The 115,343-nt window shown below is 57.8% G+C and carries 109 protein-coding genes, 2 tRNA genes and 1 riboswitch (2 of these 112 running past the window's edge); of the genes, 34 read left to right on the top strand and 77 right to left on the bottom strand.

Features of this window, described 5'->3' with window-relative positions:
- Both chvE and G538_RS0104010 read left to right on the top strand, forming a co-directional pair.
- A protein-coding gene (chvE, locus tag G538_RS0104015) for a multiple monosaccharide ABC transporter substrate-binding protein (protein ID WP_029068311.1) crosses the window boundary here: on the top strand, positions 1-952 show its 3' portion. The gene continues 131 nt to the left of window position 1, outside the view; 952 of the gene's 1,083 nt are visible here — the last part of the coding sequence; its start codon lies off the left edge, out of view; it ends in the stop codon at positions 950-952.
- Positions 949-2,556: a HAMP domain-containing methyl-accepting chemotaxis protein gene (locus G538_RS0104010; protein ID WP_029068310.1), complete on the top strand. Its 1,608-nt coding sequence runs from the start codon at positions 949-951 to the stop codon at positions 2,554-2,556. The genes chvE and G538_RS0104010 overlap by 4 nt, the downstream gene beginning before the upstream one ends.
- A 124-nt stretch (positions 2,557-2,680) precedes the next feature.
- On the opposite strand, the gene G538_RS0104005 is transcribed toward G538_RS0104010, so the two are convergent.
- A complete protein-coding gene (locus G538_RS0104005) occupies positions 2,681-4,459 on the bottom strand; it encodes an ABC transporter ATP-binding protein (RefSeq protein ID WP_051196557.1) in 1,779 nt (592 codons plus the stop codon).
- A 198-nt stretch (positions 4,460-4,657) separates the two neighbouring features.
- A complete protein-coding gene (gene rsmI, locus G538_RS0104000; protein WP_029068308.1) occupies positions 4,658-5,485 on the bottom strand; it encodes a 16S rRNA (cytidine(1402)-2'-O)-methyltransferase in 828 nt (275 codons plus the stop codon).
- A gap of 60 nt (positions 5,486-5,545) precedes the next feature.
- On the opposite strand from rsmI, the gene G538_RS0103995 reads away from it, so the two are divergent.
- Positions 5,546-7,297, top strand: a complete 1,752-nt coding sequence (locus G538_RS0103995; protein WP_051196556.1) for a dolichyl-phosphate-mannose--protein mannosyltransferase — start codon at positions 5,546-5,548, stop codon at positions 7,295-7,297.
- Here the strand turns inward: G538_RS0103995 and G538_RS14955 are convergent.
- The 5 genes from G538_RS14955 to G538_RS0103970 form a co-directional block, all read right to left on the bottom strand.
- The gene (locus G538_RS14955; RefSeq protein WP_169514088.1) at positions 7,284-7,643 is read right to left on the bottom strand and encodes a hypothetical protein; all 360 of its coding nucleotides are present in this window, start codon (positions 7,641-7,643) and stop codon (positions 7,284-7,286) included. The genes G538_RS0103995 and G538_RS14955 overlap by 14 nt on opposite strands.
- Positions 7,636-9,048: an aldehyde dehydrogenase family protein gene (locus G538_RS0103985; RefSeq protein ID WP_029068306.1), complete on the bottom strand. Its 1,413-nt coding sequence runs from the start codon at positions 9,046-9,048 to the stop codon at positions 7,636-7,638. Before G538_RS0103985 ends, G538_RS14955 begins: the two co-directional genes overlap by 8 nt.
- A gap of 118 nt (positions 9,049-9,166) precedes the next feature.
- Entirely contained in the window at positions 9,167-10,354 is a 1,188-nt protein-coding gene (locus G538_RS0103980) for a hypothetical protein (protein ID WP_157544291.1), read from the bottom strand.
- Between the two features lie 94 nt (positions 10,355-10,448).
- The gene (locus G538_RS0103975; RefSeq protein ID WP_029068304.1) at positions 10,449-11,084 is read right to left on the bottom strand and encodes a GNAT family N-acetyltransferase; all 636 of its coding nucleotides are present in this window, start codon (positions 11,082-11,084) and stop codon (positions 10,449-10,451) included.
- A 36-nt stretch (positions 11,085-11,120) separates the two neighbouring features.
- Positions 11,121-12,365 (bottom strand): molybdopterin molybdotransferase MoeA, encoded by a 1,245-nt coding sequence (locus tag G538_RS0103970; RefSeq protein WP_029068303.1) that lies wholly within the window; start codon positions 12,363-12,365, stop codon positions 11,121-11,123.
- A gap of 176 nt (positions 12,366-12,541) precedes the next feature.
- On the opposite strand from G538_RS0103970, the gene G538_RS0103965 reads away from it, so the two are divergent.
- The 4 genes from G538_RS0103965 (at position 12,542) to mscL (ending at position 14,726) form a co-directional block, all read left to right on the top strand.
- Positions 12,542-13,186, top strand: coding sequence for a 5-formyltetrahydrofolate cyclo-ligase (locus G538_RS0103965; RefSeq protein WP_029068302.1), 645 nt, complete (start codon positions 12,542-12,544; stop codon positions 13,184-13,186).
- 74 nt (positions 13,187-13,260) lie between these two features.
- Positions 13,261-13,470, top strand: a complete 210-nt coding sequence (locus tag G538_RS17680) for an FmdB family zinc ribbon protein (RefSeq protein ID WP_035833184.1) — start codon at positions 13,261-13,263, stop codon at positions 13,468-13,470.
- Positions 13,471-13,625: 155 nt separating this feature from the next.
- The gene (locus G538_RS0103960) at positions 13,626-14,285 is read left to right on the top strand and encodes an SAF domain-containing protein (RefSeq protein ID WP_029068301.1); all 660 of its coding nucleotides are present in this window, start codon (positions 13,626-13,628) and stop codon (positions 14,283-14,285) included.
- A gap of 42 nt (positions 14,286-14,327) precedes the next feature.
- On the top strand, positions 14,328-14,726 hold the full coding sequence (gene mscL, locus G538_RS0103955; protein ID WP_029068300.1) for a large conductance mechanosensitive channel protein MscL: 399 nt from the start codon (positions 14,328-14,330) through the stop codon (positions 14,724-14,726).
- A gap of 157 nt (positions 14,727-14,883) precedes the next feature.
- On the opposite strand, the gene G538_RS14945 is transcribed toward mscL, so the two are convergent.
- The 4 genes from G538_RS14945 to G538_RS0103935 all read right to left on the bottom strand — a co-directional run bounded on the left by G538_RS14945 (position 14,884) and on the right by G538_RS0103935 (position 20,875).
- Positions 14,884-15,135, bottom strand: a complete 252-nt coding sequence (locus G538_RS14945; protein ID WP_157544290.1) for a hypothetical protein — start codon at positions 15,133-15,135, stop codon at positions 14,884-14,886.
- On the bottom strand, positions 15,122-19,573 hold the full coding sequence (locus tag G538_RS0103945) for a hypothetical protein (protein WP_029068299.1): 4,452 nt from the start codon (positions 19,571-19,573) through the stop codon (positions 15,122-15,124). The genes G538_RS14945 and G538_RS0103945 overlap by 14 nt, the downstream gene beginning before the upstream one ends.
- 612 nt (positions 19,574-20,185) lie before the next feature.
- Positions 20,186-20,261: transfer RNA gene (locus tag G538_RS0103940), tRNA-Arg, on the bottom strand.
- 68 nt (positions 20,262-20,329) lie between these two features.
- Positions 20,330-20,875, bottom strand: coding sequence for a hypothetical protein (locus G538_RS0103935; protein WP_029068298.1), 546 nt, complete (start codon positions 20,873-20,875; stop codon positions 20,330-20,332).
- A 173-nt stretch (positions 20,876-21,048) separates the two neighbouring features.
- Between G538_RS0103935 and G538_RS0103930 the strand changes: the two genes are divergently transcribed.
- Positions 21,049-21,495, top strand: coding sequence for an OsmC family protein (locus tag G538_RS0103930; protein WP_029068297.1), 447 nt, complete (start codon positions 21,049-21,051; stop codon positions 21,493-21,495).
- Between the two features lie 123 nt (positions 21,496-21,618).
- Here G538_RS0103930 and G538_RS17910 read toward each other — a convergent pair whose 3' ends face one another.
- Entirely contained in the window at positions 21,619-21,792 is a 174-nt protein-coding gene (locus G538_RS17910) for a hypothetical protein (RefSeq protein WP_157544289.1), read from the bottom strand.
- Between the two features lie 398 nt (positions 21,793-22,190).
- Between G538_RS17910 and G538_RS14940 the strand changes: the two genes are divergently transcribed.
- Positions 22,191-22,958 carry a hypothetical protein gene (locus tag G538_RS14940; RefSeq protein ID WP_211218583.1) on the top strand — a complete coding sequence of 256 codons (768 nt, stop codon included), beginning with the start codon at positions 22,191-22,193 and terminating at the stop codon, positions 22,956-22,958.
- A 123-nt stretch (positions 22,959-23,081) separates the two neighbouring features.
- Here the strand turns inward: G538_RS14940 and G538_RS0103915 are convergent, their stop codons facing one another.
- The 3 genes from G538_RS0103915 to G538_RS0103905 all read right to left on the bottom strand — a co-directional run bounded on the left by G538_RS0103915 (position 23,082) and on the right by G538_RS0103905 (position 26,073).
- Positions 23,082-24,029: a universal stress protein gene (locus G538_RS0103915; protein WP_029068296.1), complete on the bottom strand. Its 948-nt coding sequence runs from the start codon at positions 24,027-24,029 to the stop codon at positions 23,082-23,084.
- 177 nt (positions 24,030-24,206) lie between these two features.
- Positions 24,207-25,013: a C40 family peptidase gene (locus G538_RS0103910; protein ID WP_029068295.1), complete on the bottom strand. Its 807-nt coding sequence runs from the start codon at positions 25,011-25,013 to the stop codon at positions 24,207-24,209.
- Positions 25,013-25,179, bottom strand: a riboswitch (cyclic di-AMP (ydaO/yuaA leader). It overlaps the preceding gene by 1 nt.
- 192 nt (positions 25,180-25,371) lie before the next feature.
- Complete coding sequence (locus tag G538_RS0103905) at positions 25,372-26,073, bottom strand: iron-dependent transcriptional repressor DtxR (protein WP_029068294.1); 702 nt, start codon at positions 26,071-26,073, stop codon at positions 25,372-25,374.
- 162 nt (positions 26,074-26,235) lie between these two features.
- Between G538_RS0103905 and serC the strand changes: the two genes are divergently transcribed.
- The gene (serC, locus tag G538_RS0103900; protein WP_035833293.1) at positions 26,236-27,339 is read left to right on the top strand and encodes a phosphoserine transaminase; all 1,104 of its coding nucleotides are present in this window, start codon (positions 26,236-26,238) and stop codon (positions 27,337-27,339) included.
- Between the two features lie 64 nt (positions 27,340-27,403).
- Here serC and G538_RS0103895 read toward each other — a convergent pair whose 3' ends face one another.
- From G538_RS0103895 to manA, 3 genes are all read right to left on the bottom strand, one after another.
- Entirely contained in the window at positions 27,404-28,756 is a 1,353-nt protein-coding gene (locus G538_RS0103895) for an MFS transporter (protein WP_029068292.1), read from the bottom strand.
- The gene (locus G538_RS0103890; RefSeq protein WP_029068291.1) at positions 28,753-29,193 is read right to left on the bottom strand and encodes a MarR family winged helix-turn-helix transcriptional regulator; all 441 of its coding nucleotides are present in this window, start codon (positions 29,191-29,193) and stop codon (positions 28,753-28,755) included. Before G538_RS0103890 ends, G538_RS0103895 begins: the two co-directional genes overlap by 4 nt.
- 131 nt (positions 29,194-29,324) lie before the next feature.
- Positions 29,325-30,599: a mannose-6-phosphate isomerase, class I gene (gene manA, locus G538_RS0103885; RefSeq protein WP_245566784.1), complete on the bottom strand. Its 1,275-nt coding sequence runs from the start codon at positions 30,597-30,599 to the stop codon at positions 29,325-29,327.
- A gap of 218 nt (positions 30,600-30,817) precedes the next feature.
- Here manA and G538_RS0103880 point away from each other — a divergent pair, with 218 nt between their 5' ends.
- The 3 genes from G538_RS0103880 (at position 30,818) to G538_RS0103870 (ending at position 35,970) form a co-directional block, all read left to right on the top strand.
- Positions 30,818-32,419, top strand: coding sequence for a methyl-accepting chemotaxis protein (locus G538_RS0103880; RefSeq protein WP_029068289.1), 1,602 nt, complete (start codon positions 30,818-30,820; stop codon positions 32,417-32,419).
- Between the two features lie 177 nt (positions 32,420-32,596).
- Positions 32,597-34,207 (top strand): methyl-accepting chemotaxis protein, encoded by a 1,611-nt coding sequence (locus G538_RS0103875; protein WP_029068288.1) that lies wholly within the window; start codon positions 32,597-32,599, stop codon positions 34,205-34,207.
- A 161-nt stretch (positions 34,208-34,368) separates the two neighbouring features.
- A complete protein-coding gene (locus G538_RS0103870; protein WP_029068287.1) occupies positions 34,369-35,970 on the top strand; it encodes a methyl-accepting chemotaxis protein in 1,602 nt (533 codons plus the stop codon).
- Positions 35,971-36,081: 111 nt separating this feature from the next.
- On the opposite strand, the gene G538_RS0103865 is transcribed toward G538_RS0103870, so the two are convergent.
- From G538_RS0103865 to G538_RS14920, 40 genes are all read right to left on the bottom strand, one after another.
- A complete protein-coding gene (locus tag G538_RS0103865) occupies positions 36,082-37,632 on the bottom strand; it encodes an NCS2 family permease (RefSeq protein WP_035833291.1) in 1,551 nt (516 codons plus the stop codon).
- A gap of 183 nt (positions 37,633-37,815) precedes the next feature.
- Positions 37,816-38,319 carry a hypothetical protein gene (locus tag G538_RS0103860; RefSeq protein WP_029068285.1) on the bottom strand — a complete coding sequence of 168 codons (504 nt, stop codon included), beginning with the start codon at positions 38,317-38,319 and terminating at the stop codon, positions 37,816-37,818.
- Positions 38,316-38,678: a response regulator gene (locus G538_RS0103855; RefSeq protein WP_029068284.1), complete on the bottom strand. Its 363-nt coding sequence runs from the start codon at positions 38,676-38,678 to the stop codon at positions 38,316-38,318. The genes G538_RS0103860 and G538_RS0103855 overlap by 4 nt, the downstream gene beginning before the upstream one ends.
- A gap of 17 nt (positions 38,679-38,695) precedes the next feature.
- Positions 38,696-39,184 (bottom strand): chemotaxis protein CheX, encoded by a 489-nt coding sequence (locus G538_RS0103850; RefSeq protein WP_029068283.1) that lies wholly within the window; start codon positions 39,182-39,184, stop codon positions 38,696-38,698.
- Complete coding sequence (locus G538_RS0103845) at positions 39,181-39,564, bottom strand: response regulator (RefSeq protein WP_029068282.1); 384 nt, start codon at positions 39,562-39,564, stop codon at positions 39,181-39,183. Before G538_RS0103845 ends, G538_RS0103850 begins: the two co-directional genes overlap by 4 nt.
- 2 nt (positions 39,565-39,566) lie before the next feature.
- Positions 39,567-40,400, bottom strand: coding sequence for a CheR family methyltransferase (locus G538_RS0103840; protein WP_029068281.1), 834 nt, complete (start codon positions 40,398-40,400; stop codon positions 39,567-39,569).
- Positions 40,397-41,545 carry a protein-glutamate methylesterase/protein-glutamine glutaminase gene (locus G538_RS0103835; protein WP_029068280.1) on the bottom strand — a complete coding sequence of 383 codons (1,149 nt, stop codon included), beginning with the start codon at positions 41,543-41,545 and terminating at the stop codon, positions 40,397-40,399. The genes G538_RS0103840 and G538_RS0103835 overlap by 4 nt, the downstream gene beginning before the upstream one ends.
- Positions 41,546-41,778: 233 nt before the next feature.
- Positions 41,779-42,201, bottom strand: a complete 423-nt coding sequence (locus G538_RS0103830) for a chemotaxis protein CheW (protein WP_029068279.1) — start codon at positions 42,199-42,201, stop codon at positions 41,779-41,781.
- Positions 42,201-44,525, bottom strand: coding sequence for a chemotaxis protein CheA (locus G538_RS0103825; RefSeq protein WP_035833178.1), 2,325 nt, complete (start codon positions 44,523-44,525; stop codon positions 42,201-42,203). The genes G538_RS0103830 and G538_RS0103825 overlap by 1 nt, the downstream gene beginning before the upstream one ends.
- A gap of 98 nt (positions 44,526-44,623) precedes the next feature.
- Entirely contained in the window at positions 44,624-44,959 is a 336-nt protein-coding gene (gene csrA, locus G538_RS0103820) for a carbon storage regulator CsrA (protein WP_029068277.1), read from the bottom strand.
- A gap of 28 nt (positions 44,960-44,987) precedes the next feature.
- Positions 44,988-46,388 (bottom strand): hypothetical protein, encoded by a 1,401-nt coding sequence (locus G538_RS0103815; RefSeq protein ID WP_029068276.1) that lies wholly within the window; start codon positions 46,386-46,388, stop codon positions 44,988-44,990.
- Entirely contained in the window at positions 46,366-48,426 is a 2,061-nt protein-coding gene (flhA, locus tag G538_RS0103810; RefSeq protein ID WP_029068275.1) for a flagellar biosynthesis protein FlhA, read from the bottom strand. The genes G538_RS0103815 and flhA overlap by 23 nt, the downstream gene beginning before the upstream one ends.
- Positions 48,413-49,555, bottom strand: a complete 1,143-nt coding sequence (locus tag G538_RS14935; RefSeq protein ID WP_035833177.1) for an EscU/YscU/HrcU family type III secretion system export apparatus switch protein — start codon at positions 49,553-49,555, stop codon at positions 48,413-48,415. The genes flhA and G538_RS14935 overlap by 14 nt, the downstream gene beginning before the upstream one ends.
- Positions 49,552-50,313, bottom strand: coding sequence for a flagellar biosynthetic protein FliR (gene fliR, locus G538_RS0103800; RefSeq protein WP_029068274.1), 762 nt, complete (start codon positions 50,311-50,313; stop codon positions 49,552-49,554). The genes G538_RS14935 and fliR overlap by 4 nt, the downstream gene beginning before the upstream one ends.
- Positions 50,314-50,315: 2 nt before the next feature.
- Positions 50,316-50,588, bottom strand: a complete 273-nt coding sequence (fliQ, locus tag G538_RS0103795; protein WP_029068273.1) for a flagellar biosynthesis protein FliQ — start codon at positions 50,586-50,588, stop codon at positions 50,316-50,318.
- Positions 50,589-50,597: 9 nt separating this feature from the next.
- Positions 50,598-51,428 (bottom strand): flagellar type III secretion system pore protein FliP, encoded by an 831-nt coding sequence (fliP, locus tag G538_RS0103790; RefSeq protein ID WP_029068272.1) that lies wholly within the window; start codon positions 51,426-51,428, stop codon positions 50,598-50,600.
- 5 nt (positions 51,429-51,433) lie between these two features.
- Positions 51,434-52,015: a flagellar biosynthetic protein FliO gene (locus G538_RS0103785; RefSeq protein WP_029068271.1), complete on the bottom strand. Its 582-nt coding sequence runs from the start codon at positions 52,013-52,015 to the stop codon at positions 51,434-51,436.
- A complete protein-coding gene (fliN, locus tag G538_RS14930) occupies positions 52,015-52,821 on the bottom strand; it encodes a flagellar motor switch protein FliN (RefSeq protein WP_051196554.1) in 807 nt (268 codons plus the stop codon). The genes G538_RS0103785 and fliN overlap by 1 nt, the downstream gene beginning before the upstream one ends.
- Positions 52,821-53,744: a flagellar motor switch protein FliM gene (locus G538_RS0103775; RefSeq protein ID WP_029068270.1), complete on the bottom strand. Its 924-nt coding sequence runs from the start codon at positions 53,742-53,744 to the stop codon at positions 52,821-52,823. The genes fliN and G538_RS0103775 overlap by 1 nt, the downstream gene beginning before the upstream one ends.
- A 112-nt stretch (positions 53,745-53,856) precedes the next feature.
- Positions 53,857-54,372: a flagellar basal body-associated FliL family protein gene (locus G538_RS0103770; RefSeq protein ID WP_029068269.1), complete on the bottom strand. Its 516-nt coding sequence runs from the start codon at positions 54,370-54,372 to the stop codon at positions 53,857-53,859.
- A complete protein-coding gene (locus G538_RS0103765) occupies positions 54,362-55,273 on the bottom strand; it encodes a flagellar motor protein MotB (protein WP_029068268.1) in 912 nt (303 codons plus the stop codon). Before G538_RS0103765 ends, G538_RS0103770 begins: the two co-directional genes overlap by 11 nt.
- Complete coding sequence (locus G538_RS0103760) at positions 55,270-56,055, bottom strand: motility protein A (protein ID WP_029068267.1); 786 nt, start codon at positions 56,053-56,055, stop codon at positions 55,270-55,272. The genes G538_RS0103765 and G538_RS0103760 overlap by 4 nt, the downstream gene beginning before the upstream one ends.
- Positions 56,055-56,318, bottom strand: a complete 264-nt coding sequence (locus G538_RS0103755; protein WP_029068266.1) for a flagellar FlbD family protein — start codon at positions 56,316-56,318, stop codon at positions 56,055-56,057. The genes G538_RS0103760 and G538_RS0103755 overlap by 1 nt, the downstream gene beginning before the upstream one ends.
- Before the next feature lie 101 nt (positions 56,319-56,419).
- A complete protein-coding gene (locus G538_RS0103750; protein WP_029068265.1) occupies positions 56,420-57,616 on the bottom strand; it encodes a flagellar hook protein FlgE in 1,197 nt (398 codons plus the stop codon).
- 28 nt (positions 57,617-57,644) lie between these two features.
- On the bottom strand, positions 57,645-58,121 hold the full coding sequence (locus G538_RS0103745; protein WP_084618057.1) for a flagellar hook assembly protein FlgD: 477 nt from the start codon (positions 58,119-58,121) through the stop codon (positions 57,645-57,647).
- Between the two features lie 10 nt (positions 58,122-58,131).
- A complete protein-coding gene (locus tag G538_RS0103740; protein ID WP_029068263.1) occupies positions 58,132-59,484 on the bottom strand; it encodes a flagellar hook-length control protein FliK in 1,353 nt (450 codons plus the stop codon).
- Positions 59,481-60,203, bottom strand: coding sequence for a C40 family peptidase (locus tag G538_RS17210; protein ID WP_051196553.1), 723 nt, complete (start codon positions 60,201-60,203; stop codon positions 59,481-59,483). The genes G538_RS0103740 and G538_RS17210 overlap by 4 nt, the downstream gene beginning before the upstream one ends.
- On the bottom strand, positions 60,193-60,660 hold the full coding sequence (locus G538_RS0103730; RefSeq protein ID WP_029068262.1) for a flagellar FliJ family protein: 468 nt from the start codon (positions 60,658-60,660) through the stop codon (positions 60,193-60,195). The genes G538_RS17210 and G538_RS0103730 overlap by 11 nt, the downstream gene beginning before the upstream one ends.
- A 28-nt stretch (positions 60,661-60,688) precedes the next feature.
- The gene (locus tag G538_RS0103725) at positions 60,689-62,020 is read right to left on the bottom strand and encodes a FliI/YscN family ATPase (protein ID WP_029068261.1); all 1,332 of its coding nucleotides are present in this window, start codon (positions 62,018-62,020) and stop codon (positions 60,689-60,691) included.
- On the bottom strand, positions 62,017-62,724 hold the full coding sequence (locus G538_RS0103720; RefSeq protein ID WP_029068260.1) for a FliH/SctL family protein: 708 nt from the start codon (positions 62,722-62,724) through the stop codon (positions 62,017-62,019). Before G538_RS0103720 ends, G538_RS0103725 begins: the two co-directional genes overlap by 4 nt.
- The gene (fliG, locus tag G538_RS0103715) at positions 62,708-63,733 is read right to left on the bottom strand and encodes a flagellar motor switch protein FliG (protein WP_029068259.1); all 1,026 of its coding nucleotides are present in this window, start codon (positions 63,731-63,733) and stop codon (positions 62,708-62,710) included. The genes G538_RS0103720 and fliG overlap by 17 nt, the downstream gene beginning before the upstream one ends.
- Positions 63,733-65,331, bottom strand: coding sequence for a flagellar basal-body MS-ring/collar protein FliF (gene fliF / locus G538_RS0103710; protein ID WP_029068258.1), 1,599 nt, complete (start codon positions 65,329-65,331; stop codon positions 63,733-63,735). Before fliF ends, fliG begins: the two co-directional genes overlap by 1 nt.
- On the bottom strand, positions 65,331-65,663 hold the full coding sequence (fliE, locus tag G538_RS0103705) for a flagellar hook-basal body complex protein FliE (RefSeq protein ID WP_029068257.1): 333 nt from the start codon (positions 65,661-65,663) through the stop codon (positions 65,331-65,333). The genes fliF and fliE overlap by 1 nt, the downstream gene beginning before the upstream one ends.
- Positions 65,663-66,067: a flagellar basal body rod protein FlgC gene (locus tag G538_RS0103700; protein WP_029068256.1), complete on the bottom strand. Its 405-nt coding sequence runs from the start codon at positions 66,065-66,067 to the stop codon at positions 65,663-65,665. Before G538_RS0103700 ends, fliE begins: the two co-directional genes overlap by 1 nt.
- Positions 66,067-66,408, bottom strand: a complete 342-nt coding sequence (gene flgB / locus G538_RS0103695; protein WP_029068255.1) for a flagellar basal body rod protein FlgB — start codon at positions 66,406-66,408, stop codon at positions 66,067-66,069. Before flgB ends, G538_RS0103700 begins: the two co-directional genes overlap by 1 nt.
- A gap of 180 nt (positions 66,409-66,588) precedes the next feature.
- Positions 66,589-66,945 carry a hypothetical protein gene (locus tag G538_RS0103690; RefSeq protein WP_029068254.1) on the bottom strand — a complete coding sequence of 119 codons (357 nt, stop codon included), beginning with the start codon at positions 66,943-66,945 and terminating at the stop codon, positions 66,589-66,591.
- Complete coding sequence (gene fliS / locus G538_RS0103685) at positions 66,938-67,396, bottom strand: flagellar export chaperone FliS (RefSeq protein ID WP_029068253.1); 459 nt, start codon at positions 67,394-67,396, stop codon at positions 66,938-66,940. Before fliS ends, G538_RS0103690 begins: the two co-directional genes overlap by 8 nt.
- 17 nt (positions 67,397-67,413) lie before the next feature.
- Positions 67,414-68,763 (bottom strand): flagellar filament capping protein FliD, encoded by a 1,350-nt coding sequence (gene fliD / locus G538_RS0103680; RefSeq protein WP_029068252.1) that lies wholly within the window; start codon positions 68,761-68,763, stop codon positions 67,414-67,416.
- A gap of 191 nt (positions 68,764-68,954) precedes the next feature.
- The gene (locus G538_RS0103675; protein ID WP_029068251.1) at positions 68,955-70,115 is read right to left on the bottom strand and encodes a flagellin N-terminal helical domain-containing protein; all 1,161 of its coding nucleotides are present in this window, start codon (positions 70,113-70,115) and stop codon (positions 68,955-68,957) included.
- Between the two features lie 154 nt (positions 70,116-70,269).
- Positions 70,270-71,175, bottom strand: coding sequence for a sigma-70 family RNA polymerase sigma factor (locus tag G538_RS14920; RefSeq protein WP_245566783.1), 906 nt, complete (start codon positions 71,173-71,175; stop codon positions 70,270-70,272).
- Positions 71,176-71,614: 439 nt separating this feature from the next.
- On the opposite strand from G538_RS14920, the gene flgN reads away from it, so the two are divergent.
- The 5 genes from flgN (at position 71,615) to G538_RS0103645 (ending at position 76,022) form a co-directional block, all read left to right on the top strand.
- A complete protein-coding gene (gene flgN, locus G538_RS0103665) occupies positions 71,615-72,097 on the top strand; it encodes a flagellar export chaperone FlgN (RefSeq protein ID WP_029068250.1) in 483 nt (160 codons plus the stop codon).
- A gap of 7 nt (positions 72,098-72,104) precedes the next feature.
- The gene (gene flgK, locus G538_RS0103660; protein WP_029068249.1) at positions 72,105-73,493 is read left to right on the top strand and encodes a flagellar hook-associated protein FlgK; all 1,389 of its coding nucleotides are present in this window, start codon (positions 72,105-72,107) and stop codon (positions 73,491-73,493) included.
- Complete coding sequence (gene flgL / locus G538_RS0103655) at positions 73,490-74,404, top strand: flagellar hook-associated protein FlgL (protein WP_029068248.1); 915 nt, start codon at positions 73,490-73,492, stop codon at positions 74,402-74,404. The genes flgK and flgL overlap by 4 nt, the downstream gene beginning before the upstream one ends.
- Positions 74,401-74,766 (top strand): flagellar assembly protein FliW, encoded by a 366-nt coding sequence (locus G538_RS0103650; protein ID WP_029068247.1) that lies wholly within the window; start codon positions 74,401-74,403, stop codon positions 74,764-74,766. Before flgL ends, G538_RS0103650 begins: the two co-directional genes overlap by 4 nt.
- Before the next feature lie 62 nt (positions 74,767-74,828).
- Positions 74,829-76,022 carry an EAL and HDOD domain-containing protein gene (locus G538_RS0103645; protein WP_029068246.1) on the top strand — a complete coding sequence of 398 codons (1,194 nt, stop codon included), beginning with the start codon at positions 74,829-74,831 and terminating at the stop codon, positions 76,020-76,022.
- A 77-nt stretch (positions 76,023-76,099) separates the two neighbouring features.
- Here the strand turns inward: G538_RS0103645 and G538_RS0103640 are convergent, their stop codons facing one another.
- The 3 genes from G538_RS0103640 to G538_RS0103630 all read right to left on the bottom strand — a co-directional run bounded on the left by G538_RS0103640 (position 76,100) and on the right by G538_RS0103630 (position 78,441).
- Positions 76,100-77,173 carry a hypothetical protein gene (locus G538_RS0103640; protein WP_029068245.1) on the bottom strand — a complete coding sequence of 358 codons (1,074 nt, stop codon included), beginning with the start codon at positions 77,171-77,173 and terminating at the stop codon, positions 76,100-76,102.
- A gap of 98 nt (positions 77,174-77,271) precedes the next feature.
- On the bottom strand, positions 77,272-78,051 hold the full coding sequence (locus G538_RS0103635; protein ID WP_029068244.1) for a DUF3027 domain-containing protein: 780 nt from the start codon (positions 78,049-78,051) through the stop codon (positions 77,272-77,274).
- 6 nt (positions 78,052-78,057) lie between these two features.
- Positions 78,058-78,441, bottom strand: a complete 384-nt coding sequence (locus tag G538_RS0103630) for a cold-shock protein (RefSeq protein WP_029068243.1) — start codon at positions 78,439-78,441, stop codon at positions 78,058-78,060.
- A gap of 160 nt (positions 78,442-78,601) precedes the next feature.
- On the opposite strand from G538_RS0103630, the gene G538_RS0103625 reads away from it, so the two are divergent.
- From G538_RS0103625 to G538_RS0103615, 3 genes are read left to right on the top strand one after another with little or no spacing between them, the layout of a single operon-like run.
- Entirely contained in the window at positions 78,602-81,103 is a 2,502-nt protein-coding gene (locus G538_RS0103625; RefSeq protein WP_029068242.1) for a helicase-associated domain-containing protein, read from the top strand.
- A 35-nt stretch (positions 81,104-81,138) separates the two neighbouring features.
- On the top strand, positions 81,139-82,791 hold the full coding sequence (locus tag G538_RS0103620; RefSeq protein WP_029068241.1) for a DNA repair helicase XPB: 1,653 nt from the start codon (positions 81,139-81,141) through the stop codon (positions 82,789-82,791).
- A 48-nt stretch (positions 82,792-82,839) separates the two neighbouring features.
- Positions 82,840-83,418: an NYN domain-containing protein gene (locus G538_RS0103615; protein WP_029068240.1), complete on the top strand. Its 579-nt coding sequence runs from the start codon at positions 82,840-82,842 to the stop codon at positions 83,416-83,418.
- Between the two features lie 91 nt (positions 83,419-83,509).
- On the opposite strand, the gene G538_RS0103610 is transcribed toward G538_RS0103615, so the two are convergent.
- Positions 83,510-84,040: a hypothetical protein gene (locus G538_RS0103610; protein WP_029068239.1), complete on the bottom strand. Its 531-nt coding sequence runs from the start codon at positions 84,038-84,040 to the stop codon at positions 83,510-83,512.
- Between the two features lie 91 nt (positions 84,041-84,131).
- On the opposite strand from G538_RS0103610, the gene G538_RS0103605 reads away from it, so the two are divergent.
- The 4 genes from G538_RS0103605 (at position 84,132) to G538_RS0103590 (ending at position 87,799) form a co-directional block, all read left to right on the top strand.
- Positions 84,132-84,839 carry a response regulator transcription factor gene (locus G538_RS0103605; protein WP_029068238.1) on the top strand — a complete coding sequence of 236 codons (708 nt, stop codon included), beginning with the start codon at positions 84,132-84,134 and terminating at the stop codon, positions 84,837-84,839.
- A gap of 20 nt (positions 84,840-84,859) precedes the next feature.
- Complete coding sequence (locus G538_RS14915; RefSeq protein WP_084618055.1) at positions 84,860-86,476, top strand: sensor histidine kinase; 1,617 nt, start codon at positions 84,860-84,862, stop codon at positions 86,474-86,476.
- Between the two features lie 189 nt (positions 86,477-86,665).
- The gene (locus tag G538_RS0103595; protein WP_029068237.1) at positions 86,666-87,397 is read left to right on the top strand and encodes an HD domain-containing protein; all 732 of its coding nucleotides are present in this window, start codon (positions 86,666-86,668) and stop codon (positions 87,395-87,397) included.
- Positions 87,398-87,508: 111 nt separating this feature from the next.
- Positions 87,509-87,799, top strand: coding sequence for a WXG100 family type VII secretion target (locus G538_RS0103590; protein WP_029068236.1), 291 nt, complete (start codon positions 87,509-87,511; stop codon positions 87,797-87,799).
- A gap of 130 nt (positions 87,800-87,929) precedes the next feature.
- Here G538_RS0103590 and groL read toward each other — a convergent pair whose 3' ends face one another.
- A complete protein-coding gene (gene groL / locus G538_RS0103585) occupies positions 87,930-89,561 on the bottom strand; it encodes a chaperonin GroEL (RefSeq protein WP_029068235.1) in 1,632 nt (543 codons plus the stop codon).
- A gap of 193 nt (positions 89,562-89,754) precedes the next feature.
- Positions 89,755-90,240, bottom strand: a complete 486-nt coding sequence (locus G538_RS17205) for a GyrI-like domain-containing protein (protein ID WP_051196552.1) — start codon at positions 90,238-90,240, stop codon at positions 89,755-89,757.
- 256 nt (positions 90,241-90,496) lie between these two features.
- Between G538_RS17205 and G538_RS17200 the strand changes: the two genes are divergently transcribed.
- A complete protein-coding gene (locus G538_RS17200) occupies positions 90,497-91,015 on the top strand; it encodes a hypothetical protein (protein WP_051196551.1) in 519 nt (172 codons plus the stop codon).
- Positions 91,012-91,932, top strand: a complete 921-nt coding sequence (locus G538_RS14900) for a hypothetical protein (RefSeq protein WP_051196550.1) — start codon at positions 91,012-91,014, stop codon at positions 91,930-91,932. Before G538_RS17200 ends, G538_RS14900 begins: the two co-directional genes overlap by 4 nt.
- A gap of 139 nt (positions 91,933-92,071) precedes the next feature.
- Here the strand turns inward: G538_RS14900 and G538_RS0103565 are convergent, their stop codons facing one another.
- The 3 genes from G538_RS0103565 to G538_RS14895 all read right to left on the bottom strand — a co-directional run bounded on the left by G538_RS0103565 (position 92,072) and on the right by G538_RS14895 (position 94,586).
- Positions 92,072-93,568, bottom strand: coding sequence for a phytoene desaturase family protein (locus G538_RS0103565; RefSeq protein WP_029068234.1), 1,497 nt, complete (start codon positions 93,566-93,568; stop codon positions 92,072-92,074).
- An 82-nt stretch (positions 93,569-93,650) separates the two neighbouring features.
- On the bottom strand, positions 93,651-94,274 hold the full coding sequence (locus G538_RS0103560) for a LytR C-terminal domain-containing protein (protein WP_029068233.1): 624 nt from the start codon (positions 94,272-94,274) through the stop codon (positions 93,651-93,653).
- A 78-nt stretch (positions 94,275-94,352) separates the two neighbouring features.
- Positions 94,353-94,586 carry a DUF3263 domain-containing protein gene (locus tag G538_RS14895; protein ID WP_051196549.1) on the bottom strand — a complete coding sequence of 78 codons (234 nt, stop codon included), beginning with the start codon at positions 94,584-94,586 and terminating at the stop codon, positions 94,353-94,355.
- A 122-nt stretch (positions 94,587-94,708) separates the two neighbouring features.
- Here G538_RS14895 and G538_RS0103550 point away from each other — a divergent pair, with 122 nt between their 5' ends.
- Entirely contained in the window at positions 94,709-95,542 is an 834-nt protein-coding gene (locus G538_RS0103550) for an SGNH/GDSL hydrolase family protein (RefSeq protein ID WP_169514087.1), read from the top strand.
- Positions 95,543-95,630: 88 nt separating this feature from the next.
- Here the strand turns inward: G538_RS0103550 and G538_RS0103545 are convergent.
- The 3 genes from G538_RS0103545 to G538_RS0103535 all read right to left on the bottom strand — a co-directional run bounded on the left by G538_RS0103545 (position 95,631) and on the right by G538_RS0103535 (position 98,827).
- A tRNA-Thr gene (locus tag G538_RS0103545) sits at positions 95,631-95,702 on the bottom strand.
- Between the two features lie 161 nt (positions 95,703-95,863).
- Complete coding sequence (locus tag G538_RS0103540; protein ID WP_029068231.1) at positions 95,864-96,688, bottom strand: DsbA family protein; 825 nt, start codon at positions 96,686-96,688, stop codon at positions 95,864-95,866.
- A gap of 165 nt (positions 96,689-96,853) precedes the next feature.
- Complete coding sequence (locus G538_RS0103535) at positions 96,854-98,827, bottom strand: serine/threonine-protein kinase (protein ID WP_029068230.1); 1,974 nt, start codon at positions 98,825-98,827, stop codon at positions 96,854-96,856.
- A 99-nt stretch (positions 98,828-98,926) separates the two neighbouring features.
- Here G538_RS0103535 and G538_RS0103530 point away from each other — a divergent pair, with 99 nt between their 5' ends.
- The 4 genes from G538_RS0103530 to G538_RS0103515 all read left to right on the top strand — a co-directional run bounded on the left by G538_RS0103530 (position 98,927) and on the right by G538_RS0103515 (position 103,906).
- A complete protein-coding gene (locus G538_RS0103530) occupies positions 98,927-100,429 on the top strand; it encodes an alpha,alpha-trehalose-phosphate synthase (UDP-forming) (RefSeq protein WP_029068229.1) in 1,503 nt (500 codons plus the stop codon).
- Entirely contained in the window at positions 100,426-101,232 is an 807-nt protein-coding gene (otsB, locus tag G538_RS0103525; protein WP_029068228.1) for a trehalose-phosphatase, read from the top strand. Before G538_RS0103530 ends, otsB begins: the two co-directional genes overlap by 4 nt.
- Positions 101,233-101,435: 203 nt before the next feature.
- Positions 101,436-102,536, top strand: a complete 1,101-nt coding sequence (locus G538_RS0103520; protein WP_029068227.1) for an ABC transporter ATP-binding protein — start codon at positions 101,436-101,438, stop codon at positions 102,534-102,536.
- Between the two features lie 128 nt (positions 102,537-102,664).
- A complete protein-coding gene (locus G538_RS0103515; protein ID WP_029068226.1) occupies positions 102,665-103,906 on the top strand; it encodes a DUF4032 domain-containing protein in 1,242 nt (413 codons plus the stop codon).
- A 2-nt stretch (positions 103,907-103,908) separates the two neighbouring features.
- Here the strand turns inward: G538_RS0103515 and rlmB are convergent, their stop codons facing one another.
- The 6 genes from rlmB to G538_RS0103485 all read right to left on the bottom strand — a co-directional run bounded on the left by rlmB (position 103,909) and on the right by G538_RS0103485 (position 112,126).
- Positions 103,909-104,916, bottom strand: a complete 1,008-nt coding sequence (rlmB, locus tag G538_RS0103510) for a 23S rRNA (guanosine(2251)-2'-O)-methyltransferase RlmB (protein ID WP_029068225.1) — start codon at positions 104,914-104,916, stop codon at positions 103,909-103,911.
- A 33-nt stretch (positions 104,917-104,949) separates the two neighbouring features.
- A complete protein-coding gene (cysS, locus tag G538_RS0103505) occupies positions 104,950-106,359 on the bottom strand; it encodes a cysteine--tRNA ligase (protein ID WP_029068224.1) in 1,410 nt (469 codons plus the stop codon).
- A 189-nt stretch (positions 106,360-106,548) separates the two neighbouring features.
- Complete coding sequence (locus G538_RS0103500) at positions 106,549-108,855, bottom strand: beta-xylosidase/alpha-l-arabinosidase (protein WP_029068223.1); 2,307 nt, start codon at positions 108,853-108,855, stop codon at positions 106,549-106,551.
- Positions 108,856-108,898: 43 nt separating this feature from the next.
- Positions 108,899-109,789, bottom strand: a complete 891-nt coding sequence (locus tag G538_RS0103495) for a carbohydrate ABC transporter permease (RefSeq protein WP_029068222.1) — start codon at positions 109,787-109,789, stop codon at positions 108,899-108,901.
- The gene (locus tag G538_RS0103490) at positions 109,786-110,823 is read right to left on the bottom strand and encodes a carbohydrate ABC transporter permease (RefSeq protein WP_029068221.1); all 1,038 of its coding nucleotides are present in this window, start codon (positions 110,821-110,823) and stop codon (positions 109,786-109,788) included. The genes G538_RS0103495 and G538_RS0103490 overlap by 4 nt, the downstream gene beginning before the upstream one ends.
- A gap of 7 nt (positions 110,824-110,830) precedes the next feature.
- A complete protein-coding gene (locus G538_RS0103485) occupies positions 110,831-112,126 on the bottom strand; it encodes an extracellular solute-binding protein (RefSeq protein ID WP_029068220.1) in 1,296 nt (431 codons plus the stop codon).
- A gap of 130 nt (positions 112,127-112,256) precedes the next feature.
- Here G538_RS0103485 and G538_RS0103480 point away from each other — a divergent pair, with 130 nt between their 5' ends.
- Positions 112,257-113,267, top strand: coding sequence for a LacI family DNA-binding transcriptional regulator (locus G538_RS0103480; RefSeq protein ID WP_245566782.1), 1,011 nt, complete (start codon positions 112,257-112,259; stop codon positions 113,265-113,267).
- A gap of 19 nt (positions 113,268-113,286) precedes the next feature.
- Here the strand turns inward: G538_RS0103480 and G538_RS0103475 are convergent, their stop codons facing one another.
- Positions 113,287-114,483, bottom strand: coding sequence for an alanine racemase (locus G538_RS0103475; protein WP_029068218.1), 1,197 nt, complete (start codon positions 114,481-114,483; stop codon positions 113,287-113,289).
- A gap of 69 nt (positions 114,484-114,552) precedes the next feature.
- On the opposite strand from G538_RS0103475, the gene G538_RS14890 reads away from it, so the two are divergent.
- Positions 114,553-115,343 carry the 5' portion of a D-arabinono-1,4-lactone oxidase gene (locus G538_RS14890; protein WP_051196547.1) on the top strand. It continues 646 nt past the right edge of the window, so 791 of the gene's 1,437 nt are visible here — the first part of the coding sequence; its start codon is at positions 114,553-114,555; its stop codon lies beyond the right edge, outside the window.

Below are 115,343 nucleotides of genomic sequence, written 5' to 3'. Positions count from 1 at the left end.
GAAGGACGGCGAAGCTGTCCAGGCACAATTGGAGGCGCTCGGTTACGACGTAACGATGCTGTACGCCGAAGACGACGTCCCCACCCAGGTAGAGCAGGTCGGCCAACTCATCGACGAAGGTGTTGAGCTGCTCATCATTGGTTCCGTGGACGGCACCGCACTGAAGGCTGAGTTGGATCGGGCTGAAGCCGCCGGCATACCCATCATCGCGTATGACCGCCTCATTCGTGATTCTGGTGCAGTGGACTACTACGCAACGTTCGATAACTTCCAAGTCGGTGTGCAGCAAGGCACCGCGCTCCTCCAAGGGTTAGGTGTTCTCGACGCCGCAGGCGCCCCCACAAACACCAATGACACGTTCAACGTCGAAGTTTTTGCCGGTTCACCAGATGACAATAACGCCACCGTTTTCTACAACGGTGCCATGTCTATCCTGCAACCATATTTCGACAACAACACCCTGAACATTCCTTCCGGTGAACTTGCGTTCGACACCGTTGCTATTCAAGCGTGGAGCGCCGAAACAGGCGGTCAGCGCATGGCTTCCCTCTTGTCAGGGAACAGCGACACCCTAGACGGTGTGCTTTCGCCCTATGACGGCATTTCTCGCGCGATCATCGATGAACTCAAAAACGTCGGTTACGGTACCGCCGCTAAACCACTGCCAACGGTAACTGGACAGGACGCCGAATTAGACTCAGTGAAATCCATTGTTGCTGGTGAGCAGGATTCCACCATTTACAAAGACACACGCCAACTCGCTGAAGTTGCGGTGTTGATGGGTCACCAAATTTTGCAGGGCCAAACCCCTGAAGTGAACGACACAGCAAGCTACGACAACGGTGTGAAAGTTATCCCGTCTTACCTGCTGTCTCCTCTCCTTGTGACCGCAGATAACTATCGTGCTGCCGTCGTTGAGACCGGCTACTACACCGAGGACCAACTGTCATGACATCTCAGAAAAAGCCTAGAAACTCGTGGTTCTGGGACCGTTCAGTTCGGTTCAAAATTTTGTCCACCGTCGTGGTGATGTCTACTCTCTTCGCCATTGTTGGCGGGTACGGTGGGATCGTCCTCTGGCGCGCCGGGCACAACCTCACTGAGGTCAACAACCTCACCGGTGTGCTGCAAGAAAACCTCAACGAACTGCGCACACTGCAAACAAAGAACCACCTCCTTGTGCGTCGCGCAGCAGCAGAAGGTAACCCGCAAGTCCGTGAGCAACTCATGACGTCGCTAGCGTGGACTGACACATCAGTGGATGAACTCATCACCGAGGTCAACACGTTCGAACAGTCTGCAACACCCCAGTGGGAAGAGTTCCAAAACCGTTGGACTGCGTGGGTTTCATTCCGCGACCAGACACTCGTTCCCCTCATTGATGAAGGTGACCTTGAAGGGTTCACCGCAGCGGTTGCCGGCCACTCAGCTGGTGACCCGGAGCAAGCTGGGCGTGTTCTGGAAATCGCAAAGGGCCAAATTGACCGCCAAGTCCAAGCAATCATGGACAACGCCCGCGCAGAAATTTCCTTCACAATTTTCGCTCTCCTTGGCGCGTTCATTGCCGCTGTGGGCCTTGGTGGCGTGATCGCTCTGAGCGTTACCCGCCGAATTTCTCGTGACCTCGACGCCGTGGTGGAATCCACCGAGGCGTTGGCTGCCGGTGACCTGACCCATGTGGTGCAACAAACCTCACGCGACGAAATCGGTCAAATGGTGGCGGCATTCAACACCGCCCAAATAAACCTACGTTCCGTCATTGGTTCTGTGGTTGACGCAGCTGGCACCGTAGGTAGCGCCTCTGAACAAATCACTGCATCCAACAGTCAGGTCGCATCAAGCGCTGAAGAAACGTCAGCGCAAGCCTCAGTTGTGGCAGCCGCCGCTGAAGAAGTCAACCGCAACGTGCAAACCGTTGCTGCAGGTGCCGAAGAAATGGAAGCATCAATCCGCGAAATCTCCGCGAACGCCGCAGAAGCTGCACGAGTTGCGGGTAACGCAGTGCGCGCATCGCAAACCACTGCTGAAACCATCTCAGCGCTTGGTGAGTCCAGCCAGGAAATCTCTGTGGTTGTCCAAACCATTACCTCCATCGCTGAGCAAACCAACCTTCTCGCTCTCAACGCCACCATCGAAGCTGCCCGCGCCGGCGACGCCGGTAAGGGCTTCGCCGTGGTCGCCTCCGAAGTGAAGGATCTCGCCGGAGAATCAGCACGAGCAGCTGAGGACGTTGCCCGCCGCATCGCCCTCGTGCAAGAGCAAACCGGCCAAGCGGTGACAGCAATCAGCGAAATCTCAGAGATCATCGCCTCCATCAACGACTACCAAATGACCATTGCGTCAGCGGTGGAGGAACAAACCGCCACCACCAACGAAATGTCACGATCCGTTGGAGAAGCCGCCTCCGGTTCGCACGAAATTGCCGCGAACATCGAAGGTGTGGCACAGGCAGCTGACGAATCATCAGCGACCGTTGTTGAACTGTCCAACACAGTCCAAGAACTCTCCATCGCGGCCCGTCGCCTACGTGACGAGGTCGCAACCTTCACCGTGTAATCCCGTGTGGTGCCGCGCCAACACAAGCCGGCACCACCGGAAACACCACCAGCTTGGGGCTGGGAGCATCACTGCTCCCAGCCCCCGCGTCGTTTTACGATGCCTGCCCTAACTCGTGTCCCAGCTACCGCGCCATAGTGGCGTACTCGCCACCAGCATCGAGAAGCTCACGGTGGGACCCGGTTTCCACTATCTTTCCGTCACGCATCACCACAATGCGATCTGCTCCGCGAATTGTTGACAACCTGTGGGCCACAACAAAAGTTGTGCGCCCAGCCATGAGGCGTTCCAGTGCTTCTTGGACGAGGCGTTCCGATTCGTTGTCCAACGCTGAGGTCGCCTCATCCAGGATCAGGATGCGCGGGTTGCGGATCAGTGCGCGCGCTATAGCGAGGCGTTGGCGTTGCCCACCAGAAAGCCGGGCTCCTCGCTCCCCGATCACGGCATCTAACCCGCCCATTTCTTCCACAAAACCAGCAGCGTTGGCGTCACGCAAAGATTGCCACACATCAGAATCCGGCAGATCAACAGACCCGTAGGTGACGTTGTCGCGCACGCTACCTTCAAAGAGGAGGGACTCTTGCGGTACAACGGCCATGTGTTTACGGAAGGAGCGTAGGTCAACGTCGCTCATGTCTTGACCATCAACGCGCAGTGTTCCACCTGTAGGGCTCAGGAAACCGATGACCATGTTGAGGATAGTTGATTTTCCTGACCCTGACGGCCCCACAAAAGCCACTGTTTCCCCTGCTGGGACCGCCAATGTGACGTTGTGGAGGGCGGGGGTGTCAGCGTCATCGTACTGGAAGGTGACGTTGTCGAACTCAACGTCCCCACGGACATCGTCCATTGAGGTTTTACCTTCGTTGCGTTCAAGTTCATCAGCAACAAGCACCTCACCCATGGACCGCACAGACTCCAACCCTTTGGCGATCATAGGCGCAAGGGTTAGGAGAACAGTGACGGAGCCCGTTAGCTGGATGAAGTACGTGGACAACATCACCACGTCACCAGCACTCACCCCAAACAGGCCGGTGTAAGCGGCGTACGCGGCACCCACAAGGCACGCAACAGAGAGCAACTGGAAGGTTATCCACGCCAGCGCACCAAACCGCCCGTTGAACACATCAAGGCGAATTCCTGCCTCACGGACGGTGACCAGGGTGGAGTCCAACCGGTCCAGTTCGCGGCGTTCAAGTGCGTGGGCTCGGGTGATGGGGATCAGGTGGGTCATCTCTGACACGCGGGCGGACATCGACTCAATGTGTTGACGGAACACCCGGTTCCGCGCTGTCATGCGTTTGCGCATGGCCACAATCAACGCCGCCGATGCGGGAACAGCCAAGAGGAAAATAGGCAAAAATTCTGGGGTGCGGATAGCGGTGATAACAAGCGCACCCACCATTGTGGTGACTGCACCCAGTGCTGAATCGAAGGTTTGCCGGGAGGATTCCACAACATTTTCGACGTCTCGCACAATTTTTGCTTGGAGCACACCGGCGCTCATTCGGCGGTGGTAACCAATGGATAACTCTTGGAGACGCTGCGCCAAAGCCATACGCAGCCCTGATTCGACGTTGCGCACTGACAGGGACAGCGCCTTAATGTACACGATAGAAATAGGCAGGTTTTGCGCGATGATCACCACAAGAATCGCAGTGATGATCCATAGTTCACGCAGGGGGCGCTGTTCCACCACGATGTCGATGATCATGGCGGTGAGTAGCGGCATCACCCATACCGGTGAGTGTTTGATGGCGTAGGCCGCTGCAGCCCCGGCTAGTTTCGCGCGTTCGGGGCGAAACAGGCGGGCGAGGGTGCGGACGGGGCGTTGCGGGTCGTACCACTCGTCGAGGCGGGGCACGTCACGGGCGGGGCGGGGGGCCGATGCGGAGGCAGGCATGGCATCTATTGTTCACCGAATCGGATCGATTCGATAGGGTTTTCGCAACCCCGCCCACACTATGCTCTACGGCCGAGATCCTAGATCTCGGCGCGACATCCTTGCTCAGGGCAGGGATCTCATGCCGAGATCTAGGATCTCGGCATGAGGAGAGGAGAGGGGAGGGAGAGGGAAAGGGAGAGGGAAAGGGAGAGGAGGTTAGGAGATGAGCCCTTGGTAAATCTCACGCTTCGATATCCCCGTTTCTGCAGCAACGAGCGCGGCGGCGTCTTTTGTTCGTTCCCCAGCATCCGCCAGCAAACGTGCTCGGGTGATTGCGTCGTCGAGGCTGACACCTGGGGTGGGTTCTGCCCCAGCAACCACGAGGACAATTTCGCCTTTGAAACGCCCTTCAGCTGCTTGTGCAGCGAGATCGCTGAGGGACGCTCGGACAACTTCTTCGTAGGTTTTGGTGAGTTCGCGACATAAGGCTGCGCGGCGTTGCGAGCCGAATGCTTGTGCGAGATCGGCAAGGGAGTCATCGACGCGGTGGGTGGCTTCGAAGAAGACCATGGTGCGTGGTTCTGTGGCGAGTGCTGCGAGTGTTTTGCGGCGGTCAGAGGGTTTGCGTGGGAGGAAACCTTCGAACGTGAACCTGTCGGTGGGGAGCCCGGCAAGCGCGAGGGCGGTGAGGACTGCGGAGGGGCCAGGTACGGCGGTGACGGTGATGTCGCGTTCGATGGCGCGTTCCACGATTCGGTATCCGGGGTCGGAGACCAGTGGCATTCCGGCGTCGGTGACCACAAGCACATCGTGGCCGTTCTCGATATTATCGAGCAGTTGGTCTGCTTTAGACGTTTCATTGTGTTCGTGGTAGGACACGATGCGCCCGGTGACGGTGATGTTCAGGCGGGTGGCGAGGTCGCGGAGTCGGCGGGTGTCCTCGGCGGCGATCACGGGTGATGTTTCGAGGAGTTCGCGCAGGCGCATGGAGGCGTCTTGGTGGTTGCCAATGGGGGTTGCGGCAAGGATGAGGCGTGCGGTCATGTCTCAACTGTGCCATGTCGTCGGGGTGTGCGGCGGCACTTGTCGCCTACGATTGCAGGCGTGAACGGTTCAGGTACTGCACAGTCGCCGGGTGAGGGTTCAGCGCATCGCGCTGCGCCACCGTCAGGGGTTTCCCCAGATCACGCTCGTGAAGCCCCTGGGGCGGATGGTTTTGATCCGTTGCCGGTAGTCATTGAGGACCCTGTTGTGGTGGCGCGTCGGCGTTTATTTTCGTCGCGTCAGCTTGCAATGTTTGATGCAACGGGCTCAATGCGCTTGTGGGGCTGGTTAGCTCCGGTGCTGGTGGGTGTGGTGGGCGGACTGCTGCGCTTCATCCGCTTGGGGTCGCCGAATTCACTTGTCTTTGACGAGACCTATTACGTGAAAGGCGCATACACGCTACTGCGCAACGGGTTTGAGAACGACTGGCCTAAAGAGATTGATGACACGTGGAACGCTGGCTTCCTGAATGTGTATTTGCCTGAGGCCGACTATGTGGTGCACCCGCCGCTCGGTAAGTGGATGATTGCTGCCGGGATGTTCCCTGATCCGAGTAACCCATTTTTTTGGCGGTTTTCTGCGGCATTGGCAGGGACGCTAGCGATCATTATGGTGGCGTTGTCGGTCCGGTACATGCTGGGCTCCACAGCCTGGGGCGTGGTCGCGGGTGGTTTGTTTGCCCTTGATGGTGTGGGGATTGTGCATGCTCGCACGGGGTTGTTGGATTCTTTTTTGATGTTCTGGGTGGTGGTGGCGTTTGTGCTGCTCCTGCGGGATCGTCATGTGCGGCGGATGCGGTTGGCCCGGTTGTGGGTTACTCCACCGCCGTCGGTGGCTAACGCCGATGCTTCTGCTCTGTCTGCTGCTGGTAGCCCCTTTGGTCCGTGGTTGGGGTGGACGAGGTGGCGCGTGCTGGCGGCTTTGGCGTTGGGGTTGGCGTGTGGGGTGAAGTGGTCTGGCCTGTATTTTCTTGCGGTGTTTTGTGTGATGGCGGTGCTGTGGGATGCTCAGGCGCGGCGCACTGTGGGTGTGCCGCGGTGGTTTGTGGGTGCATTGTGGCGTGATGCTATTCCATCTGCGGTGGTGATGCTTCCTACTGCGGCTGTGGGGTACTTGTTGGCTTGGACGTCGTGGTTCGCCAATTCACAGTCTTATGGCCGTTTGTGGCATGTGGAAAACCCTGCGGACTATCCGGGGTGGTTTCCGCAGTGGGTGGAGAGCATCACTGATGTTGCCCGGTCGTTTGTGCACTACCACCAGACCATGTGGACTTTTCATACGGGGTTGAGTGCAGACCACCAGTATGAAGCTCAAGCGTGGGGCTGGTTGTTGCAGATTCGCCCTACGTCTTTTTATTGGCAGAAGGGTGCGGAGGGCGACCTCGATTGTTTTGGTAGCCAATGTGCGACAGCTATCACCTCGATTGGTAATCCGCTGGTGTGGTGGCTTGCTACGGCCGGTGTGGTGTTTTGCGTGTACCGGTTGTTGCGCAAGGGTGACTGGGTGGCTGGTGTGGTGGTTGCTGGGCTTCTCGCCGGGTGGGTCCCTTGGTTGTTTTTCCCTGAACGCACAACGTTCACGTTTTACACCATTGCTATTGCCCCATTTATGTATGTGGCGGTGACGTATTGGGCGTACCGTGTGTGGCGGTGGAGTCGGCGCTCACCGCGCCGTGATTGGGCGCGGCAATTCCTCATCGGTATTGCGGTGATGATTGTGGTGATTTCAGTGTTCTATTACCCGATTTGGACGGCCATTGCGGTGCCGTACGAGTTCTGGAATGCCCACATGTGGTTTCCTAGTTGGATTTAACTCTCGCGGCGAACTGTGCCATGACGTCACGCCACCAGGTGCGCCACTCTTGGCGGGCATCGTCATCGAGGGTGAGTGGTGTTGTTTTTGATGCTTGGGCCGCGAACTTGCCGTCTGAGGCTTGCCCGAGGGCACGTAAGCCCCGGTGTTGCTCATAGGTGATAGCAACTTTTTGCGCCCACCACTGGGGGTTGTCGACATCTTCTGGCATGAGTTCTAGGGCCGTTTGGGCGATGCCCGGGTGGGGCATTGTTGCGCATGCCCGGGCATCGAGTAGCTCTAGCCACTGGTCCCACAGACGGCGTGTGGAACGTTCCAGTGCATGTGGGGTGGGGTGGTTATCCAAGGATTCGTCGCATCCAGGCGAGGCGTTCACCAGCATATGGCGGGTACACCATGCGCATCGTATCTGGGCTCAATGGTTTAGAAACAACCGGCTTGAGGTGGGAGAACGTGTCAAAGGAGAACCGGCCGTGGTAGCCCCCCATCCCTGATTCACCAACACCACCGAAGGGTAATTCTGTGGCGGCGACGTGCCCAATGGGCAACCCAAACGTCAGGGCCCCAGAGCTGGTGTCACGCAGGAATGCCCGGCGCACTTCGCGGCGCTCAGAGAACACGTAGAGAGCGAGCGGTTTTTCGCGGGTGTTGATTTCGTTGATTGCTTCTTTGGGCCCGTCAACAATACGGATGGGCAAGATGGGGCCAAAGATTTCTTCGCCCATGATGGAAGCATCGTGGGGAACATCAACGGCGATAACCGGGTCGAGGTGGCAAGTTTGCCGGTCATTGTCCTGGGTGCTGATGACCTTCACACCGCGCTCGGTGAGGTCGGTGATGTGCGCGTGGAGCCGGTCATAGTGGCGTTCGTTAATGATTTTGCCGTATGCCTCATTAAGGCGTGGCACTGGCCCGTAGAGGCGTTGCAGCGAGTTCTCCAGGTGCACAACAAGGGCGTCAGCCACATGGCGTTGCGCCAAGATATAGTCCGGGGCTACGCACGTTTGCCCAGCATTGGTGAACTTTCCCCACACAATGCGGTCCGCTGCTGTTTCTAGGTCAACGGAGTCGTCAATGTAGAGCGGTGATTTTCCGCCAAGTTCTAGGGTGACGGGGGTGAGGTGTTCCGCCGCAGCGCGCATCACGATGCGCCCCACCGTTGCGTTGCCAGTGTAGAAAATGTGGTCAAAGCGTTGGGCAAGGAGCTGCGTAGTTTCTTCCACTCCCCCTTCAACAACTGCCACAGCCCGAGAATCAAGGTATTGCGGGATGAGTTCAGCCAGGAGGTGGGCACTTGCTGGGGCTACTTCGCTAGGTTTAAGGAGTACCGCGTTGCCTGCTGCGATGGCGCCAATCGCGGGGGCGAGAAGCAACTGAACGGGGTAATTCCAGGGCGCGATGATGAGAGCAACACCAAGAGGCTCAGCAACCGAATAGGTGATGGCGGGCAACAACGCAACGTTCGGGGTGACATACCGGGGTTTGGTCCACCGTTTAAGGTTTTTCACGGTGTGCCGGATTTCGTTCTTGAGGAACGACGTTTCTGTCAGGTATGCCTCGATGGGGTGTTTCCCGAGGTCCGCGGCCAGCGCATCGGCGATGCGGTCTTCGTGTTCGGTGAGCAGCTTGTCGAGTTGCTCCAGTTGGTGCGTGCGCCAAGCCAGTGGCTTAGTCACCCCAGCGTCGAAGGTTTCGCGCAAGGTGTGGACTGTGGTGGGGATGTGCGTGTCGTGGGTCTGCGTGTCGCTCATGCCCTTTACGCTACCGGCAGTTTCACCGTGCCGCGGCTTGTCCGGGGTTTTGGTACCTCACGTGGTGTTTTATGGACGCCGCAGCGCGGTTATACGGTGACGCGGTTATAGGAAGCGGTTATACGGCGCGGCGGCGAGCAAGGATGGAGTTCAGGTCCAAACCAAGCGAATCTGGGCGTTCGTGCTCCGGGTCGAACTCGCTAGCGGCTACGCCACCATCCGATGGGTCAGTGGGGCGGCTTGTGCTGTCAGCAGCAATTGCGGCCAGACGCGCAGCGGTGAGTTGTTGCAGTTCCTGGGTGATCCCTGGTGGTTCCCAACTGGGAGCCGCCGCTTTGAGGGTGTACACCGGTGGCGGCACGGGAACGGCCTGCCATGGCGCGGCGGTTGCAGGTTCCTGGGCGGGCGCATCGTGCTCTGTTGGGCGCTGGGGCGCCTGCTGGCGCCCGGAAGCGTCTGAACGTTGAGGTGATTGCGCACGGGCATCCGAGGTAGGAGTCGCTGTTTCTTTGTTCCCACTTGATGCAGCATCGCGAGCCTGGCGAGACGAACTACGCGGCGCGGCGACAGGTGACCGCGCTGAGGTTGCACTGACATCAGCTGACACAGCACTACCTGTGCGGTGGGTACTTGCAACGTACTGGATTTCCGCCCGCGACAATGCCGAGGTCGCTACGTCTTCTCCGCGCTGGGTGGCACGCACACGTTGCGCGGCGATGCGCGCCTCCGTAGGTGTCATAGCGTCACGGTGAGCGGTGGTGTTGCGGGACCGGGGGCGCTCAGAACGCCCACGTTGGCGTTGCGCCCACTCGCGGTCCACACGCTGCTGGGTGATCACTGCCCGGCGCCCAAGAACAAGAACAGTGACAAACAACGATGCCGGGAGCAGAATAACGCCCCACGGCATAGTGGTGACGTTTGCCAGCACGGCACACATAATCGTCAGAGCAAGCAGAGTCGCGGTGAGCAGCGCCCGACGGCGGGCAGCAGCACCGCGTCGAGCAAGCATCGCTTCGCGAGCAGGGTCAGGTGATCGGTCGGTGACCATGCCTGCTCCTTCCAAGTGCAGCGCGGCTTTCATGTGAATGCCGTGAGGTGGGGTTGCCACTGATTTTAGGCGGTCGTGGCTGTGCGGCTCCACGGCCTCATGTGGGTCAACAACCGCCAAAATCCGCAGATCCTTGGAATAACGGTCGTCAACCCGGGTGTCTCGCGCGTTGAGCCTGGAGCGCATTGCGTGAGGCGCTAAGTAGACAGCCCACAGTCCCACCATAAGCAGGATGACGATGACTGAGGGTGACTCCACACCGATCACGGTATGTCAATGGGGCACACAGCGCGGGCATCTCCTGCGGTGTGTCGGAGGCGTTGTTCACACCTGAGAACCTATGATTCGCGTTTTACGAGGTCAGCGTCTCAGAGAGTCGATGCACCAAGCCTTGAGGAACTTCCTCAGAGGTGAGCGCAAACGTGCGATGGTCAGCCCACCGACCATTGATGTGCAAAAACCGTTCCCGGATTCCTTCATCGCGCAGCCCAAGTTTTTGTGCAACCCGCAAACTCGCAGTGTTTTCAGGGCGAATATTGACTTCAATACGGTGAAGGTGCCGTTCAAAGAAGCAGTAATCAACTGCCATCGCCACCGCAAGGGGGGTGATAGACCGCCCAGCAACCTCCTGCGACACCCAATAGCCGATGCTCGCCCCCCGCAACGACCCTAAGGTAATTCCCATCACGGAGAGTTGGCCGCTGATCTGACCGTTGTAGTCAATCACCCACGGCAAGGAATCACCGTCTTTCGCAGCTTCATCCAAACTACGCACATACTGCGCGAAGGTAAGGCGACGCGAGGGTTCCCCGGGAATCACAGGTGAACTGGCTTCCCATGGGCCAAGCCACCCCACATTTGCGGCTCGCACAGCACGCCATTCCTTGTCATCTCGCCTTTTTAAGGGGCGCAATGTCACTGCACCCCACGGGGGTTGATGGTGCACCTCTTCGCGCAACGTGACAGGCCAGTATCGCGAGCGCAGCATCCGCTACCTCCAGTTATCGCCCAACTCTGGGCGTGCTTAGTCCTCGAGGATGAGGCAGGGCAGAGACTGTCCAGTGGTTACCAGCGTTGAGTCCTCAGGGACAACGGCGAGGGCGTTTGCGCTGGCGACAAGGGATAGTGTCAGGTTCTCGAGGTGTTCAGGGTCGCCTACTGGTGTTACATGATAGCCGCCGTCTGGGCCGCCGGTGACCTGAGCGGGGATGAACTGTCGCACTCCAACGGGTGAGCGCCATGAGGTTGTGGTGGTGGCGCTCAGGGCGGGGCGGTACAGCTCGGTGTAACCGGCCATGGCGCGTAATGCTGGGCGCACAAACACTTCGAATGCGACGTGGGCGGCGGCGGGGTTCCCAGGGAGCGCGTAGACGGGGATGGTGGGGGTGTCTTTTTCGTCGAATCCTTGGACAGTGAGGAGCCCGAAGCCTTGGTTGCGTCCTGGTTGCATGGCGACGTGGTCGAACCGGACGTCTCCTAGGTGCAGGAGAACATCTTTGAGGGTGTCGTTTTCACCTTCGGAGAGCCCTCCGGTGGTGACGATGAGGTCTGCCCGTACGAGTTGGTCTTCGATGGCTTCGGAGAGTTGTGCTGGGGCGTCGGGTAGTGGCGCTACTTGGATGGCGACTGCGCCGACGTCGTTGATTGCGGTGCGCAGGGCGGGACCGTTGGAGTCGTAGATTCCGCGCCGTGGGGATCCTGGTGGGATGAGTTCGTCGCCTACTGGCACGATCACCACGCGGGGTCGGGGGTGAACTTTGATGCGTTGGAACCCGAGGCCGGCGGCTAGGGCGAGTTGCCGGGCGCCTAGGCGGGTGCCTGCGTGGAGGGCGGTGTCGCCCTGTTGCATGTCTGCTCCTTGGGGGAGCACATTCCAGCCTGGGCGGGCATCGCGAAGGATAGATACTTTGGCCGCGCCTCGGTCGGTGTCTGCGAGGGGGATGACGGCGTCTGCGCCGATGGGTAGTGCCACTCCTGAGCTGACTTTGATGGCTTGGAACTCGACAAGTCGGAAGGGTTCATCGAGTGCGGAGGTGACGAGGTGCGCTACGGGTAGTACTGCTGGTGCACCTTGGTGAGCACCGTCAACGTCTTTTGCGCGGACTGCGTACCCGTCGCAGGCGGCTAGTGCCATGGGTGGGATGGGGCTGGTTGCCACGATGTCGGCAGCGAGAATACAGCCCGATGCGTCAGAGAGCGCAACGTCCAAGGGCGGCACCTGCGTAATGTGCGCGAGGAACTGGGTGAGTTGTTGTTGAACCGTTTTCATTCGCAGACTGTCTGTGGCGGTGCGGGTGGTTGGCAGGGCTTCTCTAGGCTAGTGCACTGGCGGTGGGGCGGGTGGTGCGCAACGCCCGGGTGGCGAGCATTTGAGTGTGCTGGTGAGTGTGGGCACATCACCCCCTGATGAACACATCATGGCCTTTTCTTTGACATACTTTAACCATGAGCGGGATAAAGCAGCCCTACCCTATTGATGCGCGCTTTGAGATTGAGGACGCCAAGTCGGCTCTTCGCTCGGCGATACGCGCCAACCGGGAGAGTCGCAGTGAACGATTACGTCATGAGGCTGGTGAGGACTTCGCCAAAACGTTGTTGTCGATCCCTGACGTTCGTAGTGCACAAGTAATTGCCTTGTACGCGTCACGGCCGGGCGAACCGGAAACACAGCCAGCCCTCGATGCGTTGACGCATTTGGGTAAGCGGATTCTGCTACCGGTGTTGGGGGCGGGGTTGACCCGTGACTGGTCGGCGTACATTGATGAGGATGACCTTCAGCAGCGTGCGCCTGGTCGCCCTCCTGAGCCTTCTTCACCGACGTTGGGGTGTGATGCGCTGAAGGAAGCGGACATGATTATTTGTCCAGCTTTGGCGGTCGACACTCGCGGGGTTCGTTTGGGTCAGGGTGGCGGATGGTATGACCGCGCTTTGCAACATGCCCGGGATGATGCCCGCACAATTGCACTGGTCCACTCTGAGGAGTTTTACGACGCTGCGTCGCGGCCGTTGCCGCGTGAGTCGCACGATCTGCTCGTCAATGGTGTTGCCACCACCACATCCTGGCAGTGGTTGCCCTCTAACGGACTATAATTAGCACTCAGAGTATTCGAGTGCTGATTGGTGCTCGCCACCTGAGTCGCATTACGTCACATAAGGGGAATCTCATGCCGTCGTACGCCTACCGCTGCAAGACGTGTGGCCACAGCTTCGACATTTACCAGTCTTTCTCTGACTCCGCGCTGACAACATGCCCGCAGTGTGAGGGACCTTTACGTAAGGTGTTCTCTACACCCGGCGTGACGTTTAAGGGATCTGGTTTTTACCGCACTGACTCGGCGTCGTCTTCCACGTCATCATCTGGAACGTCGTCTTAGCGTTTAGTCGCCACACCATCGACCACCACCGCGTGGTGTGATGCCCGTGTCACTGGTTGTTCACAGTGCGCGGGCATCGCTGTTTCCCCACAGCATCACGGTGTTGCCCCCGGAAACCCGCCGCGCTATCACCTTTACCATGCCATTGTCGGCCTATGGCTTCAGTTCATCCTTTGCCCTGGCATCGTCGGTTCTCTCTTGCCCTGTGGCGGTTTCGCCGCCTCCTCACCGTAATGACAGTGGTGTGTGGGGCTCTTGCCGTCAAAGCGATTATTTTCCCACCGGTCAGTACTGTCACCTTCACCCAGGCAGCCTCTGACATTGCGCCGGGTACTGTGATCACCCAAGAGCACCTGACCAGTGTCACCCTGGAGACAACGTCCACTCCCCCACAAGAATTTGCTGATGCCTCTGCCCTGCTGGGCAGCACGGCACGCATGTCCATCCGTGGGGGCGATGTGATGACGATGTCCGCAGTGACAGACACCCCAGCCGTCCCTCACGGCTATGCGGCCACCACAGTGCGGATAGCGAACCCCACGTTCTTACCTCACGTTGAGGTTGGGGACACGTTGGCGCTGCTACCAGCGGAGGCAGATGTGCGCGAACCGGTCACCTCGAGTGCGATTCTACTCAGCCTCGACACCAGTGCGACCACGTCACACAACACCCCCGCATCCACCGATTCAGCTACGTCTGAGCAGGTCACTGCGCTTATTGCCGTGCCCCACGATGAAGTCACCGAGGTCACGGCAGTTGCTCAATGGGCAGCAATGGCCATCGTTTTAGTGGCTGAGGATGACACCGGTGACTAAGGTAGGCAGGGATACGACTCACCAGCCGAGAAAGGCCTTTTCATGAAGTCAGCTCTGTCAGGTTTCAAAGATTTCATTGTTCGCGGGAACGCGATCGACCTCGCCGTTGGTGTTGTCATTGGTGCCGCGTTCACCGGGCTCGTGACCTCGTTGGTGGATAACTTCATCAGCCCGCTTATTTCCATGTTTTTCGGTAAGCCGAACTTCGATGCGGCGCTGATCCTCACGATTAACAACGCAGATTTTAGGTTTGGCGCGATTCTCACTGCGATCATTACGTTCCTGCTCACCGCAGCAGCCCTGTACTTCTGCATTGTGATGCCGCTCAACAAGTTCCACGAGCGCCGCAAGCAAGGCCAAGAACCTGAACCTACAGCACCCGCTGAAGATGTGTTGCTTCTCCAAGAGATCCGCGACCTACTCAAAACACGCAACGTCTAGTCTGAACCAGCGGCAAACACCGGACGCCACCACTCCGTACGCTCACACCACCACAACTTCATGTGGCATGTTTTGGCACTGAATGGGCTGTCCTAGACATGCCACATGAGACCAAAACATGCCACACGGGTGGGCGTGACGTCAGCCGTGCGTAACGTCAGAGTTTCCCAAAGTGCGGGGGCACATCCCCAAGGATCTCAGCATCACGGGAACCCCCAGCGCCACTGCCCTGCCCTGCCCACTCGGTGTCCACTTCATCGCGAGACACCCCAGAGATCACGTCACGTTCCGTACCTTGCCGCACAACGCGGCGATGTTTACGGCGCCTCCCAGCACTCCCAGCACCCGAATTTCCCGATGCTGCACCGCCCATTACGTCACCTGGCGGTGGCGTTTCATTGGTTGGCAAAAGCCCTCCGCAACGCGTTGGCGATCACCGTGTCAACACGGTGAGAGCGACGGGCAATACCAAGTTCGGTGCGCACATTCGCAGCAAGTTCGTCCTCAGAGCGTGGAACCCCATCAGAGGCGATCCATCGCACAAGTTCTTCTAACTGGTTGTCACCGTATGCGGTGATAGGCAAACCGTAGGGAACATCTGGGCGTTCCAGTGCGGGAGTTGGCGCTTGAGGTGGGGACGCCACCGTGCCGTACGCATCGGCCGGTGTTGAACTTCCCGGCAATGCGCCACCGCTCACCGGGCCATGAACGCTTTGCATAGCGGCGACCTCCGTGTCGCGGAACTCGGCAGCAACGTCCACCGTCACCGGTAGCGCACCAGTGACCGGGGTCAACCGTGACCGGCGGGCTGATTCCTCACGGAACACCACTTCACGGATACGGTTCGCCTGGGACTCTGGGTTGAGGAACAACGCAACAGACCACACTGTCACCACGTGCCATCCGAGTTTACGTAACCGTCGGATCCGCAAGCGGTCACGTTGCCGGATAGAACGGGTTGCCACGTAGTTGCGGTCATCAATGAGGACAGCCACAAAGTACTCATCTGGGAAGTCTGGGTGGCCAACCGCTAGCGGAATACGCGCTGAGCCTTCCAACCCATAGTTCGTTTCTACAGTTAGGCCGGCTTTCCACAACCGGTCGGCGAGGTCAACGAGGAGCCGGTCAGGTTCCACCGCAGGTTCCTCGGCGTCGGTCGGTGACGGTGCAACAGCAGCCTCAGTGTTCGGCTCGGTCGCCGTGTCGCCCTGATCGCTGTGAGTGTCGCTGTCAGCGGTCTCAGCGGGCGCATCGGCAGAGGAACTAGGGGAACTAGACGCGGGGCTATTCGCCGCCGCAGCAGGCGATACAGACACAGCCCCAGTAGTAGCCATGGCAGTTGGCTGCGGGGTTGCGTCACTGGCTTGAGGCAACGGGTCACCGGTGCCACCCGCCATAAAGTCAAGCAACGACCCCAACAAGCGCGCACCAGGGGTACGCAACCGTGAAGCATCAAGGTCAGGTGCAGTGAACGCCGCAACCATGGTGAAACGCCTGCGTGACACACCAAGAGCGTTGAGCAGCAGGGCAGCGCCCTTAGGGTCTGAGATTGCGCCAAACCGGTGCAGGGTGCGCCCGTGGGGGGTGCGCCCAAACCCGAGGGAGAAAATCACGGCGTCACGGGTCAGCCCGGCGACACCTTCCAAGTCTGAGATCACCACGGGCTCTAGTGAGCGCGGGTCAAAAAAAGCTCCCAGTGCGGGGTTCGCACGTACTTGCGCCACGATTGCGTCTCGCAAACGGTCCGCGTGCACGGAGGACCCAGCGATGATCGCCAGTGATTCCTGCGGGTGGTCCATGGCGTGGTTGATCGCTAGGTCAACAACCCGGTTCACTTCTTCGGTGGTGGACAGTACCGCGCCACTGGCGGGGTCTGGCATACCTGTGCCGTAGACCTCGTGGAAACTGGTGCTGGAGTGTTGCGACGGCAGCGGGGTGGGTTCAAGCGCACCTTCATACCCGTGTTGCAGGAGGAACCGAGTCAGCCCGGCGTCACGTGTACCCGCATCACCGGCGAGGGTGACGTGCGGCAACACCTGGGCCAGCTTTTCGATGCCATCCCCGGACGCGCATCGGGGGTCACCGATCACTACTACTTGGCGGCCGCGCCCAATTGCGGACAGCAAGGTGGGTAGCGCCATGTGTTGCACAGCGTCGAGAACAACGAGGTCAACGGTGCGGTGTGGTGGCAGCAGGTGCGGAATCATCGTGGGTGTTGCGATGAGGCAGGGGCGCAGTTTCCGCATGACGTCGCCGTACTCTTCGAACGCGGCGCGCACTGAGGTGAGCCGTTCTTCGATGAGTTGCCCAAAGAGGTCTTCGCCTTGGTTCCGGTGGGCAGTCAGCGCTTTGCGGAGTTGGGTGAGGGCCGCAACGCGCACAGGGAACGCCAGTGAATCCACGTGTGAGGTGTCGAGGTCACGGAACCGGCGTGCGAACGTTTCGAAGGAGTTCTCGTCGATTCCAGCCAGAGCGGGGTCGGTGGCAAGAATGTTCTCAAAGACGGATGCCCACCATGCGAGGTCAAGTTCGGCGTCCATGAGGGACGGGTCAACCCGGCGGTCAGCGAAGTCATGCAGCAATTCACCGAGACCGTAGCCCTGGAGGCGGCGCATGAGTGCCCCGCGTTCTGGGAGGCCAACGAGTGACGCTGAGTCGTCACGGAGGCGTTTCAACCGTTCGATGACGTCGGTGATGTTGGCTTCTTTGAGGTCGCCACTCAGTGGTGTGGTGGCGAGGACTGGTTCGAGGGTGTCGAGCAGCCGCACCGCCATGCGGTGGGTGGTTTCGATGTCTGTGAGGCCTTGTGGCAGGCGTGGCCAGCCGCCACCGGGGCAGTGTTGCGCCCAGATGAGGCGTTGCTCTTGGATGCGTAGCAGTGAGCCGTGGAGGTCGGTGACGCGCACACCGGGGCGAACCATGTCTTTGGCTCGTTTCACGAGCCTGCGGCGTTGGATGCGTTTCATCTCGATGCCGTGTTCGGCGCGCCAGTGTTTGGTGGCGGTCGCGGCGACGAGGTCGTCTGCGGCGCGTTCGAAAACCATGGGTTGGAACGTGTCGAGGGTTTGACGCATCGCGTCGAGCATCGCGAGTTGTTCGCTCCACTGGTTGACCGTGGTGGGGGCGGTGAGCCCAGTTTCTTCAGCGACCCGGGTGATTTGGCTGGTCAGGGCGGGGAGGACCTCGTCGAGCAGCGCGATGATGGTGTTGAGTGCGTATTGAGCTTCGTCGTCACTGTTGAGGCGTGCGTTAAACCATGGGGTCGATGCGGGGCGAACCGTGAACCCGTCGAGTTCGGCTATGCGGTGTAGGTCATCGGAGATCGCGTCACGCAGGCCGGATGCAATGTGCAGCAGGGTGTCGGGGTCGAACCGCACCATTGTTGAGGGGGCTGGGCGTTCTGAGGTGAGGCGCGCCAACGATTGCAACGCGTCGTAGGCGGAAATGCCCCACGGGTCGCGTGGCTGGTGCATTCCGTCAACCATGCGAGTGAGGTGGTCGCGGGTGTCGATGAGTTGGGTGCGCAGGTCCGCAATGGCGGGCACGTCAAGGGGTGGCGCTTCAAGTGTCATGGCGCTGAGGAGGCGGCGGGACACAATGGTGCGCCAGTTGGGGCTGGGGACAACGTCAAGGACGATGTCATCCAATCCGAGTTGGCGTAGTCGTTGGTTGAGTTCTTCGGCGCTGCGGCGGTGCCCTGGCACGTACAGCACGTTGCGCCCGATGGCTGCGGCTTCTGCGAGGATCGCGGCGGCCACGCCTGGTGTGTCAGCGCCGATGGGGGCGTCGATGAAGAGGTGCGCCCCGGTTGCTAGCGCGTCGAGTGCTGTGCGGGCTTCTGGGTCGAGGTCACCGACTCCGCGTTCGAGGTTGGGGTCTTGGTCGCCGTCTTCAGTGTGGGGAATGTCGATGTGTAGTGCTGCGGCGGTTTTTTCGTCGCCGGCAAGTGCGGCAACAACTTCGTGGCGTTCTAAGCTGACGGCGAGGTCGTCAATGTCGTCGACAAGCACTTGCCCGGGGTGCACGAATGTTCCGACGAGGAGTTTGTCGGTCATGGTGAAGTCGGGCAGGACCGCTTCACCGAGGGAGTTGATGCGGTCGAGGGCCGTGGAGGGGTCGAACCCGGATGAGGTGAATGCGCCGCGCGCTAACGCCAGTGGGTCAAGGAGGGCGCCGCGTGAGCGGAGCGCCCGCGCGAGGACCGGGTTGACCTCAGCGGAGGGTTCGAGGCTGAGTTCGAAGTCATCTTGGCTGCGTGTGGTGATGGTGATGGGGCGTAGCAGAACTGGTGCGAAGATTCGGCGTGGTTCTGGTGGTGTGGCGGGGCGGTCGTCGTCCTGGTGGGCGACAACGCGGGCCAGTGCGGCGACGTCGTGTTCTGGGGATGTGTCGATCGCTTCGGTCCATGTCGCCACACCAATTGCAAGGTATGTGGGTGAGATGCCAAAGCGTTCAGATTGTTCTTGGGCGCGTTGTGCGACGGCGCGAGTTTTTTTCCGGGCTACGGGCAGTGTGTCGCGGTCGCGGAAAATATTGGTCAGGCGCGTGGGGCGCCCTGCAAAGAGTTGGGCGATGCCGGAGGGGTGTGCTGCGGTGAGTTCAAGGAGCGCTTCACCGAGTAGCCCGATGTCTGCGAGGGATGATCCTCCAGCAAGGTCCACCAGGGCTTGGCGCCACCCGATCAGTGATTCTTGGACGGCTTGGTCTGGGGTGCGAGGCGCGACAAGTTTAGGCCCAGCGGCCTGGGGCGATGCACTCCCTTGGGCGTGCGCATCGAGCGCATTCCCACCACTGGTGTGGTGGGTGCGTTGTGCTGGTGTCTCAGCATCGCGGTGTTCGCTTGGCATATGTGCAAGCCCTCCGGCAACAACGTGATCCGTGGTGGAGTACTCCCCCTTGCCACGCGGCGATTCTCGGGTTTGATTAGTTCAATCTAGTGTTCAACAGGGAGCAACGACAACGGATGCTCCACGGGAACACGTTAGCGCCTTACGGTCATTGTTGACTCGCTGGCGCGCCGGAAGTAGTGAACTTGTGCGACCTCTCAACACCTTGTGCGGTGGAGGGTTTCGCGCATAAAAAGATCAGTGCGAGCCACGCAGGGGGCAGGCGGCTCGCACTGACTCTTGAATTGTGCCCAACTTCATGCTGTGCGTCAACGGATCTCTAACCACGTGGAAACATTTCACGCTTAATCACACGGCAGATCGGCGGGATCATGCGGTTTCACGTGCTGTGATGTAGTCAACGTCACACTCGCATGGGGAGAAGTCCCCATCGACTCGTCTCGCCTGGTGGTTTGTCTGGTATCCAGAGTATTGACTTCTTTACAGGTGTATAAGGCTGTTCCATCGATAGAAAGATGGCCGTGTAGAACCGAGTTTCCAACGTAGGAAAGGCTGCATCGGCATAACGACAAACCGCAGCCGGGACGCGTGTCCTGACTGCGGTTTCTTAGTTGGTGCGCTCGGGCAGATTCGAACTGCCGACACCCGCTTTAGGAGAGCGGTGCTCTATCCCCTGAGCTACGAACGCTTGACCACGTGGGCCACCCCAAGAGTAGCCTGAGCGGTCACGGTCCGCAAAAACCAACAGCACCCGCGCTAGAAGGCACTTTCCGCTGCGACTGTTACCTCATCGATGGATTGGCTTTTTTTGGAGTACACAGCGCGCACGGTGCGTTGCACTGACGTTTCATTCGCCCAGTCACCGAAGACGACAGAGCAGTTCACCATTGTTGTGAACTCCACACGGTCGCTATCGATGACAGCCAAACTCGCACCGTTGTCGTAGCAGCTGTACTCGGTAATCGCGGCCGTGATGTTCCACTCTTCTGCGTACAGTGCTGCGCTTTTGTTCAGTTCGTCTTCGAACGTTGCAAGCCCTTTGGAGATCTCAGCGGTGACCTCATCGGTCACATCGAAGTTCCCTACTTTGGTGATGACCACCTCACCGCCATCGGTTTTCAACAAGGTTTGCATTTGGTCCGTTAGTTCGAAAGACAGCGAATCGGCGGCGCGCGTCAACTCTGACACTGGGGCTACTCGCTCTAGGGCGCGATATGGAGTGTTCGCTGAGATCAGCAGGTAACCTCCTACGGTGACAGACAGGTAGATCGCTGCCCCCACAATCAACTGAGTACGCTTCATCTCGCTCCTCACACTGCCGCACTTCACCGAGAAGCCCAGCTACAACAACGTCGGTACTACTGTGGCATCGTTTGTGCGCTTTGCGCGTCCCCCTACAGTTGGATCTTGGTGAGAATGTCGCGGTCAGCGAACACTTACCCCACGGCAGTGAACTCAGTGACAGAATGCTCAGTATGGCTGACAATTTCCTCTCCCCTGATTCTGCCCCCGCTGATGCCCTCTGGGTTGAACGCGTTGGTGCCCGTGAATACGTTGGGCACAATGACCGTGGCGCAACAGTGCGTTTCGCTGGTGCCGGCGTTGAAGGTGCTTTCACACCTGGTGAACTGTTGAAACTTTCTGCTGCCGCCTGCACTGGGCTGGTCACTGACCGTGCGCTTGCCCGCCGGGTGGGTGATGACTACGCCGCTCAGGTTCATGTCAGTGGCGTGAAAAACGACGAAGAGAACCGGTACAGCACCATTGATGAGAAGCTCGTTGTTGACTTGAGCGGTTTAGATGAGGAAGCCCGCGAACGCCTCGTCACGTTGCTTCACAAAACCATTGAGGGGCAGTGCACAGTTGGGCGCACCATTGAAGCTGGCGCTAACGTGTCAGCTGACATCGTTGACCCTGCTTAAGGTGACTTGACCTACGCCCTCGCCGACATCGACCTTGTTGCACCAGGCGAAGCATTAACGCATGACCCCAGATACAACAAAGACCGTGAATGCTAGCTAGCATTCACGGTCTGGGTATCAGCCTTAAGCGGCTTGGGCGGTACTTGTGAACCGCATGGCGCCGCACTCTGTGCAGCGCGCGATCACGAAGCCTTCGGTGCGTCCACGCTCAAGGGTGTTTCCCGGCATGGAGCAACCGTAGCGATGCTCAACCCCGTTGACGTCAAACGCCACGGGACGCTGTAGCAAAACAGTCATCGGCTTCTCCTTTCTCTGTACTACTGCTTATGCACCTTGGCATAAGCTGGGTGGCGAACACTGTTGCCAGGGTTCGAAAATTGTGGTTCAGGTATGTGTGTACCTGTTGAGCCTGCGTGGATCTGTCTGAAAGCGTCAGTGCTACCTCGTTGACAGTCTCACCGTAGGCGAGGGATGTTAGTTCCGCGTGAACTCACCGTTACCAGTGGGCAATATTTAGACCACATTAATTGGGTCTCACCGTTGCGTCACGCTATTTCTTCAACATCGTAGTCCTCGATCGTACTCCATTGTTAAGCGGTTGACCAGAGTTATTTCCCCATGTCACATTCTTCAGGTGCCGGTTACGGTATCAGCAGATACGATTGTCACCCACTGACCAAACGGCTGGAGGCCACATGACGTACCCACCCACTGCAGCGGGCCCAAGCGCTTTGGTTGATTCTGCTCTGGTCAAGGCAACTGCGATTCCGTCGCACAAGATCGCTCGACACGTCGAGAACTTGCGCCGCCGTAATCCCAACGCCTCACCACAGGACATCATCGACATCTTGAGTAGTGAGTTAAGGGTTCTGCTCACCTCAACTGGTGGCGCTGTTGGCGCCACCGCTGCCGTGCCTGGTGTGGGGTCAGCTACGGCTCTTGCGCTAACTGCCGCTGACATGGCCGCGTTTTTTAGTGCGGCTGGTTTTTACAGTTTGGCTGTCGCTGAGGTTCACGGGGTACAAATTGACGATGCGCAACGCCGTAAAACCCTGCTGCTCGCCTCTGTCCTTGGGGAATCGGGCGCTAAGTCGGTGGCTAACCTGTCCACCGGGTCCATGACGCACTGGGCTAAAGCGTTGGGCACCACGATCCCTACATCCAGCATTAAACAAGTCAACCGCGTGCTGTCTTCACGGTTCGTGAAGCGCCACATTTTCCGCCAGAGCGGTGTGGTGATGGGGCGGTTGGTGCCTTTTGGTATTGGCGCGGTGGTGGGCGTGATTGGTGGGCGGGCTCTTGCCCACACCGTTATCAACCAAACGTCTAAGGCTTTCGGTTCAGCGCCTCAACGTTTTGTCACCGAGGTGACTCTTGACGTTGCGGGGCACCCTGCCGATGCTGGTGCGTTTGATGCTGCTGACCTGAGATCGTTAGTGATCGGTAAATCCCCGGAACACTAGCCCGGGACATTCAGTGACAGCGTTCAGATAAACAGCAACGTGGTGGTGTAGCACTCATCACTACACCACCACGTTCCACTGCAACGGTCTCACAGTATCAGTGTGACCCAGGACTCACCATAACTATTCGCCTGATGGAGCACTGTGCGCTTCTAGTGGGGCGACGTTCTCGCATTTTTTGTTCACGATCAGCACCGGGCATTTGGAGTGGTGCAACACAGCTTGGCTTGTGGAGCCTAGGAGGAGCCCTGCGAAACCGCCTCGGCCACGCGACCCCACAACGAGCAGGTCAGCAGCTTGGGAGAATTCCGTGAGGAGTTCTGCGCCGGTTCCGTCAAGCACGATCCTGCGGATTGTCATACCTGGGTTTTCTTCTTCCACCGCATCGATGATGGTGTTCAAGCCCATCTCGATGTCTTTCAATACTTGTTCGTGGTCCACAGCAGCAGGCAGCCAAGCGAGAATCCCGGAACCGTTTGTGACTGGCACACCGGTGACCGCAACAAGTTCTGCGTCCCACAGTTTTGCGTAGGTCACCGCTTTGTGGAGCGCACCGTGCGCTGAGTCTGATCCGTCTACTCCGACCACAACGCGCTTCACCGGTTGAATGGGAGGGAGTGGCTCACCCTCTTTGAGGTCACGGCCAGGAACAACAACCACGGGGCATTTTGCGTGTGCTGGCAAGGCCGAAGACACTGTACCCAAAATCCGTTCTGCGAAGCCGGATCTCCCCCGCGTGCCAACCACAACGAGGTTATGCCCTTCGGACAGTTCAACGAGGGCGCCAGCAGGGTCACCCGTAGCTATTTGTGCTGTGACCGGTACGTTTCGTGCTTTCACACGGTCAGCGGCGTTGGACAGCACCATTCGTGCGCCTTCTTGGATGGTGGAGTCGTCCAGCGCTGCATAGCCGCCGTCAAGTGAGGCCGCTGCGAATGTTGGCAGGGAATACGAGCAGGCGATGGTGATGCTCGCATCACACCGGGCCGCTACCTCCGTTGCCCAGTCCAGAGCGTGCAAGCTCGCCTGTGAACCATCAACTCCAACGAGGATGCTCGGTTCGTTCGACATGTGCTGCCTCCTTCACCACAGCGCGGTGATAGTGTTCCAGATCACCACGCGATTTCTTTACTCAAACCTTACCCTGTGATGGCCTCCAGCGGCGCGTTCAGCGGGTGGTATTAGCAAAAAACCCGAGGCGGTGACCAATTTTGGTCACCGCCTCGGGTTGTTCGCGTCCAGAAGTGCTTAGGAGACGCGGATAAAGGTTGGGTTTGACTGCCAGATCGAACGGAACTGGATGGTCTTACCTGGCTGTGGGGCATCAATCTGCATGTTTCCACCAGCGTAGATTGCGATGTGCCCTGGGGTCCAGATGAGGTCACCTGGCTTGGCGTCAGCGCGGGACACAACGGTTCCGGCGTAACGCTGCTGCGAGGAGGTCCGTGGCAAGGAGATTCCAAGCTGGGCGTAAACGTAAGAGGTGAACCCTGAGCAGTCAAAGCCTGAAGGGGATGATCCACCGGATACGTACGGCACGCCGACATAGCGGGAAGCGATCTCCAGAACAGCGTTACCACTCACCGACTGCGGAACAGCGGCCTTAGTGGTTGTCGCCTGGGTGGTCGATGTTGTGGTGGCGGCCGTGTCACTGGTGAGAGTGGCGCGCTCGGCGGTGCGTGATGCCGCAGGAGCGACCTCGCGTACCGGCTCTGGCTCGGGAGCCGGAGTCACCTTAATGGCGGACTTCTCCATGACCCATTCAGCATCTGCGTCAACAGTGACAGCAGGGGCCGCGGCCAGTGCTGTACGCGCCTGTGCAGTGAGCGAAGAGACATCGATTGTCCCCGCTGCTGTTTGGGTGTCGAGAGGAGCTGCGGTAGCAGGGGTGGCTACTGCACCCAGGCCGACGACGAGTCCTGAGGAAATAGCAACGATGGCAGAACGACGGCCCATGTGGGCAACGTTCTGTCCGGCACTCGTTGCGAGTGCGGCGAGTGGCGCCAGAGCATTGCGCTCATGGCGGTGGCGCGCTCTGTAAACTGCGTTAGTCACAATCGTTTCTCCAGTGCCATACGAGGTAAGCTGTCGGGTTCGAGTTGGAGTCACTCGGTGTTCCGGCCGCTGAAAGCAACTTTTCGCACTTCACCCCAAGGCTGTGCTTCCAGCCAATGTGTGGTTCCCCCGCCCCTGTCTCGGGTTGTCCAGGCTCCACGCGGTGACAGGGTTAGGCGGTCCGCATGAACACTCCAGCAAAGGCAAGTCTGCCGGAGCACTCGTAACTCTACCCAAGGCGACCGCTGATTGTCACGCTTTGGTCACGCACAATTCTTCCTGGGCGAATGGTGAGAGCTCCCCATCCAGGGGAGCTCTCTGAATTTTGGCACTACACCAGCGATTCTGGTGATCTATTTCACCCGTTAAGGAAGATGTGACGTGCGACATCTTTAGGGATGTCGAGTACGATCTCGGCCCCAACGCCCTGCATCGCAACAATCCCGTAGTCCGATGGCGTGATGACAACCTGCGACCCTGGTGTGACACCTGCTAGCTGTAAACGAGTCAACAACTCAATATCTGTCTGGAGGGGTTCACCCAACCGGACCACCGTGACCGTTTGGCTCGCTGCGCCAGTTCGCGCAAGGTAATCAGGCAAAGAGATCACGCCATCAAGGAATGCCTCAGGGACGTCACCTACCCCAATTTCTGCCAGGCCGGGGATGGGATTTCCGTACGGCGAGTAGCGTGGCTGGTTCAGCAACTGGAGGATGCGTTCCTCAACCCGCTCACTCATCACGTGTTCCCACCGGCACGCTTCATCATGGACGTATTCCCAGTCCAGGCCAATTACATCGGTGAGCAACCGCTCAGCAAGGCGGTGTTTACGCATGACACGGGTTGCTTTCGCCAGGCCGTCTGAAGTGAGTTCAAGGTGTCGATCACCTGAAACTATCAACAGGCCATCGCGTTCCATCCGAGCAACTGTCTGTGAAACCGTTGGCCCCGAATGGCCCAAGCGCTCTGCGATGCGCGCGCGCAAAGGGACGATGCCCTCCTCCGCCAACTCATAAATTGTGCGCAGGTACATTTCCGTGGTGTCGATGAGATCGCTCACGACGCCTCCCTTTCCCTCAGTCAAATGCTGGTATTAAGCATGCCATGTCTTGGTGCCCAGCAACCGGCGGCGACACCGGTATCCATCCCCCGGTTTAGCACCCGTGGACAGGCCTGCCAGCTCGACCTGTCGTCGGGCTAGAGTAGTGCTGTGACCCAGAACATGAAGATTCCGGCCTCGTTGTTGCCCCGTGATGGGCGCTTTGGTTCAGGACCATCCAAGGTCCGCAGCGAGCAGGTTGACGCCCTTGCAACATCAGGACGCCATATTCTTGGCACATCCCACCGCCAAGCTCCAGTGAAGGACCTCGTGGGTCGGATCCAACAGGGGCTCTGCGACATGTTCGATGCCCCCGCGGGCTACGAAGTCCTCCTGGGCAACGGTGGTTCAACAGCACTGTGGGATGCTTTGACGTTCTCCATCGTTCGGGAACGAGCAGCTCACGCTGCCTTTGGCGAGTTTGGGAACAAGTTTGTTGCCTCGACATCAGGCGCTCCCTTTTTGAAACAGTCTGCTGTTACCCAATATTCCGCGGGAACCGCTGGTCTTCCAGCAATCCACACCGATGCTGATATCTATGCATGGCCACACAATGAAACCTCCACAGGTGCGATGGCTCCCATCACACGCATCACCGACGATGCGCTGATGATTATTGATGCCACCTCGGCTGCCGGTGGGCTGCCGGTCGACTTAAACGCCACTGACATGTACTACTTTGCGCCACAAAAGAACTTCGCTGCTGATGGTGGCTTGTGGTTGTCTTTCGCGTCTCCTGCTGCGATTGAGCGCATCGAAAGCATTGCAACAACAGACCGGTGGATCCCTGAGTTCCTCTCACTATCTACCGCACTGACCAACTCACGAGCTCGGCAAACACTCAACACTCCCGCGTTGGCAACTCTCATCATGCTTGCTGACCAAATCGAATGGTTTAATCGCCAAGGCGGGCTGTCATGGGCCACTCAGCGCACAGCTACATCGTCGTCACTGCTCTACACCTGGGCACAGAACCGTGAGTTCCTCACCCCGTTTGTCGCTGACCCGGCACACCGGTCGCAGGTTGTTGCCACGCTGGACTTGGACGATTCCATTGACGCTATGGCGGTGTCGAAGGTTCTCCGGGCCAATGGAGTGGTCGATATTGACCCGTACCGCAAACTTGGTCGCAACCAGTTGCGCATTGCCGTTTTCCCTGCTGTTGATCCAGCTGACGTTGAGTCGCTGACAGCGTGCATCGACTTTGTTGTTGAGGCAATGTCGTAAGTGAGCAGTTCACCGCATAGCCCCTCAAAATAAGAGCTGTCGTGACCACGAACCTGACGAGCCGTTAGGACACTTGTTTGTGTTGCATCTGCTGTACGCGCATCGTGTCAGCGGCCTGTTCGCGTTTGTCAGCGTCGTGTTGCAACGCCTCGTCCCGATCAGCCTGGTAAGTGACTGAAACATGTGGGCGCGACTTCCAGGCGTAGGTCACTTGGTAATTCCAGTGGCGTTTTGTCCAGAGGGCTGCAGCAAGTGACACGGCAATGGCTGTGATTGCTCCAATACCAACACCCCACCGGGCGCCATAGGTTTCTGCGATCCACCCCACGACTGGCGCACCCACGGGGGTGGCCCCAACAAACACCACGAGGTAAAGCGCCATGACTCGGCCACGCATCTCAGGTTCCACAGACATTTGAATGGTTGCGTTCGCCGCAGTCATCATGGTCAGCGAGAAGAACCCCAGCGGAATGGATGCCAGAGCATACAACTCGTATGTCGGCATCAGCGCCATCACTCCGGCAGATACCCCAAACATGAAACCTGCACCAATGACAAGGCGCACTCTAGGCCGCACCCGGCGCGCTGCAATCAACGCCCCGGACAGTGAACCAATGGCCAAAATGGAACCCAACATTCCGTAACCATCAGCGCCCTTACCAAAGACTTCTGTTGCCATGAGCGCAGAGGTGAGTTGGAAGTTCAGACCAAATGTGGAAACCACACAGGCAATAACCATGATGACGATGATGTCGCTACGGTGGCGCACATAGCGAATACCTTCACGGATTTGCCCCCGGGAACGGGTGGCGCGTGGAGTTTTGTGCAGTTCACGTTTACGCATGAGGGACATCGCCCAGATGGTTGCGGCGAAGGACACCCCGTTAAGCACAAAAGCCCACCCGGTTCCTACTGCTGCAATGAGGAAACCGGCTGCTCCGGGCCCAACAAGGCGCGCTGCGTTAAAGGACGCAGAGTTGAGGCCTACCGCGTTGGGTAGGCGTTCTGCTGGCACCATCTCTGACACAAAGACTTGGCGAGCCGGGTTGTCCACGGCGGCCACGCACCCGAGGAGGAACGCGAAAACGTAGACGTGCCATAGTTGCACGATCCCAGTCAGGGTGAAGACACCGAGCAGGAGGGCGAGGAGACCCATGAGCCCCTGGGTGGTCATCAAGAGTTTGCGGCGGTCAACGCGGTCTGCGAGCAGCCCTGCGTAGGGCGAGAGGAAGATGACGGGCAGGAACTGCAGGCCGATGACGAACCCAACGGCTGTCCCTGAGTTGTCGGTTAATTGGGTCAACACAAGCCAGTCCTGAGCTACGCGTTGCATCCAGGTTCCGACGTTTGCAACGAGCGCTGCTGCGAACCAGATGCGGTAGTTAAAGAACTTCAGGGAGGCAAATGTTGGACTCATGGTTGACCGGCAATCCTTTTCAACAGTTCGCTCGCTTGGGCGAGGGTCTGTCTTTCTTCGGGGGTGAGGGTACCCAGTTGCTTTGTCAGCCAGGCATCACGGCGGCGTCTGGTGACCTTAATTTCTTCATTGCCGCGCTCGGTGAGCGCAACAAGAACTTGTCGCCGGTCCTGTTCATGACCGACCTTTTCCGCGAAACCTAGTTCACACAGTGCGTTGACGGTGCGGGTCATGGAAGGTGGTTTCACACCTTCGAGATCCGCAAGGGCACCGGGGGTCATCGGACCGAACTTATGCAGCGCGGTCAGGACAACAAATTGGTGTTCAGGCAGGTCAGCCTCGCCTCGTTCGGTGCGCAATCGGCGCAACACACGACTGGCGGCTATGCGCACTTCTCCAGCAAGAGGGCCGGGGCGGTGCTTGGTGGACTGGCTCACATCTCCTTACCCTAACTCATTACTTAAGGTAATTACATAGGGTAACGGTTTGATGCTGGTCACGTTTAGCTACAACATAAAACCCAGCGTTTAGCCCGGAAAACCGCCGCCAAGAAGAGTTGAAGTGCAGGTCAGGGCACGTAGCTCACAGCAACTGTGCCGCGCCCAGCCAACCCAAGACTGCCCACACCGTGAGGCACAAAAACAGACTGACCAGTGGCCACTTTCCCCAACTCGCCCAATGCGTTCGTCACAGTGATCTCACCCTCAAGGCACAGCACGATGCGCGGCCCCGTCCGATTCACCAATGCAGTTCCGTTCACCTCGCCATACACCAGTGAGAACTCTGGGGCTGGCACCCGATACTCGGTGAGCCCGCCGGGAATAGAACGCAACGTAGGGCGAACAGCAGGTTCCGGCGCAAAGTCTGTACATTCGAGGAGTTGTGGCACATCAACGCGCTTTGTCGTCAACCCTGCCCGCAAAACGTTGTCTGAACTCGCCATAATTTCTACACCCAACCCATTCAGGTAGGCATGCACTTGCCCCGCCCGCAAGAACACGGCCTCCCCCGGTTTCAAGCTGAACCGGTTGAGCAGCAGCGACACAAGCATCCCAGGGTCACCCGGGTAGGCCTTGGACAAGTCCAGGGCTGTGAGAAGCCCGCGTGACACCTGCCGCCCTTGCCCACGTTCGTGAGCAATCGCATCGGCAATGGATTCTGCGGCGGCATCGAGTTCTGCGCGCGCATCTTTGGCCCGCAACCCGATAGCTAAGTCAAAGGCCTGGCGCACCCGCGTATCTGAAACACCTGCACCGGTAAGGATGTCACGCATCGCAGCAGCGGTAGGGCCAGCAACTGGGGCAAGAAGTTGTGCAGCACGTTCTGGACGGCGGAACCCGCTGAGCCCTTCAAACGGGGTGAGCGCGAGGATCATCTCGGGTTTGTGCTGGTCATCCTTGTAGTTTCGCTCAGGCGAATGCAGGTCGATGCCTTCCCGGTTTTCCCGGCTAAACCCAGCCCGTGCAATGTGCGGTTTGGGATGAACCTGCAAAGACAATGGCCCAGCAGCGGCAAGAACTTTCAGGAGATATGGCAAACGAGGCCCGTACTCATTGGCCACACTTTCCCCGAGCATAAACTCTGGGTCTGAGCGCACCAGGTCAATAAGGGAAACCGCGTCAGCATGCAGGACACTATCAACGGGACGGTAGTCAGGCCACGATGCCCCTGTCACGTCGATGCTTCGGGTCCTGCTGGGCGCTAAAGGGTGAGCACCAAGCCACAACTCGGCGGCTGGTCGCCCACTAGGTTGCCAACCAAACGCATCGAAGATCGCGTTTTGGGAACCCCACGCGTAGTCCTGCAATGCGTTGTTGAGTCGATAGATCGTTTGCCTCACCACATCTTGATCTTAGGCTCAATCGCGTGAACGCTAGGGGATTCCACGTGACGTTCACGTGTCAACTGACCAAACTTTCCTCCATCGCTCAATGATGGGACCACGTGGGAGAAAACTTTCCACTCGGAAGAATTTCACCCCAGCGTCCCATGACAACCGCTCATCTTTTACGCACGAGCGCCGATCAAACCTTCAACGACCGCTTAAGAGAGAGTTGACCGATGACCGGCCCACAGTTACTAACACGCTCACGGTGGAATGACCGCCCCGTGTTTTTCAAGATCATCACCGCCGTGTTCGTCATGTTCCTCACGACCGTGGTGGTAACGCTTGTCTCGGTGAACGCTCTCGGGGGTGCGCGCAGTGAAGCAACTGCGATGCACTACGAAAATGTTGTTCCCCTTGAACAACTTGCAGCGATTCAACGCTCATACCAGGGCGACCGCGCCCGAGTCATTCAATACGGCATTGCCGATGACGCGACCCGCGAAGAACTCGTCGCCGACCTCGAGGTCCGCCGCGGTGAAATCGACGCACTCATCGCTGAGTATCGCGAATCTGCAATCAGCGCAGTCGACCTCGACAGCTTTGTTGCAGCCCTTGACGCATACTACGGTGCGGCTCTCAACGAGTTCTTCCCCCTCATCGATGCTGACTCAGAAGCTGAAGCAGCCGCCTACTTTGAGTCATCAATTCGCCCCCTCACCACCGGGGTCATGGAAGCCCTCGCAGTTGAGACGGATGCACAAGGCGTTGCCGCCCTCGCACACGCTGAAGCCATTGACGACTCCGCTACACGGTCACTGTGGGTCATCATCATCACAGCCCTTATCGGTGCGATCATCGCCAGTGTTCTTGCACTCAAAATTGCCCGCACCCTCGCCCGGCGGTTGGGGAACGTCTCAGACGGTCTCGCAGCAGCTGGTGACGGTGACTTTACACACGCCACCACAACCGATGGTCACGATGAGATTGGCCAGCTCGCTAAGAACCTCACCCGTACCCAAGAAAGCCTGCGCCTCCTCGTAGCAGGCATCGTGGAGTCCTCACAAACCATCGCAGCGGCCTCCGAAGAACTTGCCGCCGGATCAAGTCAAGTCACAGTGGGCTCGGACGAAACGTCGTCCCAAGCAGGAGTAGTAGCAGCTGCGGCCGAGCAAGTCTCCCGCAACATCCAAACTGTGGCAGCGGGTGCCGAACAAATGGGCGCCTCGATCCGAGAAATCGCGCAAAACGCCTCAGAAGCCGCCAGTGTTGCAGGCAACGCCACCTCTGTTGCCCACGCAGCCAATGAACAGATAACTCGTCTGGGCACATCGTCAACCGAAATCGGCAACGTCATCAAGGTCATCACCTCGATCGCCGAACAAACCAACCTCCTCGCACTGAACGCGACCATCGAAGCAGCACGAGCCGGAGAAGCCGGCAAGGGCTTCGCCGTCGTCGCATCCGAAGTCAAAGACCTCGCCCAAGAAACAGCCAAAGCAACCGAAGACATCGCACGCCGCGTTGAAGCTATCCAAGGCGATACAACGGGTGCAGTCACAGCAATCAACGAGATCACCAACATTGTGAGCTCTATCAACGACTACCAACTCACCATCGCCTCCGCGGTGGAAGAACAAACCTCCACCACCACAGAGATGTCCCGCTCTGTTGCAGAAGCCGCAACAGGCTCCGGAGAAATCGCCGCGAACATCAACGGCGTGGCAAACGCAGCCTCCGGAAACGCACACACCCTTACCCAAATGGGTGACTCCATCTCTGAACTAGCGCGCCTCGCTGCTGAACTACGAGCACAAGTGTCGCGCTTCACCTACTGACAGCGCTGTCATACAGTCACATCACTAGTGGTGTGCCCCCCTCCGACAGCGTTGTCACCTCGCACGTGGCGATCACCCCCCTGCAGATCGCCACGTGCGTCCCCCTCACTGCGCCAATTTGCGCGCTCCTCCCCCGATCGATGACCACCCCCGGTCTACACACCCCGGAGTAGAACCATGCACGAACAACCGCTCACCGACGCTACCCCCCGGCAACTGTGGACTGACCGGTCCATCTTCTTCAAAATCAGCACAGCCGTTGCAGTCATGCTTCTCGCTGCGCTGATGATTGCTTCCGGCTCTTTCTACTCGCTGAATCGCGCACAACATTTAGCCGCAGATCTTTACGAAAAAGGGGTCCTCCCTCAAGAGAAGCTTGCCGAAGTTCAACGAGCCTTCCAGGGCGACCGGGCGCGCATCGTGCAGTACGGTTTTGAACTCCCTGAAAATCGGGAAGCATTGCGTGATGAGCTTGCTGAACGACGGCTTGAACTTGATGCAGAAATCGCCGAGTACCGCCCTATGGCAATAGACCAAGCGAACGTCGATGCCTTTATTGTTGAATTGGAAGAGTACTACCGGCTGGCCTATGAAGAGTTCTTCCCTCTTGTCGACGCGGGAGACATGGAAGCAGCCGTAGGCATGTTTAATGAGAAAATTCGTCCCTCGTTGACCTCCACTTTGGACGCACTTGCGGTTGAAGCCGAGGTTCACTCCGCACAAGCGCTTGTTGAAGACAAAATCTTGCAAGACACGGCGAACTCATCAAAAATGCTTCTTGTTATTATCACCTCTAGCGGCGCCGCCATTGCGATGTTCCTTGCCTTTAAAATTGCCCGACGTATCTCCACGCGCCTTGCCAATGTTGCCCAAGGACTGTCTGCTGCCGGTGATGGTGACTTCACCGTTCCGGTAACAACCGTAGGCGCCGATGAAATTGGACTTCTCGCTAAAGATCTCATTCGCACCCAAGAAAGCTTGCGCCTCCTGGTAGCTGGCATTGTGGAGTCCTCACAAACCATCGCAGCGGCCTCTGAGGAACTTGCCGCTGGCTCCACTCAGGTGCTTGCTGGATCAGATGAAACCTCATCGCAAGCTGGTGTCGTAGCCGCCGCAGCCGAGCAAGTCTCCCGCAACATCCAAACCGTGGCAGCAGGCGCCGAACAAATGGGCGCCTCCATCCGAGAAATAGCCCAAAACTCCTCCGAAGCAGCAAACGTCGCCGCAGACGCCCAAAACGTCGCCACCCAAACCAACGAACGCGTCCAACGCCTCGGAACCTCCTCCGCAGAAATCGGCAACGTCATCAAAGTCATCACCTCCATCGCCGAACAAACCAACCTCCTGGCACTCAACGCAACCATCGAAGCAGCACGAGCAGGAGAAGCAGGAAAAGGCTTCGCCGTCGTCGCCTCCGAAGTCAAAGACCTCGCCCAAGAATCAGCCCGCGCAGCAGAAGACATCTCCCGACGCGTCGAAGCCATCCAAATAGACACCCAAGACACCGTCACCGCCATCAGCGAAATCTCCACCATCGTCAACTCCATCAACGACTACCAACTCACCATCTCCTCCGCAGTCGAAGAACAAACCTCCACCACCAACGAAATGTCCCGCTCCGTCGCCGAAGCAGCAACCGGCTCCGGAGAAATCGCCAACAACATCAACGGCGTAGCGAATGCCGCATCAGGCAACGCTCAAACGCTCAACCAGATGGGCGAATCAGTCAACGAGCTCGCGCGGCTTGCAGCCGAGCTCCGCACTCAGGTGTCACGCTTCACCTTCTGACACCCCTCACCTGTCCCCTGTGCGCGAGGAGTCCCCTTCACCTCCTCCCGCACAGGGGCAATTTTGTGTCTATGGGATCAATATCACCCGTATAAAACTGCTCATTTTCGTTGTTATTTAGCCGATATCAGGATTGAACCCTGATGAACGGAGACTTCCCCATGTCTACCCAAGACACCACCTCACGGCAAGCATGGACCGACCGGTCCGTCTTCTTCAAAATCGCCACCGCCGTGTCGATCATGCTGGTTGCGGCATTGATTATTGCTGTTGTTTCTCTGACATCACTTGGTGTCGCTCGGGCCAAAGCAGAAGAGCTCTACACAAACAGTGTGCAACCGCTCGAGGAACTCAATAAAGTTCAGCGCAACTTCCAAACCACACGTACTCGTGTGAACGAGTACGGGTTCTTTACTGAAGAGCGCCGCCCCGATGTTTTGAGTCAACTCGAAGAAAACATCGTGAACCTCAGGGCCAGCGTTGACGTTTACCGCCCTATGGCTGCTTCAGAGGAAAACCTCGCAGCCTTTGACGTCGCGCTCGATGAGTACTACGACATGGCCTACAACGAGTATTTCCCCCTCGTTGATGCAGGCGACCAAGCAGTCTCCGTTGAGTTCTATGACTCCACCGTGCGCCCCGCTGTTGTGAAGTTCCTTGACGCACTCTACGCCGAGGCTGAAGCGCAAAGCGCGATCGCTGAGGCTACCTCGGGTGATGTGCAAGAAACAACCCAGTCCTCACAGATGCTTGTCACCATTCTGACAATTGTGGGCGGGGCTATTGCCATGCTGCTTGCGTTCCGGATTGGTAGCAAAATCGCGTCACGCCTCGCAAACGTCTCCACTGCACTGGCTGCTGCTGGTGACGGCGACTTCACCGTACCAACCACCACCACCGGGTATGACGAGATTGGCCAGCTCGCTAAAGACCTCACTCGAACCCAGGAAAACCTGCGTCAACTTGTTGCTGGGATCGTTGAGTCTTCACAAACTATCGCTGCAGCATCCGAAGAACTTTCAGCCGGCTCAAGCCAAGTCACAGTGGGTTCGGACGAGACATCTTCCCAAGCTGGCGTAGTAGCTGCTGCTGCCGAACAGGTCTCCCGCAACATCCAAACTGTGGCAGCGGGTGCCGAACAAATGGGTGCTTCCATCCGTGAAATTGCGCAGAACTCTTCAGAGGCAGCCAACGTGGCAAGCAACGCCCAACATGTCGCCGCAGAAACCAACGAGCGTGTTGCACGTCTTGGTACGTCCTCAGCGGAAATCGGCAACGTCATCAAGGTCATCACCTCGATCGCCGAACAAACCAACCTCCTTGCCCTGAACGCGACCATCGAAGCAGCGCGAGCAGGAGAAGCCGGCAAGGGCTTCGCCGTGGTCGCATCCGAAGTCAAAGACCTCGCCCAAGAAACAGCCAAAGCAACCGAAGACATCGCACGCCGCGTTGAGGCTATCCAAAGCGACACCCAGGACACGATCTCTGCCATTAGTGAGATCTCAACAATCGTGGCATCGATCAACGACTACCAACTCACCATCGCCTCCGCGGTGGAAGAACAAACCTCCACCACCACAGAGATGTCCCGCTCTGTTGCAGAAGCCGCAACAGGCTCCGGGGAAATCGCTGTGAACATCAACGGAGTAGCGACTGCTGCTGGTGAAAACGCGGGCACCCTCGGTCAGATGGGTGAGGCTATTTCTGAACTTGCCTCACTGGCAGCCGACTTGCGTAGCCAGGTGTCACGCTTTACCTACTAAGCGCATAGGGCGTCAGGCAGTGCTGGAAACAGCCCTGAGCGCCCAGTGAACAACCTTGAACATGGCAGTGGCCGGTACCCCACACGGGTACCGGCCACTGCCATGTTGTGGTTAGCCTACGAGGGCATCCTGGATAGGTCCAAGAGCGAAGTAGATGACAAACATCGCGGTGGTGACCCACATCAGTGGGTGCACGGAACGCCCCTTGCCCTTGACGAGCTTGATCGCGGTCCAGAAAAGGAAGCCAGCACCAATTCCATCAGTGATGGAGTAGGTGAACGGCATGATCACCATGGTGAGGAAGGCTGGAAGAGCGATTTCGTAGTCGCTCCATTTGATGCCTGTTACTTGGGTCATCATGAGGAACCCAACAAAGACCAAAGCTGGGGTTGCCGCCTCGTAGGGCACTAATTGCACAACAGGAGCGAACAGGGTGACGGCGAGGAACGCTAAACCGGTGACGATCGACGCGAGACCCGTGCGGGCACCTTCACCAACTCCTGACGCTGATTCAATGAACGCCGTGTTTGAGGACACTGATCCGGCACCACCGGCGATTGCCCCGAGGGAGTCAACAACCAGAATGCTTTGAATGTTTGGGGGGTTGCCCTCTTTGTCGAGAAGGCCAGCTTCACCACCGACCGCAACCATGGTGCCCATCGTGTCGAAGAAGTCCGCCAGCACGAGGGAAAACACGAGCAAGATAACCGCGACAATGCCGATTTTCCCGAAGGAACCGAACAGTGAGAACTGGCCGATCAGCGAGAAGTCGGGCAGCGCGAACCACGAGTCTGGGATGGCGGGAGCGTTAAGGTTCCACCCGGTTGGGTTGTCCCCTGCACCGGCGCCTTGGTTCTTTGCACCGATGTTCAGGGTTTGCTCAAGCACGACAGCCAGCACAGTAGCACCGAGAATTGACCACAGCATCGCGCCCTTCACCTTGCGGGCGGTGAGCAAGACGATAGCGAACAGGCCAAGGAAGAACACCAGCATCGGCAAGGAATCAATTGATTTATCGGTTCCCAGTTGAACTGGTGTGCCTGGCTGGTTACCTGGGATGTAATCGAACATCGCCGGAGTGGTGACCACACCAGCGTTCACCAATCCGATGAACGCAATGAACAGACCGATACCCACTGAGATCGCTGTTTTAAGCCCTGCTGGGACAGCCCGGAACACGGCTGTTCTAAATCCGGTGAGCACGAGCACCAAGATGACGAGCCCTTCGAGCACCACCAGCCCCATCCCGTCAGCCCAGGTCATTCCCGGCATTTTCACGATGGTGTAGGCCACCAAAGCGTTCAAGCCAAGACCAGCTGCAAGCGCGATGGGGAACTTGGCCACCGCTCCCATCATGATGGACAAAATACCGGCGATGAGTGCCGTTGTCGCTGCGATGAGGGGAAGGCCGCCACCAACTGTCGTGGGATCTCCTGTTGCGAGTTCGGCACCAAGGTAGGCGCCGGTGGAGTCTGGGGTAAGTCCGAGGATCAGAGGGTTCAGGATGATGATGTAGCTCATCGCGAAGAACGTGACGAGCCCACCGCGGATCTCACGGCCCACGGTGGAGCCGCGTTCAGAGATCTGGAAGTAGGTATCAAGGAAGCCAGAAAAGCCGCTAGACGCCTTGGGCGTAGCGGCTTTGGAAGAGGTGTTCGCCATGAGCATATATTCTGCCCGGAACTCACACGAATTCTTAACAACGTCTCACCATGAGAACGCAAAAAGGGGACGGACGTGCCGGAAAGTGGGCATAAAAGATGCGGCGGGGGCACTTTCGCGCCTCCGCCGCATCCTGCGAATCGCTCTGCCCTATTGCATAGGCAGCGCCAAACGAATCCTGTACTACAGCACCACGACAGAGAGGTGACCGCTGCCGTAGCCGGTTACTTCTACCTCAAGGTCGAGGCGCGGTACGTATGCCATCACCCAGGGAGCGATGTCTCCGGGGAGTGGCTGCTGTGCTGGGTGTACTGTCCCCAAGCGGAGGTGCGGGGCACCTTGCTGGTTGAACAGTGCAGCCATGACGTTGAATACTTCACCGACTGTTTCGAAGAGGATGTCGGTGAGTTCACCATCTTTCATCGCGTCTTGAGCGACGGCTGCGGGCATGAGCGCAAGGGAAGCACCGATGTTCGCGGCAGCTCCCAGGTCCATAGCCACGAGGGCGTTAAGCGACAGGGTGTCCGACACATACTCTGCGACAAGTGCGCCACCCGGCCCCTCAGGGTCCACCATGGGAGCGCCTGTGCGGATGTTGAGTTGGCGGCCAATCAGAGTTTCAACCATCTCCTTTGTTGCTTGCGCGGTGGGCAAAGGAGACTTTTGTTGTGCGAACGGATTTGTCATACGAGTACCGGACCAATCACTTCCTGGAAAGATTCCGCTGTAAACGGCTTGGCAATGAGGAACAATGCTCCTGCCTGTTCAGCCTGGGCTCGCATTTCTGGCGAACCTTCAGACGTCACAAAACCGAATGGCACTTTGGATCCTGCCTGACGCAACGCGACAAGGGCCTCAATACCAGTAGCGTTTGGCATGTTCCAGTCTGACAGTACCAAATCTGGGGTGTTGTCGAGGACCATGTCGTACAGTTCTTGGCCGTCGGACGCCTCAAGGATCTCCCAGTCGTCGTAACCTGCTTGGCGCAGGGTACGAATAACGATTTGGCGCATCACTCGGCTGTCATCAGCGACGATCACAAACATGTGGATAACTCCGCTTTCTAGTTCTGGGTATTTGGCAAAAGCCACAGGGAAACAACAAGAACGTGGTTTCTCCAGTTAATTGCGAGGTCTTGCAAAAATTGTGCCCCGCTGGAATCTGGACCATTGTCGTCAACTTGTGGAAGTGACAGCTTGGCTGTTGCGTCGAGCAGTGACTTCACGTTACCGCCAACAACGTTGGCAATCTCGCCAAACGCGTCAACAAGGTCTTCGCGAGTCACGTCTTCACCCTCCGGCAGCATGAGCAACCCGGTGGTGATGTCACGACCGGCAGCCATGTCGGTGTTGACCAGAGCGCGCACACTGAGTGGACCGAAGTCTGTGATGGCGTGCATGTCAACCCACGCTGCGAGCGGTTCAGTGAACTCTGGGGCTGGCTCAAAACGTTCAAAAGCGAGTTGCTCACCAGAGTCAAGCATCGCGGCAAATACGTCTTGAGTGATGGTAAGGATCTGGTCTCGATCGACCGTCGCTGCGGTGCTGGTCATACTGGCTCCTCTGCTGGCAGAACGCCGAGGAAATCGAGCTTTTGCGCGATTGCCTCAGGGGTGAAGGGTTTGATGAGGTATTCGTGTGCGCCAGCGGCAAGCGCTCGCACAATTTGGCCGTGCTCACTTTCAGTGGTCACCATCATGAGTGTGATGTCGCGCCACTGCGCTTGGGCACGGACCTCTTTAACGAAGGTCAGGCCGTCCATGACGGGCATGTTCCAGTCGACACAGCACAAGGCAATGTCCGACTCCGACTCCAACACGTTCAGCGCTTCTTGGCCGTCGCCGGCTTCGAGTGTGTCGTAGCCGAGGTTCTTCAGGACACCGGCGACGATGCGGCGCATCGTGCGTGAATCATCAATCACGAGTGCTTTCATTGTCATTTTTTCCCTACTGTGTTCTGGTAGATCGAGCTACGCCCAACCTGGACCCTGGTCCATGCATCATCCACACCTACTGTTGTCTCCGCTGCTCCCAAAATGAGGAATCCGCCCGGCTTCAAGACTTTGCGGATCTTGGCGAGAACTTCACGTTTCACCTGAACGTCAAAGTAGATGAGGACGTTACGGAGGAAGACCACGTCATATGGCCCTCCAGCTGGTGGAGAGTCAAGCAGGTTGTGGCGTTGAAAGCGGACCATCTGACGGATGGCTTGGTTGAGCGCCCACTCGGTACCACTGCGCTCGAAGTGCCGCACGAGGTGTGTGGCGGGTAAACCTCGGTTTACCTCGAGTTGGGAGTACCGGCCCTTCTGGGCGCGTTCCAAGACTTCCTGTGACAGGTCCGTGGCGATGATCTCGGTGACTGGTCGCGGTCCAGGTTGGCTCGCGAAGTAGTCGGTGAGGACCATGCCGATGGAGTACGGTTCCTGGCCGGTTGAGCAGGCCGCACTCCACACTTTGAGGGTTGCGAGTAAACCTCGCTGTTGTTTAAGTTCAGGCAAAATGTGATCGGTCAGCGCAACGAATGGTTGGCTGTCCCGGAACCACGAGGTCTCATTGGTTGTGAGAGCTTCGACGATTCGTTCGGCTTCCGTGTGGGACAGGCGGGCTCGTTGTTCCGCTAGGTACTGTTCCACTGTTTTGCCGTGGGACCGGGCGATAGGTGTGAGCCGGCTTTCGACAAGGTATTCCTTGCCAGGTGCCAGGTTGATCGCGCTCTTTTGGCGCACTAGCGTCGCTACGAAGGAGAAACTCTCCTGTGTTAGCGTCATGACGCTCCCCCTCTGTTCAGCGGTTGGACGGCTTTGGTTCGGGCAAGAATGGCCTGAACGGTGGGGCCGATCTCATTGATTGGCAAAATGCGGTGGGCATAGCCAGCCGTCGCGGTCGCGCCGGGCATGCCCCACACCACGGAGGTGCCTTGGTCTTGGACAATCACTGTGCCACCGGCTTCGGCGATGTGTCCTGCTCCGTTTTTTCCGTCCGAACCCATTCCCGTGAGAATCACGGAGAGCAGTTCCGGACCAAAAATCTTTTGTGCTGAGGCGAACATGACGTCCACTGAGGGGCGACAAAAGTTCACTGGTGGCCCCTGGGTCAGGGTTGTGTATACCCCGTTATCCCGGTAGGCCAACTCGAGGTGGTAGTCACCTGGCGCGAGATAGATGTTTGCGGGTTGCAGCAACTGGCGGTTGTGCGCCTCGTGGACTCGGTTGGGGCCGAGCCGGTCTAGGCGTGCCGCAAGTTGCTTGGTGAACACTGGCGGCATGTGTTGGGTCACGATCATGGGAACCGGTAGTGGCTGGTTCAACGATGCGATCACTTTCGACAACGCTTCAGGTCCACCCGTGGAGCTCCCCAACACCACGGCTCGGATAGCGTGTTGCCGTTCGTCAGTGCGGGTGTTGACTGAGGATTGGCGGAACATCGCATGGGCGGTGGCTGTGGAGGCGGGTCCACCAGCTCCTGGGGCACCAGGGCGCCCAGGTGCACCACCTCGGCTTGTGGCCTTGTGGGGTACGAGAGCCTTAATTTTGGGGATGAGTTCACCGGCAACAACGCGTAGCGACTCGTTAATGGACCCAACGTTCGACGGCTTTGTCACATAGTCCGATGCCCCAGCGGTCAGGGCGTCAAGTGTGGCGGTCGCTCCGCGCTCAGTCAACGTGGAGAACATGATGATGGGCGTTTGAATGCCCTTTTTCCGGAGCGCACGAACAGCTTCCACACCGTTCATTTCCGGCATTTCAATGTCCATGGTGATGGCGTCTGGTTTCAACTGTTCAATTTTTGCTAAACCCAGTTTGCCGTTGGCAGCAGTCGCGATGACCTCGATACCAGAGTCTGATTCCAGAGCCTGGACAACGAGACGCCGGATGACAACAGAGTCATCAACGACCACAACTCGAATACTCAAGGTTTTGTCCTTTGCGTTGTTTCCAGGCGGGATACACGGGTAAGTCACGGCTCACTGCAGGTGACTGCAACAGGCGTGCCTGCGTTACCAGTGATATCGGCACAATCACCGCGCCTGTAAGGAAGACAGCGGGTTAGAAAAGTGACGATGGCCCCACCGACAAAAATGTCAGTGGGGCCATCGGCGCTGGCAGCGCTCACGTGTCGCACAGATTGTGACAGCGGCGCGTCACGCTATACGGCTGCCAGGGCTCGGTCGACGTCGAGTGTCAGGAGCAACCCGGATTCCAACTTGAAAGCTCCGGTAATAAGCTCACGAACACGCGGGTCGAGAGTGTCAGGCGGTGTCTCAAAAGCGTCAGCTTCCAAGGTGAGAACTTCACCAACCTCATCCACGAGGAGTGACACGGACTCGCCGTGTGTCTCCACAACGATCATCATGGATTCGGCGTCCCCTGCTAACTGCTCGAGGCCTAACCGTGGACGCAAATCCACTGTCATGACCACTTGACCGCGCAGGTTCACCAACCCCGCGATTCCCTGCGGTGCAAGGGGCACGGGAGTTCGTGGGTGATGCCCAAGGGTTTCTTCGATGCGCAGTACCTCAAGCCCATAAAGGGCATCGGCGATGCGGAACGTGACGTACTGAGTGGACATCAGGCACCTACCAGTTCTGAATCGAAGCTGGCTACGTCTTCGTAGAAGACGGGGTCAGCTGTCATAAGCGCTGCCGGGAGGTCAAGCAGTTCGGTAACCCGACCTGACAAGACCATCGACCCGAGAAGCCCACCTTCGGCGACCTCTGAACGGGTAGCTCCAGCGTCGTTGAGGATTTCGATGATTTCCTCAACCAGCACTGCAACCGTGCGGTTGCCGTGCGTGAAGATCACCAATTGGATGTCCTCGCCTGGCATGTCGCTGTAAACGCCGAGGTAGCGGCCCAGTCGGATGACCGGAACAATGGAGTCTCGGTATTGCAGCACCTCACGCCCGGCAACTGTTTCAAGGCGTTCTGGTTTGATCTGCTCAAGACGGGTAACTGCCTCAAGTGGGATCGCAACGCGCCGTTCTTCTCCAATGGAAACCACCAAGTACTCGGTGGTGTTCTCACCAAAGCTCGATTCTTCTTCACCAAGACGTGTTCCCATCAGGTCCGTCCCATCCGAGTTCAGCGAGCGTCGGGTGATGGCCTGAATGTCGAGGATCAACGCAACGGCGCCGTCACCCATCAGGGTGGCGCCCGCATAGATACCGATAGTCTTCAAGGCTGTTGCCAAGGGTTTGACCACGATTTCTTCGTTGTTCATCACCCGGTCTACCACCAACCCAAAACGCTGGTTGTCGGCTTGAAGCACCGCGATGACTGCTGTGCCTTCGTCATTGTGTGGTTTGCCCAACACAGTGGAAAGGCGCACCAGTGGCAGCAAGGAACCGCGTAGACGGTATACCTCAGCGGACCCAATGAGCTCAATGGCTGACTTGGTTTTTTCGGTGTCAAGAGCTACGAGTTCCTGCAGGTTGACCTGCGGGATCGCGTAGATTTCGTTACCAGACTGCACGGTCAGCGCAGGCATGATGGCAAGTGTCAGCGGGATGCGTAGGCGCCAAGTGGTGCCGCGTCCAACTGCAGATTCCACTTCAACAGCGCCACCGATGGATTCGATGTTTGACCGCACAACATCCATTCCTACGCCTCGCCCGGACACGTTAGTCACGGCAGCGGCGGTGGAGAAACCGGCAAGGAACACCAGGTTTTGGATTTCGTTGGGCGTCATTTGGTCGAGTTGTTCAGGTGTTTTTAGCCCACGCTCGACGGCTTTGGCAGCCACCCGGGCAGGGTCGATTCCAGCACCATCATCAATGACCTCAACCATGACCTGACCACTGGCGTGGTAAGCGCGAAGAGTCAGCACACCAACACGTGGCTTGCCCATCGCTACCCGGTCATCAGGCGACTCAATACCGTGGTCGATAGCGTTGCGCACCAGGTGAGTGAGCGGGTCTTTCACAGACTCCAGCAAGGAACGGTCAAGTTCGGTGTCTCCACCAACCATTTCCAAGCGAACATCTCGCTTACACGCTGAAGCAAGGTCCCGCACAACGCGCGGCATCTTGGACCAGATGTGTTCGATCGGCTGCATACGGGTCTTCATGACACCCTCTTGCAGTTCTGACGCGATGAGCGACAGCCGCTGTGAGGACCTCAAGAGGTCACCCGAATCGTAGCCAGCGAGTTGGGAGATCTGGTTACGGACCAGAACGAGCTCCCCTACTTGGCGCATCAGTTCATCGAGAAGATCGACATCCACACGAATCGAGGAGTCCGATGTTGATCGACGTTCTGGTGCGTTCTGTGCGGGTGCCGCATTTGCACTTGCCACACTCTTTTTCACTGGTTGGGCAGCTGGCGCTTGGGGCGCTGGTGCTACCGGTTCAGTTTCAAAGATTTCTAGTGCAGGCAGTGCCGCTTCCACTGGTGGTTCCGGGACATCAATGTCCGCGGGGGCAGCGTTGTCAGCTGGGGTACTGGTAACGACTGGCGTTGCCGGTTCCGGGCTGTCAAGTACTGCCTGAGGCGCCTGGACGGGTTCCTCAGGCAGTGGTTCGTTGTCCAGTGTTGCTTGGATGGCTGACACCGTTGCTTCGATGTCGATGCCTTCCTCATTGCCGCTTTCTTCAAGGCGGACAAGCAACGCACGGATTGTGTCTACCATCATGAGGAGAACGTCTGCGGTGCGCTTTTCCATCTCGCGCTTGCCGTCACGCAGTTCAACAAGGAGGTTCTCTCCTACGTGCGCGACGCTCTCAAGCCGAGTGAGTGCAAGGAAACCACTGGTTCCCTTGATGGTGTGGATGGTCCGGAATACGGAGCTCAATAGCTCACGCGATCCCGGCTCGCTCTCTAGTGCTACGAGATCCTGGTCGAGCTGATCGAGGTTTTCATTACTCTCGATCAGGAACTCCCGGACAATCTCATCCATGCCGTCCAATGGCAACCTCCTCAATCGGGTCAGGCAGTTCCGGCCTGACACCAAGGAGATCGGCTATTTTCGCGACAACATGAGCGAAAGGTTAAGGTTCAGTTCTGTGGTTCACCCGATGATGGTGTTGACGCAGAATCTGGAGACTCAGTTTCCGGGGCAATAGGCGCCGTTTCAGCCGGTTTTTCAGCAGGTTTACGGGCATGGATCGCTTTAAGAAGCTGATCGCGCACATCAGTTGCTTTCTCAGGGGCAACAGCGGCTGACTCATTGGATTGGGTGACGGCTTCAATGACTTCCGCCCGGTGAATGGTCGTTGACCGAGGGGCATCAATACCAATGCGCACACCGTCGCCGCGGGTGTCAATGATGGTGATGACGACGTCATCACCAATAAGGAGCTTCTCACCAACGCGTCGACTCAGTACAAGCATGTCATCGAGACTACCCTGATTTGTGCTCTCAATCCCACAATGACGGTGTCAACGCCTGAGATAACGTCGCGCCCCACACCACGGAATCGGCAACAAAACCATCAATCCGGGCAACTGGAATACCCAAATGCAGCACCGCGCCGGGCGTTGCGGCGTTTCGCATGTTCCATACCTGCAGTGCATCCAACGACACTGCTTGGCGCACATGATTCACCCACCGCTTCGTCCCGGAGATCTCTTGATCCGCCAACACCGTGGCATAGGTGTAATCCGGGTCGAATGCTTCAAGGATCGCCTGGGCCCGATGCCAATCGGTGGCATCATCCCCAATTCCCACCGCAACCACAACCGGGTGCTCCTGCTCACGCGCCGCAGCACGCAAATCCCTGGCTGACTTGGTTGTCAGCACCAACGGGCCAAAGCGCACCACCGCATCGTGCCGCCCAGCGGTCGCAATACTTTTGTCATCAAGACCTAAATCGCGGGCTAGCTCTTGAGCCACCGCTATACACTGACGGCTTGGCCCCACCACCGCCAAAATTGCGTCTGATTCATACGGCGGGTGCGATGCTCGCGGCACCGTGCTGAGCACATCAGAGATCCGCAGCACATGGCCACCCACCGCTGCCATCGCTGCAGCAACGTGGACTTGTGGCACACCAATACGCAAAAAATCCTCTGTGCTGAGCAGTGACGCTAACTGCGTCACTGGGGGGCGCCCACCGAGCGTGTCGGGAATGTTGCCTATTCCTGCCCCCGGCACGGGCTGTAAAGGAATCGCTGAGGGTATGTCACTGGCCATGCCGCCGATGCGCGCGTCGCGCGTTGGTGGCACAGCCGTGGTTGGTTGCACACTAGCACCGCGCCCAAACGCCGTGGGGTATTCCCCAGAGCCTAGTTGCCCCGCAACTGGTTGACCGGCTGTCGGGGCATTGGAGGTAGGCTGCGCGGTGAACGGCACAAAAGAATCGGTCTCAGGCAGAACCCTGCCAGCCGGCTTTGGGGCTCCTACTGCGTGATGTAGAGACTCCATGACCGCGGTGAACTGCGGGCTTTGGGCCGCAGTCATCACCTCGTCGCCTTCCTCGGCGGCAGCGAGCAATGACTCAAGCCCTTGGGGTACTGCCGCAGAAGCAGCACTGGCGTGGCGAAAGTGTTGCCCTGAGGCGCTGGAAGGCGCGATGATCTCCCCCGACCCCGGCGAGCGCGTGGCCACCGGCGCTGAGGCCGCACCTACGGGGGTGGTCGTTGAGCGAGGAGACCCATTCGTGATGAACGAAACGCGGAAAACTTCTTTAGCGAAGAACCCGCCCACTCCCCCGGTGCGAACCCGCTCCACATTGGACACCGTAACATCGCCATATTCGGTGTAAATGTTACGCATTAACTCGTCAAGGTGGCTGCCTTCACGCTGCAATGGCGTCGACATCACGGACCACCCCAACCGTCTCAATACGGATTCCTGAACCTGTTACCTCAGGGTAAGACATCACCGGCGCCTCAGCATGCTGCAACGTCACCAGCGTGTAAAGAGCTGGACGCAACGATGGAGCACACACCAACACCACTTGGCTGCCAGAAGCCTCCCCAGCGGTGCGCGAGGTAGTGTACGAGCGCAAGAACGCATCGAGCCGTCGTTGCTCCAACAACACCTGCGAACCCTCATCAGAGGTACGCAACCCCTCCAACAACGCCTGCTCAAACACTGGGTCAATAGTCATCACCCGCAACACACCATCACGCACATAACGCGCAGTGATTGAGGGGGCAATAGCCCCACGTGCCGTTTCAATCAACGTTTCAGGGTGCGTGGTGGATTTCGCCTTCAATGACAGAGCCTCATAAATGCGCCCCAAGTCACGGATAGGCACTTGCTCACGCAATAGCCCCTGCAACACACGTTGAATCTCACCGAGGGACAACACTGAAGGCACAAGTTCCTCAACAACTGACGGGTTCACTGCCTTCAACCCTTCGGTGAGCAGGCGCACATCTTCCCGGCTCAACAAACGGCCAGCATTTTGGCTCACCAACGATGACAAGTGAGTAATCAACACCGAAACCCGGTCAATAACCGTCGCCCCCGCCATTTCAGCAGCAAAGCGCATCTGAGCTGGCACCCATTTACCGGCCAACCCAAAGACCGGCTCCACCACCGTGTCACCTGGCAAAGAATCCAAATCATCACCCAGGGCAAGAACACGCCCCTGAGGAAGCTCACCGCGAGCAACTTCAACACCAGAAACCTTCAACACATATGTTGACGGAGGAAGTTCCACAGAGTCACGGGTACGCACCGGGGGAACAACAATCCCCAAATCGAACGCAATTTTGCGGCGTAGACCCCGAATACGAGCGAGCAAGTCATCGTCACTTGAACTATTCACCAGGTCAACAAGGTCTGTGGACAACTGGATTTCCAGCGTGGGAACACGCATGTCCTCAATGAGTCGCTCAGGGGTGTCGTTCGACGGCCCTGGTGCGGCACTCTGCAGTTCCTCAAGGAGGCGAGCCTCTTCTTCTTTCCGTTCTTTGGTTCTGACCTGCTGGGCCACAATCAACAGCAGCGCACCGATAACAAAGAAGGGCAGCTTCGGCATTCCTGGCAAAATACCCAGCGCGATGGAGGACATTCCTGTAATCAGCAGCGCACTGCGTGACTGTGACAACTGCTTAGAGGTAGCACCTGGCAGGTCACCTTCAGCAGTGGAACGGGTGACGATAATACCGGTCGACACCGACATCAACAGCGCTGGGATCTGGCTCACCAGACCATCACCGATGGTCAGCAGCGAGTAGGTTTCCACGGCGTCGCCGATAACCATGCCGTTTTGGATCATGCCGATCGCGATACCACCAACCAGGTTCACCAAGGTGATGATGATACCGGCGATAGCATCACCCTTGACGAACTTCGAGGCACCATCCATCGCGCCGTAAAAGTCAGCTTCCGCGGAAATAGCTGCACGCCTGTTTCGTGCCTGCTCATCGGTGATCAGGCCAGCGTTCAGGTCAGCATCAATAGCCATTTGCTTACCGGGCATCGCATCAAGGGTGAAGCGTGCAGCAACTTCAGAAACACGACCTGAACCATTGGTGATCACCACAAACTGGATCACCACCAAGATGATGAAGATGACCATACCGATGATCAGCGAACTACCCACCACAAAGTGGCCGAACGCATCGATCACTTCACCGGCGTACCCATCACGCAACACCAACCGGGTTGACGCGACGTTCAATCCCAAACGGAACAGCGTCAAAATAAGGATGAGCGAGGGGAAAATTGACAGGTCAAGCGGCTTCTTCACATACATGGCCGTCAACAAAATGACCATACCCATGGTGATGTTTGTGACGATCAAGAAGTCGAGGAGCGGCGCCGGAATAGGCACCACAAGCAGCATAATGATGCCAACGACCCCAAGTGGCAGCATGAGTTTCGACAGGTTATTCATCTTCATCGTCATAGCTCCTTGGGTCATACATGTCTTCAGGGACGTCAGTTGGGGCAGGCATCGCACGGACAGCACCCATTGCGGCACCACGCTGCTTCAGCAGCATCACAAAAGCCAACACTTGAGCAACCGCGGTAAACAAGGCCCCCGGTACGGGGTGCCCAATTTCGCAGTGGCTATTCAAGGCGCGGGCAAGGGGGATGTCACGCACGAGGGGGACGCCATTCTCCTCAGCTGCATCACGAATGCGTTGGGCTACCAGGTTCTTCCCTTTAGCCACAAGTTTTGGTGCGCCCTCTCCGGGCACGTAGGTTAGAGCAACTGCAACGTGGGTGGGGTTAACCACCACCACATCTGCGTCAGCAACTGAAGAGATCATCCGGTTCCGCGACATAGCAAGCTGCCGGGAACGGATCGCGCCTTTAAGCAGCGGGTCACCTTCAGTGTTTTTGTTTTCGTCTTTGACCTCTTTACGGGTCATTTTGGTTTTTTTGCGGTTTCGCTTGCGCACCACCACAACATCCAGGACAGCAAGAACAACACCTGCAGCGACTGCGGTCCACATCAGTTGCATAAATTTGTCCGAGGCGAAACCCAGCACGGCGCGCATCGACAACGCACCAGATTGTTGAATGATGGGGATCATTCCTTGCACGAGCAGGTACAGCACGGTCCCAATGACGATTGTTTTCAACAACGCCTTAACGCCTTGCCACACGGCCTGCATACCAAACTTTTGCTTCACCCCTTTGATGAGGTTGAACTGTTTGAATGTAGGTTTAAGTTTCTTTGTCGCAATGGTGATACCGCCCACCGTGTTCGCTGCGATCGCAGCGACAACGGTGATGGCAAGCATCGGCGCAAGTGCCGGCAACACCCCAGCCAGCGATTCCCCGAGCATGGGGACCACCAAAAGCGGGTCCGGGTTGTCGGCGATGACGCGCACATTCATCAAAAGATCTTCGATGTGCCCCTCAACATTGCCAAACACCAAGGGCAATACTGCAGTGCCTGCCCCGATACCTGCCCATGCGGAAAGGTCCTGGGATTTTTGCAAACTTCCATCACGGCGCACCTCTTTCATGCGCTTCGGGGTGGCGTCCTCTGTTTTTTCTTGTGACTTGTCCTCACTCATCGGATCACCCCCCAAATGTTTTCCAGCGACGCGTTGGTCAACGCCTCAATCATGCGCGGCAGCGTTAAATACACCACCGAAACCAAAGAAATCGTTAAGTAAATTTTCAGCGGGAACGACAACACGAAGACGTTCAACGCTGGTGCAACACGGCTCAGCAGCCCCATCCCAATATCAGCGAGGACTAACACCACAATCAGAGGCCCAGCTATTTGAACTGCTGCCAAGAAAAGGTCAGTTAAACCACCAGCAACGGTTGACCCCACCCGCTCCATCGAAATACCTTCACCCAACGGGGCGAATTCAAACGAACGGATTAACCCACCCACGATGAGGTGGTGCCCGTTTGAGGCGAACAGCAACACCAAAGCCGTCATTTGAAACAGCCGATACATTTGGGCTCCGTTGACCTGGTTCAGCGGGTCAAAGCCCGCGGCCATCGCGAAACCACCGGTCATATCAATCATTCCACCGGCGCTTTCCACAGCGGCGAACACCAAGTACACCAAAAACCCCAAGGAGGCACCGATGACTACCTGCAAGCCAAGGTCCATCATGTATAGCCCGAGGCTCTGCGCCGGTTCCACGGGACCAACGGTTGGCGCCACAGCCAACGCAAGCCCTAAAGCCAGCATCATCTTCACTGTCGCTGGAAACGACCGGGAAGAAAATGGAGGCGCGATCACAAAGAAAGCGATGAACCGCACCGATACCAGCATCACCGTTTCCAGTGCCGCTGCGGACAGGGTAAGAGTCATGATTACCCTGCCAAGAGAGCAGGGATGCGTTCAAACATTGCCGTCGTGAACGCAACGGTTTCTTCAATCATCCAGTGCCCAGAAATGTAGATCACCACTGCAACCCCTAGCGCCTTAGGCACGAAGGAAAGTGTGACTTCTTGAATCTGGGTAATTGATTGAAGCAAAGACACGGCAAAACCAATAGCCAGTGCCGTGATGAGGATTGGCGCACACAGTTTCGCGGTGAGCCATAGTGCTTGGAGTCCAATGTCCAGGACTGCGGTGGTATCCATGAACGCCCCCTACCGATAACTACCGATGAGGGCCGTCACAATAAGTGACCACCCATCAACCAGCACAAAGAGGAGCAACTTGAAGGGCAAGGAGATGATGATCGGAGGGAGCATCATCATACCGAGGGACATCAGCGCCGCGGAGATCACGAGGTCGATGACCAAAAACGGAAGGAAGATAACAAAACCAATGATGAACGCTGCCCGTAGTTCCGACAAGAGGAACGCCGGGATCAAGGTGAGCATCGGCACGGTCTGCGGATCCGTGGGGTTATCTGCCTGCGCTGCACGGGTAATCAGAGCAATGTCTGACTCTCTGGTGTGGGCCACCATAAATTCCCGTAACGGCCCCGAGCCGCCATCAAGCGCGGCCGCAAAATCGATGTCCCCCGCTAAGAACGGTTGGACAGCAATGTCGTTAATTGCTGTCAGGACCGGCCCCATGATGAAGATCGAGAGGAATAATGCGATTCCGGCAATCACCTGGTTGGGTGGAACCGACTGCAACCCCATGGCGTTACGGGTAATGGAGAGCACCACAAGAATCTTGGTGAAGCTCGTCATGAGGAGCAGGAGCGAAGGCGCCACAGACAACAACGTGATTCCGAGGAGCACCACAATTGACGATGACGGCCCATTCTCGGCGCCGCCGATTTGAATGGATAGCCCATCTTCAACTGGTGCCACAGGGTCAACTGGATCAACGAGGTCTGCGTGTGCACCTTGCGCTGTCAGGAGTAGGTGCAAGAGGCTCAGTGCTGCAGTGATCGCGAGGAGCACTGCGGCGCGAGCGAGCCACCGACGCGCGGTGGGAGCCGCGGAGTCGTGTGTGAGCTGCATGGGGTTTACCGCCCGGAAGGTGTGAGCTGCGTGTGGTTTCGTGAACGACCAACACGAGCTGCCTTCATGGCTGCTTTGGCGTGAAGCCAAGTATTGGGTGACAGGACAGATCCTTCTGTCCATGACTGTTTGGCGGAGGGGGTAGTGGAATTCGCTACCTGGCGGGACAGTTCTTTATCAAAGTCCCGTACCTCTGCGGTGCCATGCATGTGGGTGGTGTCCGCTGTTGGCGCTGGGACAGCCTGCGTTGCTGGTTGTGTGGCGGGCATCGGCGCTGGTTTGCTGGAGAGCACTTGCGCTCCACTTTCGGCAACGGACAACACCAGCCGTTCACCGTCAACGTCCACCACAACAAGTTGCACCTTGTTGCTGAGCATCTGACGCCCAGCGACTTGCACCAACTTGCCCGATGCTGGGTTCCGTGTGCTGGTCAGGCCAGACAAAAGCCCTTTGAATCCGCGAGCTGCCCCAGGGGCACGAGCTGGCGTATTACCTGGGCCAGCAAACTTGCGTGATAGCCACATGATCAAACCGATCACCACAATGAGTGAGGCGATCGCCCGCAGTACTACCTGCAGGGTGTCCATCAGGCGAACACCTCAGAGGTGTCAATGATTTCGGTGATGCGCAAACCGTAGTCTTCGTCCACCACAACCACTTCACCGCGGGCCACCAGGTGACCGTTGACGAGGAGGTCTGCGGGGCTGCCTGCAGCACGGTCAAGTTCCACAACGGACCCTGGGGTCAAGTCAAGGACTTGCTTCACGGGAAGTTTGGCCCGGCCAATTTCCACAGTCAACGTCATTTCTACGTCGTACAGGAGGCGAAGCTTGTCTTCACCGCTATTACCGGTGGACATAACAGGTGGGGAAAACGGGCGAATAGCTGGTTCTGCGGGGCTCGGCGTGGTTGCGGGAGCCGCAGGAGCGGTAGCTGCAGGTGCTGAGGTCTGTTCGCTTGGCTGGTCGGGGGTGGAGTTCGACAACGTCATGTCCTCACGGTTGTGGATGGTGAGCCAACCGACGACCTGCGCGCCAGTGGTCAAAGCGAAAGAAATGGGGGCGGCACCTTGGGTGACCGAGGGTGCGGCATCAAGATCCGCAACGATTCCTTGACCAAAGTGCACTGAGGCGGCTTCGAGCGCTGGGCGCACTGCGAGGCGGGCATCAATGGGTTCTTCTGCTTGGGCAAGGGCCTCAAACACTGTGGGGCCAAGGTAGAGGCCAAACGCGTATTGGGTGGAGCCAACCAGTTGGAATCCAAAAGATTCCATTCCTGCGATGGCATCGCCGACAGGAGGAGTGGGGCTCAGGGCAGCGCGCAAGGGCGTGGCGTGGGGAATGAACTCCACGAGGGCGTTTGCACTGTCTTGGAACGTAGCCAAAGTAACCATCAGGACTCCCGTTTGGTGTCGGTGACCTTCACGGCCAGTTGTTTCCCGTTGTTCCCTGGGACGCCGTGACCAATGGTGCGCCCTTCAACAACAATGCGTAGAGGGTGGGCTGCGCCGTGGCGCAGTTCGATGACATCGCCAATTTCCATGGAGTAAATATCCCGGGGGCGCACGGTGATGGAGTTCAGTTGCACACCAACATCGAGCGGGACATCGTTCATCGACAGGCGCAGTCGGTCAAATGAGATGCGCGCTTCTTCCATCTGACTGGCGGAAGGGTCTGCTGCTGCTTCTCCAGCTTTGAGGGGGTTCAGCAGGGCATCGGCAGCAAACATCATGGTGGCTGCGGTGGTGCGCTCAGCAACCGTGAGAGCGAACGTTGCGATGAGGACCGCTTCATTGGCAGGGACCGCCTGCACAAACTGCGGGTTGTATTGGATACCACGCAGTGAGGGGGTCATCGGGGTAATGGAGGAAAATGCATAACGCATGTCCGCCAAAGATGATTCCAACAACGACTTAAACAGTGCTGTTTCGATCTCCGTAAGCTCACGCGGGTTCTCTTCGCGTTCAAGCCCTGGTCCACCGAGGATGTAATCAATCCAAATCATGGTGGTGGGGCTAGGAATTTGGAGAATCGAGGTTGACCGCGTCTCATCAGCGGTAAACAACACCAATGTGGTGTGTGGGTCAAGGGTGTCAATGTACTCGGCGTACGTGACCATCTCGAGTTTGTCGAGATCAATCTGCGCCATGACTCGCAGACGTGAGGTGAGTTGGGTCGCCCATTGGCGCGCAAAAGTTTCGAACGCCATTTCGACGATGCGGGCATGCTCGCGAGCGATCGTCATGGGCCGCCGGAAGTCATAGGGCTCCGGCGGGCCATTGCGATGGCGTCGAGTTGTTGTATCTGGTGCTGTCACGCCTCCCACAATCGGCACGAACCATCGAGCCTTTAGTGTTTGGGGTGTCACACTTCGCCCTGAGGGGGTGATGTTCCCCCTCAGGACACCCAGATGTGGCGTGGGTTACGCGTTATTGGGCCACATAATCGGTGAGATACACGTCCATCACATCGCCGTGGTAAACCTCATCCAAAGCCGCAGCCAACTGTTGGCGCAACGCTTCACGGGTCACCGGGTCCATCACATCAGCGAAAGTTTGGCCCGAGTACACTTCGATCGCCTTGTTGCGGGCTTGCGCTGGGTCAAAGTGATAGGTGTCAGCGTCTTTGGTCATTTGCAAACCAAACCCTGCACGCAGGTAGCGCCCTTCAGCGAGGTTGATGTTCATCGATTCAATGGTGAACACCTCTCCTACTTCTGGGGGCAACTCTTCCTCAGAGGTGTCTCCTCCAGGTTTCAGAACGAAAAAGTAGGCAGCTGCTCCAATAACAGCAAGAACAACAACAGCCACAATAATCATCAAGCCCTTTTTCGACTTCTTTGGGCTCTCCGGTGCTGCAGCAGTTTGATCCGCCTTGGGGGCAGATGTGCGCTGAGGGGTGGCCTGTGGGCGTCCGCCGCTAACCACCCGTTGCTCAATCGGCATTGGTCTCTCCAGTGTCTGTCTCGGTGGCTACTAAGGTGAGGAGGTCGCGGACCCGTTCCGGCTCGGAGGACAAAATAACGATGTCCACACGACGGTTCACGGTCAGGCCGCGTTTTGTGTTGTTTTTGGCCAAAGGACGAGTGTCGCCAAATCCCACAGCAGCAATACGGTCGCCGGAGATTTTGCCTTTTTCTACATATCGCCGCAGAACCTGGGTCGCTCTATCTGAGGAAAGCTCCCAGTTAGATTTGTAATTCACTGACCTCAGTGAATTCGCGTGCCCTTCAATCGATAGTTCGTTGTTCAGCTCACGCATGATCGGCGCAGTCGTGTCAACGACCTTACGAGTGTTTGACGTCAATGTGGCGGTGTCAGGAAGGAAAAATAACTCATCAGAAACCAAACCAACAATCAATCCACGCTCATTGATGCGGTACTCCACAGACCCTTCAAGCCCACGTTTCTTTAACGCTTTGTCGATCCGCTCAGCCAAGGATTCAAGGTTTTCAAACTCTGCACGCGCAGCAGCCATATCCTTCGGGTTAATGGCTTCCTCATCTGAGTCCCCTTCATTGTCGCTGCTGCCATCGTTACGCAGCGCAGTGGCCAACTCACCCTCAGGAGGCACAACGGTTGTGGGAATCACCGAGGAGTTCGTCTCCAAAATGCTTGACCCATCACTGAGGATGGACGTTCCTCCCGAACCACCGAAGCTCACTGCCAACGAAGCAGCAAGCTGTTCGTACTTGGACTCATCAACCTGAGACATCGCATACATCACGATAAAGAGGCCCACAAGAACGGTGAGCATGTCAGCGTAGGACACCAACCAGCGCTCTGAATCAGCGTGTTCTTCTTCGTGGGCACCACCACGCTTCTTAGGGTGCTTTGGCCTACTCATGCTGCTTCCTTCGTGGGCTTACTTGATGGAGGTGCCGTTGACTCAGGAATCAAGGACCGCAATCGTTCACCTACCACACGAGGGTTCGCCCCAGCCTGGACAGCCAAAAGGCCTTCAAGAATGATTTCCATTTCATCGCACTCAAGGTTAGAAATCCGCTTAAGCCGGTTACCAATAGGAAGCCACATCACGTTGGCGGTGAAGATACCCCAGAACGTAGCCAGGAACGCAGCAGCGATCTTGTGCCCTAGCTCAGCGGGTTCAGCAAGGTTCTCAAGCACGTGAACAAGGGAGACAACCGTTCCCACAATTCCAATGGTTGGCGCATAACCACCCATGTCCTCGTAAAACTTGTAACCCACTTTGTCAGAAGCACGTTTCGCTTCGATTTTGTCTTCCAAAATCTCGCGAAGATCCTCTGGGTCCGTGCCATCAATAGCGGAACGTAAACCGTCCCGCAAAAAATCGTTGTCAATATCCTTGGCAGCATCTTCCAGCGCAAGCAACCCCTCACGGCGAGCCTGCTCAGCGAGAGACACAATAGTGTCTACCGCACCAGCAGAGTTCCGCGGTTTCCGGGTAAAAGCAGGGGGAAGAGCCTTCAGCCCATGCACGAGGTCACGCATCGTGCCACCTGCCATAGCCACACCAAAGGTTCCAACAAACACAAGAATCATAGGGGGGAGCAAGAACACTGACATTGGGTCGGCGCCTTCAAGGATGATGGCGACAATAATGCCGCCCATCGCGACGCTGAGCCCAATGATTGTTGCGGGATCCATTACTTGTCCTCCTCAGCGATGGGTGTCACGAGGGTGAGGTCAGGTTGGACATACTCGACGTCTGGCACCAGGTTTTGGGCGCGAGCGATGATGCCAGCACGTTGCTCGTTGATGAGTTCGATAACCTCAGCCATCGACTCACGGACGATGTACTTGGTTCCGTCGACCAGCGTCAGGATTGTGTCAGGTACGGAATCAATCCGCTGCACAAGGTCTGGGTTGAGCGCAAAGCGCTCGCCGTTAAGTCTGGTTACGATGACCACAATAATCCGTCCTTGGGAAAAAGAGAGTCCGTCCGTGTCCTCCGCCAAACTCATCGGCGGGACACGGACGGACGTGAGGAAAAATCTGCGAATCCCCGGGGTTAACGCTTGAGGTTGACGAGTTCCTGGAGAAGCTCATCGCTTGTGGTGATGACACGAGAGTTCGCTTGGAAACCACGCTGGGCAATAATGAGGTTTGTGAACTCTGAGGAGAGGTCCACGTTCGACATTTCGAGTGCGCCACCAACGAGTGCGCCGCGTCCGCCAGCGCCGGCTTCACCAATCTGAGCGTTCCCGGAGTTCACGGACACCCCGTAGAGGTTTCCACCCTGCTTCTCCAAACCAGCTGGGTTAGCAAAAGTGGCCAGTGAAATCTTTCCAACTGCCTGCTTGAGGCCGTTGGAGAATGACCCCAGGATGGTGCCGTCCGCTGTGATCTGGAAGGACTGCAAACTACCTGCCTGTTGTCCGTTGCGGGCCGCAGATTGCACTGTGGTGAGGTTGGCGTAGCCTGTGACGGCGTTGAGTTCAACGTCGATGCCGCCGAGGGCAATCGCGGTCCCTCCGATGGCTGCCCCTGTGGGGTCAAACTCAAGGACAGAGTTTGCTGTTGCACCCGTGGTTGGGTCGTTAGCAGTAACGTTCCATTCCATGTTGCCTGAACCTGGTGCAGTGACTTTTTCGAAGGTCAAGGTCACGATGCGGGCGTTACCGAGGTTGTCATACACCTCAACGTCACGGGTCAGGCTGGTTCCTGTTGCCGCGTCGGACGGTAAGTTGCCGTCGAAGGACAGGTCAGTGGTTTGCTCTGATCCAAGAAGTGCGTTCATGGGGAGTTGCAGCGGTGCCAACGGAGCGTTGACGTTGACGTTTCCGTTGTCTGCAGCCCAACCCATCACATAGGCACCCTCTGAGGACACGAGGTTACCGGCTGCGTCGAAGTCGAAGGCTCCAGCACGAGTGTAGAACTGTTGGCCATCTTTTTGCACCACGAAGAATCCGTCACCCGAGATCATCATGTCTGTGGAACGGTTGGTGACCTGTGCAGCACCTTGGGAGAAGTTCGTGGTGATGCCAGCGACTTGAACACCCAAACCTACCTGAGCGGGGTTGGTTCCACCCTGTGCGCCTTGGGGGGCGCCGGCGTTGGTGAGGATCTGGGACAACGTGTCTTTGAACTGTGTTTGAGACGCTTTGAAGCCTGTGGTGTTGACGTTGGCGATGTTGTTACCGGTGACGTCAAGCATGGTCTGGTGGGATCGCAGACCTGAGATCCCGGAAAAGAGTGAGCGAAGCATAGTTTTCCCTAACGGTTACGGGACCTGGTCAGGCCTGCGGGGTGGGGGTGGTGGGAGTTTGTGCTGCAGTCGATGATGAGATGCCAGCAACGGCATCAAGTGAGATTTCGGTGTCACCGATCTTCACAACAGGAACTTCTCCGGCGTAGCTAATGGAGTCAACAACGCCTGATGCGGGTTTCCCATCCTCGCCGGTGTATGTCACTGTTTGCCCCACCAATGCGGCGGAGGCGACACGCATCTGCAAGGCGAAGTTCTCTTGGGAGATGGTGGTGAGTTTGGTCAGTTGCTCCATGGAGGCCAGTTGGGAGGTCTGAGCCATCATCTCGGTGGTATCCATGGGGCTGGATGGGTCTTGGTTTTTCAGTTGAGTAACCAAGAGGTTGAGGAACATTTCCCCGTCCATGTCTTGCTTAGGTGACCGCACACCGGTAGGGGTGGTGTACATCCCTGCCTGTGTGGTTGTGGGCATTACTGGTGTCTGACTGGTGTCAATCGTGGTCATGGAGGTCCTTCTAGGCGATGACGTCAACGCCGCGTGACGAGTCTGCGGCTGGCTGGTCGGTGAGGGCTGGCTCAGTTTGCGGTTGGTTGGCAGCGGGTGCCGGGCCGCTTCCTGTGTCACTGCGTGACGGTGTGTCGCTGTGACCGCTCTGACTTCCATGTCCGAGGTTGAGGTCTGCTTGGAGGCCTGATCCCTGAAGTTCCTTCTTCAAGTCGGTGACCAGTGGCCGGATGGCGTCGCGTGCCGTGTCGTTCACGCAGGTGATCTCAATTCGGACTCCGTCACTGGTGACGTGAGCTCTAATGGAGATCGGGCCAAGATTTTCTGGGGTGACACGGACCGAGAAACTGTGGTCGCCATTGGCGGCCTGCTTCAGGTGAACTAGAGGGCCTTTGAGTTGGTTGACAAGGTTCTGGCCAACATCGGGCGAGGTGCTTTGTGCCGCTTGGGCTGCTGACACGGGAGCCGCTGAGGTGGTTGCGGTGGTCGTCGTGACGGGCAGTGCGGTGAGTTGCGGTTGGCCATCGCGTACCGGAGTATCTGCAGTGGCAATTTGCGCAGTTGCGGTGACTGCGGCGGTGGGGTTGTCGCTAACAAGCGGTTGCCCCCCTTGTCCAACAATCTGACCAGCAACTCCCCCTGCCACCGCACCCGGAATCGGTGCAGCCCCAGCAACAGGGGCTGTTGTTACTGGTTGGGCTCCAGGAACTCCTGAAGTTGACGCGGAGGTACCAGCGGGTGTGGCCGGTTGACCTACACCGTTTGTGGTGTTCGCAGCTCCGGCGAGCGCAGTGTGCGCCGCTGGTGTTTGGTGGGCTTGTTGTGCACCGTCGATGGGTGCAGGTTCTGCGTCGGTGGTCCCGGCTGTTGGGGCTGGGGTCTCGCTGCCAACACTGTCGTCGGCGGACAGAGCGCCGGTTTCGTCTGGTGTTGTGGGGGCGGTTTCCGGCGCTTGGGGCTGAGCAGTGTCACGTGGTGGGGTTACCGCAGCAGTGAGGTCGTCACCTGTTGTGGGCAGGGTGGCTGGGGTGGTTGTTTCACTGGCAGGTTGTTCTGTCCCTGTGGGAACTTCAGGGGTTGTTTCGGTGGCGTTGTCAGCGGGTACTTCGCGCTGAGTGCCAGCGGTGCCTGAGGCTTCGTGGGAGGCTGTTGGCGCATCGGTGGTTGCCGGTGTGGAAGCATTTTCCGATGCGTGAGCATCTTTGGAACGTGACTTCTGGGTGGATTCGGCGTGGCTGTGTTCCCGAGCTGCACGCTGGAGGTGTTGATCGAATCCGCCATCGCTCCCGGCCTGTTGTGGCCCAGAAGAACGTTGTGTTCGCGCTGGCGCTGGCACTGCTGGCGCTGCAACAGTCATGCTCATACATTTACTCCAGCTAAGTCGAGGGCAGCGCGCTGTGCTGCCACGCTGGCCTTCTGATCGGCAGACATCGCGACTCCTTGAGTGTTTGCTACCTCACTGGCGTCAGGAATCACCCGGCGGATGGCTGTTGGTTTTTCGTAGACGTCCCGCAAGGTGACGTTGCGCCCTGCGTATGGGGCGTCGATCATTTTGCCGTCACCGACATAAATGCCGATGTGTGTGCCGTTGTTGAACACCAGGAGGTCCCCGGCTTGTGCGTCTTTGAGGGACCCTACGGCGCGTCCTTCGTGCATTTGTTGTCGGGCGACTCGCGGCATGGAGATGCCGAACTCTGCGAGGACGTTTTTCACTAGTCCTGAGCAGTCCACCCCTGCGGTGGTGTTTCCGCCCCATTTGTAGGGCACACCGATCCAGTCGCGGGCGGCGTCGACGATGCGTGTCCCCAGTGCGGTGTCACCTTGTGCGGGTGTTGCTTGTGGTGGGGTGGTGGGTTCGGTGCTGCGGGCAGCGTTGAGTGCTGCCTCAAAACCGGTTGATGATGCGGTGGCGCTTTGCTGCCCTACCGCAAGGGATGTCCCCTGTGTGGTGGTCGCGGTAGCGGCTACTGGGGCGGTGGTGACAGCTGATCCCATTGTTCCGCCTGATGCGTACCCTCGTGGCAGTGAGGCGATCTGGGATTCTATGGCGCCTATTCTGGTTGCAACGGCTTCAATTGGCATCGTCGTTGCCTTCCTCTGTCGTTTCTTGAGCGCGTAGTGTGGCGCGGTAGTGGGCTTGGCTTGCGATTTCGTCGAGTTCCACCTGTTCGCGCCTACCCTCTTCTTCGCGTTCGCGTTCTATGTGTCGTTCTTTGAGCTTTTCGATGCCTGCAACGTGTTGTTTTGCGGTGGCCCACCGGTTTTGGGCATCGGTTGCTTCGTTTTCTGCTGTTGCGCTGACCGCTTGAGATTCGGTGAGTAGCACTCGCATGGAGGCGCGTGCTGCGACGGCTGCTTGCCATTGGTGTTCGGTGAGTAGCAGGTCAAATTCGTGGTCACCAAGGCTTTGTGTTGCTCGTACTTCACGGTTGCGGGCTCGTTCTGCTTTTTCGCGGGCTCGTGCTAGTTCTTGCGCTGCCCGTTGTTCAGCAGTTTCTCGGATGCGTAACAGTGACGACAGACCAAATTTCCGTGCCATGTTTCCCCCTCCCCTGCGTGCGCAGCTGTTAGCCGCGTACGTCACCTGTCAGTGCTTGGGTCAGTTGGCGTAGTTGGTTCCACGATTCTTCTGCGGGTGCAGGTTCGCCAACTCCCTGTTGGAGGAACGCGTTGATAGCGTCCTCGTAGGTGATCGCAGCATCGACCTGTGCGTTTGCCCCTGCGGCGTAGGCACCGATGTCGATGAGGTCTTGGACTCCGGCTTTTGCCGCCATGAAGCGGCGCAGCGTTTCGGCCATGGTTTTACGTTCCGTGTCATTGACTTTGCCGGCAACTCGGGAGATTGATGCGAGCGCGTCGATGCTTGGGTAGTGGCCTCGTACTGCGAGGCGCCGGTCGAGCACGATGTGTCCGTCCAGGATGGATCGGGCGGCATCAGCGATGGGTTCGTTGTGGTCGTCTCCATCGACGAGGACGGTGTAGAGACCGGTGATGGTGCCGTGTTCGCTGGCTCCGGCGCGTTCGAGGAGGTTCGCGAGGACAGCGAATGTTGAGGGCGGGTAGCCGCGGGTTGCTGGTGGTTCGCCTGCGGAGAGCCCAATTTCGCGTTGTGCCATGGCGACACGGGTGAGGGAGTCCATCATGAGGACAACGTCGTTGCCGCCGTTGGACAGCCATTGTGCGATGCGTGTTGCGGTGAATGCGGCACGTTGGCGCAGGAGTGCTGGTTGGTCTGAGGTGGCGATGACGACGACGGATCGGGCGAGGCCTTCTGGGCCGAGGTCGTCTTCGAGGAATTCGCGGACTTCACGGCCTCGTTCTCCGATGAGTGCGATGACGGAGAGTTGGGCGTCTGTGCCTCGGGCGATCATGGATAGGAGGGTGGATTTTCCGACACCGGAGCCTGCGAAGAGGCCCATGCGTTGTCCGCGTCCAACTGTCATGAGTGTGTCGACGACTCTGACCCCGAGTCCTAGGGGTTGGTCGACTCGTTGACGGAGTAGTGGGTGTGGTGCGGCGGCGTCTACAGATACGTAGTCAACGCCGGTGATGGGGCCGCGCCCGTCGAGGGGGTTGCCGAGTGGGTCGATGACTCGCCCGATGAGCCCTGGCCCAACTGGTACTTGGATTCCTCCTCCGGTGTGGCGTACTTCAGCGCCAGCGTAAAGCGATGGCATGGCGGTCAGTGGCATGCAGGTGGCGTGGCGGGAGTGGACGGCAACTACTTCGGCTCGGGCTTCGGAGCCAGCTTCACCGATTGCGACGACGTCGCCGACACTGCAGGTCAGTCCTTGTACGTCGAGGGATAGTCCTAGTGCGGCTGATACTTTGCCTACTTTTTCTGGGCGTGCGGCTTCGCGCACGTTGTCCCACATGGGGTCTAGTGCCATGGAGGTCATGGGGTGCCCTCTTGCGCGGTAGTTGTTTCTTGACCGGCGGGGATACCGCATTCGCGCAGGGTGGTGCGGGCTCGCTCTAGTGCGCTGCTGAGGCGGGCATCGAGGAATCCGTGTGGGAGGTCGGCGATGGCGTCGCCGCTCTGGAGGGAGTAGTCCGCCATGAGGTGCATTCTCATTGCTGTTTCGCCGAGTTGTTCTACGACCTTGTCCCAGTGTGCTTGGAGTGCGGCGACGTCCATGGGGTGCATGCGTACGGTGAACTCTGGGGCGTCGATGGGTTCGGCGAGGACTCGTTCAAGTGCCCACAGTGCGCCGTTGCGTACCGGTATTTCTGTTGATGTTTGGGAAATTTCTACCCCGATGATGGTGCTGGCGAGGTCGAATGCCAGTGCGTAGAGCGTGGTGCGGCTTTCTTGGAGCACTGGGGTGATGCGGGCGTCGGCTGCGGCGATGGCTGCGTCCAGTGCCAGCACTGCGGCTGATAGTCGGTCGTCGCGTTCTCGGCGTTCGGCCACTGATTGGGCGTGGAGTTGTTCACGGAGCAGGTCGCCTTCTTGGGCTGCTGCTCGGGCTCCAGCAGCGTAGCCCGCTGCGTAGCCTTGGGCCCGTGCTTGGCGTTCAGCTTCTTGCACACTGTCGTTGTTGAGGGCAACGAGTCGCGTCTGTGTGAAGGACGCACTGCGTACCTCAGGAGACGTACTCATCTTCACCCTCACGGCGTACGGTGATCTGGCCGGATTCTTCCAGCTTGCGGATCATTTGGACGATGGCTGAACGTGCTTCTTCGACCTGTGACATGCGTACTGCACCGAGCAAGTCGATTTCTTCGGTGAGGTTTTCTCGGGCGCGCTCTGAGAGGTTGCGGAGCACGGCGTCACGTTCTGCAACTCCTGCACCCTTGAGGGCGAGTGCAAGGTTGTTGGTTTCGATTCCGCGGAGCACCAACTGGAGGGCTTTGTCTTCCAAGAGCACGATGTCGGCGAAGACGAACATTTGGGAGCGCACTTCTTCAGCGAGGGCAGCGTCGCGGCTTTCCAGACCTTCGAGAATGAGCTTTTCGGTGCCTGGGTCGGCACGGTTGATGATTTCCACCAGGGGCCCCACACCACCGATTGCGGCTGTTTCTCGGGGTGTGAGCACAGCTGAGGCTTTGCGGTTTAGCGCATCGGCGACGATTTGCACGACGTCTGGGGCGGCACGTTCCATCATCGCGATACGGTGGGCAACTTCAGCTTGGGTGGCTGGCTGCAGGCCAGCCATGATCGCTGAGGCGTGTTCTGGCCGCAGGTGCGCCATGACGAGGGCCATGGTTTGTGGGTGTTCACCGTGCAGGAGGGCAAGGACCTGGCGGGCGTCGGCTTGTTGCAGGAACTCGAAGGTTTGGCCGGCCATGGACGCGGAGAGCCGTTCCATGAGTTCGTCGGCTTTTTCGGATCCGAACGATGCTTCCAGGAGTTGGTGGGCGACGTTCATTCCACCGTTGGATACCAGGGACACTCCACCCAGGGTGACCTGGTGGAATTGTTCGATCACTTGGTCAGCGATGCCACGGTCGACTCGTTCGAGGCGGACGATTTCAGCGGTCAGTGCTTCCACGACTGGTTCGTCGAGGCGGGACATGACGCGTGAGGCTCGTTCTTTACCGATTTGCATGAGGACGAGTGCAGCTTTTTGGGTGCCGGTGAGTTGGTCGGCGTTGAATGAGGTAATCATCAGCGGCCTCCCGTGTTGATCCACTCTTGGAGGATCTCGGCCATTTGGCCTGGGTCCTCGTCGGCTAGGGTGATGACGTCCTGACGCTTCTTTTCGGTGCGGAGGGTTTTTTCGTCGGGTGCTGCTGGTAGTTCTGGCATTTCGGGGAACTCGATTTGGTCGAGTTCTTGTGCCACGGTCATGGGTGCTTGTGGCATGAGGTCAACTTCGCCGAGGTCCAGGGCTGGGTCTGGTGCGGTGTCGATGCGGTTGTTCTTGCGCTTGCGTGCTGCCACGATGCTGAGTGCCATGATTGCCAGGAGTGCGATAACGGCGATCCCGATGTTGCGGTACATCTCCATTTGGGCGGCTTCGGCGGCTTCGGCTTCAGCTGCTGCGAGTGCTTCAGCTGCTGCATCGGCTCCTGCGTTATCGAAGGCCATACGGGTGACGGTGACGGTGTCGCCGCGTTCTTCATCCACGCCGGCTGCTGCGGTGACCATGTCTTGGAGGTCGTTAATGTTGATGGTTGCTGCTGCTTGTTCGTCAACTGCCACTGATACGGACTGGCGCCGTACTGTACCTGGTGCGGTGACGGTGCGTTCTGTGGTTTTATCGACCGCGTTGTTGCGTTCGATGGAGGTGTTGTTGTATTCGCTGTCGGCGTCGCCGTTGGGGACTGCGATGTTGTCTGGTCCCAGAACTCCGGCGGCGTTGCCTCCGCCGGTGAATTCTTCGTTGGTTTCGCGTTCGGTGAGTGGTAGGGCGTCTTCGTTGGAGTCGTAGGCTTCGCTGACTCGCTCGGTGGCATCAAAGTCGAGTTCCGCGGTGACGGAGACGACGGCTTTACCTGGGCCGACGATGCGGTCCAGCATGCCTTGCAGGGAGTCGGCGATGCGCTGCTCGTACTGCTGAGTTTCTTTGAGGTTCGCGCCGTTGGTTCCTTCTGCACCTACGGCAGAGAGTACTCGGCCGTCGGCGCCGATAACGGCGACGTTTTCAACTTTCATTCCTTCAACAGATGCGCTCACAAACTGCGAGATCGCTTGGACCTGGTCGTCTCCCAGGGTGACGCCAGCTCGTGGTTTGACGAACACGGAAGCGGTGGGGTCGGCCTCTTGAGACACAAAAACGGTGTCTTCGGGCATTGCCAGTTGGACGGTTGCGAGTTCGATGCCGTCCATTGCGTTGATGGTTTTTGCGATTTCACCCTCAAGTGCACGCTTGTATGTGACGTTCTGTTGGAAGTCAGAGGAAGTCATTCCCATGTTGTCCAGGAGCGAGTAGCCGCCTTCTGCACTGGGGGTGATTCCGCTTGATGCAACTTTGAGGCGCTGGTCGTACACTTGCCCGCTGGGGACAAGGATGGTTGAGCCTCCGTTGGTGAGTTGGTATTCGACACCGTTTGCAGCGAGTTGGTCCACAATTGCTGCGGCGTCTGCTGGGGCCAGGTCGGTGTAGAGAGGTTGCATTTGGGGTTTGGACGCCCAGGTTGCCAAGGCGACGATGGCGATAACCACGCCGACCATACCGATCAACGCGAGGGTACGCTGAGCGACGGTAAATTCACGGATCGCTGCGAACAAGCGCGCGAAAACGTTCGTGATTTGCTGAGGCATCAGGCTTGCATCCTCATGATCTCGTTGAACGCGTCAACTGCCTTGTTGCGGACGGCGGCGGTCAGTTCGAGGCTGACTTTGGCTTCGGTGGAAGCAATGGTGTAGTCGTGGATGTCGTCGAGGTCGCCGGTTACTGCTTGAACGGCGAGCGCTTGTGACTTGTCCTGTAGGCCCTGCAAGTTACCGATGGAGTCTGTCAGCATGCTGCCGAACGCAGAGCCTGAGACATCATTGGTTGGTGCTTGTGGTTCGATCAGCCCGGTGGGCATGAGTGAGGCGAGTGACGTTGTGGGGGTTGCTCCACCGATAGCGCCGATAGCTGGGATTGACATTAGTTGCGTCCAATCGATAGAGCTTGCTCATAGGTGGCCCGCGCACGTTCAACGACGGCGGTGCTGGCCTGGTATCCGCGCTGCGCCATGATGAGTTGGCTCATCTGGGATGACATGTCGATGTCGGGGTAGCGCACGTACCCTTCTTCATCAGCGAGGGGGTGGTCTGGTTCAAACACCATGCGGCCTTCTTCACTACCAAGGGCAATGCCCGCTACACGGGTGCCTTCGGTTTCAGTGGGGCCGCCGCCTGCGGTTGCCACAACGTATTTCGCTTGGAAAGCGGCTTCGTCGGTGGGGCGCACGGTGTTGATGTTGGAGAGGTTGTCGCTCACGGCATCAAGCCACTTGCGGTTCACGGTGAGTCCTGTGCTGGCGATGCCAATGGCTCCGAAGGTGGTCATCAGTTAGTCCTCATGGCGGTTCGCAGGGATGAAAAGGTGCCGTCAACCGCTTGGGTAGCTAGTTGGTACCGCAACACTGTGTCGATGTTGAGCAGTGTTTCGGTGTCGAGGTTGACGTTGTTTCCGTCGAGCCGTGTTGGCTCCAGTGACCTGCTAACGGTGGAGGTGACTGCACCGTTGCCGCGTTGGACTTGGCGTGAGAGTTCGTCCTCGAATGTCACGCGCTGGGCATGATAGTTCGGGGTGTTGATGTTGGCGATATTGTTCGCGATCACGCGTTGCCGCTGTGAGAGGCTGTCGAGCGCGCTGTTTAGCGCGACGTAGGTCACTGAGTCAAACACGGGTTTCCTCGTGGTTGGCGTGGGTGGCCTATCCGTGGCCTGTGGCGGCATTCCTTTGCTCCGCACTACCCATCGGTCGACATTGACCAACATAAAGAAAAAAGTGGGGACCAGTCCCCACTTTTTTCGATGACTCTTGTCAAACCTCGTAACACTGGGGGTATTCGACTCCCCAACGACCTAGCCTTGCGTGTCCAAGTACACCGGACCACTGTCCGGGCGAGCATGCCTGGGCGCCATTGCGTCGAGCTGACCAGCAACATCGTCCATCGCCTCGGAAAGCATCCGCGTTACCCGCCCCTGGCGGACAGAAATATCTTTGGCGTAATCCACGAGATCTTCAGGAATTGTGACGTTCGCCGGTGGGGCTCCAACACCTAGTGCCGGATCGCTCAAAACTCGCTCCGAAGCCCGCGCATCCCGGTTCGCTGGCCTACCACCATTATTGCTGGGGTTTTCCGCAACTAACTCTTCGGCTCGGGCGAGCGCGGTATCTAACTCAACCAAGTAACGTTGCCACTCATCACGATCAGCCAACGCCCAATTCTCCAAACGAGCTAGCACCCGTGCTCACCGGAAGCCGGCGCGGAGCGGGAGCCGCTTGAGCTGACTTCGCAGCAACCTGCTGAGCTGCCTCATGCCAGGTTTGGCGCAGAGGTTCAATAATTTCGCGGCAGTCACGAACTTCGCTGACTTCCTTGGACGTGTTCGCGGACACCAAAGCGGAGTACAAGTGAAGGTAGAGTGCCTGCAATTGACGGCCTCCCTCCCACATCTCAACGTTGAGGGTATTCGTTAACTCCGTGACAATGTCCTGCGCGTGGATCAGGTGGGGTGTCGCTTCCAGCGGAGTGCGTGCCTCAATTGCTTTTTCTGCCCGCTCAAGGTCAAGTACAAGACGATCGAACAGCATCGTGAGGAGGCGGGCCGGACTTGCGGAATACACTGCGTCTTGCAGGTAGGTGTCTTTGTTCATGGTGTAGTTCATTGTCCCTGTCCTCAGTCTCAGCTATCCCAGGATGGCAAGGACGCAAGTTGTCCTGACAGCCATGTTGATTGCGATTGGATCCCCGACAGGGCAACTTCCAGCGCGGTATAAACCTGCACGAGGTTCGCGCGGCGTTGCTCGAGACGGTCATCCCAGCGTTCGATCTGTTTGGTGTAATCGGCAGCAAGTGACTGCTGTCCCTGAATACGGCGGGTGAGCGTTCCTTCGTCTTTGTGTGATGTTGCCTTGCCGGCCGCTTCAATGCGGGTAGCAACGCCGGTCAGCATGGCTTGTGTAGCTGAAGGGTCGTCAGTAAAGGCTGTCTTAAACTTTGCGGCATCAAAAGCAAATGTGCCGTCCCTGTTGAGGGTGATACCGATGCTCGCTGGTGACTTCCCATCAACCGGGAATGAAGCTGCCTCACTAATTTGTGAGGCGAGCTGCCGCACCCCAGAGTCACCAGTAAATACGCCACCTTTAGCCGTGGCAGTTCCGGTAGAACTCGTCGACGTGGTGACCTTGGACTGTGAGGAGATCTCACTAAGAATGAGGTTGAGCTGGGCAACGAGGTTCTCCCCCAGCTTGGTGATCGCGTCGTCATCTTTCACGACGTCTACCGTGATGGCCGCGTCGGTCGGAGCGCTGACCTTGGTGACAGTGACATCAACACCGGCCATCAGGTCATCAAACGTGTTCGATGCGCTGGTAACAGCGCTACCGGGAAGCGCAAGGTCTGGCCACAGGGTGATCTGTGCATCCTGGGCGGCACGGATTTGGCTGAAGTCGCCCTCTGCTGACCCTGATGTCACCGTGTAAGAACCTTCAGTGGCGCCCGTGGCGGTCGAGGACAGTTGCAAACGGGAGCCGCCGGCAGTGTTGACCAATGTTGCCTTGACTCCTAGGTCACTTTTGGCATTTATCGCACTTGCCAGGTCAGTCAGTGACGTTGAGGAGGGCGTGATCTCGTGACTGACACCTTTGCCGTCAGTGATGGTGAATTTTCCGTCAGTCAGAAGCGTCGATGCATCTGCGAGCACACCACTAAGTGAGCTGCGCCCCTGTGCGAGGGCATCAACCCGAAACTCAATCGACCCTGCCGTTGCACCTGTTGCGGTAGCAACAGTCACGCTGTCGGCGCTGGCGTTGCCCTTCCAGACATCGAAGCTTGCTGCTTTCATTGCTTTGGCAGCATTCTCTGTCAGGGAAGCGACTTTAGTGTTTAACGCTTGAAGAGCAGTGATGAAGGAGTTTGTCGTTTTTTGCTTGGATTGCAGCTGGGTCTGGGGGATAGCCTCGATCTTCATGAGGTTGTCGATAATCCCCGTGGTGTCGAGACCGGAGGCTAACCCGCCGATAGACATGCTCATACTGACTCATCCTCATCTGTCTGTGAAGTGTTCTGTCTGATTGATCGGCACTTCACGCTACGCTATAAGCCTTTCCGTCCACATCACCGCAATCGTGCTTCACCTCCCCGTGAATGCCACAATGGCGTGGCCCGGTGAGGCCACGCCATTGCGTGATGCTTTTCTCTGGTGAGGGGTTACCCCATCAGTGATTAGCGCAGGAGGGAAAGAACACCCTGTGGGATCTGGTTTGCCTGGGCGAGCATTGCGGTGCCTGCCTGGGACAAGATCTGTGCACGGGTGAAGCTGACCATTTCCTGAGCCATGTCGGTGTCGCGGATACGGCTCTCAGAAGCTGAGAGGTTCTCCACTGCCACGTTCAGGTTCTTGATGGTGTGGTCGAAACGGTTCTGGACCGCACCGAGGTCTGAACGAACAGTTGACACGGTCTTGATCGCAGCGTCAATTGCGGTGATTGCACCTTCAGCACCAGTTGCTTCAGTGAACTTCACTGAGGCAGCGTTAACCTCGTTGGCTGTTGCAGCAGCAGCAGGAGCGTTACCGGTAACAACAAGCTGGTCGCCGGTCACGGTTGCTGAGGCGATGTCTGTACCAAAAGCAGCAGTAACAGCATCAGTCAACTTGGTGGTACGTGCAGCAACATCGTCAGCAGCGTCGTACTTCACGCTGGAGAGGTCGAAGGACTTGCTTCCGACCGTGATGGTGCCGTTGAGCTCTTCGAAAGCAGCCGCAGTTGTCAGAGCAGTGCCTGAGGTGGTGACGGTACCAGCGGTACCAGCAACTGCGTTAACAACTGTTGCGGTTGTTGCGGTGCCAGCAGTGACATCCACACCATCCACGCCGAGGCCGTTGGCGCTCATTGCAGTACCCACGGCGACGTTGATCGACTCACCAACGTTGGCGCCTACTTGGAATTTACCGTTGTAGGAACCGTCGAGGAGCTTGGCACCGTTGAACTGGGTGGTGTCGGAGATACGAGTAAGCTCTGACTTGAGCTGACCCATTTCTGCCTGGATGTTGTCCTTAGCATCGGTTGACAAACCACCGGTGTTGGAGGACTGCACGGAGAGGTCACGCATACGTTGCAGGATTGCGTGTGACTCGGTCAGTGCGCCTTCAGCGGTCTGCACCACGGAGATGCCGTCCTGAGCGTTGCGAACTGCAACCTTCAGGCCACCAATCTGTGAGCGCAGGCCCTCGGAGATCGCCAGGCCGGCAGCGTCGTCTGCTGCACGGTTGATGCGGAACCCAGATGAGAGCTTCTCCAGTGACTTGGAGAGGTCGTTCTGAGTGACGGACAGGTTGCGGTACGCGTTGGTGGCCGCAATGTTCTGGTTGATCGAGAGACCCATGATATCCTCCGTGATTTGAAAGGTCCGGTTGTGGTTCGCGCCATCCGTGGCGCTTACCCTACCTATCGGGCTGGCAGGGTTGGTTATGAAGAGTTTTCGTCAGAATTTCTTTGAGAAATTTTTAGGCCTTACCGAAAACTACTGTTAATGCAGGTCAGGCGATGGTTGCGAAGGTGGACTCCGCGTTGTTGTTGTCGTTTTGCATGGCCTTGACGGCGTCAACAACAGCTACTTCAGCGGCGCGCACACTCTGTACTGCCTTAGAAGCGGCGATAGTGGCATGCACTTTCTCGCCGATTTCTGCGAAGTACTTCTCACGGCGGCGGTGAACGACCCCGCCGGCGCGCTCTGGGTTTGGAACCTGGTCTGGGCTCAGGTGAGAGTTCATTCCATCGCGGAGGAGAAGCATGGCCTCTGCTCGCAGTTGAGATACGCGGGATTGGGTGACACCCAGGTTCTCGGCGATCTCTGTGACGGAACGTTCTTCAAAGAAGATTTGTTCAACAATGCTGCGTAGGCGTTCAGGCAAAGCTGACACTGCCGAGCGCAGGTAAACAATTTGTTCGGAGGCGAGCAGCGCTGCTTCTGGTCCTACCTCGCGGGTGGGGAGAACTTCAGCAAGCGCACCGTCGTAGCCTTCGAAGCTGAGCACCTTCGTGGCCGCCTGGTCGCGAGCGTCATCGATCTCACTGATGGGTACACCCAGAGCGTTTGAGAGCTCTTCGCGGGTGGGGGTGCGACCGAGACTAGCGGTGAGGCGGTCCTGTACTTGGTTCAGGTCGCGGATCTTCTTGCGTGCTCCCCGTGACACCCAGTCCATTGAGCGCAGCTCGTCAACAAGTGCTCCCTTAATACGGATGGCCGCGAAGCGGGCGAAGGGCACTCCGCTTGTTGGGTCGAAGTTGCGGGCCGACTGCACGAGTGCATATTGACCGGCAGATGCGAGCTCATCGCGAGTGACATGGCTGGGCAAGCGCATCAGCATGTCATTAACGTGGTAACCAACCAAGTGAAGGTTGTCAGTGATGAGGCGTTCTTGCGCGCCGGTCATTGTGCTCATGCGTTTCAGTGTGAAGGCTTCAGGACACATTTCCAAGACCTTCACAACGAATTCCACTTCACCGTCGATTCGATTAAGCAATGGGGACAACTCCCCATCCGCATAATCTCGCGGCTCTCATGGATTTAAGACTTGAAGTGTGATACGCGTCACACTTACCAAGTGGAAAGTATTGACGAGAAGTAAAAGAATTACCATGGTCCCACCAAGATACATAACGGACAGAACGTAACCGCAGGCTAGGCTAGCCTTCACAGTCCCATCACATAATCGACATGACATGGGCAGACACCATCAGCGTCTCAAGGAAGAGAACAATGAACTCACCCGTGACTCACCCCGTTTTCCTAAAGAATGGCATCGGCATCCGATGGGCTTAGTGGGACACTGGAGGCAACCGCGCGCTGGACGTCCCACCGCACCAAGGGAAGTGAACACGATGGAACTCTCAACACTCAACAGTTTGCTGTGGAATGAACGGCAGCTTCTTGAGTTGCTGCTGTTCAAACTTGAAGAAGAACAGTTGCTTCTTGCAGCCGGCAAATCGCGCTGGCTCTCCCACGCGACCCGCGAGGTTGAGAACGTCCTCGAACAGATCCGTGGCGCAGAGCTAGCCCGCGAGGTCGAAACCTCACACATCGCTATGGAACTGGGCCTCCAAACCCACGCAACCCTTCTCGACATCAGTGAAAAAGCAGAAGAACCCTGGAACGAGCTGCTCAGCAGTCACCGCCAGGCGCTGTTAAAACTGGTCTCTGAGATCGACGCGACTTCCACTGGCAACAAAGAACTCCTCACCACTGCGCAACGGGCAATTAGCGAAACCATCGCCCACTACCAGCGCAACGAGAAAACTTACGACCACACTGGCGCAACACGCACCTCAGACGCACCTGCCCAGCTTTTCGATCAAAGCCTGTAAGGAAATCATGAGTACCTTCTCGGGACTGTCAAACGCCCTGTCCTCCCTCAACGCCCAGCGCGCGGCAATGGAGGTCACCGGACAGAACATCGCCAACGTGAACACCCCCGGATACACCCGGCAGCGTGCTGACATGGCGGCGATCTCTGGAGGCCAAACGGCCTCCCTGTTCTCACAGGGATCCAAGATTGGAAATGGTGTGAACATCACCAACGTGTCGCGGCTTGGAGATATCTTCCTCGATGCACGGGTGCGCTCCACCACTGCATCGGCAAGCTTCCAGACAGCCCGGGCAGAGGCATACACTCGCCTCGAGTCAACAATCAATGAGCCATCAGACAATGGCATCTCCGCGAACCTCAACGGTTTCTGGGCATCATGGCAGGACCTGTCAAACAACCCACAAACCCAAGCAACCAAGCAGGTTGTTTTAGAGAGCGCACGCAGCGCACAGCAGGCCCTCGCTTCTGGTCACGCTGCAGTTTCCACCCAGTGGAACCAGATGCGCACCGAAACAGAGTCACTCGTCACTGAGGTAAACACCACCGCTCAAGCTGTGGCGCAGCTCAACGGCCAAATCCGTCAGACTGTCGTGTCCGGTGGTAATGCCAACGAACTCATCGACCAACGGTCCAACCTCCTGACGGACCTCAGCTCACAAACGGGGTCAACGGTCCGCTACCAAGAAGACGGCACCGTCGATGTTTACATCTCCGGTAACCCACTGGTCACTGGAGACCGCGCCCAATCACTCAAAGTTGTCGGGGCAACCAGCCTCACCGGCGCCGTTGATGACGCCTCCGCAGTCAAAGTGGTGTGGAACCGTGCCGGCGAACCAGTAGCCAGCTTCGATGGTGGAACGATCTCCGGAAAACTCAGCGCGCTCGCGCCAGAAAGCCACGGCGGTATCCTCACTACCGCAGCAGCTCAGTACGACCGTGTCGCTGAAGCGTTAGCGACCCAAGTCAACGCCTTGCACCCAACACCCGTGTTTGACCTGGGAACTGGGCCATCAGCTGCAACGATGACCGTGGCAATTACTGACCACAATGACATCACCGCAGGTGTGGCGGCCAATGGCGCCTTCGACGGTTCTATCGCTGATGCGATCTCCCAAATTGGTGTTGCCCAAGACAGCCCGGATGCAGTGTGGCAAACCTTCGTGATTTCCGTTGGCGTCACCAGCAAAGCCACCGCGAACTCTGCGATCGTGGCGCAAGCTGCACAGTCCACTGCAGAAGGTTTGCAACTCGGTGCAACGTCCGTTGACACAGACGAAGAAACCGTCAATCTCCTCACCTACCAGCGCGCCTACCAAGCTGCGTCACGGGTTATGACCACTATTGATGAGATGCTCGATCAACTCATCAACCGAACCGGAGTTGTGGGACGATGATCACCAGAGTTACCCAGCAATCCACCCAGCGCAATGTGCTGGCGAACATGCAGCGCAACCTTGCAGCGATGTCGAACCTGCAAGAGCAGGCATCGAGTGGCAAGAAGATCGCTAAAGCATCTGACGACCCTTCACGGGCCTCAGACGCCATGTCCTTGCGGTCAGAGCGAGCCGCCACCCAGCAGTACGCACGTAACGCCCAGGACGGGTTGTCATGGCTCAACACCATTGACTCCACACTGGTGGAAACGTCATCATCTCTGCGCCGCGCCCGTGACCTTGTTGTCCAAGGCTCCAACCTGGGTGCTGCAAGTCTGCAGTCCCGTGAAGCATTGGCTTCCGAACTTGAGGGAATCAAAGCGGCTCTCATGGAGCAAGCAAACACCCAGTACATGGGCCGCTCCGTGTTCGCAGGCACCTCTGATGCGGGAAACGCCTTCGACCCCACCACATACGCCTTCACAGGCTCCGCAGGGGGTAGCGTCGAACGCCGTACCGCAGCCGATGTGACAGTGCGTGTTGACGGCGACGGTGCAGCAATCTTCGGGTCATCAACAGACCCCGCAGATGCCAACAATGCTAACTACTCGGTGTTCCAGCTCCTTGACGACGTCGCCAACACTCTGCGTTCAGGCGGAGACCCCAGCACGGCTCTTGGCCAACTGGACACCCGTCTCAATGCTGTGATCACCAATGCCACCTCGGTCGGTGCCCGCACCAACCAAATCGAATCCAGCATGACCATGGCTGCAGACAAAGCCGAAACACTGCGCAACGACATTTCCGGTGTCGAAGACATCGACCTCGCGCAAACCATCATGGACCTTAAAATGCAGGAAGTGGGCTACCAAAGCTCACTCAACTCTGCCGCCCGCGTCCTTCAGCCCACCCTTTTGGACTTCTTGCGATGACACTACCCACAGCACTGAACTTCTTGGCACCGCTGCCAGGAATTGGGCCAATGACTGGCGTAACCGTTGAACCACTGGACGAGTCAGGCATGCTGTTTGCCGCCCGTGACGACCACGACCGTCGTCTTTTCTTACTCGACCCAGCACCATACTTCGCGGACTACACCCCCGAAATTCCTGGGGAATCGCTCACCGAACTTGGTACGCAACGCCCCGATCTGTATGTCATTGTCACCCCTGGGAGCGGCGTCGACGGACCGTCTGCGAATCTCCTCGCCCCGATTGCGGTCAACCCCGCTCATGGGCAAGCATTGCAGATCATTCTTGGTGAGGAATGGCCAGTTAGGGCACCTCTCAGCTGATAGCAACCAGTGCGTGGGGCCGATATCGCCCCACGCCATTCGGACACTAAGGAAAGTACATCGTGGAGCCAACCACCGCACTGCCCGCAGAACGGGCATCCCTCAACCGTTTAGGGATCTTCTCGCAGGATGGTTCCACGTTGGGTTACGTGTTGCTTCCTGTCCCCAGCGACCCAGCACGCACCCAAAACACCCCAGATGCCAATGCTCGCTTAGAAGCTGCCTATTCGGCTTTGACCCTGTCGAGCATCTTGGGTCCGCGCGCCAAAGCTTTTGTGTGGGCCACTGAACGCATGTTCACTGACCCCGAAATTTTTACCGAGGTACCCAATCTCGCTGGTCTACTGCTGAGCCCCTGGCTCGCACAACGCCCCGACGCTTCAGACCAAGTCATGCGCATGCGCGAACTCCACCTAGCATGCATTCTTGCGGACTTCACCGGAACGCCAGGGCAAGTGGCGCTGCTGCCCTTTGTGCACTACGTGACGATCAATTTCCGGCGTGACGATGCAGAGGAACTTGCTGAACGAGCAACCAACGCCAATGTCGCTGTCATCGCTTCACAAACGTATAACCGCGCCCGCCTCAAAGAGGCATGGCAGTCTGGCGCACAGTTCGCCATTGGCACGGTCTACAAGGCCTCACCCAACACCACCAAGCCCATGACACCTGGTGAGTTGCAGTGCCTGTCCGCTATTCGACTGCTCAATGAAGAATCCCCAGACCTCAATCAGGTTGCGGATATTTTGTCGACTGACCCAGAAATCATGCTGCGGGTTCTGCATCTGGTGAACTCTGCGAGCACTGGCGTCTCCCAACGAGTGGACTCCATCCACCGGGCGGCTGTGCTGCTGGGACCAGCCCGCATTGGGCCGTTGGTGATGGCCTCACTCATTTCCGCACGAGTGCACAACATGGACGCCCTGTGGTTCTTGCTCACCCGTGCTGCAGCGTGCCGCGAACTATCGCGCGACGATGCTGGCTACACCACCGGCCTCATCTCAGCGTTGGCCTACGACTCCGGGATTGATGCTGAGACTCTGGTCAGCAAAACTCGTGTTTCTCCCGAGGTCACTGCAGCTGTGCTGCACGGTGAAGGACGGTTAGGGCAAGCATTACGGGCCGTTGTTGCCCACGAAATTGGAAACTACGATGCCATCCGAGAGACGGGCTACAGCATCCCTGAGGTTGCTGGTGCATACTTGACGGCATTGCCCTGGGCGCTCAACACCCTGCAGGATCTTTACACCAACTAAACAGCCACACCAGGTGCCCCACAAGCCCTTGGTAAGCATGCCGATAGGTCGACTCCCCCGGGTGAGGGGAAGTTGACCTATCGGTTTTCTGGTGCTTTGACAACGGGCTGATGCTGACCTTGCCACGCAACGAGATCGTCAATGGTCACCGGCAACGGTTTGAGCTCTTCGTCGCTGCCCTGCTCACGTTCAGCCGTCAATTGTGCTGTCAGTTGAGCGGTGACATTTGGTAAGTGATCATTAGGCTCGGTAGGAGCATCTTGGTGGTGGGGAAGTTCCACCACAGCGTCAGCCACCTCATCTGGGTCTGGCAACGGGTCTTGGCGTTCACGAGCCTCATGCGCTGACTTACGGAGCTCTTCACGCAGCCCATCGAGGCCTGATTTGAGGGCGTCATCGATTTGACGAACCAGTTCAGCAAGACCTTCCCGACCAATGGTCAGATGGCGCTTACGCGGGTTAATCATGCCGCTCATTGCAGCGTGAGCAGTAATGACGAGTTCGTGAAGCGCTGTGAGTTTCCGTTGCACCACGTGAATGTCGTAGGGGTCAGCGCCTTTAGCGTTCAGTTGCTTGAGGTCTTCACCTGCACGTTGATACAACGAAGCAAGCTCATAGGCCCGCCACATCGCTAGGTGCGCTTCAACACCTCGCTGATGATCTCGCTCAGCCAAGCGGTTAATTTGGGCGAACTCTAACGGTGGGATCTTATGAAACATCCGCTCTGTGGCGTCGTTCTCTAAGGCCGCAACATCAAATGGTTTACGCAAGTCTTGGGCGCAGTCGTTATAGAGAAACTGGTGTCCCACAAACAAAATGGCGGGCACCACAAGAAGCCACAAGGGGTACTGCTGAATAACGATCACAATGAGCAACGCAGCTGTCACGATGGTCACCGGCGTTTGGGCAACATCAAGTGACTGGTAGGTTTTCTCCAACCGGTCACGTTGCGCGTAAGACTGGGCAAGCTGCTTTGCGTCGAACGCTGACAAATGTGGGCTCACCACATAGTGTCGTGTCCTCGACGGGTCGACATGCTCTGCTCCAGCACGCTGGTCTTTGACCTCTATCCACCGTGGGACGGATACAACAACCCGGCCGGCTCCGCCAGCTGGGGTTGTTGCGGGGTCATGAGAAGACGCGGATTCCATTCCTGCCTCACAAGCTCGCTGATGATATGAAGGTCTACCATCTCTTATCGGCAATGCACCGAGAAAGGTGAGGTGACCCGATCAACCACCCGTGTCAGTCAGCCCACATCCACCCGGTCGATCGACTCTTCGTCGATCAACGGTGCGTTCGCAGGCCATTCTGAGACTCGGTGGGGAACATCTGTTTCCGAGTGTGCCCCACACCCATGCCCTAAGGCAACCACTTTGCCGTCATCTGGAGACCATTCATTGGCGCACACCCCAAAGACTTGGCCAAGCGCCCCTTGTAAAGGAATAACAAAACCACATGAGCCACACCCTGCAGCAGACTGCATTGACGCCGCTGAACGTGGACCATGATCGCTGCGATACCAACGCTCAGCAGCCTGACTACGGCCGTCCTCAGACAAAATCCGTACCCGAGCCAGGGCAAGTTCTTCAACAGCAACCCGATCTTCATCCTCATCACCCGTGGGGGTGTAGCCCGGCACTAAACGAGGATCATCGTCCACGTACGGCATAACATCACCGGGACCAACATCCCCTGGTTGCAGGCGCTCCGACCACGGTAACCACGCTGGGGCGAGCAATGAGTCAGCACCAGGCAAAAGAGCTACTTCACACAGGGTGACGTGCTTAGACCGAGGGGCACGAGTAACCGTGACCGTCCAGTTCCAACCAACATATCCGCGCATCGTGCAGGCAAACTGGTGGGCGGCAAGGCGCTCACTTTCCATCACCATGCCGATGTATTCTCCAACATCGTGACGGTGTTCAGCAGCGTCAACGGCCGCCTCCCGTGCGATGTCGATTGCCTCCGCAAGGACTGCATCGGGGCGGGGGGAACGAGATTTGCGCGGTGTGGCGGAAGGAGTCATGGAGTTTTATGCCTCAAGGGAGTCTGCGATGGCACGGAGCACGTGCGCTGTCTGGGAAGCTGCGGCCTTGTCCGGGTAGCGGCCGCGACGCAACTGGTTGCCCACAGAGTCAAGGAGCTTAATTACGTCCTCCACGACTACAGCCATTTCATCGGCGGGCCGGCGCTGTGCACGGGCCACTGAGGGCAAAGGGTCGAGGTAGCGCACGGACAGTGCCTGGGGGCCTTTACGGCCGTCAGCAACACCGTATTCAACCCGGGCACCTTGTTTAGGGGCGGGGGCATCCGCAGGCAGCGCTGTGGAGTGCAGGAACACCTGGTTGCCGTCATCGCCTGCAATGAAACCGAAACCACGCTCTGCGTCGAAGAACTTGACCTTACCGGTTGGCACGTCTACCTCTACACGTTCGTCGGCGGAGGGGGTTCTCCGCACAAGTCTTACAAAAATACAGGATACCGCGTGCTATGCGCCTCGGCGCATCCCCAACGGTGTGCGCTCCTGTGGGCGTGGGCACAGCGCAACGCGCTAGCACATATGTACAGTAGAAGCGATGGTGAGTTTTGTCGATGTACTTGGGGAGTCAGACGAGTCTGCACTCGCGCGCCTTTTTGCTGCCCGCCCAGATGTTGCTAGCCCCTCCCCCGGGAACCTCATGTCCTTAGCCGCGCGCATCACAAATCCCGTCAGTGTGCGCCGGGCTCTGTCCACCGTAACCACCCCCGAACTTGAAGTCCTCGACGCTTTAGCGGTCCTACAGTCACTTGACCTCACCCGGGACATTGATTCCCTCACCCGCGCCGTAGACTGCACCTCAGTTCAAGGCCCCCACCGAAGCATCACCGTCGAAGAGATCACTGATCGACTTACCGCCCTGTTCCTCGCCCACTGGGGCCACGAAGGACTCACCCTTTCCCCAGGCGTGGTCGATGCTTTAGGGCCCCTCCCAGCCGGTTTTGGGCCAGTCATCACAAGGGAGAACCCACTTCCCTTCACCCCGAGCCCCGAAGGTGTGGCCCACATTCTTCAAGGGCTGACACCCGAACGCCGCCTCGTAGCCGAACGGATACTTGAGCAACTTATTTGGGGACCACCCCTAGCAAAGGTCCCCCACGACCTCATGACCCGGGCATCAACAGTGACCCATCAGGCATTGCAGGACATGGTCACCTCTGGGATTCTCACCTTGACTGAACCTGGCCGGGTTGTCCTTGACCGTGAGCTAGCGTTTGCCCTGCGCGGGCACCGTACCCACCGCGGTCTGAGCAACTACCCCAGCGCAACCCACCAGAAGCAAGCATTTTCTCCCGAATCCGCGGCGCACACGATGACCCAGGATTCACACTCCATCGCCTCAGCGTGTAGCGCACAAGCACTGTCCACGCTGCGCCTCACCGAAGAGCTCCTCTCCCTATGGGCTACCACCCCCGGCACCGCAGTACGAGCCGGAACACTAGCGGCCCGCGAACTGCGTCGAATCACCGAAGAACTCAGCATCCCCGCATCAACAGCGGCATTACTTGTCGAGTTCAGTGTCGCAGCGCGATTAGTCCGTCAAGACGACGATGCCCCCCATGATTTTGTCCCCACCCTCATGGCCTGCACCTGGCTTGACCTGCCACCAGCACAACGGTGGGAACACTTAGTGCAGTGGTGGTTGGGCTCCTCCCGGACCCCGTGGTCCTGCCTTAACGACGATGGCAGTGTGCGTGGTGTCCTGGACCCAGCGCACCACCAACCGTGGATCCCACACCTCAAAGAGCAGATCCTCGCCGTTCTTGCCCCACCCTTCGAACAACGTGGCGGCCACCATGACCTCACCGCGGCTCTGACATGGTGCTCTCCCCGCCGCACCGTCCCATCAGAAGCTGTGGCAGGCATCGTCATGGAAGCAACGCAACTAGGGTTGTGCGCGGCGGAGACTGTGCTGCCAGGCTTGCTGACAGTGGGGCCACGCGAAGCTCTTGAGGCTGCGCTACCTGAACCAGTGGATACCTGCATCATTCAAGGTGACCTCACGGTGTTAGTCCCGGGCCGTCCTAGTACCCGCCTCGATGATTTGCTTGCTGCGAGCGCTGATATTGAGTCTCATGGGGGTGCGGTGACGGGGCGTTTCACTGCGGCGTCGGTTGCTCGTGCTTTTGATCGCGGTATGTCTAGTGATGAATTGCTGGGTGAGTTGGAGCAGTTGAGCATCACTGGTGTCCCGCAGCCGTTGAAGTATTTGGTTGCTGATACTGCTCGCACGCATGGTGCGGTGCGGGTTGGTGGGGCGTCAAGTTATGTGCGTTTCGCTGACGATGCGACGGCTGCGGCGGCTTTGGCGCATTCTGCAACGCGGGGGCTTGGGTTGTTTGAGTTGGCGCCGCGGGTGGTGGCGTCTTCTGCTTCGGTATCTCAGGTTACTCAGACGTTGAAAGATGCCGGGTTTGGTGTGGTGGTGGAGGATTCCACGGGTGCGATTGTGTTGGCGCAGGATGCTGGGCGTCGGCGTTTCATTCCGGTGCGCCCGGTGCGGGCTTCTTCGCCTGGTGGTACTCCTGGTATGGCGGTTGAACCGCGCCGGTGTCAGGACGTTCCAGAGGCTGCTTTTGTGCCGTTGCACCCCTCGGAGGGTTTGTTGGATTTGGCTCGGGTGGTGCGTGCCGCGTCGGTTGGTGATGACCGTGAGGGCCATCCAGGTAATGGTGATGGTGTGCACGGCCACGTCGTTGTTGACGGTTCTGTGGTGCCAGGTTCCCGCTGGCCGGGTGGCGAGCAGGTTGAGGGGAGCGGTGGCACGTCAGCGCAACCGCACCGCCTGAATGAGGCTGGTTCAGCGCATCTAGTGCGGCTACGTGCGGCGATTGATGCCAACGCTGTTGTGGATATCGATATCGTGGATTCTCGCGGAACCATAACTACTCGCACGATTGTGCCGTTGACCCTTGATGGTGGGCGGCTTCGTGGCCGTGATACCCGGCGCGACGTTGACTTGACGATTGCGGTGCACCGCATCGTGCATGTGCAGGAATCTGGTGAGCTTCCTGCTGCACCCCCTTCAGCTTCGCTGTAACTTCCTTTTACCACCCCCACGCCAGAAAGAGGCCCATGCCAAACGGACCGTTGATCGTCCAGAGTGATAAGTCCATCTTGTTGGAGGTGGGTCATCCGCAGGCTGAGGATGCCCGGCGAGCTATTGCTCCGTTTGCTGAGTTAGAGCGTGCCCCTGAGCATGTTCACACGTACCGGTTAACACCGTTGGGGTTGTGGAATGCCCGGGCTGCGGGCATGGACGCGGAATCGGCGGTGAACGTTCTTATTGAGTATTCGCGTTTCCCTGTCCCGCACACGTTACTTGTCGATATTGCGGAGACGATGGCCCGGTATGGGCGCCTCACCTTGGCTCAACACCCTGTGCATGGGCTGGTGTTGATTGCTCATGACCCAGCGGTTCTTGCGGAAGTATTGGCGTCAAAACGCACAGCAGGTTTGGTGGGGGCGCGTGTGGATGAGGACACCGTCATTGTGCACCCTTCTGAGCGGGGCAACCTCAAACAAGCGTTGATGAAGTTGGGGTGGCCCGCTGAGGACAGGGCAGGCTATGTGGATGGTGAAGCGCACGCCATTGCGTTGCGGGAGATTGACCCGGCTGCTGGGACTGCGTGGTCGTTGCGCCCTTATCAGTCTCACGCGGTGGATAGTTTCACTGCTGGCGGTTCGGGTGTTGTGGTGTTGCCGTGTGGTGCGGGGAAAACGATCGTGGGTGCCGCGTCGATGGCCCAGGTGTCGGCGACAACACTGATTTTGGTGACGAATACGGTGTCTGCCCGCCAGTGGCGTGATGAGTTGCTGCGGCGAACGTCTCTGAGCGACGACGAGATTGGCGAATATTCAGGGACCCGTAAGGATGTCCGCCCAGTCACCATTGCCACATACCAGGTGCTCACAGCGCGCCGGGGTGGCACGTACACGCACTTGGAGTTGTTGGACGCCCGCGACTGGGGGCTCATCATTTATGACGAAGTCCACCTGTTGCCTGCCCCTATTTTCCGGATGACCGCGAACCTTCAAGCACGCCGCAGGTTGGGCTTAACGGCAACGCTGGTGCGTGAAGATGGCCGAGAAGATGAAGTGTTTTCGCTCATTGGCCCTAAACGGTTTGATGCCCCGTGGAAAGACATCGAAGCGCAAGGGTATATTGCGCCAGCTGATTGCACGGAGATCCGTTTCACGCTGTCTGACGCTGACCGGTTGGTGTATGCGGTGGCGGAACGTGAAGACAAGTACCGTTTGGCGGCTAGTGCGCCGCGGAAGACAGCTATTGTGCGTCAGTTGCTTGACCGGCACGCTGGTGAACCCACGTTGGTTATTGGCCAGTACTTGGAACAGCTTGAAGAAATCGCCAACACTGTTGATGCACCACTGATCACCGGCAAAACGCCGGTGAAAGAACGGCAGCGCCTGTTCGATGCGTTCCGTAGCGGTGAGGTATCCACCCTCGTGGTGTCCAAGGTCGCGAACTTCTCCATCGACTTGCCCGAGGCCACCATCGCTATTCAGGTGTCCGGGTCCTTTGGGTCTCGCCAGGAAGAAGCGCAGCGCCTTGGGCGGGTCATGCGCCCCAAGCGTGATGCCCGGTCCGCGCATTTCTACACCATCGTGGCACGGGACACGGTGGATCAAGAGTTCGCGGCGCATCGGCAGCGTTTCCTTGCCGAGCAAGGGTATGCGTACTCCATCGTGGACGCTGAAGACCTCTAACGTTGGTATCAGCGGCCACACGCGGGAAATTCACCGTAGACTCGTTGTATGTCAAGCGAAATGAATACTGGTGGGCGCCCGACGTATCTCCTCGTTGACGGAGAAAACATCGACGCCACTCTAGGCATGAATGTCCTAGGACACCGACCTAATCCCGATGAACGTCCCCGCTGGGACCGTATCAATGAATTCGCCCGCGAACTGTGGGGCAAACCTGTCACCTCGTTGTTCTTCCTTAATGCGTCCTCTGGTCAAATGCCGATGCCGTTTGTGCAGGCACTGCTGGCCATGGACTACCGCCCCATCCCTCTTGCTGGCGCCAGCCACGAGAAGGTTGTGGACATTGGTATCCAACGCACCTTGGAAGCGATCCGCGAGCGTGATGGCGATGTGCTTCTCGCGAGCCATGATGGTGACTTCATTCCCCAGATTGAAGCGCTACTCGATGGCACCCGCAAAGTTGGGTTGTTGTGTTTCCGTGAGTTTGTTAACGGGCAAATGGCTCACCTTGAGGAAAAGGGCCTGACGTTTTACGACCTCGAAGACACGGTAGGTGCGTTTAATACGCTACTGCCACGTGTGCGGATCATCCCGATCGAAGACTTCACACCGGAGCGTTTTATTTAAGGCGTGGCACTGTTTCACAGTTAGCGATTGCGTGCTGAGGGCGGCTCTCCCCGTGTGGGAGGGCCGCCCTCCGTGCTTCTGCAAGGAGGCTTTATGGTGTTGGGTCGATGTCACACGGGTCATAGGCGACTTTTGATGAGACTTCGGCGGGGAACTGTTCGGGTGGGTCTTGTTTGGTGTGGTCCGGTACCGGGCGAATCGACATGTCATCCCAGTACGGCAATGACCACACGGAGAGGGTGTTGAAGTCACGGCTGACGATGACACTTGACCGGTATGGTTGGCCGTCATCGGTGACGCTTTCCACTTCTACGACGCGAGACCCTCCCCCACCTCCCATTGGCCACGTACAGACAATGGTGATGTCAGTCGGTGGCTGGAAATTTTTTTCTCTTTCAGAGTCTTGGGCGCATTTTTGATCAAATAGTGCATGTTCACAGAGTTCCTCTGGGGTGGAATAGGTGCTGGCACTGATTTCTGTCACCTTGGCGCGAGCTTCGGCATCTGTGACCGGCACCGGGACCATTAATGCACGGCCAATATAAAACCCTAAAACCCCAATGAGGAGAATAAGTAACACCATGGCAGCACGGCCATAGGGTGTGGATAAGCGCCTTTTCATAGTGTCACCCTAACCTCCGCTTCTCACCCAACCAAGACGCCACTCAGGTCATTCTCAGGCGATATCCAGCAAGACGTAGCATGCTGGAGTCATGACTGAAGCGCGCCTGGTAGTTGTCGATGACGAGCCAAACATCCGTGAACTCCTCGCGACTTCGCTGCGCTTTGCGGGGTTTGAGGTTTTCGCTGCCGCGGATGGACTCAGCGCCATCCAACTCATTACTGACACCTCCCCCGACCTCGTTGTCCTTGACGTTATGATGCCTGACCTTGACGGGTTCGAGGTCACGCGGCGGCTACGAGAAAAGGGAGTGCACTCCCCCGTACTCTTCCTTACCGCCAAAGACGACACCCAGGACAAAGTTACTGGTTTAACCGTAGGCGGCGATGACTACGTGACCAAGCCATTTAGCCTCGAAGAAGTGGTGGCGCGCATTCGGGCGATCTTGCGCCGCACCCAACACGTCGAAGAGAACGAGGCGGTTCTTACCTACGCAGACCTCGAAATGGATGAAGACTCCCACGAGGTACGGCGCGCTGGGGTTGTTGTCGACCTCTCCCCCACAGAATTTAAACTCCTTCGTTACCTGATGTTGAACTCTGGACGAGTGCTATCCAAAACCCAGATCCTCGACCACGTGTGGGACTACGACTGGGGCGGGGACGCCAACATTGTTGAGTCCTACATCTCCTATTTGCGGCGCAAAATTGACACTGTCACCCTGCCTGATGGCAACCCTGTTCAACCCTTGATCCACACCAAACGCGGCGTCGGGTACATGCTCCGGCAATCGCGCTAAACATCAGGAGCCCCACCCCCATGTCAGCTCCTCTCCCTCCGGTGCCACCTCCCCCAAACACACCTCCACACGGCGACTACACCCCAGCACCAGCTGATGGCAATCAAGGCGCACCCCAGCAGGTGGACGCTGCTGAGGTTGGTGCCGTTCGAGCCTGGTTTGAACGCCGTTCGTTGACGTCGCGTCTCACTGGGCTAGTCATGCTCATTTTGGCTGCGGGGCTGTTTTCTGCGACGTTCCTCACCACCACGATCGTGCGCAGCTACCTCATTCGCGAGATCGATGATGATCTGAAAACCACCTATTCCAACATTGCCAGCCAAATCATTTCCGACCAGTCAGGCACATCAATCCTGCCAAGCGACTACTACCTAGCAGTGGGTACAGACACCGGGCTGTTCAAGGAATGGATTCAGCCCGAAACAGCAGCCGCGTTAGGTTACCCCGACCTCAGCCAGCAGTTGTCCCTAGACAGCACAGAATCACAGTTGCCCTACGACGACGCATTCACTACGGATGCAGTTATGAACACCACCAACTGGCGGGTGCTCATTCAACGGTTTAACTCCAATGTTGGCCCGATCGACATCTACGTTGCTCTGCCCCTCACCGAAACCGAGGAAATGGTTGGGCAGATTCAACGAATCCTCATGCTGACAGGGTTTTCCATCATCGCCATAGGTGGGGCCATTGGCTCGTTAGCTGTCCGTAGATCGTTGCGTCCTCTTGCCGGTATTGAACGTACCGCCGCGGCTATCGCTGAAGGCGACCTGTCACGCCGTATCAGACAGGGGCCAACAACAACCGAGGTTGGCTCACTAGCAAAATCCCTCAACACAATGCTTGCCACCATCGAACGCGCGTTCGCAGTCCAAGAAGCCTCCGAAGCGAAAATGCGTCGCTTTGTGTCCGATGCTTCCCATGAGTTGCGCACACCACTAGCGACAATCCGTGGGTACGGCGAGCTGTACCGGATGGGCGCCTTGACGTGCCCTGATGCCTTGGATGACACCATGCGCAGAATCGAAGATTCAGCCACACGCATGGGTTCACTCGTAGAAGACCTGCTCCATTTAGCACGCCTCGATGAAGGACGCCAACTCCGCAAAGAACCCGTTGACATGGCGGTACTGGCGATGGACGCTATCTCTGACCTCCACGCTCTTGACCCTCAACGTCCCGTTCGTCTCGTCGCCCTCGATACAGCGAAAAACACTGGAGTACCCCACAATGCTTTCGTGATCGGGGATGACGATCGACTCCGTCAAGTCTTGGCTAACCTCATGGGCAACGCGGTGCGCTACACCCCCGAGGGAAGTGCGGTAGAAATCGCCCTTGGCCGAACACCAGGTCCTGACAATGACACAGTCACCGTTGAGTTCCGTGATCACGGTCCCGGTATCGGGGAAGAACACAAGGAGCGGATCTTTGAACGTTTCTATCGCGTCGACACCTCTCGCACCCGTGATCTTGGAGGTTCCGGGCTGGGACTAGCGATTGTCTCTGCCATTGTGGCTGCTCATGGCGGCACAACGCAGGTATCTGACACTGAGGGTGGTGGGCTCACCGTACGCATCGAACTTCCTGCCGCGCCAGACACCTCATCGCCGGGTGACGAGACTGCAACAGAACTGTGATCGCTCGTACACCCTACGCCCTGCCTTTTGTCATAGAACAGGACTACTATGACTCTTTAGGTCAGGCTGATGCACCGGATCATACCGCTGCGGTAGCGCAGCACTGGTTCCCCGCACCACTGACCTCGTAACCGCCGCACCCGTGGCAGTTGCGGCCCCATAGCGTCTCACCTAATGCAGAGGGTAGTCATGTTTACCGAGACTACTGAGGTTCCTCAGTGGCTCCTTTCCTCGTGGTTACGCAGCTGTCATGCAGCTGGCGCCACCGCGAACGAAGCCGAGCTGATCGCAACCTGCCGGGACCTTATTGACCGGTGGAATCAGGAAGATCGTTGCTACCACGGTGTTAAACACCTGGTTGATGTCCTGTCCCACGTAGACGAACTTGCTTCCGAAGCCCAAGAACCAGACCTCGTGCGCCTCGCCGCGTGGTATCACGGAGCGGTTTTCTCCTCTGACACCCTGAAGGCATACGCCAATGAGGCTGGGGAAGACGAAGTTGCCAGCGGCGCTCTAGCGCGAAATCAACTCACCGCACTGGGCATTCCGACGGAAAATGCTGAACGAGTTTCACGCCTCATCACCACGTTGGTTCGCCACAAGGCTGCCGGTGCAGGTTCTGATTGTGCTGTGCTGTGCGATGCTGACCTAGCTGTTCTCAAGTCCGACCCACAGCGTTACAAGCAATACATTGCCGCGATTCGCGAGGAATACTCCCACATACCAGTCGTTGATTTTGTGAAGGCTCGGTTGCGGATCGTTTCTCGACTGTTGGACCGCTCCCAGTTGTTCACCACCGCTGGTGCTCAAGGGTGGGAAGAGGCAGCACGCCAGAATCTCATTGCGGAACGCGCTCGGCTTAACAAAGAGTTGAAAAAACTTGATGAGGCGTCGCAACAGGTTGTCCACAGCGCCTCTTAATCGCTCATTCGCTGGAACTACTCACAGCCCTCGCATCGGGTCAGGTGGGTCTAGTACAGATGCCATCTAACGTCAGTGATGTCACCAGTCACTCTCACGTTAAGAGGCAGCATGTCATCGTTTTCCGTCGACACCCAGGCCGTCACGACCGCGTCAAGCAACGTTACGCGGTCCATCTCATCAATCCGTGCTGAGGTTCGTGCCATGATGGTGCACCTTCAAGACCTTGGAGCTACGTGGCAGGGTGAAGCCTCTGCAGAGTTCCAGGCAGCCTCCGCCCAGTGGCACTCCACCCAGGAACAGGTTGAAGTGGTGCTGGAATCCATTGGTAGTTCGCTTGGCCGTTCTGCTGAGGTGTACCTCGAAGCCGAGCAGAACATTCGGAACACTTTCCGCATGTAATTCACCGTGGCCACGTTGCCACGGTGAACATAGTTAAGGGCCGCCCCAGAGAGGAATCTCTGGAGCGGCCCTTATGTGTCACAGTGTCACTGGTAACTGCATCATCACCTGTGACGCGTCACGGTCTAGATCAGAAGCCCATGTCGCCCATGCCAGCGCCTTCAGGCATGGCTGGGGTCTTCTCTGGCTTGTCTGCAACAACTGCCTCAGTGGTGAGGAACAGTGCAGCGATCGAAGCTGCGTTCTGCAGTGCGGAACGGGTGACCTTTACTGGGTCGTTCACTCCAGCAGCAAGGAGGTCCTCGTACACGCCTGTTGCAGCGTTAAGGCCCTGACCTGCTGGCAGGTTGCGAACCTTCTCTGCAACAACTCCGCCTTCAAGGCCAGCGTTGACAGCGATTTGCTTGAGTGGAGCATCGATTGCTGAGCGCACGATAGCTGCACCTGTTGCTTCATCACCTTCGAGGTCTGTCAGTGCGGCAGTGTCGAAAGCAGCCTTACCAGCCTGAATCAGTGCAACGCCACCACCGGCGACGATGCCCTCTTCAACAGCAGCCTTTGCGTTGCGGACTGCGTCCTCAATGCGGTGCTTGCGCTCCTTGAGCTCAACTTCCGTTGCGGCACCAGCCTTGATGACTGCTACACCACCGGCGAGCTTTGCGAGGCGCTCTTGGAGCTTCTCACGGTCGTAGTCGGAGTCAGACTTTTCGATCTCGGCACGGATCTGCTTGACGCGTCCCTGGATCTGGTCCTGGTCTCCGGAGCCTTCAACGATGGTGGTCTCGTCTTTGGTGACAACAACCTTGCGTGCCTGACCGAGTAGGTCAAGGGTTGCGGTCTCCAGCTTGAGGCCAACGGTCTCAGAGATAACCTGGCCACCGGTGAGGATAGCGATGTCCTGCAGGATAGCCTTGCGGCGGTCTCCGAAGCCAGGAGCCTTCACAGCAACGGACTTGAAGGTGCCACGGATCTTGTTGAGTACGAGAGTTGCGAGTGCTTCGCCCTCAACGTCCTCGGCGATGATGAGCAGTGAACGTCCCTGCTTCATGATCTGGTCCAGAAGTGGCAGGAGGTCCTTGACGTTGGAGATCTTAGACTCAACCAAGAGAACGTATGGGTCCTCGAGGATTGCTTCCTGGCGCTCTGGGTCTGTCTCGAAGTAGCGTGCGAGGAAGCCCTTGTCGAAGCGCATACCCTCGGTCAACTCAAGCTCGAGGCCAAATGTGTTGGACTCTTCGACGGTGATGACGCCTTCTTTGCCCACCTTGTCGAGAGCTTCAGCGATCAGTTCACCAATTGCTGGGTCACCAGCTGAGATCGCAGCTGTTGCAGCGATCTCTTCTTTGGTTTCGATCTCTTTTGCTGCAGTGAGCAGCTCGGCGGTGACGGCTTCAACAGCCTTCTCGATACCACGCTTAAGAGCAATGGGGTTCGAGCCTGCGGCAACGTTGCGCAGTCCTTCACGAACCAGTGCCTGAGCCAGAACTGTGGCTGTGGTGGTTCCGTCACCAGCAACGTCGTCTGTCTTCTTGGCAACTTCCTTGACGAGCTCGGCGCCGATCTTTTCGAAAGGCTCCTCCAGCTCGATTTCTTTAGCGATGGACACACCATCGTTGGTGATGGTCGGTGCGCCCCACTTTTTGTCGAGGACGACGTTACGGCCCTTAGGACCAAGAGTGACCTTCACGGTGTCGGCGAGGATGTTGAGTCCGCGCTCCATACCGCGACGGGCTTCCTCATTGAAAGCAATGAGCTTTGCCATGGTGGAATCTTCCTCCGCTAGTGGCGTGTGTAGTGGCTGGCGATGCCCGCGACGGACGGCCCGCTGGTGGTGTCAGTTCACGTCACTGGCACGCCTGCGGACCTCATCGGTCAGCCGAAGTCTGTTATCACTCTCACGGGGAGAGTGCTAATTCCATATTGGCACTCTCACTGGGAGAGTGCAAGATCGAGACTTACGCTATGGGCCAACAGATCTCTGTGATGCACGCCGATTGATCGCCCGTTGGGTCTGGTGGGCGCACGAGATTTGTCCACGTAATAAGCCCTGGTGCGTACCCGTTCTCCCCCAGCCAAGCACGCAGTCGCTGAAACCCCTCGGGGAGTAGCGCGTGACTACCGCTTACTGTCATGGACGCGATAGGCCCGCCCGGCAGCGTGCCGTTTGTGATGCGTCGGCTTGTTGGGACAACCTGCGCGACCGGGTAGGCAACGGCAGCCTCCACTAACTGAGGTGACGCAACATGCGAGAGAGTCAGCGGTGGACCAGAGACCGCAATGCGATGTTCATTGAGCCACGCAGCAAGCTCGGGGAACGCCACAGCATAAAAAGCAGGAACATTGGCGGGGTTCATCGTTTCGCGAATGAGCGATACCGGCTGTGGGCGGCGCATCGCTACACGTGGTTCGTTGAAGGCTGAGCCCATACGGTACTCGGCCATGTTCACCTCTCCTCACGTGCGTTGACACGGCAATCCGCGTTTGGAACCTTCTTGTTAAGCACTGTAGACGGCACTGCTGATAGTTGCCACGGAGCGCACTGAAGGCTAAGAGAACTCCTCTGATAGATCTCTCGGCAGGAAAACGCGTAACCATAACATCACCATGCCGCTGACCTGCAAAGAGTCAATTATCACACCTCAGAATATCCACCCATAGGATGATGAATCAAAACAATGAGGTGATTAACATGTTCTGGTGTCTGAGAACATTCCCGCGCAACCTCAGGACCCTGATAGGCCACTAACTCTGGCCCGACATCACAAGGTCACGAGGCTCCTTGCTACCGCAATCGCACTCACTATCCTCACTATCGCCCAAATCAATCCAACAAATGACTGGTTCCCATTAGGGTCCCTCTCTCAATACTCCTACGGCCGCCCCTTGGACTCTCCCACAAGAGCGGTACGAATCATGGCCACCACACAAACAGGTGACGAAATACGTGTCCCTCTGAACCAACAAGGTGTGGGCATCGGGCGCGCTGAAATCGAAGGTCAACTCGACCGTATTCTCGCTGACCCCTCCATGCTTGAAGGAATAGCACGCGCCTGGGGTGGGCTCCACCCGCACCGCCCAGCTTTTATCGAACTACGACTTGAACGCACAACAAGTTATGTCGAAAATGGCGTACCCACTGGCCAAGTCGACGTCGAAGAATTAACAACCTGGACCGTTCAGGGCACATATGGATCAGGCTCAGGAGACGCATCATGATAAAAAAGTTCCTCCGATGGGCGTTCGCTCCGGTACCGTTGGCTCGCGTTGCGGTCTTCCGCGTCATTATTTACAGCTTCATCATCTGGGATATTTTTACGTTGACCAACGACGTCATCCCACACGGATACGCCCCCGAGTTTTATGACCCTCTGTGGATAGGCCGCTGGCTCCCCTTCCCAGAACCCACTGTTCTTGGCGCCATCATCATGCAATGGGCGCTCGTGGTGAGCTGCATCGTTGCGGCATCCGGTTTCTTTTCACGCACCTCTGGGTGGGCCGTGGCCATCCTCTTTCTTGCCTGGATGGAAAACTCTCAAGGATTCTCCTACGTCTCCCACGACCACATGGCCCTGATGGTCACCACCTGGGTATTGCCCACAGTTGGGCGAGCAGGTTTCCGTGACCTTCGAGTGTCCGAAGCAGCGGGGTGGGCGCTGCGGATCACCCAATTCGCCACAGTGGTGACCTATTTTGGCTCAGTGTTCGCAAAAATCGCGTCAAATGGGTACTCCTTTATCGCCTGGCCGAACAGTTCAGTATTTACCTGGGCGTTCATGCGCCGTGGTAGCGAACTGGTGACCTGGACACTGGCCTACCCGTGGTTGCTGAAGACCGCGCAGTGGGGGCTGTACATTATTGAGATTCTGTCCATTGCTGTCTTCTGGTTGCGTGGCAAATGGCAATACGCATTCATCTCTTTGTTCTTCGTTTTCCACTTAGCGACCTACCTCGCTCTTGGTATTCACTTCCTCCCCACAGTGGTGTGTTGGTTGGCGTTCTTCCCCCTCGAACGCATCGCCACTGGTGTTGCATTGCTCTGGGGAAAGATTCGCCACCGCACCGGGAATACCGCAAACGCAGTGTCACCAAATACGCCTACGGTTGAACCTGTTGAGGTTGAATCCGGTAAATAGCATGGCGTATTCATCGGTGTGGGGGGCTGCTTACTGGGCAGCCCCCCACACCTATATGCCTGATAGTTCCGCACCCCACAGCGCTAGTTTTCTCAATTCTCATCCGCGTCGTGTTGTGTCGCACTAAGTGGTGCTGAACTTATGCGCCGGTAATGGTTCCACGGTGGTCAGGAGCAAGAGAAGGGCGGCGTTTAACACCAAACACGTTCTTTAACACTCGCTCAGCCGCATACATACCACTGAGCCCGTGCACCCCTGGACCGGGTGGGGTGGATGCTGAACACAGGTATGCACCGGGCACACCCAATGAGTATGGGTCAGCGGCTAGAGTTGGCCGGGCAAACATCTGCCACAGGGTGGCAGCGCCGCTGGCGATATCTCCATCAATGTAGTTCGCATTGTGCTCACTCATCCGGTGAGCAGGAACCGCCTGGGAAGCAACAATGGTGTCGCGGAAGCCTGGCGCAAAGCGTTCAATCTGACGTGTTACCACCTCAGTGGGGTCTTCCTGCGACCCAGCGGGCACGTGAGCATACGCCCACAAGGGGCGTTTCCCTGACACGATGCGCGTCTCATCGACGACGGTCGGGTCGCTGACCAGCGTAGCTGGTTCTTGAGAGAAGACTCCCTTCGCGACGAGGCGTTCAGCGGCAACCATATCCGCGCGCGTCCCTCCGACGTGGATGGTCCCTGCCCCACGCATCCGCGGGTCACGCCATGGCACTGGGTCGCTGATGACAAAGTCAACTTTTGCGGCTGCGTTGCCGTAGCGGAATTTCTGGAGCGCTCGTTGCAATTTCTCAGGGATGCGTTGCCCCAAAATGGTCAGCGCCGCACGGGGGGTGGTGTCAAAGAGGTATGCGCGGGCGGGGGGAAGATCGTGTTGCGTGCGCACAGGCGTATTGGGGACGACAACGCCGCCGTGAGCGATGAGGTCGGCGACCATTGCATCAATAATGCTTTGGGAGCCGCCGCGCGGGATTGGCCACCCGTGTGAGTGAGCTAGCGAGCCCAGCATAAGTGCCGTCCCTGCGCCTGCGAGGGAGGGCAAGGGGGATATTGCGTGTGCTGCGACCCCGGTCAGCAATGCTGGTGCGGCGTCACCGGTGAATCGTGCGCCCCACAGACGGGTTCCTTGTTCCAGAACTGAGATTCCAAAAGCGCCTGCCCCCACAATGTTTTTGAGCATGGCTGGGGTGATACTGCGTTTGTCGCTGAGCGCTGCAGCGATGACACCGTCTGGCCGGCGAGCCAACGGCCCCAGCAGGTTCAACCATGCTTGGCCGTCATCGCCCAACTCGTGGGCGGTCCGTTGGATGCTGCGGTAGGCCACTGCCGCGGGGCCATGATCGAGCGGCTGAGCGTATTGCACATCTGGTTCAAGGAGGTCCACTCCGCGAGCAGCGAGATCGAACTCGGCAAAAAATGGTGAGGCCACAGCCATCGGGTGCACTGCCGAGCAGATGTCGTGCTTGGTCCCGAAGCCTAAGTTGAGGTCAGCTGTTCGGGCCCCGCCACCAAGTGTTGGCTGTTCCTCAAGGACTGCTACTCGTAGCCCGGCACGGGCGAGGATAATCGCTGCGGCAAGTCCGTTTGGGCCACTGCCAACAATCACTGCATCGAATTCAGCTGTCACGTCATACCACTTCTAGAAGCTTTGGGCGGTTTACCCCGAGTATGTCAGGAACCTGCGTGTGGCACCTGTTTGATGACAGAGGCTAGCGAATCACTACCGAGATGTCGGCGCGTAGCGCTTCAACCTCTTGCAAGTTCGTGATGCCAAGGACTTCACCAACGCGTTCAGCGTTCGCAAGGTTGTCCGCACCAAGGTAGTAGATCAACGATCCGGTGGGTGGGTCACCTTCGAAGTTGGCTGCTTCCACACTGGTGAAACCATCGTTTTGCAACTTGCTGGCAAATTCGCCTGCCTGCCCAGCAACTGCGCCGGCATTAAGCACGCGAATGGAAACTGAACGATCTACTTCAGCAGCAGGTTCCTCCTCGGCGGGCTCTTCTTCTGCTGGTTCTTCGTCAGCAGGTTCCTCATCGGCCGGCTCTTCTTCTGCTGGTTCTTCGTCAGCCGGCTCTTCCTCTGCTGGTTCTTCATCGGCTGTACTACTACTAGCAGCCTCAGAGAGAGCCTCAGTTACCCGTGAGTTTGGGTTCTGAGTGAAGAAATAAATCGCACCTACACCCAGCGCGGCGCACAGCACCACGGTAAGAAGGAACGGCCACAGTTTTTGCCACGGCGACCGTGGGGTGCGGTGTACGCCCGGGTGAACGGCCCCGTTGGGGACGGGGTCGAATTCGTCTCGGGGGTAGTTGGATCCTCGCTTACTCACCTGCCTAGACTATCTGTTCAGCCACGGATGACAAGTAATTGTGAGCCGTTCGGCGTGTAGAAGGACCCCGCCCCATCACTACGCCCCCGCTATAGATAGCAGTCGACGTACCGTCATTGGGGCATACTGGGCTGCTTGCGGGTTACGCAGTAAATGCGTCAGCACTTGGTAATACGCAGTGACCGATAGACCAAATTCCTGGGCGATTGCTTCTTCTTTTGCTGCAGCACGGCGCCACGGCCGTGCTTCAAAGTCGAGGATGCGCATCTCACGCTCACTCAACTGCCCAGGGCGGTCATTGGCATCGTGCATTGTGATCCTGTTCTGTCATGGTTACCAGCCTTGCCCTCCATTATCTCGCGGGCACAAAGCCACTTCGCGCTCTGTGACAAAGGTGGTGGATATCTTGACCAAGAAGGGCAAGAATAGGGCACGTGACTGCCGCAGAGACCCTGAACACCTCAAAACCATCGTCTGATCCACTCCCTCGTTGGGAATCGTATGTCGCCATCGGCGACTCTTTTAGTGAAGGCCTGTGGGACATCGCCCCACAGAACCCAGACATCTGCCGAGGATGGGCTGACCTCCTCGCACTCACGATGTCCACCCGGCGCATCGCTGCTGGCGAAACACCGATGTCGTATGCCAACCTCGCTATCCGAGGGCGGCTCATTGGCCCCATCATTGACGAGCAACTGCCTGAAGCACTGTCCATGAAACCTCAACTCATCTCCATCATCGGTGGAGGCAACGACATTTTGCGCCCTGCCGTTGATGTTGATCGTATTGCCGCTCGCCTCGACAAAGCAGTCGTTAGAGCTCGCGCCACAGGAGCCGATGTGCTTCTGGCCACGGGTGGAGATTTTGGTGGCCGCGGCTCCTTAGCGTTCACGCGCTCTCGCACTGCTGTGTTCAACTCCCACATTTGGTCTATCGCTCAACGTCGCGGCGCCTACGTCATGGACATGTGGGGCAACCGCACAATCTCAGACCCCCGTTTTTGGGCTGAAGACCGTATTCACCTGACAACACAAGGCCACCAGCGTGTAGCTGACATGGCGTTAGTTGGGTTGGGACTGCGACCAGAAAACCCTCGTTTTGCTGAACCTCTTGGTCCACGTGTCCCTGTGCAGCCACGTGACCGGGCACGAGAAAATATTCTGTGGGCCCGCGAACATGTGGGGCCGTGGATCAAACGGCGCCTTACCGGAACCTCTACAGGTGACCAACGTGTAGCCAAGTACCCCACGTTAGAAACAATCGAGTAGCACAAGCGGCTCTTCCCCTCACACAGCCAGGGGAGCCACCGCAACGAAGAACAAAAAGGCCCCACAGCATGCTGTGGGGCCTTTACTGAGCCGCTTGTCGGATTTGAACCGACGACCGCTCGCTTACAAGGCGAGTGCTCTACCACTGAGCTAAAGCGGCACGCGTTTCCGTGTGGAAGAACGCGAGATTCATCGTACACGAGAGAACGCTGCCGTGAAAAATCGGCTGCTTCTCACTGGAGTATTGCACACCGATTCCGCGGAAACCTGCCTTGGTTTGTTCCTGACAGCAACAAGCCAAGGCAGGCTTCACTGGTCAACTTATTCTGCCGCTCCACCCACGGGTTCTGCGGAAGAAATAGCCTCACGCAGCAGGTTCGGGTCAGTCCAGTTCACCGTGGAGTATTCGTCGTTGATGAAGACTGCTGGCGTGCCGAAGCCACCATCAGCATTTCTCAATGATTCATCAGACAACGTGATCGATGACGCTGCCTTGATGAATCGGACGTAGTCACCATCAAGCATCTTGTCGATGTGTTCCTGCGGAACACCTACAGTTTCTGCATGTGCACGGAGTTGGTCATCGGATTGACCAGTTTGGGAGTAGTTCGCGAACGCTTGGTAGGCAAAGTCCAGTGCGTGCTCTGGGGAGTTCTCCGCAATGTAAAAGAAGGCGCTTCCAATAGTCTCTGAATATTGCGAACCGAGGATCGCAATGGGGTGCAGGCGCATCGCGAACTCGCCGGAGTTTGCTGCTTCCTTCATCCATTCACCGTTGGTCATTTCGAAATCAGCACAGTGGGTGCACATGAAGTCAAGGTAGACGTCAACGACGGGCACACCCGCGGGGGTTTCAGAGGTGAGTTCCCCGTTGAACACGGTGATTGCCCCGTCTTCTGGGCTTGCCACGCTGGGCACAGCAACGTCATCGGGGAACTCGGTCACGTTCGCAACGTCACTTTGTTGTTGGGAGAGGATCCAGTAGCCGATACCGACGACAAGACCAACACCCAAAATAACCGAAATCAAAACGATGAGTCGGGACCGGCGCTCTCTCGCTTCTTGTTCTTGCTGGATTTTCATAGCACGCTGACGTGCCTCTTCACGGCGGTCAGTACTTTTTGCTGGTGGGTTGGGTGATGACATCGGTCAGCTTTCGGTTCGGACACTACGCGGCGCATGCAGTGTGACTGAGTGGTGTGCGGCCATTGTCCCCACAGAGCGTAGTGAGTGACAACCCGCAGATGCCGGTAATCGTAATGGGATTTTCTGGAGGTTCACTGAAGATCTACCCACATCTGACTGAATACGTCAGCCAAAACTTGGCGGTTCGGGTAACGGCGCCCAGTCAATACCCGCTCCAGAAGCCATCACTATGGCTGCGAAACCAATGATTGTCAGGGCGATAAGAACAAAAACCACGGTACCGAACTGCTGTGGAATGAGCGCTTTGAGGATCTCTCGTTGGCCTTGGCGAGTTAGTCGAGACACCGGCCCCCACCAACTCATGGCGAGGGCAATTGCTACAGCCACTGCGATAACGGCTTGGTACACCCACTGTGGTTGTTCACCGCCTGACCCAACAACGATCATTGCTGTATCAATGAACCACCACAGTCCCCCACCGAACACCAGCACACAGCTCAACGCGACAGCCAGGTTTGGGATTAGTCCCAGTAATGAGCGCAGCACGAGGATTGGAGATTTACCAATCAGTACTGCTTTTTCGTGACGGGTCGCGCCTCTCGCTTCTCGTCGGGCGTGGAATGAGTCCCAACACACGCCCGCAGTGCGCATCACAATGAGGGCAAGAATCCAGATCACTGCGGTCCAACCAGGGTTGATTACTCCCCAAGCTAAGAATGCCAGTGAAATCGCGATGGTCACCCCAGGGCGTGGCGCAAGGCGCGGGCGGTTATACATTTCTGGTTGCGGAGGCGGCGCGAATGGTGCGTCATTGGTGCCGTATGCCTGCGGAAACCCTTGGCCTGGTGCACTAGGCGGCGAATCTGAACTGGGTGCAAACGATGGTGGTGGTGGAGCATATGGGTCAGCCTGCGGTGCAGGAGTTTGCGGGATTACCTCTGTGCGTTGACCCGCATCTGGCCAGGGTTGTGGCTGGTGTGAGGGAGGCGGGTAGGAGGGATGCTGGGGTTCGTTAGCTGTCTCTTGCACAGGAAACGGAGTGGTGAAAGTTCGCGTGCCACCGTCGTTGGTTTGGTATGCGTCCATCACCTCGGTGGCTTCGCCGTATTCCTGGGGAGACAGAATTTGAGTGTTACCGCCGTTGTCCCCTGGACCAATTATTTGGGTTTCATCAGTACCCATAGGGGAGGTAGCTGACGATGCGCTCCCTCGCCGCGGGGCAGGTTGAGTGAAGCCGGTTGGTCCCGCAGCAAATGCGGCCAACTGCTGCTGATCTAGCACCTCTGTGGCGTTGACGTCAGGGTCAGGCTCTGTGAAGTACTCGTCTGGTGGGGTGGTTGCTGCGCTTTCCAGTTCGTCAAGGACTTCATCTGGTGCCCACCGATGTTCGGGGGACACTGCAAGCGCCCCGCGCAGTGCCCACGCGATGCGTTTATCCAGGCCGTTGACGTCTGCTTTGCCAGCCATTGCCCTAGCGATGACACTTTGAAAGGATCCTTCACCAAAAGGTAGGCGACCTGTAGCAGCGAAGGCGAGAACCGCTCCCCATCCCCACAGGTCGCTGTTGGCGGAGGGCGAATGGCCATTTACCAACTCAGGGGCAAGGTATCCCGGGGTTCCCATGACGAGCCCTGTGCGGGTGAGTCGGTGATCCTCAAGCCCGTGTGCCAGTCCGAAGTCGATAAGTACTGGGCCATCGTGGGACATGATGATGTTGTTGGGTTTCATGTCTCGGTGAATGACACCAGCCTCGTGCACAGCATTGAGCGCATCGTAAAGGCGTTCTGCGGTTTCGTGGAGTTCTTGGGAGCGAAGAGGGCCGTGATCTGCGACGTAGCTATCGAGAGTTGGCCCGTCAATAAGCTCGTAGACGATGAACATTTCATCTTCGTCCATCTCGACATCCAGCATCGCCGCAACCGCTGGGTGCTTTACTTTTCGCAGAGACGCAGCTTCTCGCGCTACTCGTTGCCGTAACTCGTCCTTGGCAAGCTGGTCTGTCCGCAGTAGTTTGAACGCTACGGGCGTCCCACCTCCGTCTACTGCGCGGTACACCACGCCCATTGCACCAGCCCCCAGTGGGTTCACAATGGTGTAACCACCGATTTGGGTGCCAGGTTCCAGTCCGATTCGCTCCATGCCTTAACGTTATGCGCTCATGTGTGAAATTTCCCTGCTCACCAAGCGAAAATACTGCGATCTCGGTACAGTACATGTGGATATAGGAGTTGGTAAAGCATGAGTAAAGCTGGATTTGACTTTGTCGTTGTTTCGAACCGCCTGCCCGTGGACATGCAAGAAGATGCCTCTGGCGAGATTTCTTGGACACGGTCACCCGGCGGTTTGGTCACCGCTTTAGACCCTGTGATGAAAGGCGCCGAAGGCGCGTGGGTGGGCTGGAGTGGAGCCCCCGATTTTGCCCCTGAACCATTCGATGCAGATGGCACTTTCCTTGTTCCTGTGCCGTTAAGCGCTGAAGAAATCTCGGAATACTACGAGGGATTTTCGAACGATACCCTCTGGCCGCTGTACCACGATGTGATCACTCCACCGGCATATCATCGTGCATGGTTCGACGTGTATGAGACGGTTAACGAACGCTTCGCACAGGCTGCTGTTGAGCAGGCCGCCGAAGGCGCAACCATCTGGATTCACGACTACCAACTGCAACTTGTGCCTGCGATGATTCGCCAACTACGACCAGACGTCAAGGTGGGTTATTTTCATCACATTCCATTCCCGCCGTTTGAGCTGTTCCAACAACTGCCATGGCGCCGCCAGGTCATTGATGGACTCCTCGGCGCGGATGTTGTGGGATTCCAGCGCCGCTCTGACGCAACAAACTTCATGAACTGCGTGCGCCGCCTCACCGCTGTGAAGCCACGCAGCAATATTTTCTCCGTTCACGCCCACAACGGGACCCGGCGTCTCGTCAAGGCCGCAGCTTTCCCTATTTCGATTGACTCGCAATCGTTCAGTCGGCTGGCACACAGCGAAGAAGTCAAAAAGCGCGCGGAAGAAATCCGTGCTGACCTCGGTGATCCTGACGTCATCATGCTGGGCGTCGATCGTCTTGACTACACCAAGGGCATCCGCCACCGCATCAAGGCTTACGGCGAACTCCTGGAAGATGGTCGGGTTGACGCCGCCAGCACCACCCTCATTCAAGTGGCCAGCCCCAGCCGCGAAAACGTGACTGCGTACCAGGATCTACGCCAACAAGTTGAAATTCTGGTGGGTCGTATCAACGGTGAATACGGCGAAATCGGCCACTCCACCATCCACTATTTGCACCACTCCTACCCTCAAGAGGAAATGGCTGCGCTGTACCTAGCCGCTGACGTCATGCTCGTCACGTCACTGCGTGATGGCATGAACCTCGTGGCAAAAGAGTACGTTGCGGCACGCTACGACCTCGGTGGGGCACTAGTCCTGTCCGAATTCACCGGTGCGGCTGACGAACTTGGCGGGGCAATCATGGTGAATCCACACGACATCGCCGGCTTAAAACAAGCAATTGTTGATGCTGCCAACATGCCGGCTGCTGAAGCACGCCGCCGCATGCGTCGACTACGCCGCAAGGTGATGCAAGACGATGTCAATAAGTGGGCGCAAGCGTTCATCGCTTCGCTTGACGAGATGGGCCAACGCAACGAAACAAACGGCTCATATGCGCCCTCCATTAGCTCAGCTGCAGAACCCGTTGAACCCGTCGCACGCCCAGTTGGAGCCTCCGTATGACCCAAAGTACTGACGCTGCACTCCACCCAGACCTCGCATCGGCTCTCGATGCGTTTCTTGCCAGCGACGGCCCCCTCATTGTCGCGTCAGACTTTGATGGGGTCCTCGCACCGCTGGTTGACGACCCTGAAGCATCGCGCATGCTGGAACCCAGTGCCCAAGCACTGTCACGCATCGGCGCTGCCCCACACATCACAGTGGCGCTTGTGTCAGGGCGAACTATCGCTGACCTGTACCGGTTGGGGCAGCCCGGGGCTGGAACCACTCTGATCGGCACGCACGGGGCTCAACGCGGCCACGTCACCACTGCAGGGGAACTTGAACACGACGATTCCAGTCTCGCCCCTGAAGCTCAAGCTCGCCTTGAGGCACTGGAAGACTTCGCGGAAGCTCTTGCTGCGACAACACGTGGCGCATGGATTGAACACAAACCAACAGCCATCGTCTTACACACTCGCTTGGCTGACGCCCATGAAGCGCAGCGCATCAATGATGCGCTGCGCAACTACGCCAGCGACGCCCGCCTTCATGCCATGAAGGGCCACAACGTCGTTGAAGTGTCTGTCCTGTCAGTGACAAAGGGAGAGGCCGTTGTTGCATTGCGCAACGAGTTAAGTGCGGCGGCGGTGCTGTACCTCGGAGACGATGTCACCGACGAAACAGTATTTGCCACCCAATCGGCTCCTGATGTCTCTGTAAAGGTAGGCACAGGCGATACCGCTGCTGACTACCGAGTGGAATCACCCCAGGCCGTAGCATTCCTCCTCCAGCACATTGCTGATAGAGTGAACCCGAACCGCTGACGATGTGGCATGCGGCACAGGCTGCATGCCTCTACGATGTCCCGTGACTTGTCACCCGGACTCACCATCACCACGGATCAACAACTGAACACGAGTGTCAACGCGGACATGTCCACACGCAGAAGCTTGCGGATGCGACGCGTGCGCACCCATCACAACGGATCGTCCGGCACGTACCTGCCGGTGAAGGGATGTAGCACATCATGGCTACTGTCACATATGACCACGCCAGCCGGATTTACCCGGGCACAGAGCGTCCAGCTGTCGACCAGCTGAACCTGCACATCGAAGACGGCGAATTCCTCGTCCTCGTGGGCCCATCAGGCTGTGGTAAGTCCACCTCCCTGCGTATGCTCGCAGGTCTTGAGGACGTCAACCAGGGCCGCATTATGATCGGCGACCGTGACGTCACCGATGTTCAGCCCAAGGACCGCGACATCGCGATGGTTTTCCAGAACTACGCGCTGTACCCACACATGACGGTTGCCGACAACATGGGCTTCGCCCTGAAGATTGCTGGCACACCTAAGGAAGAAATCCGCAAGCGCGTCGAAGAGGCCGCAAAGATCCTCGACCTCAGCCAGTACCTTGACCGCAAGCCAAAGGCTCTTTCCGGTGGTCAGCGTCAGCGTGTTGCTATGGGCCGTGCGATCGTTCGTCAGCCACAGGTGTTCCTCATGGATGAGCCACTGTCCAACCTTGACGCTAAGCTCCGCGTTCAGACCCGTACACAGATCGCGTCGCTGCAGCGCCGCCTCGGTGTGACAACCGTCTACGTGACCCACGACCAGACCGAAGCTCTCACCATGGGTGACCGTATCGCGGTCCTCAAGGATGGTTTGCTCCAGCAGGTTGGCACCCCTCGTGAAATGTACGACACCCCCAACAACGTCTTCGTTGCTGGCTTCATTGGCTCCCCTGCCATGAACCTAGGAACCTACAAGATCGACAACGGTGTAGCGCAGATCGGTGAAACCCGCCTGCCCATCACCCGCGATGCTGTTGCTGGCCTCACTGACGCTGACAATGGTCAAATCACCATTGGTTTCCGCCCTGAGTCCTTGGACATCGTTTCAGCTGCTGAGCCTGCTGCACTGGCAGTTCAGGTCAACATTGTTGAAGAGCTTGGCTCAGACGCATACGTGTACGGCACCCTGAAGACCGGTGAAGGCGAGCAGGACGTTATCGTCCGCGTGAACCCACGTTCCGCTCCAGACAAGGGCGAATTCATCAACGTAGCCATCAAGCCAGGCCACGAACACGTCTTCTCCCCAAGCACAGGTGCGCGTCTCGCAACCATCTGATTCCTTGAGAATCAGCAACACTGAACGATGAGTGGTGGGTAGGCCCCAATAACGGGCCTACCCACCTTTCTTGTCGGTGAGCATCAGCGCCGTAGAATGATCGTGACCTCAACTGACCGGGAGACACCGTGCAACACACCCTCCAAATCACCGCCGCGAAACCCGACCCGGCGCTGCTAAGCCTGCCGTGGGATATTCCGTTGGAGGATTGGCCAACTGAGGTTCTCGCAGCTCTTCCTCGTGGTATTTCACGCCACGTGGTGCGCTTTGTGAAACTGGGCGATCAGGTGATAGCGGTCAAAGAAATCGGAGAAACAGTCGCTTTTTCCGAGTACGAACTACTACGTCAACTATCTCGAACGGATGTTCCTTCCGTTGAACCAGTTGGCGTCATCACGGGGCGCAAAGACAAAAACGGAGAGCGCCTCGAAGCGGTGCTCATCACAAGACACCTCGCTTTTTCGCTCCCCTACCGTTCGCTGTTCAGTCAAAACCTGCAACCAGACACAGCAACCCGCCTCATTGACGCGCTCACCGTGTTGATGGTGCGCCTGCACCTCATCGGGTTTTATTGGGGTGACGTGTCACTGTCGAACACTCTGTTTCGCCGTGACGCGGAAACCTTCGCCGCATGGCTGGTGGACGCAGAAACTGGGCAACTCCACCCCCAACTCTCGAACGGTCAGCGCAACTATGACATTGAGTTGGCGCGCACCAACATCATTGGTGAGTTGATGGACCTGCAAGCTGGCGAGTTCCTCGATGAAGAGGAAGACGTCATCGAGATTGGTAACCAACTACTTCGCCGCTACCACGAGTTGTGGGATGCCCTGCATGATGTGGAAACCTTTGACGCTGAAGAAACATGGCGTGTAGCAACACACATCGAATATTTGAACTCGCTAGGCTTCGACATTGACGAGTTAGAAATGACTACGGACATCGACGGCACAACAGTGATGATCCAACCGAAAGTTGTGGATGCCGGTCACCACTCACGCCGTCTGATGCACCTGACGGGGTTGGATGTTCAAGAAAACCAGGCCCGCCGTCTACTCAATGACCTCGAATCGTACCGAGCAGCAACTGAACGTCAGAACGATGAGATTGAGTTTGTTGCCCACGACTGGCTTGCAGGGGTTTTTGAACCAACTATTCGGGCGGTTCCCCGCGAACTGCGAAAGAAGCTTGAACCCGCGCAACTGTTCCACGAAATCCTCGACCACCGGTGGTTCATCGCAGAGCAGCAGCAACGCGATATTCCCATGAGTGAAGTGGTGGAATCCTACGTGGACAATGTGTTGCGCAACCGACCTGACGAGCAGGCTATCCTCGGGCTACTGCCCGAGGAAGCCCACTTGCAAGACTGATCTCAGTCAGTCGCTGATGCTGCGGCTTCTGCTGCGGCATCAGCGCGGATTCCAGCAATCTCGTACAGGGAGATGCCGGCAGCAACTGATGCGTTGAGGGACTCAACTGCCGCGGTGATGGGGATGGAAACAATGGCGTCGCAGGTGTCCCGCACGAGACGTGAAAGTCCCTTACCTTCTGACCCCACAACAATGACAAGAGGATCGGCGCCGAAAGGTAAGTCGCGCACAGAGGCTTCAGCGTCACCGTCGAGTCCCACCACAAAGCAGCCAGACTTTTTGAGGCTCTCTAGTGCACGCACAAGGTTCGTCACCTTGGCAACGGGTACCCGAGCGGCAGCACCGGCTGACACTTTCCACGCTGAGGCTGTCACACCGGCAGCACGGCGTTCGGGAACAATCACACCGTGAGCACCGAAAGCGCCTCCGGCTCGTAGAATTGCGCCAAGGTTTCGTGGGTCTGTCACAGAGTCCAATGCGATCAGTAGTGGCGCTTGATCTTTCGCTGCGGCCTCGTCAAGGAGGTCATCAACTTCGCGGTACTCATATGCGGGGACGCCCATCGCCACGCCTTGGTGAACGGAACCATCAGTGAGGGTGTCGAGTTCTGGGCGTGTTGCTTCAACGAGTGGGATGCCGCGTTCTGCGGCGATTTCCATGATTTCGCGGGTGCGATCATCGTGGTCGATTCGGTTCGCGATGTAGAGGCGTTCTGCGGGCATGTTTGTGCGCAACGCTTCGAGGACAGCGTTACGTCCAGCCACGATTTCGTGGGCGCGCGAACCGGCCCGGTTTGTGCGTGCGCGGGTTGCGCGGCGCGCACGAGCTGCTTCTAGGCGGTCGTGTGCTTCTTTGCGTTTACCTGCTGGGTGCCAGGTGCGTTCATCGGCTTTTGGTGTTGCGCCACGTCCCTCTAGGCCGCGGCGGCGGTTTCCACCGGAGCCTTTTACTTGGCCTTTTTTGGTGGTGTCTTTACGGATAGCGCCTCGACGCTGGGAGTTTCCTGCCATGGGTGTCTTCTCTCGTGGTGTCTGGAGGCGCGGTCAGTTGAGTGACCAGCGTGCCCCGTGTGGGGAGTCTTCTACGATAATTCCGGCTGCTGCGAGGGCGTCGCGAATGGCATCGGAGGTTGCCCAGTTTTTGTCAGCACGCGCCTGGGCGCGCTGATCGAGTTGTCCTTGCACAAGGGCGGCAAGGGCTGTGGTTTCACGGGCGTCTCCACAGTCTTGCTGCCAGTTTGCTGGGTCTAGTCCCAGTATGTCGAGCATTGCTCGGACGACAAGTACTTCATTGAGTGCATGGTCTGTGTCGCGTTCTGCGAGCGCGGTGTTTGCTGCTTTGACGTGCTCGTAGATCACTGCGAGCCCTTGGGCGACGTTGAGGTCGTCGTTGAGGGCGGTGGTGAATGGTGCGGGTAGTTCGATGTTGTGGATGTCGCCGGTGACTGCTTCGCCGAGGAGTTCAACGGCTCGGGTGTAGAGTCCGGTGAATTTGTCCCATGCGGCGTGGGCGTCGGTGACTGATTGGTCAGTCCATTCCAGCATGGATCGGTAGTGCACTGAGGCTAGTGCGAAGCGCAGGACGGCTGCTGGTGCTGTGGTCAGCACTTCGGTGACGAGCAGCCCGTTGCCCAATGATTTGGACATTTTTGCGCCGCTTTGGGTGACCCAGGCTGAGTGCATCCAGTGGTTGGCGAATCCGTGTCCGGCGGCTCGGGATTGGGCTTGTTCGTTTTCGTGGTGTGGGAATCGCAGGTCGAGTCCTCCGCCGTGGATGTCGAACTCGTCGCCGAGGTATCGCCGGGCCATTGCTGAGCATTCGAGGTGCCAGCCGGGGCGTCCGCTGCCGTATGGGGTGTTCCATGAGGCGGTGTCGGGCTCTCCGGGTTTGGGCGCTTTCCACAGTGCGAAGTCGCGGGGGTCGCGTTTGTTGCTGTCGGCGAGGTCTTGGGCGGACAGCACGGTTTCGTCGATGTGTTGGTTGGTCAGGACGCCGTAGTCGGGCCAGGATCGGGTGTCGAAGTAGACGTTGCCTTCGGAGGCGACGTAGGCGTGGCCTCGCTCGATCAGGGTGGTCATGAGGTCGATCATGTCCATCATGTGCCCGGTGGCGCGGGGTTCGTAGGTGGGGGGTAGGTTGCCTAACACGTCGTAGGCGTGGGTGAAGAGGCGTTCGTTGTGTGCGGCCCAGGCCCACCAGGGCATTGCGGCGTCAGCAGACTTGGCGAGGATTTTGTCGTCAATGTCTGTGACGTTGCGAATGTAGGTCACGTTGTAGTTGCTGCGGCGGAGCCAGCGCACCAGTACGTCGAAGGCGACAGCTGATCGCATGTGTCCGATGTGTGGCGCGGACTGGACGGTGGCACCACAGACGTACACCCCAACACAGCCCGCCTGGCGGGGTGTGAAGTCGCGGATGTCTCGAGTTGCGGTGTCATAGAGCCGTAGAGTCACGTGTGCCAGTCTACCGGCTTGTCTGGTAAGCATCCGCATGGGTGATGACACACTCACCTGCGGGTTGATTGTTCGATTGTTGGGCTTGTGGTGAGCAGGTGGCACGCTTGGTCATCTTGCTGGTGGCAAGCACGATGCCCGCGCCAGCAGGGGTGGGCACGGGCATCGGCGTTGTGGGTGCAATAGGCGTTATAACTGGGAGGCGAGTTCAGCCTCATGCACGGTGGTGTGGATGGTGGTGGTGAGTGCGTCACTGGATTGCACGGTGTGTGGCTCTCCCACCAAGGTGATGCTGGTGTGCTGCCTGGCGGGTTGTGCACTGTTGCCTGTCCACAGGTGGAATTCGCCAGGTTCCACGATGCGTTGCATCGCTGCGTTGGTAAAGGACAGCAGGGTTGGTGGCACGGTGAACGTCACGGTCGCTTGTTGACCTGGGTGCAGTTCGACCCGGGTGAACCCGATGAGTTGCGCTACGGGGCGGGTTACGCTGCCGATGACATCGCGGGCGTAGAGGTGAACAACCTCTTGGCCAGTTTTGTCTCCCGTGTTGGTGACGTCCACGGTGACGGTTAAACCGTCCTTGGGGGTGGTCCCGGCAACGTTGGGGGTGCTGTGCTCGAACGTGGTGTAGGACAGCCCAAACCCGAAGGGGCGTACGGGCTGGGTGGACAGGTTTGTCACGTCGGAGTCGCCGCCGAGGCGCGGGTGGAGGTAGGTGTACGGTTGGGCGCCGGTGGATCGCGGCAGTGATACGGGTAGGCGTCCGGAGGGGTTGATTCTCCCGGAAAGCACGCCGGTTACTGCCGCTGCTCCTTCTTCACCGGGGAAGAACGCTTGCACAACAGCACCGGCTTGTTCCAGGGCCCACCCCACCACATAGGGTCGGCCGGTGAGTAGAACAATGATGACGGGTTTACCGGTCGCAAGCACCGCTTCAGCGAGTTGGCGTTGTACGCCAGGTAGTTCCAAACTGTCGCGGTCGCACCCTTCTCCGACCGTTCCACGCCCGAAGAGTCCAGCTTGGTCTCCCAACACCAAGACGGTGAGGTCACTGTCCCCCGCTAATGCTGTTGCCTCGGCGAACCCGCTGGTGTCGTCATCTTCGATGCCGCACCCGGGGGTGTGGGAAATGGTGGCCCCAGGGAACTCTGTAGCAAGCGCATCGTGCAGGGTTGGTACCTCGATGCCGGTGTCATAGCCCTCTTGGATGGACAACACATGGTTGACAAAGGAGTAGCATCCGAACATCGCTGAGATGCGGTCAGCGTTGGGGCCTATTACTGCGAGCCGCTGCGGGGTGTGGGTCAGTGGCAGCACCCCGGAGTTGGACAGCAATACGACGGACTCTTCAGCGAGTTGGCGGGCCACTGCCCGGTGTTCCGCTGAGTCGAGAGTGATGTTTGTTGGTGGTTCCTCGTCAAAAGTTTCGTCGAGCAACCCAAGTTCGGCTTTTTGGGTCAGGGCACGCAAAACTGCACGGTCTACCAGCGCTTCGTCGATGCGCCCTTCTACAATGCCCTGGCGTAGTGGCGCCAAGTAGGCGTCACCGGTAGGTAGTTCGATGTCCACCCCAGCGGTGAGCGCCTGGTGTGCCGCATCTTCCAGAGACGAGGCCGTGTGGTGCAGCCGGTTGAGGAACGCCACCCCAAAGTAGTCGGCAACAACCACCCCATCAAAACCCCACTGGTCACGGAGCAGGTCAGTGAGGTAGTGCGGGTTCGCGGCCACAGGAATACCGTCAATTTCGGTGTAGGCATGCATGACGCTGCGCACACCACCGTCACGGATTGCCATCTCAAACGGAGGGAGGAGAACATCGGCGATTTCTCGAGGACCCGCATGAACGGGACCGAAGTTCCGCCCAGATTGCGAAGCGGAATACCCCACAAAGTGTTTCAACGTGGCGTGAATACCTTGTGATTGCAGTCCCTGAACGTACGCGGTGCCAATTGTTCCCACCGTGTAGGGGTCCTCAGCGATGCACTCTTCGACGCGCCCCCAGCGGGGGTCACGAACCACGTCCAGCACCGGGGCGAGCCCCTGGTGGATTCCCAATTGGCGCATCGACTCACCAATGAGTGCACCCATGCGCTGCACCAGTGGGGCGTTAAACGATGCGCCCCACGCCAAGGGGGTGGGGAATGTCGCTGCTTGCCACGCAGACAGCCCGGTCAGGCACTCCTCGTGGACTAGCATCGGTATTCCTAACCGGGTTTCTCGCACGATGCGCCGCTGCTCATTCCACAACCATGCGGCCCGTTCAGCCGGGTCCACGGGGCGAGTGCCGTACACACGGGTCAGGTGCCCTAACCCGCGTGTGGTGGCTGCGGTGAAGGTGGTTGGGCCTTCAAATTCGCCTTGTAGCGGCGCCACCGCTTCGCCATCGCCTTTATCCCAAAAACCCACAATTTGCGCGAGCTTTTCGTCAAGGGTCATCTGGCTGAGAAGGTGTTGTGCGCGCTGGTTCTGCGCGTGGCGCGCAGTGTTGTCTGTCATGTCTGCTCCAAATTCACGGCATGGCGGTCGGGGCTGAAGATACTCAGCCCTTCACCGCGCCTTGCAATCCACTGACGATCCGGTTTTGCAGGGCAAGGAAGAACACCAGCGCCGGGATCATCGACAACGTGGTGAAAGCAAAGACACCCGCGATGTCTGAGGAATACTCCGAAGAGAAATCTGCAACACCCAGTGGGAGGGTCTTCATGTCTCCTTGCAGCAGCAGAAGTGGCAACAGGTAAGCATTCCATGACGCTACGAACGCTAATACCCCGGTAGTGACCATCCCTGGCCCAGAGAGCGGCAGAATGATGCGCCAGAAGAACCCAATGCGCCCAGCCCCGTCGAGTTTTGCGGCTTCTTCTAGCTCGTTGGGGATCGCTTGGAGGAATGGGCGCAAAATAACGATGGTGATGGGAAGTTGGAACGCCGCTTGAGGCAGCGCAACACCCATCCACGTATTCCCCAGCGAGAGGTCCTTATTGATCAGGATGAACAACGGGATGATTGCCACAGTTGCGGGGAAAAGAAGACCCGCTACAAAAACGGTGAAGATCGCTTCACGGTGGCGGAACCGGAAACGAGCCAGTGGGTAGGCTGCCATCATGCCAAATACCACCACCATGGCGGTGGTCAGTAACGCAATGGCGGTGGAATTCAGTGCGTAAACCCAGAAGTTTGATTCTGTGAGTACCCGAACGTAGTTATCCATCACCCACGGGTCTGGTAGCCCTGCTGGGGTTTGAGCGAGCTGAGCGTTGGTGCGGAACCCGCCAAGCACCGCAAACATCACGGGGCCAAGAGTGATACACACCAGCAGGAAGGCAACAAAGTACACACCGGGGCCAGCCGCGTGCCCATCGCGTTGCGCGCGAGTACGTCGGGAACGCACTGCGGTTGGAGGGGCAGTAGGAGGTGTGGTGACGGCGGTCATCGAGTCACCTTCTTTCGAGGAGTGTCAAAGTCTGGGTTGTCCCGGCGCAACACGATGCGCTGGTAGGTCAGAGCGAGCGCCAGGGCGATGATGAACAAGACCACCGACGCCGCCGATGCGATGCCGAAGTTTGAGCGGCGGGTACCTTCGGTGATGAGGAAGGTGACCATGGTGGTCGTTGAGTTCGCCGGACCGCCCTTGGTCAATATCCACACCATGTCAAAGAGTTGCAGTGAGCCCACCATGGACAGGAACGCCCACGTGCGTAGGGTTGGTCCCAGCAAAGGAATGGTGATTTTGCGTTGTGTTTGCCACCATGATGCGCCGTCAATTTGTGCTGCTTCGTTAAGTTCTTCTGGTACACCTTGCAAACCAGCAAGGAACAAAATCACTGCGAACCCGAGGTATTTCCAGGTCAGTACCACCATCACGGTAGCTAGTGCATACTGCGGTGTTCCCAGGAAGCCTTGTTCGGGTCCTTGTAAACCTATGGCGTCCAGCATGACGTCAATGGCACCGTAGTTGGGTTGCAGGAGTTGGAACCACACCACACCGACAATGACTTCTGCCAGAACGTAGGGCACAAAAACGATGGTGCGCAGGATCCCACGGCCCCACATTCTGCGGTTCAGCAGAAGAGCAATCATGAGCCCCAACGGCAGTTGGATAGCGATTGAGGCGACGATGATGATGAGGTTGTGGACCAAAGCATCTTGGAAGACCTCATTGGTCAGGACTGAGATGTAGTTTCTCAACCCCACAAAATCGACGAGGGGCCCAAAGCCTTTCCACCGGTAGAGGGAAAATTGCACTGCTTTGACCATGGGCCACACCACGAAGAAGCCGAAGAGCAACAACGCGGGGGCAATAAAGATGGCCGCTTCGATCGCTTGACGGCGATCTGGTCGTGAGGTGCGACGTTGAGGTTCAGGGCCGTCTGCTGCGGCACGGTGGGCCGCAGCAGACGATGTTACTGAACCGTTTGTCGCAGAGGACCCAGCATCGCGGAGCAATGCGTCAGTCGTGTCTGCCACGGTGATCTCACTTCTCTGCGTCTGCGGCGCTCTGGGTGGCGTCGACAATACCTTGTGCACTGGATTGACCTGCGAATACGAGGGCGATTTCGTCGTTCATCGCACCACCAACGGAGGTTCCAAACGCGGTGTCAAAGTACAACTGAACAAATGGGGCGGCGTCACGCACAGCAAGGAGGTCTGCGAGCGCTGGGTCTTCCACAAAGCTGGAGGCTGCAGGGTTAGTGGGCAAGCCCATGCCGAGTTCTGCGAAGCCTTGTTGAACTTCATCGGAGAGGAGGTATTCCACAAACTCCACGGCTACGTCTGGGGCGTCGTGGGAAACTGACCACGCGTCACCGCCACCAAGTTGCGCTGCGGAGTCTCCTGCACCACCGGTGACAGCGGGGAAGGCAAACCAGCCGGTGTCTTCACCAAGCCCGGTGTTGTCTTCGGTGAGTCCTTGCATGACGCCTGGTTCCCAGTGTCCGGCTAGTTCCATGGCAACTTTGCCAGTTGCTAGGAGACCTGATGCGCTGGTTGGACCTGATTGTGCTGGGGTGGAGAGGAACCCGGCGTTGAAGGGTTCAGCTGCGACGAGTTGTTCGAGGCTGGTTCCCGCGTCGACGAAGCATTGGTCTTGGAAGTCCAGTGTGGTTACTGACGATTGCAGGACTTCTTGTGAGCAGTGGCGCAGTGCCAGGTAGTACCAGTAGTGGGCTGCTGGCCATTTGTCCCCTGCTCCGACGGAGATGGGTTCGATGTCTGCTGCTTTGAGTTTGTCGACCGCGGTGTACAGCTCGTCCATGGTGGTGGGGGCTGTGTCGATTCCCGCCTCGGCGAAGAGGGATTTGTTGTACCAGAAGCCAACTACCCCCATGGAGAAGGGCAGGCCGTAGGTTTTTCCGTCGACTTGCCATCCAGCCACTGAACCACCGAGTTTGCTGATGGTGTCTGCGGTGGCTTCGCTGAGGTCTTTGGTCAGGCCAGCGGAAACGTGGTCAGCGAGTTCTCCGCCGCCTCGTTCCATGTAAATGTCTGGGAGGTCGCCTGATTGGAAGGCTGCTTCGAGTTTGGTGCCCATGTCTTCGTGTTGCATCGCTTCGATGCGGATTTCTACACCTGGGTTGTCAGCCTCGAACTGTTGGACAACGTCCTCGTAGTAGCCCTTGCCAGGGTCTGTGTTGGAGTTGTGCCACCAGGTGATGACGGTGTCGCCATCTGCGTTGGTGGTCTCGTTGTCTGAGCCTCCAGAACAAGCTGTTGCGAGCATTGAGATCGCTGCTGCTGCGGCGACGTATCGCAGGGTTGTGGTGCGCTTCATGCGGGAATCTCCTCGTCATTGAGTGATGTGCATAACTATCGTGCGGGACAACAGGGTAAATAGTCAATCGTTATCGGTAACGTTTTCGATAACGTTATCGTAAACGCGGGAGTATCCCTATAATGGACAGGTGAACACAACACCTCGCGTCACCATGGCCGATGTCGCCCGGACCGCTGGGGTGTCCGTGGCCACCGTCTCCAAAGTCGTCAACAACAAAGACGGCATCTCCCCCGCACGCACCCAGCACGTCCGCCAAGTCATCGCTGACCTTGGATACGAGGCAAGCCTTGGCGCACAATCACTACGCAGTGGAAAAAGCGGAGTACTCGGTATGCTCGTTGCCGAATTCGAGCCCTTCTCCACAGAACTCCTTAAAGGCGCCGGGGCAGCAATCAAAAAGACGGACTACGAACTACTGGCATACAGCGGCAAAGGCGGCTCCGCACAAACACCCGACTGGGAACGCAAACACCTCTCCCGCCTCTCCGGCACCCTCATCGACGGGGCCGTCATCGTCACACCCACCGGCGGAGAAAGCAGTTTCGCCATCCCCGTAGTAGCAATCGACCCACACTTAGGCACCTCAAGCCTGCCCACCGTGCGCTGCGACAGTTACACCGGCGCAGTGACCGCAACCAACCACCTGCTGTCTCTCGGGCATCGGCGTATTGGTTTCCTAGGCGGACGCCAAGGGTTGCAGTCCTCCACCGAACGCGAAGCCGGTTTTCGAGATGCCATGGCCGCAGCCGGGGTAGATGTACGCCCCGAATACTTTGGGGAGGGTGGTTACCAGCCGGAGCTGTCCATCGAACCGGCGACACGCATCCTCACCAGCCCACAGCCACCCACAGCAATATTTGCAGCCAACGACCTCTCCGCAATTCAGGTGATAAACGTCGCCGAATCTTTGGGGCTGTCCGTCCCAGAGGACCTCTCCGTGGTAGGTTTCGACAACGTCCCAGACGCTGCCCTTTTCCGCATCCCCCTCACCACCATGGCGCAACCACTGCAAGAGATGGGCGCACTAGCACTGCACATGCTTGATGACATCATCGCTGGGCGAGAAACCGTCACCAACATCATCATGCCTACACACCTCGTTGTCCGGGCTTCCTGCGCCCCACCAACATCGCCCTAGCGCACACCTCACCTCGCCCCTACCCGAATGACACTCCCTCACCTCGATACGTCGGCATCGCACTCGTCACAGCGCCGTCATGCATAAGATGCACGTGGGTGAACCGTTCCATCTGCTCGCCGGCTTTCGCATGACGCAACCACACCCGCTCCCCCACTTTCGGCGAGTGATGCCCCTTCGCTACGCGCACCGGCGTTTGCACCTCACCTGCACCTTCGCTACGCGTCAACCGCAGCCACTGTTCAACAGGGCGCGGCAAACGATTACGCCCCGCAGGGCCAGACGCCACATACCCGCCTGAAAACGCGGTCACAATGCCCGGCGCGGGTCGTCGCACCACATCGAGCCCAAGAAACACGGCAGGCTCTAGCGCCTGCCCCAACGGCGGCGGCACATCGTATGCGTCAAAAAGTGCGGGATGGAAAATGCCAGAACCAGCTGTCACCTCGGTAATTTCTTGTGCACCCCCATAACGATGCAGCGACCCGGTACCAGCAACATTGACCAGCTCCAACGGACCAACCTCAGCGGCAAGCGCAGCACAACACTCCTGGCGGCGCTCTGTGAGCTCGGCGTGGGACAGGCTTTTCATCACGCGGTGCAACGCTGAAGCATCGGGAAGGCCAGCGATCTGCGCATCATAAAACATCGCCCCCACCACCTTTATTGCCGGTGACCTGCGGCAAAGCTGCGCGAACTCAGCCACCTGGTTGGGAGAGTGCAACGGCGAGCGCCGCACCCCGATGTGTAACGGGCGCGGTAGTCGTTCAAAAATGTGAAGAGACGCATCAACGTCAAGAACAACCCGCACTGGGGTACCTGGTTGCGCAGCAGCAATCATCGCGATGTGCTCCACACAATCCACCACCAATGTGATGTGCTCACGTGCTTGCGGGTGTTCCGCCAATTCACGCAGCGCATCGGTGTCCACGCTGGGGTAGGCAACAAGAATGTCGCGCAACCCGTGACCAAACAACCACAACGCTTCACGCAGAGAATAAGCCATCAGCCCACGAAACCCGTCACGCACCAACAGAGTTTCTATCACGCCCCGCACCCGCAGTGATTTCGTGGCTAGACGAATAGGGTGACCCGCTGCCCGTGCCACCAACTCATCAGCGTTGCGTAGCACTGCGTCACCATCAACTACGCACACCGGTGCAGGAAGATGCTTGGTTGCTTGCGAGAGCCTACGGGACAAAGGTGCGCTAGACATATTCCCTCCACCATTGGACATATCGGTGAGTCTATCGCCCCATCCGTCCCCACCGTTTAGACTTCCCTCATGGATGACGCGCAAGACCGCGACTCAACGCTATGGGGTTTCGCGCAGGAGACATCACAAAGCTATTCCCGCCGCCAACGCACGTGGGACACCACATGGACCAACTGGGCTGGGACAGTAACGAGCCGACCACGCCTCACCACAGCGCCTCCTGACGCCACCGCCCTACTGCGCACCGTAGACCGTGCTGTCGCGACAGGTGAACGCATTCGGGTAGTGGGGGCAGGCCACTCATTTTCACCAGCAGCTGCCACCAATGGCATTCAGGTGAGCCTGGAACATTTCACCGCCGTGGAATCGATGTTCCCTCACCCGGACAACCCAGGTGAACACCTCGTCACAGTGGGTGCAGGTATTCGCCTGCAAGAACTCAATAGCATCCTTGCTGGTCACAATCTTGCTTTAGCGAACCTTGGAGATATTGACCTTCAGTCGCTCGCAGGAGCTTTTTCCACCGGAACCCACGGCACCGGGGTGAACCTTCCCGGGCTCGCAGGGTTTGTTTACGGGGTACGTATCCTGGTGGCAAGTGGCGAAATCATGGAAATATCACCACACAAAAACGCACACCTACTGCCCGCTGTCGCAGTCAGCCTTGGCGCTTTAGGCATCATTATTGCGGTGACACTACGATGCGTGCCAGCGTTTCACCTACACGCCCACGACAAACCAACTCCTCTTGCTGAGGTCCTTGAATCACTCAACGGGCCAGATGGCCTGATCCACAGCAACGACCACATGGAGTTCTTTTGGTTTCCTGGCACCACCGGCACGCTCCTCAAAACCAGCAA

This window comes from Jonesia quinghaiensis DSM 15701, from assembly GCF_000423205.1.
Lineage (GTDB): Bacteria > Actinomycetota > Actinomycetes > Actinomycetales > Cellulomonadaceae > Jonesia > Jonesia quinghaiensis.
This window is presented reverse-complemented; position numbering and strand designations above follow the sequence as displayed.

Bases quoted from the DNA above. Each gene is read 5' to 3' on its own strand.
- G538_RS0104010 (WP_029068310.1), top strand. From the start codon at position 949: ATGACATCTCAGAAAAAGCCTAGAAACTCGTGGTTCTGGGACCGTTCA.
- G538_RS0104005 (WP_051196557.1), bottom strand. From the start codon at position 4,459: ATGCCTGCCTCCGCATCGGCCCCCCGCCCCGCCCGTGACGTGCCCCGC.
- rsmI (WP_029068308.1), bottom strand. From the start codon at position 5,485: ATGACCGCACGCCTCATCCTTGCCGCAACCCCCATTGGCAACCACCAA.
- G538_RS0103985 (WP_029068306.1), bottom strand. From the start codon at position 9,048: ATGAGCGACACGCAGACCCACGACACGCACATCCCCACCACAGTCCAC.
- G538_RS0103975 (WP_029068304.1), bottom strand. From the start codon at position 11,084: ATGCTGCGCTCGCGATACTGGCCTGTCACGTTGCGCGAAGAGGTGCAC.
- G538_RS0103970 (WP_029068303.1), bottom strand. From the start codon at position 12,365: ATGAAAACGGTTCAACAACAACTCACCCAGTTCCTCGCGCACATTACG.
- G538_RS0103965 (WP_029068302.1), top strand. From the start codon at position 12,542: ATGAGCGGGATAAAGCAGCCCTACCCTATTGATGCGCGCTTTGAGATT.
- G538_RS17680 (WP_035833184.1), top strand. From the start codon at position 13,261: ATGCCGTCGTACGCCTACCGCTGCAAGACGTGTGGCCACAGCTTCGAC.
- G538_RS0103960 (WP_029068301.1), top strand. From the start codon at position 13,626: ATGGCTTCAGTTCATCCTTTGCCCTGGCATCGTCGGTTCTCTCTTGCC.
- mscL (WP_029068300.1), top strand. From the start codon at position 14,328: ATGAAGTCAGCTCTGTCAGGTTTCAAAGATTTCATTGTTCGCGGGAAC.
- G538_RS0103945 (WP_029068299.1), bottom strand. From the start codon at position 19,573: ATGCCAAGCGAACACCGCGATGCTGAGACACCAGCACAACGCACCCAC.
- G538_RS0103935 (WP_029068298.1), bottom strand. From the start codon at position 20,875: ATGAAGCGTACTCAGTTGATTGTGGGGGCAGCGATCTACCTGTCTGTC.
- G538_RS0103930 (WP_029068297.1), top strand. From the start codon at position 21,049: ATGGCTGACAATTTCCTCTCCCCTGATTCTGCCCCCGCTGATGCCCTC.
- G538_RS17910 (WP_157544289.1), bottom strand. From the start codon at position 21,792: ATGACTGTTTTGCTACAGCGTCCCGTGGCGTTTGACGTCAACGGGGTT.
- G538_RS14940 (WP_211218583.1), top strand. From the start codon at position 22,191: ATGACGTACCCACCCACTGCAGCGGGCCCAAGCGCTTTGGTTGATTCT.
- G538_RS0103915 (WP_029068296.1), bottom strand. From the start codon at position 24,029: ATGTCGAACGAACCGAGCATCCTCGTTGGAGTTGATGGTTCACAGGCG.
- serC (WP_035833293.1), top strand. From the start codon at position 26,236: ATGAAGATTCCGGCCTCGTTGTTGCCCCGTGATGGGCGCTTTGGTTCA.
- G538_RS0103895 (WP_029068292.1), bottom strand. From the start codon at position 28,756: ATGAGTCCAACATTTGCCTCCCTGAAGTTCTTTAACTACCGCATCTGG.
- G538_RS0103880 (WP_029068289.1), top strand. From the start codon at position 30,818: ATGACCGGCCCACAGTTACTAACACGCTCACGGTGGAATGACCGCCCC.
- G538_RS0103875 (WP_029068288.1), top strand. From the start codon at position 32,597: ATGCACGAACAACCGCTCACCGACGCTACCCCCCGGCAACTGTGGACT.
- G538_RS0103870 (WP_029068287.1), top strand. From the start codon at position 34,369: ATGTCTACCCAAGACACCACCTCACGGCAAGCATGGACCGACCGGTCC.
- G538_RS0103865 (WP_035833291.1), bottom strand. From the start codon at position 37,632: ATGGCGAACACCTCTTCCAAAGCCGCTACGCCCAAGGCGTCTAGCGGC.
- G538_RS0103860 (WP_029068285.1), bottom strand. From the start codon at position 38,319: ATGACAAATCCGTTCGCACAACAAAAGTCTCCTTTGCCCACCGCGCAA.
- G538_RS0103855 (WP_029068284.1), bottom strand. From the start codon at position 38,678: ATGTTTGTGATCGTCGCTGATGACAGCCGAGTGATGCGCCAAATCGTT.
- G538_RS0103850 (WP_029068283.1), bottom strand. From the start codon at position 39,184: ATGACCAGCACCGCAGCGACGGTCGATCGAGACCAGATCCTTACCATC.
- G538_RS0103845 (WP_029068282.1), bottom strand. From the start codon at position 39,564: ATGAAAGCACTCGTGATTGATGATTCACGCACGATGCGCCGCATCGTC.
- G538_RS0103840 (WP_029068281.1), bottom strand. From the start codon at position 40,400: ATGACGCTAACACAGGAGAGTTTCTCCTTCGTAGCGACGCTAGTGCGC.
- G538_RS0103830 (WP_029068279.1), bottom strand. From the start codon at position 42,201: ATGTCCACTCAGTACGTCACGTTCCGCATCGCCGATGCCCTTTATGGG.
- G538_RS0103825 (WP_035833178.1), bottom strand. From the start codon at position 44,525: ATGGATGAGATTGTCCGGGAGTTCCTGATCGAGAGTAATGAAAACCTC.
- csrA (WP_029068277.1), bottom strand. From the start codon at position 44,959: ATGCTTGTACTGAGTCGACGCGTTGGTGAGAAGCTCCTTATTGGTGAT.
- G538_RS0103815 (WP_029068276.1), bottom strand. From the start codon at position 46,388: ATGTCGACGCCATTGCAGCGTGAAGGCAGCCACCTTGACGAGTTAATG.
- flhA (WP_029068275.1), bottom strand. From the start codon at position 48,426: ATGAAGATGAATAACCTGTCGAAACTCATGCTGCCACTTGGGGTCGTT.
- G538_RS14935 (WP_035833177.1), bottom strand. From the start codon at position 49,555: ATGAGTGAGGACAAGTCACAAGAAAAAACAGAGGACGCCACCCCGAAG.
- fliR (WP_029068274.1), bottom strand. From the start codon at position 50,313: ATGACTCTTACCCTGTCCGCAGCGGCACTGGAAACGGTGATGCTGGTA.
- fliQ (WP_029068273.1), bottom strand. From the start codon at position 50,588: ATGGATACCACCGCAGTCCTGGACATTGGACTCCAAGCACTATGGCTC.
- fliP (WP_029068272.1), bottom strand. From the start codon at position 51,428: ATGCAGCTCACACACGACTCCGCGGCTCCCACCGCGCGTCGGTGGCTC.
- G538_RS0103785 (WP_029068271.1), bottom strand. From the start codon at position 52,015: ATGGACACCCTGCAGGTAGTACTGCGGGCGATCGCCTCACTCATTGTG.
- fliN (WP_051196554.1), bottom strand. From the start codon at position 52,821: ATGGTTACTTTGGCTACGTTCCAAGACAGTGCAAACGCCCTCGTGGAG.
- G538_RS0103770 (WP_029068269.1), bottom strand. From the start codon at position 54,372: ATGCCGATTGAGCAACGGGTGGTTAGCGGCGGACGCCCACAGGCCACC.
- G538_RS0103765 (WP_029068268.1), bottom strand. From the start codon at position 55,273: ATGAGTAGGCCAAAGCACCCTAAGAAGCGTGGTGGTGCCCACGAAGAA.
- G538_RS0103760 (WP_029068267.1), bottom strand. From the start codon at position 56,055: ATGGATCCCGCAACAATCATTGGGCTCAGCGTCGCGATGGGCGGCATT.
- G538_RS0103750 (WP_029068265.1), bottom strand. From the start codon at position 57,616: ATGCTTCGCTCACTCTTTTCCGGGATCTCAGGTCTGCGATCCCACCAG.
- G538_RS0103745 (WP_084618057.1), bottom strand. From the start codon at position 58,121: ATGACCACGATTGACACCAGTCAGACACCAGTAATGCCCACAACCACA.
- G538_RS0103740 (WP_029068263.1), bottom strand. From the start codon at position 59,484: ATGAGCATGACTGTTGCAGCGCCAGCAGTGCCAGCGCCAGCGCGAACA.
- G538_RS17210 (WP_051196553.1), bottom strand. From the start codon at position 60,203: ATGCCAATTGAAGCCGTTGCAACCAGAATAGGCGCCATAGAATCCCAG.
- G538_RS0103730 (WP_029068262.1), bottom strand. From the start codon at position 60,660: ATGGCACGGAAATTTGGTCTGTCGTCACTGTTACGCATCCGAGAAACT.
- G538_RS0103725 (WP_029068261.1), bottom strand. From the start codon at position 62,020: ATGACCTCCATGGCACTAGACCCCATGTGGGACAACGTGCGCGAAGCC.
- G538_RS0103720 (WP_029068260.1), bottom strand. From the start codon at position 62,724: ATGAGTACGTCTCCTGAGGTACGCAGTGCGTCCTTCACACAGACGCGA.
- fliG (WP_029068259.1), bottom strand. From the start codon at position 63,733: ATGATTACCTCATTCAACGCCGACCAACTCACCGGCACCCAAAAAGCT.
- fliF (WP_029068258.1), bottom strand. From the start codon at position 65,331: ATGCCTCAGCAAATCACGAACGTTTTCGCGCGCTTGTTCGCAGCGATC.
- fliE (WP_029068257.1), bottom strand. From the start codon at position 65,663: ATGTCAATCCCAGCTATCGGCGCTATCGGTGGAGCAACCCCCACAACG.
- G538_RS0103700 (WP_029068256.1), bottom strand. From the start codon at position 66,067: ATGACCACCTTCGGAGCCATTGGCATCGCCAGCACAGGACTCACCGTG.
- fliS (WP_029068253.1), bottom strand. From the start codon at position 67,396: ATGAACTACACCATGAACAAAGACACCTACCTGCAAGACGCAGTGTAT.
- fliD (WP_029068252.1), bottom strand. From the start codon at position 68,763: ATGAGCATGTCTATCGGCGGGTTAGCCTCCGGTCTCGACACCACGGGG.
- G538_RS0103675 (WP_029068251.1), bottom strand. From the start codon at position 70,115: ATGGGTCTCTCGATCAACCAGAACATTGCGGCCACCAACGCGTACCGC.
- G538_RS14920 (WP_245566783.1), bottom strand. From the start codon at position 71,175: ATGAGCACAATGACCGGCGCGCAAGAACGCCTCATCACTGACAACCTT.
- flgN (WP_029068250.1), top strand. From the start codon at position 71,615: ATGGAACTCTCAACACTCAACAGTTTGCTGTGGAATGAACGGCAGCTT.
- flgK (WP_029068249.1), top strand. From the start codon at position 72,105: ATGAGTACCTTCTCGGGACTGTCAAACGCCCTGTCCTCCCTCAACGCC.
- flgL (WP_029068248.1), top strand. From the start codon at position 73,490: ATGATCACCAGAGTTACCCAGCAATCCACCCAGCGCAATGTGCTGGCG.
- G538_RS0103650 (WP_029068247.1), top strand. From the start codon at position 74,401: ATGACACTACCCACAGCACTGAACTTCTTGGCACCGCTGCCAGGAATT.
- G538_RS0103640 (WP_029068245.1), bottom strand. From the start codon at position 77,173: ATGGAATCCGCGTCTTCTCATGACCCCGCAACAACCCCAGCTGGCGGA.
- G538_RS0103635 (WP_029068244.1), bottom strand. From the start codon at position 78,051: ATGACTCCTTCCGCCACACCGCGCAAATCTCGTTCCCCCCGCCCCGAT.
- G538_RS0103625 (WP_029068242.1), top strand. From the start codon at position 78,602: ATGGTGAGTTTTGTCGATGTACTTGGGGAGTCAGACGAGTCTGCACTC.
- G538_RS0103620 (WP_029068241.1), top strand. From the start codon at position 81,139: ATGCCAAACGGACCGTTGATCGTCCAGAGTGATAAGTCCATCTTGTTG.
- G538_RS0103615 (WP_029068240.1), top strand. From the start codon at position 82,840: ATGTCAAGCGAAATGAATACTGGTGGGCGCCCGACGTATCTCCTCGTT.
- G538_RS0103610 (WP_029068239.1), bottom strand. From the start codon at position 84,040: ATGAAAAGGCGCTTATCCACACCCTATGGCCGTGCTGCCATGGTGTTA.
- G538_RS0103605 (WP_029068238.1), top strand. From the start codon at position 84,132: ATGACTGAAGCGCGCCTGGTAGTTGTCGATGACGAGCCAAACATCCGT.
- G538_RS14915 (WP_084618055.1), top strand. From the start codon at position 84,860: ATGTCAGCTCCTCTCCCTCCGGTGCCACCTCCCCCAAACACACCTCCA.
- G538_RS0103595 (WP_029068237.1), top strand. From the start codon at position 86,666: ATGTTTACCGAGACTACTGAGGTTCCTCAGTGGCTCCTTTCCTCGTGG.
- G538_RS0103590 (WP_029068236.1), top strand. From the start codon at position 87,509: ATGTCATCGTTTTCCGTCGACACCCAGGCCGTCACGACCGCGTCAAGC.
- groL (WP_029068235.1), bottom strand. From the start codon at position 89,561: ATGGCAAAGCTCATTGCTTTCAATGAGGAAGCCCGTCGCGGTATGGAG.
- G538_RS17205 (WP_051196552.1), bottom strand. From the start codon at position 90,240: ATGGCCGAGTACCGTATGGGCTCAGCCTTCAACGAACCACGTGTAGCG.
- G538_RS14900 (WP_051196550.1), top strand. From the start codon at position 91,012: ATGATAAAAAAGTTCCTCCGATGGGCGTTCGCTCCGGTACCGTTGGCT.
- G538_RS14895 (WP_051196549.1), bottom strand. From the start codon at position 94,586: ATGCACGATGCCAATGACCGCCCTGGGCAGTTGAGTGAGCGTGAGATG.
- G538_RS0103540 (WP_029068231.1), bottom strand. From the start codon at position 96,688: ATGTCATCACCCAACCCACCAGCAAAAAGTACTGACCGCCGTGAAGAG.
- G538_RS0103535 (WP_029068230.1), bottom strand. From the start codon at position 98,827: ATGGAGCGAATCGGACTGGAACCTGGCACCCAAATCGGTGGTTACACC.
- G538_RS0103530 (WP_029068229.1), top strand. From the start codon at position 98,927: ATGAGTAAAGCTGGATTTGACTTTGTCGTTGTTTCGAACCGCCTGCCC.
- otsB (WP_029068228.1), top strand. From the start codon at position 100,426: ATGACCCAAAGTACTGACGCTGCACTCCACCCAGACCTCGCATCGGCT.
- G538_RS0103520 (WP_029068227.1), top strand. From the start codon at position 101,436: ATGGCTACTGTCACATATGACCACGCCAGCCGGATTTACCCGGGCACA.
- rlmB (WP_029068225.1), bottom strand. From the start codon at position 104,916: ATGGCAGGAAACTCCCAGCGTCGAGGCGCTATCCGTAAAGACACCACC.
- G538_RS0103500 (WP_029068223.1), bottom strand. From the start codon at position 108,855: ATGACAGACAACACTGCGCGCCACGCGCAGAACCAGCGCGCACAACAC.
- G538_RS0103495 (WP_029068222.1), bottom strand. From the start codon at position 109,789: ATGACCGCCGTCACCACACCTCCTACTGCCCCTCCAACCGCAGTGCGT.
- G538_RS0103485 (WP_029068220.1), bottom strand. From the start codon at position 112,126: ATGAAGCGCACCACAACCCTGCGATACGTCGCCGCAGCAGCAGCGATC.
- G538_RS0103475 (WP_029068218.1), bottom strand. From the start codon at position 114,483: ATGTCTAGCGCACCTTTGTCCCGTAGGCTCTCGCAAGCAACCAAGCAT.